The organism is Stenotrophomonas sp. VV52 (assembly GCF_002893095.1).
GTDB classification, from domain to species: domain Bacteria; phylum Pseudomonadota; class Gammaproteobacteria; order Xanthomonadales; family Xanthomonadaceae; genus Stenotrophomonas; species Stenotrophomonas aracearum.
In genome coordinates this window covers 115083-230425 of sequence record NZ_PKQQ01000003.1, presented here as the reverse complement: position 1 = coordinate 230425, position 115343 = coordinate 115083, and the positions used below count along the sequence as shown (strand labels likewise).

95 protein-coding genes and 1 tRNA gene (2 of these 96 cut by a window edge) are annotated in these 115343 nt (G+C 66.8%); 65 read left to right on the top strand and 31 right to left on the bottom strand.

The window, feature by feature from the left end; all coding sequences use genetic code 11:
- Positions 1–321: the 3' portion of an enoyl-ACP reductase FabV gene (gene fabV / locus C2U58_RS09500; RefSeq protein WP_102945634.1), read on the top strand. Its footprint begins 936 nt before the window's first position; 321 of the gene's 1257 nt are visible here — the last part of the coding sequence; its start codon lies off the left edge, out of view; it ends in the stop codon at positions 319–321.
- Between the two features lie 505 nt (positions 322–826).
- Here the strand turns inward: fabV and C2U58_RS09495 are convergent.
- From C2U58_RS09495 to C2U58_RS09485, 3 genes are all read right to left on the bottom strand, one after another.
- The gene (locus C2U58_RS09495; RefSeq protein ID WP_070209581.1) at positions 827–2896 is read right to left on the bottom strand and encodes an EAL domain-containing protein; all 2070 of its coding nucleotides are present in this window, start codon (positions 2894–2896) and stop codon (positions 827–829) included.
- Positions 2897–2986: 90 nt separating this feature from the next.
- Entirely contained in the window at positions 2987–4171 is a 1185-nt protein-coding gene (locus C2U58_RS09490; RefSeq protein WP_102945633.1) for an NAD(P)/FAD-dependent oxidoreductase, read from the bottom strand.
- Positions 4172–4181: 10 nt separating this feature from the next.
- Positions 4182–4733: a YaeQ family protein gene (locus C2U58_RS09485; protein ID WP_070209579.1), complete on the bottom strand. Its 552-nt coding sequence runs from the start codon at positions 4731–4733 to the stop codon at positions 4182–4184.
- 42 nt (positions 4734–4775) lie between these two features.
- Between C2U58_RS09485 and C2U58_RS09480 the strand changes: the two genes are divergently transcribed.
- The 5 genes from C2U58_RS09480 (at position 4776) to C2U58_RS09460 (ending at position 9296) form a co-directional block, all read left to right on the top strand.
- Complete coding sequence (locus C2U58_RS09480) at positions 4776–5666, top strand: pseudouridine synthase (protein WP_102945632.1); 891 nt, start codon at positions 4776–4778, stop codon at positions 5664–5666.
- A gap of 428 nt (positions 5667–6094) precedes the next feature.
- A complete protein-coding gene (locus C2U58_RS09475) occupies positions 6095–6304 on the top strand; it encodes a cold-shock protein (protein ID WP_068851222.1) in 210 nt (69 codons plus the stop codon).
- A gap of 119 nt (positions 6305–6423) precedes the next feature.
- Entirely contained in the window at positions 6424–7116 is a 693-nt protein-coding gene (locus tag C2U58_RS09470; protein WP_102945631.1) for a glutathione S-transferase, read from the top strand.
- Between the two features lie 37 nt (positions 7117–7153).
- Positions 7154–8719: a YdiU family protein gene (locus C2U58_RS09465; RefSeq protein ID WP_102945630.1), complete on the top strand. Its 1566-nt coding sequence runs from the start codon at positions 7154–7156 to the stop codon at positions 8717–8719.
- 37 nt (positions 8720–8756) lie between these two features.
- The gene (locus C2U58_RS09460; RefSeq protein WP_102945629.1) at positions 8757–9296 is read left to right on the top strand and encodes an adenine phosphoribosyltransferase; all 540 of its coding nucleotides are present in this window, start codon (positions 8757–8759) and stop codon (positions 9294–9296) included.
- A gap of 111 nt (positions 9297–9407) precedes the next feature.
- Here C2U58_RS09460 and dbpA read toward each other — a convergent pair whose 3' ends face one another.
- Positions 9408–10784, bottom strand: a complete 1377-nt coding sequence (gene dbpA / locus C2U58_RS09455; protein ID WP_102945628.1) for an ATP-dependent RNA helicase DbpA — start codon at positions 10782–10784, stop codon at positions 9408–9410.
- A 66-nt stretch (positions 10785–10850) separates the two neighbouring features.
- Between dbpA and C2U58_RS09450 the strand changes: the two genes are divergently transcribed.
- Positions 10851–12734: an ATP-binding cassette domain-containing protein gene (locus C2U58_RS09450; protein ID WP_102945627.1), complete on the top strand. Its 1884-nt coding sequence runs from the start codon at positions 10851–10853 to the stop codon at positions 12732–12734.
- Between the two features lie 87 nt (positions 12735–12821).
- Here C2U58_RS09450 and C2U58_RS09445 read toward each other — a convergent pair whose 3' ends face one another.
- Positions 12822–13283 (bottom strand): cytochrome c, encoded by a 462-nt coding sequence (locus tag C2U58_RS09445; RefSeq protein WP_102945626.1) that lies wholly within the window; start codon positions 13281–13283, stop codon positions 12822–12824.
- An 8-nt stretch (positions 13284–13291) separates the two neighbouring features.
- Positions 13292–13684, bottom strand: coding sequence for a c-type cytochrome (locus C2U58_RS09440; RefSeq protein WP_102945625.1), 393 nt, complete (start codon positions 13682–13684; stop codon positions 13292–13294).
- Between the two features lie 206 nt (positions 13685–13890).
- Here C2U58_RS09440 and C2U58_RS09435 point away from each other — a divergent pair, with 206 nt between their 5' ends.
- Genes C2U58_RS09435 through C2U58_RS09425 form a run of 3 tightly spaced genes read left to right on the top strand, consistent with a single transcriptional unit; the run spans position 13891 to position 21619 of the window.
- A complete protein-coding gene (locus C2U58_RS09435) occupies positions 13891–15039 on the top strand; it encodes an efflux RND transporter periplasmic adaptor subunit (RefSeq protein ID WP_102945624.1) in 1149 nt (382 codons plus the stop codon).
- Positions 15036–18527 (top strand): efflux RND transporter permease subunit, encoded by a 3492-nt coding sequence (locus C2U58_RS09430; protein ID WP_102945623.1) that lies wholly within the window; start codon positions 15036–15038, stop codon positions 18525–18527. Before C2U58_RS09435 ends, C2U58_RS09430 begins: the two co-directional genes overlap by 4 nt.
- On the top strand, positions 18524–21619 hold the full coding sequence (locus tag C2U58_RS09425; RefSeq protein WP_102945622.1) for an efflux RND transporter permease subunit: 3096 nt from the start codon (positions 18524–18526) through the stop codon (positions 21617–21619). The genes C2U58_RS09430 and C2U58_RS09425 overlap by 4 nt, the downstream gene beginning before the upstream one ends.
- Before the next feature lie 7 nt (positions 21620–21626).
- On the opposite strand, the gene C2U58_RS09420 is transcribed toward C2U58_RS09425, so the two are convergent.
- The 7 genes from C2U58_RS09420 to ykgO all read right to left on the bottom strand — a co-directional run bounded on the left by C2U58_RS09420 (position 21627) and on the right by ykgO (position 27580).
- Positions 21627–22472, bottom strand: coding sequence for a phytanoyl-CoA dioxygenase family protein (locus C2U58_RS09420; protein ID WP_102945621.1), 846 nt, complete (start codon positions 22470–22472; stop codon positions 21627–21629).
- A 56-nt stretch (positions 22473–22528) separates the two neighbouring features.
- Positions 22529–23764, bottom strand: coding sequence for a TraB/GumN family protein (locus C2U58_RS09415; protein WP_102945620.1), 1236 nt, complete (start codon positions 23762–23764; stop codon positions 22529–22531).
- Complete coding sequence (locus tag C2U58_RS09410; protein WP_070209194.1) at positions 23757–24287, bottom strand: GNAT family N-acetyltransferase; 531 nt, start codon at positions 24285–24287, stop codon at positions 23757–23759. Before C2U58_RS09410 ends, C2U58_RS09415 begins: the two co-directional genes overlap by 8 nt.
- 20 nt (positions 24288–24307) lie before the next feature.
- Positions 24308–25195 carry a carbon-nitrogen hydrolase gene (locus C2U58_RS09405; RefSeq protein ID WP_070209193.1) on the bottom strand — a complete coding sequence of 296 codons (888 nt, stop codon included), beginning with the start codon at positions 25193–25195 and terminating at the stop codon, positions 24308–24310.
- A 718-nt stretch (positions 25196–25913) separates the two neighbouring features.
- The gene (locus C2U58_RS09400) at positions 25914–26951 is read right to left on the bottom strand and encodes an agmatine deiminase family protein (RefSeq protein ID WP_102945619.1); all 1038 of its coding nucleotides are present in this window, start codon (positions 26949–26951) and stop codon (positions 25914–25916) included.
- 49 nt (positions 26952–27000) lie between these two features.
- The gene (locus tag C2U58_RS09395; RefSeq protein WP_070209364.1) at positions 27001–27327 is read right to left on the bottom strand and encodes a hypothetical protein; all 327 of its coding nucleotides are present in this window, start codon (positions 27325–27327) and stop codon (positions 27001–27003) included.
- 127 nt (positions 27328–27454) lie between these two features.
- Positions 27455–27580: a type B 50S ribosomal protein L36 gene (gene ykgO / locus C2U58_RS09390; protein ID WP_017355593.1), complete on the bottom strand. Its 126-nt coding sequence runs from the start codon at positions 27578–27580 to the stop codon at positions 27455–27457.
- A 193-nt stretch (positions 27581–27773) separates the two neighbouring features.
- On the opposite strand from ykgO, the gene cmk reads away from it, so the two are divergent.
- The 7 genes from cmk (at position 27774) to galU (ending at position 35796) form a co-directional block, all read left to right on the top strand.
- Positions 27774–28454, top strand: a complete 681-nt coding sequence (cmk, locus tag C2U58_RS09385) for a (d)CMP kinase (RefSeq protein ID WP_102945618.1) — start codon at positions 27774–27776, stop codon at positions 28452–28454.
- 194 nt (positions 28455–28648) lie between these two features.
- Positions 28649–30334: a 30S ribosomal protein S1 gene (rpsA, locus tag C2U58_RS09380; protein ID WP_070209366.1), complete on the top strand. Its 1686-nt coding sequence runs from the start codon at positions 28649–28651 to the stop codon at positions 30332–30334.
- An 88-nt stretch (positions 30335–30422) separates the two neighbouring features.
- On the top strand, positions 30423–30728 hold the full coding sequence (locus tag C2U58_RS09375; protein ID WP_017355596.1) for an integration host factor subunit beta: 306 nt from the start codon (positions 30423–30425) through the stop codon (positions 30726–30728).
- Positions 30729–30828: 100 nt separating this feature from the next.
- A complete protein-coding gene (gene lapB / locus C2U58_RS09370) occupies positions 30829–32007 on the top strand; it encodes a lipopolysaccharide assembly protein LapB (RefSeq protein ID WP_102945617.1) in 1179 nt (392 codons plus the stop codon).
- Positions 32008–32010: 3 nt separating this feature from the next.
- A complete protein-coding gene (locus C2U58_RS09365; RefSeq protein ID WP_102945616.1) occupies positions 32011–32985 on the top strand; it encodes a glycosyltransferase family 4 protein in 975 nt (324 codons plus the stop codon).
- 16 nt (positions 32986–33001) lie between these two features.
- Positions 33002–34909 (top strand): nucleoside-diphosphate sugar epimerase/dehydratase, encoded by a 1908-nt coding sequence (locus C2U58_RS09360; protein WP_172448117.1) that lies wholly within the window; start codon positions 33002–33004, stop codon positions 34907–34909.
- Positions 34906–35796 (top strand): UTP--glucose-1-phosphate uridylyltransferase GalU, encoded by an 891-nt coding sequence (gene galU / locus C2U58_RS09355; protein ID WP_102945615.1) that lies wholly within the window; start codon positions 34906–34908, stop codon positions 35794–35796. Before C2U58_RS09360 ends, galU begins: the two co-directional genes overlap by 4 nt.
- 69 nt (positions 35797–35865) lie before the next feature.
- On the opposite strand, the gene C2U58_RS09350 is transcribed toward galU, so the two are convergent.
- The 3 genes from C2U58_RS09350 to C2U58_RS09340 are packed head-to-tail and all read right to left on the bottom strand — an operon-like array spanning position 35866 to position 40152.
- A complete protein-coding gene (locus C2U58_RS09350; RefSeq protein ID WP_102945614.1) occupies positions 35866–37074 on the bottom strand; it encodes an acetyl-CoA C-acyltransferase in 1209 nt (402 codons plus the stop codon).
- 32 nt (positions 37075–37106) lie between these two features.
- Complete coding sequence (locus C2U58_RS09345) at positions 37107–39479, bottom strand: 3-hydroxyacyl-CoA dehydrogenase/enoyl-CoA hydratase family protein (RefSeq protein ID WP_102945613.1); 2373 nt, start codon at positions 39477–39479, stop codon at positions 37107–37109.
- Between the two features lie 19 nt (positions 39480–39498).
- Positions 39499–40152, bottom strand: coding sequence for a TetR family transcriptional regulator (locus C2U58_RS09340; protein ID WP_102945612.1), 654 nt, complete (start codon positions 40150–40152; stop codon positions 39499–39501).
- A gap of 241 nt (positions 40153–40393) precedes the next feature.
- On the opposite strand from C2U58_RS09340, the gene ndk reads away from it, so the two are divergent.
- The 14 genes from ndk (at position 40394) to C2U58_RS09270 (ending at position 58971) form a co-directional block, all read left to right on the top strand.
- Positions 40394–40819: a nucleoside-diphosphate kinase gene (ndk, locus tag C2U58_RS09335; protein WP_070207199.1), complete on the top strand. Its 426-nt coding sequence runs from the start codon at positions 40394–40396 to the stop codon at positions 40817–40819.
- A gap of 10 nt (positions 40820–40829) precedes the next feature.
- Entirely contained in the window at positions 40830–42035 is a 1206-nt protein-coding gene (gene rlmN / locus C2U58_RS09330) for a 23S rRNA (adenine(2503)-C(2))-methyltransferase RlmN (protein WP_070207198.1), read from the top strand.
- A complete protein-coding gene (gene pilW / locus C2U58_RS09325) occupies positions 42022–42819 on the top strand; it encodes a type IV pilus biogenesis/stability protein PilW (RefSeq protein ID WP_102945611.1) in 798 nt (265 codons plus the stop codon). Before rlmN ends, pilW begins: the two co-directional genes overlap by 14 nt.
- A 6-nt stretch (positions 42820–42825) precedes the next feature.
- Positions 42826–43692 carry a RodZ domain-containing protein gene (locus tag C2U58_RS09320; protein WP_102945610.1) on the top strand — a complete coding sequence of 289 codons (867 nt, stop codon included), beginning with the start codon at positions 42826–42828 and terminating at the stop codon, positions 43690–43692.
- 69 nt (positions 43693–43761) lie between these two features.
- Entirely contained in the window at positions 43762–44400 is a 639-nt protein-coding gene (locus tag C2U58_RS09315) for a tetratricopeptide repeat protein (RefSeq protein ID WP_102945609.1), read from the top strand.
- Positions 44400–45608, top strand: a complete 1209-nt coding sequence (bamB, locus tag C2U58_RS09310; RefSeq protein ID WP_102945608.1) for an outer membrane protein assembly factor BamB — start codon at positions 44400–44402, stop codon at positions 45606–45608. The genes C2U58_RS09315 and bamB overlap by 1 nt, the downstream gene beginning before the upstream one ends.
- A gap of 12 nt (positions 45609–45620) precedes the next feature.
- Entirely contained in the window at positions 45621–47018 is a 1398-nt protein-coding gene (gene der / locus C2U58_RS09305; protein ID WP_102945607.1) for a ribosome biogenesis GTPase Der, read from the top strand.
- 120 nt (positions 47019–47138) lie between these two features.
- Entirely contained in the window at positions 47139–48278 is a 1140-nt protein-coding gene (gene moeB / locus C2U58_RS09300) for a molybdopterin-synthase adenylyltransferase MoeB (protein ID WP_102945606.1), read from the top strand.
- 127 nt (positions 48279–48405) lie between these two features.
- Positions 48406–50232 (top strand): monovalent cation:proton antiporter-2 (CPA2) family protein, encoded by a 1827-nt coding sequence (locus tag C2U58_RS09295; protein ID WP_102945605.1) that lies wholly within the window; start codon positions 48406–48408, stop codon positions 50230–50232.
- A 151-nt stretch (positions 50233–50383) separates the two neighbouring features.
- Positions 50384–51259, top strand: coding sequence for a bifunctional methylenetetrahydrofolate dehydrogenase/methenyltetrahydrofolate cyclohydrolase FolD (folD, locus tag C2U58_RS09290; RefSeq protein WP_070207190.1), 876 nt, complete (start codon positions 50384–50386; stop codon positions 51257–51259).
- 99 nt (positions 51260–51358) lie between these two features.
- Entirely contained in the window at positions 51359–52813 is a 1455-nt protein-coding gene (gene guaB / locus C2U58_RS09285) for an IMP dehydrogenase (protein ID WP_070207203.1), read from the top strand.
- Between the two features lie 104 nt (positions 52814–52917).
- On the top strand, positions 52918–54483 hold the full coding sequence (gene guaA / locus C2U58_RS09280) for a glutamine-hydrolyzing GMP synthase (protein ID WP_102945604.1): 1566 nt from the start codon (positions 52918–52920) through the stop codon (positions 54481–54483).
- A 665-nt stretch (positions 54484–55148) separates the two neighbouring features.
- Positions 55149–57224 (top strand): ATP-dependent endonuclease, encoded by a 2076-nt coding sequence (locus C2U58_RS09275; protein ID WP_102945603.1) that lies wholly within the window; start codon positions 55149–55151, stop codon positions 57222–57224.
- A complete protein-coding gene (locus C2U58_RS09270; RefSeq protein WP_102945602.1) occupies positions 57217–58971 on the top strand; it encodes a UvrD-helicase domain-containing protein in 1755 nt (584 codons plus the stop codon). Before C2U58_RS09275 ends, C2U58_RS09270 begins: the two co-directional genes overlap by 8 nt.
- Before the next feature lie 151 nt (positions 58972–59122).
- Here C2U58_RS09270 and C2U58_RS09265 read toward each other — a convergent pair whose 3' ends face one another.
- The 4 genes from C2U58_RS09265 to C2U58_RS20265 all read right to left on the bottom strand — a co-directional run bounded on the left by C2U58_RS09265 (position 59123) and on the right by C2U58_RS20265 (position 64109).
- Positions 59123–59827: a hypothetical protein gene (locus tag C2U58_RS09265; RefSeq protein WP_102945601.1), complete on the bottom strand. Its 705-nt coding sequence runs from the start codon at positions 59825–59827 to the stop codon at positions 59123–59125.
- 15 nt (positions 59828–59842) lie between these two features.
- Positions 59843–63340 carry a DEAD/DEAH box helicase gene (locus C2U58_RS09260; RefSeq protein WP_102945600.1) on the bottom strand — a complete coding sequence of 1166 codons (3498 nt, stop codon included), beginning with the start codon at positions 63338–63340 and terminating at the stop codon, positions 59843–59845.
- Complete coding sequence (locus C2U58_RS20270) at positions 63327–63554, bottom strand: hypothetical protein (protein ID WP_253256699.1); 228 nt, start codon at positions 63552–63554, stop codon at positions 63327–63329. Before C2U58_RS20270 ends, C2U58_RS09260 begins: the two co-directional genes overlap by 14 nt.
- A 153-nt stretch (positions 63555–63707) precedes the next feature.
- Positions 63708–64109, bottom strand: coding sequence for a Hachiman antiphage defense system protein HamA (locus C2U58_RS20265; RefSeq protein WP_253256698.1), 402 nt, complete (start codon positions 64107–64109; stop codon positions 63708–63710).
- 1148 nt (positions 64110–65257) lie between these two features.
- Between C2U58_RS20265 and C2U58_RS09250 the strand changes: the two genes are divergently transcribed.
- Entirely contained in the window at positions 65258–65845 is a 588-nt protein-coding gene (locus C2U58_RS09250) for a TetR/AcrR family transcriptional regulator (RefSeq protein ID WP_102945599.1), read from the top strand.
- 88 nt (positions 65846–65933) lie between these two features.
- Complete coding sequence (locus tag C2U58_RS09245) at positions 65934–66431, top strand: hypothetical protein (RefSeq protein ID WP_102945598.1); 498 nt, start codon at positions 65934–65936, stop codon at positions 66429–66431.
- A gap of 56 nt (positions 66432–66487) precedes the next feature.
- On the opposite strand, the gene C2U58_RS09240 is transcribed toward C2U58_RS09245, so the two are convergent.
- The gene (locus C2U58_RS09240; RefSeq protein WP_102945597.1) at positions 66488–69571 is read right to left on the bottom strand and encodes a discoidin domain-containing protein; all 3084 of its coding nucleotides are present in this window, start codon (positions 69569–69571) and stop codon (positions 66488–66490) included.
- 255 nt (positions 69572–69826) lie between these two features.
- Between C2U58_RS09240 and C2U58_RS09235 the strand changes: the two genes are divergently transcribed.
- The 3 genes from C2U58_RS09235 (at position 69827) to C2U58_RS09225 (ending at position 73850) form a co-directional block, all read left to right on the top strand.
- Complete coding sequence (locus C2U58_RS09235; RefSeq protein ID WP_102945596.1) at positions 69827–70351, top strand: DUF3592 domain-containing protein; 525 nt, start codon at positions 69827–69829, stop codon at positions 70349–70351.
- 92 nt (positions 70352–70443) lie between these two features.
- Positions 70444–71661, top strand: a complete 1218-nt coding sequence (locus C2U58_RS09230) for a hypothetical protein (RefSeq protein ID WP_102945595.1) — start codon at positions 70444–70446, stop codon at positions 71659–71661.
- Positions 71658–73850, top strand: a complete 2193-nt coding sequence (locus C2U58_RS09225) for an ATP-binding protein (RefSeq protein WP_146033443.1) — start codon at positions 71658–71660, stop codon at positions 73848–73850. The genes C2U58_RS09230 and C2U58_RS09225 overlap by 4 nt, the downstream gene beginning before the upstream one ends.
- On the opposite strand, the gene C2U58_RS09220 is transcribed toward C2U58_RS09225, so the two are convergent.
- From C2U58_RS09220 to C2U58_RS09190, 7 genes are read right to left on the bottom strand one after another with little or no spacing between them, the layout of a single operon-like run.
- Entirely contained in the window at positions 73851–74738 is an 888-nt protein-coding gene (locus tag C2U58_RS09220) for an EamA family transporter (RefSeq protein WP_102945894.1), read from the bottom strand.
- A 32-nt stretch (positions 74739–74770) separates the two neighbouring features.
- Positions 74771–75820: a UDP-N-acetylmuramate dehydrogenase gene (murB, locus tag C2U58_RS09215; RefSeq protein ID WP_172448116.1), complete on the bottom strand. Its 1050-nt coding sequence runs from the start codon at positions 75818–75820 to the stop codon at positions 74771–74773.
- A complete protein-coding gene (locus C2U58_RS09210) occupies positions 75817–76872 on the bottom strand; it encodes a quinone-dependent dihydroorotate dehydrogenase (RefSeq protein WP_102945592.1) in 1056 nt (351 codons plus the stop codon). The genes murB and C2U58_RS09210 overlap by 4 nt, the downstream gene beginning before the upstream one ends.
- Before the next feature lie 9 nt (positions 76873–76881).
- Positions 76882–77652, bottom strand: coding sequence for a class I SAM-dependent methyltransferase (locus tag C2U58_RS09205; protein WP_102945591.1), 771 nt, complete (start codon positions 77650–77652; stop codon positions 76882–76884).
- A gap of 7 nt (positions 77653–77659) precedes the next feature.
- Complete coding sequence (locus C2U58_RS09200) at positions 77660–77944, bottom strand: DUF4190 domain-containing protein (RefSeq protein ID WP_102945590.1); 285 nt, start codon at positions 77942–77944, stop codon at positions 77660–77662.
- 52 nt (positions 77945–77996) lie between these two features.
- Positions 77997–78758, bottom strand: coding sequence for an SDR family oxidoreductase (locus tag C2U58_RS09195; protein ID WP_102945589.1), 762 nt, complete (start codon positions 78756–78758; stop codon positions 77997–77999).
- The gene (locus C2U58_RS09190; RefSeq protein ID WP_102945588.1) at positions 78755–80287 is read right to left on the bottom strand and encodes an aldehyde dehydrogenase family protein; all 1533 of its coding nucleotides are present in this window, start codon (positions 80285–80287) and stop codon (positions 78755–78757) included. The genes C2U58_RS09195 and C2U58_RS09190 overlap by 4 nt, the downstream gene beginning before the upstream one ends.
- 168 nt (positions 80288–80455) lie before the next feature.
- Here C2U58_RS09190 and kdsA point away from each other — a divergent pair, with 168 nt between their 5' ends.
- The 4 genes from kdsA to C2U58_RS09170 all read left to right on the top strand — a co-directional run bounded on the left by kdsA (position 80456) and on the right by C2U58_RS09170 (position 82927).
- On the top strand, positions 80456–81301 hold the full coding sequence (gene kdsA / locus C2U58_RS09185) for a 3-deoxy-8-phosphooctulonate synthase (protein ID WP_102945587.1): 846 nt from the start codon (positions 80456–80458) through the stop codon (positions 81299–81301).
- A 124-nt stretch (positions 81302–81425) separates the two neighbouring features.
- Positions 81426–81502 (top strand) — tRNA-Arg (locus C2U58_RS09180).
- 533 nt (positions 81503–82035) lie between these two features.
- Positions 82036–82485, top strand: coding sequence for a PA2169 family four-helix-bundle protein (locus tag C2U58_RS09175; protein ID WP_102945586.1), 450 nt, complete (start codon positions 82036–82038; stop codon positions 82483–82485).
- Between the two features lie 154 nt (positions 82486–82639).
- On the top strand, positions 82640–82927 hold the full coding sequence (locus C2U58_RS09170; RefSeq protein WP_084738920.1) for a hypothetical protein: 288 nt from the start codon (positions 82640–82642) through the stop codon (positions 82925–82927).
- A gap of 6 nt (positions 82928–82933) precedes the next feature.
- Here the strand turns inward: C2U58_RS09170 and C2U58_RS09165 are convergent, their stop codons facing one another.
- Complete coding sequence (locus C2U58_RS09165) at positions 82934–83410, bottom strand: GNAT family N-acetyltransferase (protein WP_102945585.1); 477 nt, start codon at positions 83408–83410, stop codon at positions 82934–82936.
- A 121-nt stretch (positions 83411–83531) separates the two neighbouring features.
- Between C2U58_RS09165 and C2U58_RS09160 the strand changes: the two genes are divergently transcribed.
- The 6 genes from C2U58_RS09160 (at position 83532) to thrC (ending at position 90409) form a co-directional block, all read left to right on the top strand.
- Positions 83532–84260, top strand: a complete 729-nt coding sequence (locus C2U58_RS09160; protein ID WP_102945584.1) for an AraC family transcriptional regulator — start codon at positions 83532–83534, stop codon at positions 84258–84260.
- A gap of 73 nt (positions 84261–84333) precedes the next feature.
- Positions 84334–85281, top strand: a complete 948-nt coding sequence (locus C2U58_RS09155) for a DMT family transporter (protein ID WP_102945583.1) — start codon at positions 84334–84336, stop codon at positions 85279–85281.
- Between the two features lie 126 nt (positions 85282–85407).
- Complete coding sequence (locus C2U58_RS20055) at positions 85408–85545, top strand: hypothetical protein (RefSeq protein WP_172448115.1); 138 nt, start codon at positions 85408–85410, stop codon at positions 85543–85545.
- A gap of 87 nt (positions 85546–85632) precedes the next feature.
- Entirely contained in the window at positions 85633–88155 is a 2523-nt protein-coding gene (gene thrA / locus C2U58_RS09150) for a bifunctional aspartate kinase/homoserine dehydrogenase I (protein WP_102945582.1), read from the top strand.
- Complete coding sequence (locus C2U58_RS09145) at positions 88152–89084, top strand: homoserine kinase (protein ID WP_253256697.1); 933 nt, start codon at positions 88152–88154, stop codon at positions 89082–89084. The genes thrA and C2U58_RS09145 overlap by 4 nt, the downstream gene beginning before the upstream one ends.
- 32 nt (positions 89085–89116) lie before the next feature.
- Positions 89117–90409 carry a threonine synthase gene (gene thrC, locus C2U58_RS09140; RefSeq protein WP_102945580.1) on the top strand — a complete coding sequence of 431 codons (1293 nt, stop codon included), beginning with the start codon at positions 89117–89119 and terminating at the stop codon, positions 90407–90409.
- Between the two features lie 156 nt (positions 90410–90565).
- On the opposite strand, the gene C2U58_RS09135 is transcribed toward thrC, so the two are convergent.
- Entirely contained in the window at positions 90566–91315 is a 750-nt protein-coding gene (locus C2U58_RS09135; RefSeq protein WP_102945579.1) for a helix-turn-helix domain-containing protein, read from the bottom strand.
- 107 nt (positions 91316–91422) lie between these two features.
- On the opposite strand from C2U58_RS09135, the gene hisS reads away from it, so the two are divergent.
- The 14 genes from hisS to C2U58_RS09065 all read left to right on the top strand — a co-directional run bounded on the left by hisS (position 91423) and on the right by C2U58_RS09065 (position 105371).
- Positions 91423–92820: a histidine--tRNA ligase gene (gene hisS, locus C2U58_RS09130; RefSeq protein ID WP_102945578.1), complete on the top strand. Its 1398-nt coding sequence runs from the start codon at positions 91423–91425 to the stop codon at positions 92818–92820.
- Between the two features lie 564 nt (positions 92821–93384).
- Positions 93385–93711 (top strand): YerC/YecD family TrpR-related protein, encoded by a 327-nt coding sequence (locus C2U58_RS09125; protein ID WP_102945577.1) that lies wholly within the window; start codon positions 93385–93387, stop codon positions 93709–93711.
- Between the two features lie 11 nt (positions 93712–93722).
- Complete coding sequence (gene hisG / locus C2U58_RS09120) at positions 93723–94634, top strand: ATP phosphoribosyltransferase (RefSeq protein ID WP_102945576.1); 912 nt, start codon at positions 93723–93725, stop codon at positions 94632–94634.
- On the top strand, positions 94631–95926 hold the full coding sequence (gene hisD / locus C2U58_RS09115) for a histidinol dehydrogenase (RefSeq protein WP_102945575.1): 1296 nt from the start codon (positions 94631–94633) through the stop codon (positions 95924–95926). The genes hisG and hisD overlap by 4 nt, the downstream gene beginning before the upstream one ends.
- Complete coding sequence (hisC, locus tag C2U58_RS09110) at positions 95923–97011, top strand: histidinol-phosphate transaminase (protein WP_102945574.1); 1089 nt, start codon at positions 95923–95925, stop codon at positions 97009–97011. Before hisD ends, hisC begins: the two co-directional genes overlap by 4 nt.
- Positions 97008–98081 (top strand): bifunctional histidinol-phosphatase/imidazoleglycerol-phosphate dehydratase HisB, encoded by a 1074-nt coding sequence (gene hisB, locus C2U58_RS09105; RefSeq protein WP_102945573.1) that lies wholly within the window; start codon positions 97008–97010, stop codon positions 98079–98081. Before hisC ends, hisB begins: the two co-directional genes overlap by 4 nt.
- On the top strand, positions 98078–98680 hold the full coding sequence (gene hisH / locus C2U58_RS09100; protein ID WP_102945572.1) for an imidazole glycerol phosphate synthase subunit HisH: 603 nt from the start codon (positions 98078–98080) through the stop codon (positions 98678–98680). The genes hisB and hisH overlap by 4 nt, the downstream gene beginning before the upstream one ends.
- Positions 98677–99411, top strand: coding sequence for a 1-(5-phosphoribosyl)-5-[(5-phosphoribosylamino)methylideneamino]imidazole-4-carboxamide isomerase (gene hisA, locus C2U58_RS09095; RefSeq protein WP_102945571.1), 735 nt, complete (start codon positions 98677–98679; stop codon positions 99409–99411). Before hisH ends, hisA begins: the two co-directional genes overlap by 4 nt.
- A complete protein-coding gene (gene hisF / locus C2U58_RS09090; RefSeq protein ID WP_102945570.1) occupies positions 99405–100181 on the top strand; it encodes an imidazole glycerol phosphate synthase subunit HisF in 777 nt (258 codons plus the stop codon). Before hisA ends, hisF begins: the two co-directional genes overlap by 7 nt.
- Complete coding sequence (hisIE, locus tag C2U58_RS09085) at positions 100171–100794, top strand: bifunctional phosphoribosyl-AMP cyclohydrolase/phosphoribosyl-ATP diphosphatase HisIE (RefSeq protein WP_102945569.1); 624 nt, start codon at positions 100171–100173, stop codon at positions 100792–100794. The genes hisF and hisIE overlap by 11 nt, the downstream gene beginning before the upstream one ends.
- 89 nt (positions 100795–100883) lie before the next feature.
- Positions 100884–102482, top strand: coding sequence for a calcineurin-like phosphoesterase family protein (locus C2U58_RS09080; RefSeq protein WP_102945568.1), 1599 nt, complete (start codon positions 100884–100886; stop codon positions 102480–102482).
- A gap of 166 nt (positions 102483–102648) precedes the next feature.
- Positions 102649–103608: a glucokinase gene (locus C2U58_RS09075; protein WP_102945893.1), complete on the top strand. Its 960-nt coding sequence runs from the start codon at positions 102649–102651 to the stop codon at positions 103606–103608.
- Positions 103609–103632: 24 nt separating this feature from the next.
- Positions 103633–104631: a N(4)-(beta-N-acetylglucosaminyl)-L-asparaginase gene (locus C2U58_RS09070; RefSeq protein ID WP_102945567.1), complete on the top strand. Its 999-nt coding sequence runs from the start codon at positions 103633–103635 to the stop codon at positions 104629–104631.
- Positions 104631–105371: a copper homeostasis protein CutC gene (locus C2U58_RS09065; protein ID WP_102945566.1), complete on the top strand. Its 741-nt coding sequence runs from the start codon at positions 104631–104633 to the stop codon at positions 105369–105371. Before C2U58_RS09070 ends, C2U58_RS09065 begins: the two co-directional genes overlap by 1 nt.
- 115 nt (positions 105372–105486) lie before the next feature.
- On the opposite strand, the gene C2U58_RS09060 is transcribed toward C2U58_RS09065, so the two are convergent.
- Entirely contained in the window at positions 105487–108567 is a 3081-nt protein-coding gene (locus tag C2U58_RS09060; protein WP_102945565.1) for a TonB-dependent receptor, read from the bottom strand.
- Between the two features lie 449 nt (positions 108568–109016).
- Here C2U58_RS09060 and C2U58_RS09055 point away from each other — a divergent pair, with 449 nt between their 5' ends.
- From C2U58_RS09055 to C2U58_RS09035, 5 genes are all read left to right on the top strand, one after another.
- Positions 109017–111452, top strand: coding sequence for a GH92 family glycosyl hydrolase (locus tag C2U58_RS09055; protein ID WP_102945564.1), 2436 nt, complete (start codon positions 109017–109019; stop codon positions 111450–111452).
- A gap of 70 nt (positions 111453–111522) precedes the next feature.
- The gene (locus tag C2U58_RS09050) at positions 111523–112593 is read left to right on the top strand and encodes a LacI family DNA-binding transcriptional regulator (RefSeq protein WP_102945892.1); all 1071 of its coding nucleotides are present in this window, start codon (positions 111523–111525) and stop codon (positions 112591–112593) included.
- A gap of 110 nt (positions 112594–112703) precedes the next feature.
- Positions 112704–113948, top strand: a complete 1245-nt coding sequence (gene fucP / locus C2U58_RS09045) for an L-fucose:H+ symporter permease (RefSeq protein WP_253256711.1) — start codon at positions 112704–112706, stop codon at positions 113946–113948.
- Positions 113949–113955: 7 nt separating this feature from the next.
- On the top strand, positions 113956–114954 hold the full coding sequence (locus tag C2U58_RS09040) for a carbohydrate kinase (RefSeq protein ID WP_102945562.1): 999 nt from the start codon (positions 113956–113958) through the stop codon (positions 114952–114954).
- Positions 114951–115343, top strand: the 5' end (the start) of a protein-coding gene (locus C2U58_RS09035; RefSeq protein ID WP_102945561.1) for an AGE family epimerase/isomerase. 801 nt of this gene lie beyond the right edge of the window; 393 of the gene's 1194 nt are visible here — the first part of the coding sequence; the start codon lies at positions 114951–114953; the stop codon falls past the right edge of the window. Before C2U58_RS09040 ends, C2U58_RS09035 begins: the two co-directional genes overlap by 4 nt.

Below are 115343 nucleotides of genomic sequence, written 5' to 3'. Positions count from 1 at the left end.
GACATCGTCTACGGCGGCAAGGACAGCGGCCCCGCGGTGGAGCGCCTGCGCCACCAGCTGCTGGCCGACGGCCGCACGGTGGAGCTGGTCGACGAAGCGGGCCGCCTGCGTGCGGACTACAAGGAAATGGCACCGGACGTGCAGGCTGAAGTCGTCGCGCTTTGGCCGCAGGTGACCAACGAGAACCTTTACGAGATCAGCGACCTGGCCGGCTACAAGGCCGACTTCCTGAAGCTGTTCGGGTTCGGCGTCGAAGGCGTGGATTACGAAGCGGATGTGGCGACGGATGTTTCGATTCCCGACCTGGTCGATATGACCTGATTTGAACCTGTGATCGGAAACGAGATGCCGTCCTTCTGGGCGGCATTTTCGTTTCTGCTGCAAAGAGCAGCGTCTCGTTACTTCGAGCAGGGGCGGCCGCCGGGCAGCCCCGCTCCGGGACACGCCGTGAACCCATCCATGGGGGCTGCTAGAAAACATCCATGTTTTCTAGCGTCCCTCCGGGGGCTACCCGGCGGCCGCCCCCATACAGGGTCGTGTGCGGTTGGGAACGGCGTACACGCATGGCGTGTCACTGCGCGTTGGGTTTCCGCGTTTCCCGTGGCCACCGGCCAACTGTCAGAGGGTCGACCGGGGTCGGTTTGCGGGGGAATCGGCGCCATGGATGGCGACCGCTTAGCCCCCATGGATGGGTTCACGGCGACCCCGCAAACCGGCACCGGGCGGCCCAAGCCAGGGGACCCTTGCACCCGAGGGCTGTTCGCCTGAATCCAACAGCAGCCGGGCAGGGCCCGGCGCCACGGATGGCGGGCAACCAGGGATCGCATCAACCGAAATCGAAGTTCATCACCGGGCCGGCCGGGCCGACGAACTCGCCCTGCACGTAATCGACGCCGGCACTGAACAGCATGCTCATCGAGTTCGCGTCCGCGATGAACTCCGCGATCGTGCGGATGTTCGCTTCCTGCGCGCGCGTGGTGATTTCGCTGATCTTGTCTGCGTTTTCGCGGGTCCGCGCGAAATCGCTGGTGAAGTCGCGGTCCAGCTTCAGGAACTGCGGCTGGAAGTGCGCCAGCAGCTGGAACGAATCCAGCCCAGAACCGAACTGCTCCAACCCGATCCGGCAGCCCAGCGGCGCCACGTCCGCCAGGAACTGCTGCGCGTTGCGCAGGTGCGTGAACACCTTCGCTTCCGGCGCGTGCAGCCACAGGCGCTCGCCCGGCACCCCGTGTGCCTCCAGCTCCCGACGGATCGTCGCCACCATCTGCGGGTCGTTGAACGATTCCGGGGTGATTTTCACCATCATGTGCGTCGCATGGCCCGCGCGTGCGCGCTGCCCCAGCACGCTGATCGCATGCCCCACCACCCAGCGGTTGATGTCCGCCAGCAGCCCGTGCTCCTCGGCAATGCCCAGGAAGGCCGCCGGGCTCACCAGCTCCCCGTTGTTGTCCAGGCGCAGATACGCCTCGTACAGCTCCAGCGGCTCGCCACCCAGGTTCAGCACCGGCTGGTAGTGCAGCTGGAAACCGTCGCCGGCCAAAGCCTCGTTGATCCGCGCCACCCAGCGCTGGATGCGCTCTTCCTCCACCCGGTCCACCGCCGCCGGATCGAAGATCCGGCTCGTGTTGCCCAGTTCCGACGCCGCCTGCTGGCATTCCGTCGCGCGCGCCAGCACCTGCCCGACGCTCGCGATCTTCTCGCCCACCTGCACGCCGCCAATGCTCACCGTCACCGTCGCCGAACGCTCGCCGATGCTGAACACCTGCGCCGCGAATGCCTCCCGGATCCGGTCCGCCAGCGCCTCGGTGTCCGCGAACGCACCCTCGGTCAGCACCGCCAGGCTGTGCTCGCCGTAGCGCGCCAGCTGCGCACTGTCGCCCACCGTATCCGCCAGCACCTTCGCCAGCGCCGCGATCAGCGCATCGGCCGAATCCAGCCCGATGTCCGGCAACAGCCGCGCGTAATGATCCGGCTCCACCAGCAGCAGCCCGAACCGGCCCTCGCTGCGGCCCGCCTGAGCCACCGCGTTTTCCACGTGCAGCATGAAGGTCTGCCGGTTGAGCAGCCCCGTCACCTGGTCGCGCTGGCGCAGGTCCTCCACCTCGCGGGCCAGTTCCGGGTCGAACTCCATCCGGCGGCGGAACACCACCTGCAGGCAGCTCTCGCCCTCATAGGTCGCCGGGGTGAATTCCATCGTCGCGGCAAACACCGCGCCGTCCTGGTTGCGCGCATCCACCTGGTACTGCGGCGGCGGCGGCTCGCCCTTGCTGAGCGACTTCAACAGCTGCTTGAAGCCTTCCACGTGCTGCGGCGCAACCATGTCCAGCAGCGAAATGCCTTCCACGTCGTCGAACGCCTCGTACCCGAACATCTCCAGGTAGGCCTCGTTGGCGCGGATGTGCATGCCCTCGTGGACGTAGGCGATGGGGTCGCGCGAAGACGCGATCAGCGCATCGCAGCGGCGCTCCGTCTCGCGCATCTGCGCCTCGATCCGGCGCAGCCCGCGGCGCGCGTGCAGGTCGGTCCACTCATTGCGCACCACCGCCAGCAGGTGTTCCGGGCGGTTGCGCAGGGCGACCGCGCGGATGCCGTTGGCACTGGCTTCCACCCATTCCGACTCATTGATGCTCTCGGCCAGCAGGATCATCGGAATGTCCTTGCCGCTGGCCGCGATCTGCTGGGTCACCTGCAGCAGCGGGATGCTCTGCGCCGGCGCCGCCAGGACAAGGTCGATCGGCTGGCTGCCGATGATCTGCGCCAGCTCCTCGGCGTTCTGCGGGCGCGCCGGGCGCACCGCGATGCCGCTGTTGCGCAGCAGGCTGACGATGGTTTCGGCGTTCTCGCCGCTGTCATCCACGATCAGCAGGCGGACGGTGATGTCATTCGCGTTCTGCATTCACTACTCCCCAGACTGCAAACTTGATACACGATGCGTGCCGCTTCGTCCATGCCGGCGGCGGGCGCCGGTCACGGAATGCGCGCGCGCCTACACGACCTGGCCGGCGGCGTGGCCGCTGGCCCAGGCCCACTGGAAGTTGTAGCCGCCCAGCCAGCCGGTCACATCCAGCACCTCACCCACGAAATGCAGGCCCGGAACCAGCTGCGACTCGAACGTACTGGACGACACCCTACGCGTGTCCACGCCCCCCAGCGTGACCTCCGCGGTACGGTAGCCCTCGGTCCCACTGGCGACCAGCGGGAAGTCCTGCAGCAGGGCGGCCGCCTGGCGCAGCTCGCGCTCGTCGATCTGGCGCACCGGCCGGTCCGGCAGCCAGTGTTCGCACAGGCGCAGCGCCAGCCGGCGCGGCAGCACCTCCGACAGCACCGTGCGCAGCTCGGCCGCGCCGCGCTCGCGCTTCATCGTGCGCAGCCACTCCTCGGCGTCCTGGCCGGGCAGCAGGTCCAGGCGCAGGTCGTCGGCGGGCTGCCAGAACGAGGAGATCTGCAGGATCGCCGGCCCGCTGATGCCGCGATGGGTGATCAGCAGCGAGTTGCGGAACTCGACATCGTTGCAGCGCGCCGCCACCGGCAGCGCCACCCCGCTGAGCTCGTGGAAGCGTTCCTGGTGCTTGCCGCTCAGGGTCAGCGGGACCAGCCCGGCCCGGGTCGGCAGCACCGCGTGGCCGAACTGGCGGGCCAGCTCATAGCCGAACCCGGTGGCGCCCAGGCTGGGAATGGACAGCCCGCCGGTGGCGACCACCAGCGAGGCGGCGTGGAAACGCCCCTGCGTGGTCTGCACATGGAAGCCGTCGCTGCCGCGTTCCACCTTCTCCACCGTGCAGTCGGTGCGGACCTGCGCGCCGGCGGCCGTGCACTCGTCCATCAGCATGCGCACGATCTGCTTCGACGAAATGTCGCAGAACAGCTGGCCCAGTTCCTTCTCGTGGTACGCGATGCCGTGCCGCTCCACCATCTCGATGAAGTTCCACGGCGTATAGCGGGCCAGCGCCGACTTGCAGAAATGCGGGTTGGCCGACAGGAAGTTGGCCGGGGTGGTGCCGGTGTTGGTGAAATTGCAGCGGCCGCCGCCGGACATCAGGATCTTCTTGCCGACCTTGTTGGCATGGTCGATCACCTGCACCATGCGCCCGCGCCGGCCGGCGGTGAGCGCGCACATCAGGCCGGCAGCGCCGGCGCCGATCACCAGGACATCGCAGCGGGTGGTGCTCATGCCGCGTTGCTCATGCCTGCGGAGCGGGCTTGCGCCAGGTGGGAATGACGCTCAGCTCGGCCTTGTCGGACATCAGCTGCACCTCGCCGTCCTGGATGATCACCGTCCAGCGCATGCTGCGCTCGATCTGCGCGCCCCACTGCTCGACGAACTCGCCGGGCAGGTCCAGCACTTCCAGGGTCTTGAGCTTGTTCAGCGCCGAAGCGTTGCGCTCCCACCAGATGTCGGCCGCGCGGCCGCCGTAGGTGATCAGCTGCACCGCGCCGGCACGGCCCGCCGCTTTGCGCAGGCGCGACTCGTCGGGCTGGCCCAGGTCGATCCAGCGCTCGATGGCGCCGGTGTAGTCCTGCTTCCACAGGTCCGGTTCGTCGTCCACGCTCAGCCCGCGGCCGAACTCCAGCCGGTCCTCGGCGTTCAGCGCGAAGGCCAGCAGGCGCACCATCAACCGGTCATCGGTCTCGGAAGGGTGCTGGGCCAGGGTCAGGTTATGGCTGGCGTAGTAGCCGCGATCCATGTCGCTGATCTGCAGTTCGGCCTTGCGGATGGTGGCGGTGAGGGCCATGGGGGTACCGTGAACAAAGAGCGCCATGATAATGGGTGGGCCATGACTGCGCCCGATTCCCTTCATACGACCGAACGGCCGAGCCGCCTGCAGCTGCCGCCCGGCGCCTGGCGCTGCCTGCTGGACGGACTGTGCGAGCGCTTCCCGCGCATCGACCGCGCCCAGTGGCAGGACCGTTTCGCGCGGGGCCGGGTCCGCGACGCGCAGGGCAGGGCGCTGTCCCCCGACCAGCCCTGGCAGGTCGGGCTGGAGATCCAGTATTTCCGCGAGGTCGCCGACGAACCGGTGATCCCGGCCCAAGAAGCGATCCTGCACGTCGACGCGCACCTGCTGGTCGCCGACAAGCCGCATTTCCTGCCGGTCACGCCGGCCGGTGGCTACGTCCGGCAGACCCTGCTGGCGCGGCTGGTGGCACGCACCGGCAACCCGGCGCTGGTGCCGCTGCACCGGCTCGACCGGCTGACCGCCGGGCTGGTGCTGTTCTCCACCCACGTGGGGACGCGCGACGCCTATCAGCGGCTGTTTCGTGAGCGGCGCATCGAAAAGACCTATGAGGCCTTGGCGCAGGCCCTGCCCGGGGTGGCGTTCCCACTGGAGCGCCACAGCCGGCTGGTGCCGGGCGACCCGTTCTTCCGGATGGCGGAGGCGGCAGGCGAGCCCAATGCGCGCACCCGGATCGACGTAATTGACGCGGATGGCCCGGTCTGGCGCTATCGGCTGCACCCGGAAACCGGCCGCAAGCACCAGCTGCGGGTACACATGGCAGCGCTGGGCGCGCCGATCTTCGGCGACGACCTGTATCCGGAGCTGGACGGGGCGCCAACCGCCGCGCCTCTGCAGCTGCTGGCGAGGGAGCTGGCGTTCGAGGACCCGCTGACCGGGGAGCGGAGGCGGTTTACCAGCGGCCTGACGCTTGGCGATGTCCCGAGGTGATGCGGTGGGTGAATGGCGCGTGGCGACGCGTTCGTCAGAACGGCGCCCGCCGGTCTAGAGGCGCGGCTCTACCCCTCCTATCGGCTTCTCGTCTACCCATCCGTAGGCATCAGAGGCCTCGCGTTTGGCTCAAATTAAGCCTGGAAATACATGAATAGGGCACTCCAATTCGTGTAGGATGCGCCTACCCCTTGTCCTGTCAGGCGGGACGGGGGGAGATGGCTGAATCACCCAGCTATCGCTTTTTCGGTAAAAGGCGCGTATCGTCCCCCACACTGTGTTTGCTAGGGTCACCGTGAATCGTGGCCTGGTGCAGTTGATCTCACGATCCGCTCATCGATCCGCTTTACCAACGCCTGCAACTCAGTCTCGGCTCCGGAAATCCGGCGGCCGCGATTATTTCAACTTATGTTTCAGGAGTTAGTAACATGTCTGATCGTCAGAGCGGCACCGTCAAGTGGTTCAACGATGCCAAGGGCTTCGGCTTCATCACCCCGGAAAGCGGCCCGGACCTCTTCGTCCACTTCCGCGCCATCCAGGGCACCGGCTTCAAGTCGCTGCAGGAAGGCCAGAAGGTCACCTTCGTCGCCGTGCAGGGCCAGAAGGGCATGCAGGCTGACCAGGTGCAGGCGGCTTAATTGCCCCTGCAACCGTAAGGTTGCCAGGAACGCCGGAAGCGAAAGCTTCCGGCGTTTTTTATTGCGCGGTGCAGACGCGCCGACGGGTAGCATGTCGATTTGCCTTCGCGGACCTGCCGATGATCAAGGTGCACCATCTGGACCACTCGCGCTCGCAGCGCGTGCTGTGGATGCTTGAAGAACTGAACCTGCCGTACCAGCTGGTCAACTACCAGCGCGATGCGAAGACCTGGCTGGCCCCGCAGTCCCTGCGCGACATCCACCCGCTCGGCAAATCGCCGGTACTGCAGGACGACGCGCTGGTGCTGGCCGAATCCGGTGCGATCCTGGAGTACCTGGCCGACCGCTATGACAGCGGCCGCCAGCTGTCGCCGGAACTGCTGCCCGCACAGGCGCCCGAGCGCGTGCGCTACCGCTACTGGATGCACTACGCCGAAGGCTCGGCGATGCCGCCGCTGTTGATGAGCCTGGTGTTCGCGCGGGTGCGCAAGGCGCCGATGCCGTTCTTCGCCAGGCCCATTGCCCGTGGCATTGCCGACAAGGTGATGAAGACCTTCGTGGGCCCGCAGCTGAAGCTCCACCTGGACTGGATGGAGCGCGAACTGACTGCCGCGCCCTGGTTCGCCGGCGAGCGCTTCACCGCCGCCGACATCCAGATGAGCTTCCCGATCCAGGCCGCCGCGTCGCGCGCCGGCAGCATGGAGGCCTACCCGAGGCTGAAGGGCTTCCTGCAGCGCATCGAACAGCGGCCGGCATATCAGCGGGCGGTGGAGCGGGGCGGCCCGTTGAACCTGGGCGCTGGCGCGGCCTGAGCTTGTGGGGGCATCCCGACGCCCCCACCTTGTCGTGATGAGCACTGAACCGTTGCGCTTCGACAACCGTTTCCTCCGCGACCAGCCCGGCGACGACGAAACCGGCCCGCGCGTGCGCGAGGTGCGCGGCGCGCTGTGGTCGTCGGTGATGCCGACGCCAGTGGCGGCGCCGCGGCTGCTGGCGTACTCCCCCGAGCTGGCCACCCAGCTGGGCCTGGGCCAGGACCTGCTGGACAGTGCCGATTTCCCCCGCGTGTTCGGCGGCAATGCGCTGTACGAAGGCATGCAGCCGTGGGCCGCCAACTACGGTGGGCACCAGTTCGGGCACTGGGCCGGCCAGCTCGGCGACGGCCGCGCGATCTCGCTGGGGCAGCTGGTGGCGCCGGACGGACGCTACTGGGAGCTGCAGCTGAAAGGGGCGGGGCGCACCCCGTATTCGCGCGGCGCCGATGGCCGTGCGGTGCTGCGCTCGTCGATCCGCGAATTCCTGTGCAGCGAAGCCATGCATCACCTGGGCGTGCCCACCACCCGCGCGCTCAGCCTGGTGGAGACCGGCGACCCGGTAGTGCGCGACATGTTCTATGACGGTCACCCCGAGGCGGAACCCGGCGCGGTGGTGTGCCGGGTGGCCCCCTCATTCCTGCGCTTCGGCAGTTTCGAGCTGCCGGCCTCGCGCGGCGACGTGGCCCTGCTGCGGCACCTGGCCGATGCCTGCATCGCGCGCGATTTCCCCGAACTGGCCGAGGCCGGCGCGGACCGTTACGGCGCGTGGTTTGCGCAGGTCTGCGAGCGCACCGCCGTGCTGGTCGCGCACTGGATGCGGGTCGGCTTCGTGCATGGCGTGATGAACACCGACAACCTGTCCATCCTCGGCCTGACCATCGACTATGGCCCGTACGGCTGGGTGGACGACTACGACCCGGACTGGACCCCGAACACGACCGACGCGCAGGGCCGTCGTTATCGCTTCGGCACCCAGCCGCAGGTGGCGTACTGGAACCTGACCCGGCTGGCACAGGCGCTGGCGCCGCTGTTCGAGGACGTGGCGCCGCTGCACGCCGGCCTGGCCCGGTTCCAGGCCGTGCACGCGCAGTGCGAGCGCGACGACACTGCGGCCAAGCTCGGCCTGGCGGCGTGCGGCGATGCCGACCTCGGCTTGATGGCCGACTGGCTGCAGCTGCTGCACGAGGGCGAGATGGACATGACCCTGGCATTCCGCGGCCTGATCGCGTTCGATCCGCTGGCGCCGGACGTGGCCGTGCTGGACGACGCGTTCTACAGCCCGGAACGTCGCGCCGCCGTGCTGCCGGCGCTGCAGGCGTGGCTGCAGGCCTACGCGCTGCGGCTGCAGGCCGATGGGCTGGATCCCGCGCAGCGGCAGCAGCGCATGCGCGCGGCCAATCCGCTGTACGTGCTGCGCAACTGGCTGGCGCAGGAGGCGATCGAACGGGCGGAGCAGGGCGACCTGGGTGGCGTGCATGCCCTGCAGGAGGTGCTGCGGCATCCCTATGACGAACAGCCGGGCCGCGCGCATTACGCCGCCAAGCGTCCGGAATGGGCCCGGAACAAGGCCGGCTGCTCGATGCTGTCCTGCAGTTCCTGAGGGGTTACCCTATGCCACCCTCTGTGGTTGCGTGACCATGACCGATTCTTCCGCCCCCGTTCCGGCCTGGGCCGGCCGCCTGCGCGACGTCGCCGATTTCCCCAAGCCGGGCATCCTGTTCAAGGACATCATGCCGCTGCTGGCCAACGGCCCGGACTTCGCGGCCGCGGTGGACGCGATGGTCGCGCCGTGGCGCGATGCGTCCCTGGATGCGGTGATGGGCATCGAATCGCGCGGGTTCATCCTGGGCGCGGCGATGGCGCAGGTGCTCGGCGTGGGTTTCGTGCCGGTGCGCAAGCCGGGCAAGCTGCCGGGGCGCACGTTGAAGCAGGATTACACCCTGGAATACCGCACCGACAGCATCGAAGTGCATGCCGACGCGTTGCCGCCGGGTGCGCGCGTGCTGGTGGTGGACGACGTTCTGGCCACCGGCGGTACGCTGCTGGCGGCGCTGTCGCTGGCGCGGCAGCTGCAGGTCGAGGTGGTGGGCGCGGCGGTGCTGGTTGAACTGGCCGGGCTGGGTGGGCGCGAGCGCTGGAACAGCGACGTGCCGCTGGTGGCCAATCTGGTTTATTGAGACCGCTTGGGACACGCATGGCGTGTCGCTACGGCCGATCGTTGCCGCCACCGGTCTGCACCCGCGTAGAGACACGCCATGCGTGTCCCTCACGGTGCCAGACCCGCGCGATTACATCTTCCGCACGCGGAAACGCCTGCCCTTGATCTTGCCGGCTTCCAGCCGCGCGATCGCCTTGCCCACATGCTCGCGCGCGATCGCCACGTACGAACGCGTGGCGTAGATGTCGATCTTGCCGATCACCTTGGCCGACAATCCGGCCTCGCCGGTCAGCGCGCCGAGGATGTCGCCCGGGCGCAGCTTGTCGGTCTTGCCGCCGTCGATGCGCAGGGTGGCCATGGCGGCCTGCGGCAGCACCGACGGGCGCGCGGTCGCCAGTGGCGTCTTCTGCCAGTCCAGCGGCTTGCCCTGCGCCGCTTCCAGCGCCTCGGCGCGGTTGCGCTCGCGCCCGGTCACCAGGCTGATCGCCAGCCCGGTGGCACCGGCGCGGCCGGTCCGCCCGACGCGGTGTTCATAGGTTTCGATGTCCGTGGGCAGCTCGTAATTGATCACCGCCGCCAGGTCCTGCACGTCCAGCCCGCGCGCGGCCACGTCACTGGCGACGAGCACGTTGCAGCTGCGGTTTGCGAAGCGCACCAGCACTTCGTCGCGGTCGCGCTGTTCCATTTCACCGTGCAGCGGCAGCGCCGAGAAACCGAATTCCTGCAGCGACACCGCCACGTCGTCCACATCGCGGCGGGTGTTGCAGAACACCACGGTCGATTCGGGGGTGTACTTCAGCAGCAGGCCGGCCAGCGCCTTCTGCTTGCTGGCCAGGTCGACCTCGCAGAACAGGTGGCGGATCGCCGGGGCGTGGTCGGCGCCTTCCACGGTCACTTCGACCGGGTCGCGCAGCAGCACCCGCGCGATCTCGCGGATCTCGTCGGGGTAGGTCGCCGAGAACAGCAGCGTCTGCCGGTCCTTGCTGGTACGCCCGGCGATCTCGCGGATCGGCTCTTCGAAGCCCATGTCGAGCATGCGGTCGGCTTCGTCCAGCACCAGCGTGGTCACCCCGCCCAGCTTCAGGGCGCGCTTGCGGCCCAGTTCCTGGATCCGGCCCGGGGTGCCGACCACCACGTGCGGGTCATGCGCTTCCAGCGAGGCCAGCTGCGGGCCCAGCGGCATGCCGCCGGTGAGCACCACCAGCTTCAGGTTGGGGATGCCGGTGGCCAGCTTGCGGATCTGCTTGCCGACCTGGTCGGCCAGTTCGCGGGTGGGGCACAGCACCAGCGCCTGCGCGCGGATCACCGCCGGGTCCAGCGCCTGCAGCAGGCCCAGCCCGAACGCCGCGGTCTTGCCGCTGCCGGTGGGGGCCTGTGCGATCAGGTCGCGGCGCGCCAGGATCGCCGGCAGCGCCTGCGCCTGCACGGGAGTCATCTGGGTATAGCCCAGCGCGTCGATGCCCGCCGCCAGCGAGGCCGACAGGGGCAGTTCGGAGAATTCGTTCATGCCACATTCTACCCGTTCGGGCTGCCGCGAGCGACGGCGCGCCCCGCCAGCCCGTACAATGGCGGGATGCCTCTGATTACTCTGCAAAACGTCGACTTCAGCGTCGGCGGCCCGCTGCTGCTGGAAAAAGCCGAACTGTCGATCGAACCGGGCGAACGCATCGCCCTGATCGGCCGCAACGGCGCCGGCAAGTCCACCCTGCTCAAGCTGCTGTCCGGCGACCACAAGCCCGACGACGGAGAAGTGCGCGTGCAGCAGGGGGTTCGCATCACCCGGCTCGAGCAGGAAGTGCCGCACGGCGCGGCCGGCAGCGTGTTCGACGTGGTCGCCGACGGCCTCGGCGAGCTGGGCCAGTGGCTGGCCGAGTTCCACCATCTCAGCGTGGCCGAGGAGTTCGACGGCGATGCCCTGGCGGCCGTGCAGGCCAGGATCGACGCCGCCAACGGCTGGGGCCTGGACCAGCGCGTCAGCGAAACCCTGACCAAGCTCGACCTCGACGGCGATGCCGAGTTCGCACGCCTGTCCGGCGGCATGAAGCGCCGTGTGCTGCTCGGGCGCGCGCTGGTGTCGGCGCCGGACCTGCTGCTGCTGGACGAACCGACCAACCACCTGGACATCGAAGCCATCGACTGGCTGGAAATGTTCCTCAAGAACTGGAACGGCAGCGTGGTGTTCGTCACCCATGACCGCCGCTTCCTGCGTGCGCTGGCCACCCGCATCGTCGAGATCGACCGCGGCCAGGTCACCAGCTGGCCGGGCGACTGGGCCAACTACGAGCGTCGCCGCGAAGAGCGACTGAACGCGCAGGCGCAGGAGAACGCGCGCTTCGACAAACTGCTGGCCCAGGAAGAAGTCTGGATCCGCCAGGGCATCAAGGCCCGCCGCACCCGTGACGAGGGCCGCGTGCGCCGCCTCAAGGCCATGCGCACCGAACGGTCGCAGCGTCGCGAGCTCGGTGGCAACGTGCGCATGGAGGCCTCCCAGGCGGAGAACTCCGGCAAGAAGGTGATCGACGTCAAGGACATCTCCTTCGCGTTCGGCGACCGGGTGATGGTCAAGGACTTCAGCACCACCATCCTGCGCGGCGACCGGATCGGCCTGATCGGCCCCAACGGCAGCGGCAAGACCACCCTGCTCAAGCTGCTGCTGGGCGACCTCGCACCGGACAGCGGCGAAGTGCGCGCCGGCACCAACCTGCAGATAGCGTATTTCGACCAGTACCGTTCGGTGCTGCGCGAAGACTGGACCGCGATCGAGAACGTGGCCGAAGGCCGCGATTTCCTAGAGGTCAACGGCAAGCGCAAACACGTGCATGCCTACCTGCAGGACTTCCTGTTCACCCCCGAGCGGGCGCGCGCACCGATCACCCGCCTGTCCGGTGGCGAGCGCAACCGCCTGCTGCTGGCCAAGCTGTTCGCGCAGCCGTCCAACCTGCTGGTGATGGACGAACCGACCAACGACCTCGACGTGGAAACGCTGGAACTGCTCGAAGAGCTGCTCGGCGATTACACCGGCACGCTGCTGCTGGTCAGCCACGACCGTGACTTCCTGGACAACGTGGTGACCTCCACCATGGTGATGGAAGGCAACGGCGTGGTCGGCGAGTACGTGGGGGGCTACAGCGACTGGCAGCGCCATGCGGCGCGCGTGGAAGCCGCGGCCGCGCCGGTTGCAGCGGCGAAGCCGGCTGCGGCCCCGGTCGCGGCGGCTGCCGCACCGGCGCCGACGGCCAGGCGCAAGCTCAGCTTCAAGGACCAGCGCGAGCTGGAACAGCTGCCGCAGAAGATCGAGACCCTGGAAAAGGACGTCGAAGGCCTGACCGCCGCGATGAACGATCCGGCGTTCTACCAGCGCAGCGCACCGGACATGGCCGCGCACACCCAGCAGCTGGGCAAGGTGCAGGCGGAGCTGGACGCCGCCTACAAGCGTTGGGAAGAGCTCGACAATTGAGGAACAGCCGGGCAGAGCCCGGCTCTACGCCGTAGTGCCGGGCTCTGCCTGGCAGCGATGCGTGTAATCACGCATCGCCCGCACCGGTCACTTCAACCCGTGCAGATCCCGCAACTGGCTCGGCCGCGAGCCGAAGAACGCCGCCAGGTCGGCAATATCCTGATCGGTCAGCTCCGCTGCCTGCGGCGTCATCAACGCATGCTGGCGGTCGCCGGCACGGTAGGCCTGCAACGCATGGGCGAGGTAATCGCCGTACTGTCCCCCCAGCTTCGGGTAGGTCGGGTCGATCGGGTTGTTGCCGTCGGCGCCGTGGCAGTCGATGCAGCTCTGGTTGGTCGCCTTGCTGCGGCGCTGGGCAAGCCCCTCACCGTGGCCGATGCGGCCCGCCGGCAGGCCGGCAGAAGAACCTGACCCGTGCTCACCACTGGCGTGGCCCGGGTCGGCGGCGGAATCTGCGCTGTTTTCCACCTGCGACTGCGAACAGGCAGCCAGCAGCAGGGTAACGGACAGGGCGATGGCGTAACGCTTGAATCGCGTGGCTTTCGTCATGAGCGCGCTTATTTGACGGTGGACAGGTAAACAGCGAGATCGGCGATCTCCTGTTCGCTGAAACTCATGGACTGCGCCTGCATCGTCGGATGCCGGCGCTTGCCCGTGCGGTACTCGCTCAGCGCCTGGCTGAGGTACTGCTGGGTCTGCCCACCGATCTTGGGCACCCGGTAACTGGGGTAGGCGTTCTTGTACCCGGTGATGCCGTGGCACCCCTGGCACGTGTAGGCGAGCACCCGGCCGTTGTCGAACTGCCCGGTCAGGGCGGCCGGGGCGGCGGGCGCGGCTGCCGGGGCAGCGGCGGGTACGGCTGGAGCTGGAGCAGGTGCGGCCTGGACGGCAACCCCGAAGGGCAGGAGGACGGCCAGAGCAAGACAAGCGGCGAGCGGCTGCGGGCGCATGATGTCGTTTCCGATATACGGGTTCTGGTCGTTCCGGCGTGGGGTACGGAACTGACCCGAGTATAGCCTGCGTTTTCATCTAGCTGAAACCGGGCATTGCCGACAGGCGGCCGCAGGTCACCATGACCTTTGGGATATGGTGTAGTCGTGACGTGGTGCATTACTTTGCTACCACACCTGCCCACGCATCCTTCAGGGACACGACGATGTTGCGAATCTCTCTTCTGCCCGGCCGCACCGGAACCTGCGCCGCGGCGCTGATCATCTCCACCTCGCTGCTGCTGGGCGGCTGCGGCGCCGGTGGCCCGGCCGGCGACGCGGCGGCCGCCGAAAAGGACCCCAAGGCCGAGAAGGCCGTTGAAGCGGTGCCGGTGGAAGCCGCTGCGGCCACCCGCCGCGCGGTCGCGGCCAGCTACACCGGCACGGCGGCGCTGGAAGCCCGCGCCGAATCGCAGGTGGTGGCCAAGACCTCCGGCGTGGCGCTGGCCGTGCTGGTCGAGGAAGGCCAGCAGGTGCGTGCCGGCCAGCCGCTGGTGCGGCTGGACCCGGACCGTGCGCGCCTGGCCGTGGCACAGAGCGAGGCGCAGATGCGCAAGCTGGAGAACAGCTACCAGCGTGCGCAGAAGCTGGTCGGCCAGCAGATGGTCAGCGCTGCCGACGTGGACCAGCTGCGTTACGACCTGGAAAACGTGCGCGCGCAGTACCGCCTGGCTACGCTCGAGCTGTCCTACACCACGGTGGTGGCGCCGATCTCCGGTGTGATCGCCTCGCGGTCGATCAAGACCGGCAACTTCGTGCAGATCAACACGCCGATCTTCCGCATCGTCGACAACTCGCGGCTGGAAGCCACCCTCAACGTGCCCGAGCGCGAACTGGCCACGCTGCGTCCGGGCCAGCCGGTCACCCTGGTGGCCGACGCGCTGCCGGGCAAATCCTTCCCCGGCAAGGTCGACCGCATCTCGCCGGTGGTCGATGCCGGCAGCGGCACCTTCCGTGTCGTAAGCGGCTTCGGCGAAGGTGCCGAAGGCCTGCAGCCTGGCATGTTCGGTCGCATCCGGATCGACTACGACCAGCGCGCCGACGCGCTGGTGGTGCCGCGCCTGGCCCTGCTCGACGACGGCGACCCGGCCGTGTTCCGCGTGCGTGACGGCAAGGTCGCACGGGTCCCGGTCAAGCTGGGCTACGCCGAAGGGCCGTGGGTGGAGATCCGCGACGGCCTGGTCGCCGGCGACAAGGTCGTGACTGCCGGCAAGGTCGCGCTGCGCGACGGCACCGCGGTCCAGGTGATCGGCGACAAACCGGCGGCCACCGTGGCCAGCAAGGCTGCCCCGGCCAAGGCGGAGACCCGCCAATGAGTCCGGCCGGCCACGACCACCCGGACGCCCCCGGCGGCGGCCTGGTGGAGTTCGCCACCCGCCGCCGCGTCACCATTTTCATGTTCATGATCACCCTGGTGCTGTTCGGGCTGATCGCACTGGGCAACCTCAAGGTCAACCTGCTGCCCGACCTGAGCTATCCCACCCTGACCGTGCGCACCGAGTACACCGGTGCAGCCCCGACCGAGATCGAAACGCTGATCACCGAACCGGTCGAAGAGGCCGTGGGCGTGGTCAAGAACCTGCGCAAGCTCAAGTCGATCTCGCGTACCGGGCAGAGCGATGTGGTGCTCGAGTTTGCCTGGGGCACCAACATGGACCAGGCCAGCCTGGAGGTGCGCGACAAGATGGAAGCGCTGAACCTGCCACTGGAGGCCAAGGCCCCGGTGCTGCTGCGCTTCAATCCGTCCACCGCGCCGATCATGCGCCTGGTGATCGCGTCCAAAGCCGACCCGGCCAGCGACGCCGACGCCGTGCGCCAGCTCACCGCGTTGCGCCGCTATGCCGACGAAGACCTGAAGAAGAAACTGGAACCGGTGGCCGGCGTGGCCGCGGTGAAGGTCGGCGGTGGCCTCGAGGACGAGATCCAGGTCGACATCGACCAGCAGAAGCTGGCCCAGCTCAACCTGCCGATCGACAACGTCATCAAGCGCCTCAAGGAAGAGAACATCAACATTTCCGGCGGTCGCCTGGAGGAGGGCTCGCAGCGCTTCCTGGTGCGCACCGTCAACCAGTTCGCCGACCTGGAGGACATCCGCAACCTGCTGGTGACCACCCAGGGCAGCACCGGCAGCGCGGCCGACGCGGCCATGCAGCAGATGTTCGCGATTGCCGCCTCCAGCGGTTCGGACGCGGCCATCGCCGCCGCCTCGGCCGCGCAGAGCGCTTCCAGCAGCAGCTCCACCACCATCGCCAACGGCGTGCCGGTGCGCCTGAAGGATGTCGCCACCGTGCGCCAGGGCTTCAAGGAACGCGAGGCGATCATCCGCCTGGGCGGTCGTGAAGCGGTGGAACTGGCGATCTACAAGGAAGGTGACGCCAATACCGTGGCCACCGCCGAAGCACTGCGTGCCAAGCTCGAACAGATCAAGGCGCAGATCCCGGGCGATGCCGAATTGACCACGATTGAAGACCAGTCGCGCTTCATCGAACACGCGATCAGCGACGTCAAGAAGGACGCGGTGATCGGTGGCCTGCTGGCGATCCTGATCATCTTCCTGTTCCTGCGCGATGGTTGGAGCACCTTCGTGATCAGCCTATCGCTGCCGGTCTCGATCATCACCACGTTCTTCTTCATGGGCCAGCTCGGGCTGAGCTTGAACGTGATGTCGCTGGGCGGGCTGGCGCTGGCCACCGGCCTGGTGGTGGATGACTCCATCGTGGTCCTGGAGAGCATCGCCAAGGCGCGCGAGCGTGGCCTGGGCATCCTGCAGGCGGCCATTGCCGGTACCCGCGAAGTGAGCATGGCGGTGGTCGCCTCGACCCTGACCACCATCGCGGTGTTCCTGCCGCTGGTGTTCGTCGACGGCATCGCCGGCCAGCTGTTCCGCGATCAGGCGCTGACCGTGGCGATCGCCATTGCGATCTCGCTGCTGGTGGCGATGACCCTGATTCCGATGCTGAGCTCGCTCAAGGGCCGCCCGCCGCTGGCGTTCCCGGAAGAACCGGCGCACGCCGCGTGGCAGCCGCAGAACCGCTGGCTCAAGCCGGTGGCCGGTGGTCGTCGCGGGCTGGGTGCGCTGGTGCGCTGGACCGTGTTCGGGATCGCCTGGGCAATCGTCAAAGTGTGGCGTGGCCTCACCGCCGTCATTGGTCCGGTGATGCGCAAGGCCAGCGACCTGGCGATGAAGCCGTATGCCGGTGCCGAGCGCGGCTACCTGAAGCTGCTGCCCAGTGCGCTGGCCCATCCGGGCAAGGTGCTGGGGCTGGCCGCGCTGGCGTTCGTCGCCACGATGGCACTGGTGCCGATGCTGGGCGCGGACCTGATTCCGCAGCTGGCCCAGGACCGCTTTGAAATGACCGCCAAGCTGCCGGCCGGTACGCCGCTGAAGCAGACCGATGCGCTGGTGCGCGAGCTGCAGCTGGCCCACGCCAAGGACGACAGCATCACCTCGCTGTATGGCGTCAGTGGCAGCGGCACGCGGCTGGATGCCAGCCCGACCGAGAGTGGCGAGAACATCGGCAAGCTCACCGTGGTCATGGCCGACGGCGGCAGTGCACGCACCGAAGCGGCGATCACCGAACGCCTGCGTGCGTCGATGAAGGGCCATCCGGGCGTGCAGGTCGACTTCGCGCGGCCGGCCTTGTTCAGCTTCTCCACGCCGCTGGAAGTGGAACTGCGCGGCCAGGACATGGCGACGCTGGAACACGCGGGCCAGGCGCTGGCCGCACGGCTGCGTGCCAACCCGCACTACGCCGACGTCAAGTCGACGGTGGAAGAGGGCTTCCCGGAAATCCAGATCCGCTTCGACCAGGAACGCGCCGGTGCGCTGGGCCTGACCACGCGCCAGATCGCCGACGTGGTGGTCAAGAAGGTGCGCGGCGACGTGGCCACGCGTTACAGCTTCCGCGACCGCAAGATCGACGTGCTGGTGCGTGCCCAGGAAGGCGACCGTGCCAGCGTGGAGGGCATCCGCCGGCTGATCGTCAATCCGGGCAGTTCGCGGCCGGTGACGCTGGATGCGGTGGCGGACGTGGTCGCCACCAACGGCCCGAGCGAGATCCATCGCGCCGACCAGACCCGCGTGGCGGTGGTCTCGGCCAACCTGCGTGACATCGACCTCGGCGGCGCCGTGCGCGAAGTGCAGGAGATGGTGGCCAATGAGCCGCTGGGTGCCGGCGTGGGCATGCACATCGGCGGGCAGGGCGAGGAGCTGGCCGAGTCGGCGCGTTCGCTGATCTTCGCCTTCGGCCTGGCGATCTTCCTGGTCTACCTGGTGATGGCCTCGCAGTTCGAATCGCTGCTGCATCCGTTCGTGATCCTGTTCACCATCCCGTTGGCCCTGGTCGGCGCGATCCTCGCGCTGATGCTGACCGGCAAGCCGATCTCGGTGGTGGTCTTCATCGGCCTGATCCTGCTGGTCGGGCTGGTCACCAAGAACGCGATCATCCTGATCGACAAGGTCAACCAGCTGCGCGAGGCCGGCGTGGCCAAGCACCAGGCGCTGGTGGAAGGTGCACGTTCGCGCCTGCGCCCGATCATCATGACCACGCTGTGCACCCTGTTCGGCTTCCTGCCGCTGGCGGTGGCGATGGGCGAGGGGGCCGAAGTGCGCGCGCCGATGGCGATCACCGTGATCGGCGGCCTGCTGGTTTCCACCCTGTTGACCCTGCTGGTGATCCCGGTGGTGTACGACCTGCTCGACCGTCGTGGCGATGCCTACTACCGCGAGCGCGGCCGCAAGCACCACATGGATGTCGCGGCTACCCCGGGTACGGCCGGCGACGCGGCACAGGAGCCGGCATGAGCATCGCCGAGTTCTCCATCCGCCGTCCCATCACCACCATCATGATGTTCGTCTCACTGGTGGTGGTGGGCCTGATCGCCGCGTTCCGGTTGCCGCTGGAGGCGCTGCCGGACATCTCCGCGCCGTTCCTGTTCGTGCAGGTGCCGTACTCGGGTTCGACGCCCGAGGAAGTGGAGCGCACCATCATCCGGCCGACCGAGGAAGCGCTGGCGACGATGACCGGGATCAAGCGCATGCGCTCCCAGGCCACCGCCGAAGGCGCCAGCATCTTCATCGAGTTCACCGACTGGGACCGCGACATCGCCATCGCCGCCTCCGACGCGCGCGAGCGCATCGACGCGATCCGCACCGACCTGCCCGACGACCTGCAGCGCTACAACGTGTTCAAGTGGTCGAGCAGCGACGAGCCGGTGCTGAAGGTGCGCCTGGCCAGCACCTCCGACCTCACCGGCGCGTACGACATGCTCGACCGCGAGTTCAAGCGGCGCATCGAACGCATACCGGGGGTGGCCCGGGTGGAGATCTCCGGCGCGCCACCGAACGAGGTGGAGATCGCCATCGACGCCGATCGCCTGACCGCGCACAACCTGAGCATCAACGAGCTCAGCGAGCGGCTGCGCACCTTGAACTTCTCGATTTCGGCCGGGCAGATCGACGACAACGGCCAGCGCGTACGGATCCAGCCGGTCGGTGAGATCACCGACCTGCAGGAACTGCGCGAGCTGGTGATCGACACCAAGGGCCTGCGCCTGGGCGACATCGCCGAGATCCGGCTCAAGCCCACCCGCATGAACTACGGGCGCCGCCTGGACGGCAACCCGGCGGTCGGCCTGGACATCTACAAGGAGCGCAGCGCGAACCTGGTGGAGGTGTCGCGCGGTGCACTGGCGGAAGTGGAGGCGATCCGCAAGCAGCCGTCGATGCGCGACGTGAACATCAAGGTGATCGACAACCAGGGCAAGACGGTGACGTCCTCGCTGCTGGAGCTGGCCGAGGCCGGCGCGGTCGGCCTGCTGCTGTCGGTGACGGTGCTGTTCTTCTTCCTGCGCCATTGGCCGTCCACGCTGATGGTGACGCTGGCGATCCCGATCTGTTTCGTGATCACGCTGGGCTTCATGTATTTCGTGGGTGTCACCCTCAACATCCTGACCATGATGGGCCTGCTGCTGGCCGTGGGCATGCTGGTGGACAACGCGGTGGTGGTGGTGGAGAGCATCTACCAGGAACGCGAGCGCATGCCCGACCAGCCGGTGCAGGCCTCGATCGTCGGCACCCGCAACGTGGCCATCGCGCTCAGCGCCGGCACCCTGTGCCACTGCATCGTGTTCGTGCCCAACCTGTTCGGCGAGACCAACAACATCAGCATCTTCATGGCGCAGATCGCGATCACCATCTCGGTCTCGCTGATGGCGTCGTGGCTGGTGGCGGTCAGCCTGATCCCGATGCTGTCGGCGCGCATGCAGACGCCCAAGCTGGTGCATTCACAGACCGGCGTGATCGCGCGGCTGCAGCGGCGCTATGCGTCGATGCTGCAGTGGACGCTGGAGCACCGGGGCTGGAGCGTGTTCGGCATCATCATGGTGGTGCTGATCAGCCTGGTGCCGATGAAGCTGACCAAGGTCGACATGTTCGGCGGCGAAGGTGGTACCGACGTCTTCATCGGCTACAACTGGAAGGGCGCGTTCACCCGCGAGCAGATGTCCGACGAGGTCGCGCGGGTCGAGCAATACCTGCAGCAGAACCGCGAGAAGCTGCACATCACCCAGGTGTATTCCTGGTACAGCGAGCAGGAGGGCAGCAGCACCATCGTGACCCTGGACGAGAAGCACACCGGCAACATGGCGGCGGTGCAGGAATCGCTGCGCAAGGGGCTGCCGCGTTCGGCGCGCGCCGACTACATCGTCGGCAACCAGGGCGGCGACGGCGGTGGCGGCGGTGGCAGCAAGGGCGTGGAAGTGCAGCTGATCGGCGACTCCACCCAGATGCTGCAGGAAATCGGCGAAGACGTGGTGCCGCTGCTGGCCCAGCGCAAGGAACTGCGTGACGTGCGCATCGACAATGGCGAGAAGGGCAGCGAGCTGTCCATCCATGTCGACCGCGAGCGCGCGGCGGCGTTCGGCTTCAATGCCGAGCAGGTCGCCAGCTTCGTCGGCCTCGCCCTGCGTGGTGCCCCGCTGCGTGAGTTCCGTCGTGGCGACAGCGAGGTGCCGGTGTGGGTGCGTTTCGCCGGTGCCGAGCAGAGCAGCCCGGAAGACCTGGCCAGCTTCACCGTGCGCACCGGCGACGGGCGTTCGGTGCCACTGCTGAGCCTGGTCGACGTCAGCATCAAACCCTCGGCCACGCGGGTCGGGCGCACCAACCGCCAGACCACGCTGACCATCAAGGCCAACCTGGCCGAGAAGGTCACCGCGCCGGAAGGCCGCAAGGCGATGGAGGAGACGCTGAAGCCGATGAGCTTCCCGGCCGGCTACAACTTCACCTTCGACGGCGGCGACTTCGGCGACGACAACGAGGCGATGCAGCAGATGATGTTCAACCTGGTGATCGCACTGGTGATGATCTACGTGGTGATGGCGGCGGTGTTCGAATCGCTGCTGTTCCCGGCCGCGATCATGAGCGGGGTGCTGTTCTCGATCTTCGGGGTGTTCTGGCTGTTCTGGCTGACCGGCACCTCGTTCGGGATCATGTCCTTCATCGGCATCCTGGTGCTGATGGGCGTGGTGGTGAACAACGGCATCGTGATGATCGAGCACATCAACAACCTGCGCCGGCGCGGCATGGCCCGCACCCAGGCACTGGTGGAAGGCTCACGCGAGCGCCTGCGCCCGATCATGATGACCATGGGCACGGCGATCCTGGCGATGATCCCGATCTCGCTGACCGACACCCAGCTGCTGGGCGACGGCCCGCCGTACTACCCGATGGCACGCGCCATCGCCGGCGGCCTGGCGTTCTCCACCGTGGTCAGCCTGCTGTTCCTGCCGACCATCTACGCCATGCTCGACGACATGAGCATCAGCGTGGCCCGGATCGTGCGGCGGGCGAGGGGCCTGCCGCCCAAGGGCAGCGACGCGGTGATCGAGCCGGCCTAGGTTTCTGTCACCCTTTGCGCAGAAACCAGGTCCGGACCTTGTACTCGTGGCCGAAGTCGACGTGTTTGAAGCGGGCAACATGGCGGCCATCGCGTTGGTAGTAGCGCCAGGGGGCCTGCTGGCGGGCCCTGGACGGATCGTAGAAGACGTCCATGTGTCCCACCGGCATGCCCTTGGGCGTGACATGCATGACGACGCTGCGCCGGGTGCGCGTCGCTGCATGCGGGGCACCTCCGTGGAACAGCTGCGGGTGCCAGATGATGACGTCGCCCGGCGACACGTGCACCGGTTGCGGCACCAGGCCTGCGGCCTCGCACTGGGCGGCCACCGCGTCCTGGTAGGCAGTCCAGCCTTCCGGCGACATCGGATCGATCGGTCCCTCGCCATAGAGCCGCTGGCGAATGGCGTGCACGTCGATCGGGGGCAGCGCATGGCTTCCCGGGACCACCATGAGGGGACCGTTGTCATCGGATACCGAGTCCAGGGCCACCCAGACGCCCATGTAGCGCCCCAGCGGAGTGGTGGCAAACACAGGGGTATCCCGGTGCAACGACTGCTCCGAGCCCCGCTCGTAGTAAAGGCTGGTGTACAGCGAAGTGGGTTCTCCGAAGAATGCGTCGCACACGGCGATGGCCGCATTCTCGGTGAGCAGCTTTGTCATCGCATCGATGGCCAGATGCAGGTTGACCACGCGATACAGCCGCCCATGCTCGTCGAGGTTACGCGCCGCGGCCTTGGCGTTGCGTTGTTTGAAGCGGCTGATGCGTTCGTTGAGTTCGTTGACCAGAGAGGCATCCACCGCACCTCGAACCACTACGTAGCCGTCCCGCTCCAGACTGTCCATTGCGTCCATCGACTCTCCTTGGAACTACATCTCACATTGAATGCCGCCCGTGGGTCGGCGTCTGTTCACGCGCCGACCTTGCTCCACACCTGGAAGCCGGTCAGCCACAACCCAAGCATGCTGCCGAGATTGGTCAGCATGAAGGTCAGCACCACCCGGGTTACCCGGTTGCGGTACCAGCCCTTCAGGGACTGCGCATCATCACGCAGCTTGAGGAAATCCTCGTACGCCGGCTTGCGCAGCCGGGTTTCCACCAGCGCGGCGAACGCGCCGGTGGGAATGCTCAGCCGGAACGGTTTGAACGGCGCGACCACGATCGCGGTCAGGATGCTGAGCGGATGGCTGCCGGCCAGCAGGCAACCCAGGCCCGCCAGGCCGCCGGTGTACATCGCCCAGACCGCCAGCAGCTCCGTGCCGACGCCAAGCCCGCCACGATAGAAGCCCACCGCGATCCCGGTCAGCACGATGGCCAGGATGGCCAGCGTGATCCACGGGATGTTGCGCTTCTTCGGCACCGACTCCAGCGACTCGCGCAGCGGACCCGGTGCATCGGTATCGGTTTCCAGATACTTGGCCAGCCCGGCCAGATGCCCGGCACCCACCACCGCCAGCACCTCGCGCTGCGCCGGGTCATGCACTTCGCGCAGGCGGGTCGCCATGTACCGGTCGCGCTCGCCGATGATGGTTTCGTACAGGGCCGGACTTTCGCTGGCGAACTCGCCGAAGCTGGCCTCCAGCATGTCGCCCTGCTTGAGCTTCTCGATCTCGTCTTCGCCAACATCTTCGGACGCGAAGAGGCCAGTGCCCAGGCCCATCACCAGCTTGATCTTGCCGACGAACCCGAGCCGCTGCGATGCGCGCTTGAAGGTCAGGCCGACTTCTCGGTCGATCAGGTGCACCGGCAGGTTGCGTTCGTTGGCGAGGTTGACCGCGCGCTTGAGTTCGGCGCCCGGCTCGATGCCCAGCTGCTCGGCCAGGCGGCGCTGGTAAGCGGCGAGGGCAAGGTTGGCGGCGAACAGGGCGACCCGGCCTTTGCGGATCACTTCGACCAGGTCGAGCTTGGCCAGCGCGTCCGGGTTGGTAAGGGCCTGCAGGCGCTGCGGATCCAGTTCCACCGCCACGGCATCGAAACGCCCGCTGTTGATCGCGCGTTCCACCACCTCGACGCTCGCCTGCGAAACGTGCGCAGTGCCAAGCAGGGTGTAGCGCACGCCGTCGCGTTCGACCACGCGCACGGGCTGGCCGGCGAACAGGGTGTCGCCGTTGGGGTCCATCAGGTTCTCAGTCATTTCGTCATTCATTGGAAGGGGCGCTGTCGGCGCCGTCGCCGAGCGCGCGCTGCATCTGCACGGTATCCAGCCAGCGGCCATGCTTGCGGCCCAGGCCGCGGAAGATGCCGACAGTGTGGAAACCGAAGCGTTCGTGCAGCTTGATCGAGGCGGTGTTGGACGGTTCGCCGATCACCGCGACCATCTGCCGGTAACCCCGCGCCACGCAGGCGTCGATCAGGCCCTGCATCAACGCGGTGCCCACGCCACGCCCCTGGAAGGCGGCATCGACGTAGACCGAGTTCTCCACGGTCCACTGATAGGCGATGCGCCCGCGGTAGGTATTGGCGTACGCATAGCCGGCAACCTGGCCATCGACCTCGGCCACGATGTAGGGGAAGCCACGTGCAACGATGTCATGCATCCGTCGCAGCATCTCGGCCGCGTCGGGAACGTCGTACTCGTAGGTGTTGACGAAGTCGGTCACTTCCACGGCATAGATCGCGGTGATGGCCGCAATGTCGGCATCGGTGGCATCGCGCAGCTGCACGGTCACGGGGCAGGGTTCCTGTGGGATCAGTCGATGTAGCGCTTGAGCAGGTCGCCATAGGCATCGATGCGGCGGTCGCGCAGGAACGGCCAGATGCGGCGCACATGTTCGCTGCGCTGCAGGTCGACGTCGCACACAAGCACGGTAGGCTCACCGCCGGCTTCGGCGATGAATTCGCCCTGCGGACCGAGCACGTGGCTGTTGCCCCAGAACTGGATGCCGGACGCGCCCAGCGGCGACGCCTCATGGCCCACGCGGTTGCAGCTCAACACCGGCACGCCGTTGGCCACGGCATGGCCACGGTGGCTCAACACCCACGCATCACGCTGGCGGCCCTGCTCGTCCTTCTGGTCGTCCGGGTCCCAGCCGATGGCGGTGGGGTAGAGCAGCAGTTCCGCACCGGCCAGCGCCATCAGGCGCGCCGCTTCCGGATACCACTGGTCCCAGCACACCAGCACGCCAAGGCGGCCCACCGAGGTGTCGATCGGCTTGAAGCCGATGTCGCCGGGGGTGAAGTAGAACTTCTCATAGAAGCCCGGATCGTCCGGGATATGCATCTTGCGGTACTTGCCCAGCAGCGTGCCGTCCTTTTCGAAGACCACGGCGGTGTTGTGATACAGGCCTGCCGCGCGACGCTCGAACAGCGACCCGACGATCACCACGCCATGCTTCTTGGCGAGCGCGCCGAGTCGTTCGGTGCTGGGGCCCGGGATCGGCTCGGCCAGGTCGAATTCGTCGACCGACTCGTGCTGGCAGAAGTACGCACCATTGTGCAGTTCCTGCAGCAGCACCAGCTTGGCACCCTGGGCAGCCGCTTCAGCCACGCGCGTTTCGATCACGGCCAGGTTGGCGGCCGCGTCACCGTGGTTGCGCTCCTGGATCAGGGCGACGGAAAGGGTGTGGCGTGAGCTCATCCGGGGCGGGTCCTGCAGGGGGAAAAACGCAGTTTATCGCGGATGGGTGTGTAGGGCGTGCTGGGGGTTAAATGGGTTGGAGCGAAAGCCAAAGCCGGCGTCTTCGATGCTACGTGCAGGGGCGGCCGCCGGGCAGCCCCGCTCCGGGACACGCCGTGAACCGCCCTCCGGGCCCCGGCCCAATCGCCAGCGATTGGGCGTTCAGTCGCACGCGAGGCAGTGCCTCGCAAGCAGTGCGCCTTCACCCATGGGGGCTGCTAGAAAACATCCATGTTTTCTAGCGTCCCTCCGGGGGCTACCCGGCGGCCGCCCCCACACATGGTCGTGTGCGGTTGGAAAGGGCGGACACGCATGGCGTGTCACTACGCGCGTGCGACCGTCCGCAGGGTAGGGTCGGTTCCCAAACGACCGCCGTGGAATCATCCGCGCCCGGTAACGCATGGAAACGATCGGCACCGAACGGCCGGCCGACGGCCGGCACCGGCGTCTCTCGTGGCCACCGCCACACTGTCAAAGGGTCGCCCGGGGTCGGTTTGCGGGGGACTCGGCGCCATGGATGGCGTCCGCGTAGCCTCCATGGACGGATTTACGGCGACCCCGCAAACCGGCACCGGGCGGCCCAAGCCAGGGCAACCTGGCACCTCTCGGCTGTTCGCCCAAAACCAAAAACGCCGGGCGAAGCCCGGCGTCAGTGAAGTCATCTACTGCCGACCCAAAATCAGGCCGCCAGAACACCCGCCGGCAACTGCATGGTGATGCAGTGCAGGCTGCCGTTCTGCCAGATCAGCGAGCGGCAGGGGACCTGCACGATCTCGTGGTTCGGGTAGGCCCGGGCCAGCACGTCGCGCGCCGCGTCGTCCGCGACGTCGCCGTACGCCGGCATCAGCACCGCACCGTTGAGGATCAGGTAGTTCGCATACGACGCCGCCAGCCGGCGACCCTCGTCGATCACCGGGCGTGCCCACGGCAGCGGGAACAGCCGGTACGGCTGGCCCCCGGCCGTGCGCAGCGCCGCCAGCTCGTTGCCCATCGCCTGCAGCTCCGCGAAATGCGAATCCGTGCTGTCATCACAGGCCTGGTACACGATGCTGTCCACCGACGCGAAACGCGCCAGCGTATCGATGTGTGCGTCCGTGTCGTCGCCTTCCAGATAGCCGTGGTCCAGCCACAGCACCCGGTCCTGCGCCAGCCAGCCCGCCATGTCCGCGCTCAGCGACGCCCGGTCGCGCTCCGGATGACGCTCGTGCAGGCACTGCCACGTCGTCAGCAGCGTGCCCGCCCCGTCGGTCTCGATCGCACCGCCTTCCAGCGCGAACGGAATGCTCTTCAGCTCTGCGTCCGCGAACAGACCCGCCTGGTGAAGCACCCCCACCAGCTGGTCGTCCAGGCTCGCCTCGAACTTCCCGCCCCAGCCCGTGAAACGGAAATCCAGCAGCCGGAAGCCGCCGTCCGCACGGCGCAGCGTGATCGGGCCCGAATCGCGCAGCCACGTGTCGTCGTAGGGCGCCGTGACGAACCGCACCCGGTCCGTATCGATCCGGTTCGAGCGCAGGCGCGCGTCCGCGTACGCCTCCAGGTCGTCGTCGGCCACGATGATCACCACCGGCTGGAAGCGGGTGATGGCCGCGACCAGGGCGATGTAGGTGTCCTCGACGTCACCCAGGCGGTCGGCCCAGTCGGTGTCGGCGTGGGGCCAGGCGATCAGGATGGCGGACTGGGATTCCCATTCGGCCGGAAAACGGAGCGTGTCGTTCATGGTCTCGGTGCAATGACCCGCCGGATGCCGGCGGGCGGGGTGGGGTGGGTCAGCGGATCGGCGGCCTCGGGCCGACTTCGTTGCTGTCGGCCTTGTTGACCACCACGTCGATCACCTTCGACTTCTCGAAGTAGACGGTGAACTGCGGGTAGACCCAGCGGTTGATGGTCGGCCACTGGCGCTTCTGGCCGCCGCGCGGATCCAGCCTTTCGCTGGGCTCGCCGAAGGCAGCCTGGACCTGGCTGGCGGTCTGGCCGCGAACCGGAACGGCCGTGGTGGGCTGCTCCTTGGTGCGGTCGATCAGCAGCGTGTCGGCGTGGACGCTGGCGCAGGCCAGCAGGGCAAGCAACGGCAGGGTGGACAGGTAACGCTTCATCTCGATCTACTCCCCAGTCATCAAGAACGGTGTGGGCCAATTACAACAAAATCGGCAATAAAAAACCGCCCGGAGGCGGCTTTTTATTCAGGCAGGTCGCGACCATGGGGGTCGGGACGCCTTGGGCTCAGCGCTGGCGAGCCTTGAAACGCGGGTTCGACTTGCAGATCACGAAGATCTTGCCGCGACGACGGACGACCTTGCAGTCGCGGTGACGGGACTTGGCCGACTTCAGGGAAGACAGGACTTTCATTGCATACCTCGGCGTAAACGTGGATTCGGGTGGAGCGCGGCCGCGATATGCAGATGACAATCGGCAGGTGACGCTCGTTCAAGCCCGCCATTCTACCGGGCTTTTTTCCATCCTTTCAAGTGGTTGCACCAAAAAAGTCTCGGTGCCGGCCCGCCAGGGGCTAGAATGGGCGGTCAAATCCACAGGGAAACCCATGAACCAGCTACCTCCCGTGCTCACCATCGACGGCCCGTCCGGGGCCGGCAAGGGGACCGTCAGCCGCATTGTCGCACGCCGGCTGGGTTGGCATTACCTGGATTCCGGCGCCCTGTACCGCGCCGTGGGCGTGGCCGCAAGCTGGGCCGACATCGACACCTCCGACGCTTCCGCGCTGGTCCGCTGCACCTTCGACACCCATGTGAAGTTCGTTGAAGCCGGCGACGGCGGGCTGCGTGTCATCGTCAATGAGACCGACGCCACCGACGAGCTGCGCCTGGAGACCACCGGCGCGCTGGCCTCCGCCATCGCCGCCATCCCCGAAGTCCGGGCCGCCCTCAAGGAGCGCCAGCGCGCATTCAGGGTTCTGCCCGGCCTGGTCGCCGACGGCCGCGACATGGGCACCGTGATCTTCCCGGACGCCCCGTTCAAGGTGTTCCTGACCGCCAGCGCCGAGGAGCGCGCGGAGCGTCGGCATAACCAGTTGAAAGACAAGGGGGTTTCTGTTAACTTTGATGACCTCCTGCGCGAGATCATGGCCCGCGACGCCCGTGATGCACAGCGCACAGTGGCGCCCCTGAAGCCGGCAGACGATGCCGTCGTCATCGACACCAGTGGTATCGGCATCGACACCGTCGTTGCCAAGGTACTGGATCTGCTTCCGGTTTCGGGTGCCTGATCCGTTGCAAGGAGGCCGTCAATCCATCGGCGGTAGTCGCACCAATGCAAGGCAACACAAGCTCCGTCCCGCAATGATGCGTGGCGGTTTTCCTACTTAACACACGACCTGCGTTTCCGGGGTCGACCAACAGGCGGGCAGTAAACGGAACCCTTCCGGGAACCAATGCCCATGTGTCCAACAGAGTAAATCTAATGACCGAATCATTTGCCGAACTGTTTGAAGCCAGCCAGGCCAATCTGGCCAAGCTGAAGCCGGGCGCCATCGTCAGCGGTGTTGTCGTTGAAGTCCGCGGCGACGTCGTGGTGATCAACGCCGGCCTGAAGTCCGAAGGCATCGTGCCGATCGAACAGTTCCGTAACGACGCTGGCGAAATCGACGTTGCCGAAGGCGATGTCGTCAAGGTCGCCCTCGACTCGATCGAGAACGGCTTCGGTGAAACCGTCCTGTCGCGCGAGAAGGCCAAGCGCGCCATGGTGTGGGACGAGCTGGAAGAAGCGTTGGAAAAGAACGAAACCATCACCGGCCGCATCAGCGGCAAGGTCAAGGGTGGTTTCACCGTGGACATCAAGGATGTCCGCGCGTTCCTGCCCGGTTCGCTGGTGGATGTGCGCCCGGTGCGCGACCCGGCCTACCTGGAAGGCAAGGAGCTGGAATTCAAGCTCATCAAGCTGGACCGCAAGCGTAACAACGTCGTGGTCTCGCGCCGCGCTGTCGTCGAAAGCGAGCACTCGGAAGAGCGCGAGCAGCTGATGGACAAGCTGCAGGAAGGCGCGATCCTGAAGGGTGTCGTCAAGAACCTGACCGATTACGGCGCGTTCGTGGACCTGGGCGGCATCGACGGCCTGCTGCACATCACCGACATGGCCTGGAAGCGCGTGCGCCATCCGTCCGAAGTCGTGAACGTCGGCGACGAGCTGGACGTGCGCGTGCTGAAGTTCGACCGCGAGCGCAACCGCGTTTCGCTCGGCCTGAAGCAGCTGGGCGAGGATCCGTGGGACAACATCGCCCGTCGTTACCCGGCCAACAGCCGCGTCTTCGGCAAGGTCTCCAACGTCACCGATTACGGCGCGTTCGTCGAGATCGAGCCGGGCGTGGAAGGCCTGGTGCACGTGTCCGAAATGGATTGGACCAACAAGAACGTCAACCCGTCCAAGGTTGTGCAGGTCGGTGACGAAGTTGAAGTCATGGTCCTGGACGTCGACGAGGAGCGTCGCCGCATCTCGCTGGGCATGAAGCAGGTTGCCGCCAATCCGTGGGAAACCTTCGCTGCCATCCACAAGAAGGGCGACAAGGTGTCGGGCCAGATCAAGTCGATCACCGACTTCGGCATCTTCATCGGCCTGGACGGCGGTATCGACGGCCTCGTGCACCTGTCCGACATCAGCTGGAACACCACCGGCGAAGACGTGGTCCGCAACTTCAAGAAGGGCGACAACCTGGACGCCGTCGTCCTGGCCGTCGATCCGGAGCGCGAGCGCATCAGCCTGGGCGTCAAGCAGCTGGAGCAGGATCCGTTCGGTCAGTACATGGCTGCCAACCCGAAGGGTTCGAAGGTCGAAGGCGTGGTCAAGGAAGTGGACGCCAAGGGCGCTACCATCGAACTGGCTGACGGCATCGAAGGTTACGTCTCGGCTCGTGACGTTGCCAACGAGCGCGTCGACGACGCGACCCAGTTCCTGAAGGTCGGCGACAAGGTTGAAGCGAAGTTCGTGGGCATGGATCGCAAGGGTCGTACCCTGCAGCTGTCGATCAAGGCCAAGGACGACGCGGAAATGCGCGAAGTGCTGGAGGAATACCAGTCCTCTTCGGCTTCCAGCGGCACCACCCAGCTGGGCGCGCTGCTGCGTGCACAGCTGAACGGCAACAAGTCCGAGTAATCGGTCTTACCCGTTGCAGTAGTTCCTGGACGGCCCGGACAATTGTCCGGGCCGTTTCAGGGTTTGAGGCCCTCGACGCGAGTCCGCAATGACCAAATCCGAGTTGATCGAAATCCTGGCGCGCCGACAGGCGCATCTGAAGTCGGACGATGTCGATCTGGCGGTAAAGTCGTTGCTGGAAATGATGGGCGGGGCGCTGGCCGGCGGGGATCGCATCGAGATCCGCGGGTTCGGCAGTTTTTCGTTGCACTACCGGCCGCCCAGGCTGGGTCGCAACCCCAAGACCGGGGAATCGGTCGCATTGCCGGGCAAGCATGTCCCGCACTTCAAGCCGGGCAAGGAACTGCGTGAGCGCGTCAGCGCCGTGGTGCCGCTGGAAAGCGATCCGGCCTGAGCCAAGTCGTCCGCCCTCGCGGATGCACCCTTTACATCCCTTCGGCTACTCTTTGACCGAACGCATGCCTTCTTCTCCTTTCGACGGACAATAAGCGCCGATGGAATTCGTCTCCGAGTGGTTCTGGTTTTTCCTGTTCCTGCCGCTGGCAGCGGTGTCCGGCTGGGTGATCGGCCGACGTGGCGGGCAGCGCCACGGCGACAACCAGGTCAGCCGCCTCTCCAGCACCTATTTCCGCGGCCTGAACTACCTGCTCAACGAGCAGCCGGACAAGGCCATCGAACTGTTCCTGCACATTGCGGAGCTGGACAAGGAAACCTTTGAAACCCAGGTTGCGCTGGGCCACCTGTTCCGCCGCCGAGGCGAGGTCGACCGGGCCATCCGCCTGCACCAGGGGCTGGTCAACCGTACCGACCTGAGCGACGCCCAGCGCGTCCAGGCCCTGCTGGCGCTCGGCGAGGACTACATGAAGTCCGGTCTGCTGGACCGCGCCGAAACCGTGTTCTCCGAACTGGCCCAGATCGACCAGCGCGCCCCGCAGGCGCTCAAGCACCTGATCGGCATCTACCAGGCCGAGCGCGACTGGGAAAAGGCGATCGACAACGCCACCCGCTACGAGGAAGTCACCGGTGAGCCGATGGGCAAGCTGGTCGGGCAGTTCGAATGCGAGCTGGCCGAGCGCTTCCGTGGCGCCGGGAAGATCGACGAGGCGCGTGCGGCGATTGCCCGCGCCTACCAGGCCGACGCCATGTCGGTCCGCGCTGGCATCATCGAAGGTCGCCTGGAAAACGATTCGGGCAATGCCGAAGCGGCGGTGCGCGCCTTCGAGCGCGCGGCCCGCAACGATCCCGAGTACCTGCCCGAGGTGCTGCAGCCGCTGATGCAGAACTACCGAAAGGTGGGCGACCTGGGCGGCGCGCGCGCGTTCCTCTCTGAAATGACCGAGCACTACCGCGGCATCGCCCCGGTCCTGGCATTGACCCAGTTGATGGAAGAGCAGGAAGGCGTTGCCCCCGCGCGCGCCTACCTGGGCCGCCAGCTCAAGGATCGTCCGTCGGTCCGTGGCGAGTCTGCCCTGATCGACCTAACCCTGGCCGAGGGCGCCGATTCCACGGCGACCCTGCACGACCTCAAGCACATCACCGACCAGCTGCTGGTCCGCAATCCCGCCTACCGCTGCACCCGCTGCGGCTTCGGCGCGCGCACCCATCACTGGCAATGCCCGAGCTGCAAGGAGTGGGGAACGGTCAAGCCGCTGCTGAACTACGCGGTACTCTGACCCATGTTCCCGGGAGTGTGGATCGGACTGCTGGCGGTGCTGGCAGTCGCGGCGGTGCTCACCGCGTGCGCCCGCTACTACGCGCTGCGGCGCAACCTGCTGGACCAGCCCGGCGAACGCCGCAGCCATGGCGTGGCGACCCCGCGCGGCGGCGGAATCGCCATCGTGCTGACCCTGCTGCTGGCGGTCGTTGCCGGTGCATTTTATTGGCCGCAGGCCCGCACCACGCTGCTGGTGTTCGGGCTGGGCCTGGCCCTGGTAGCCGGGATCGGCTGGTGGGACGACCACCGGCCGCTGCCGGCGGTGCGCCGGCTGCTGGTCCACGTAGTGGCCGCCAGCCTGCTGGCCGGGCTGGTCTGGAACGCCACCGGCAACCCCTGGCAGGCGGCGCTGGCCCTGCTGTTCACGACATCCCTGATCAACATCTGGAACTTCATGGATGGGATCAACGGGATTGCCACCACCCAGGCCATCCTGGCCGGCGCCGCGTTCGCGCTGGTGCTGCCGGGTCCGCTGGCGCTGGCCGGCGTGGTGCTGGCCCTGGCGTGCCTGGGCTTCCTGCCGTTCAACTTCCCCCGGGCCCGGATCTTCATGGGGGACGTCGGCAGCGGCGCGCTCGGCTATGCGGTGGCCGCCCTGGTCTGCCTGGCCAGCGTGGCAACCACGGTGTCCTGGCTGCTGCTGCTGGTGCCACTCACTGCCTTCCTCGTGGACGCGGGCTTCACACTGCTGGCGCGCATGCTCTCCGGGCAGAGGTGGATGGAACCCCACACCCAGCATCTGTACCAGCGCGCCGTCAAAGGTGGAGCAACGCACACTTCGGTTACAGGGATGTACTTTGTTTTTGGTTTGTTCAGTATTACAGTGTTTAATGCTTGCACGTATTTGCAGCCGAGGTGGGAGGCTGCCGTGGCCGTAACGTGGATAATCTCCGCGACCGGTCTTTGGCTACTCCTGCGCAAGGGAATGCGCCACTAGAAGGAATGCTTGGTTTATGACGCCTTGGCTGGACCGCTTTACGAGTCTGCTCCCCCGTGCCGCCATCGTGGCCCACGACCTCTTCATGGTCTGGGCCTGCTGGCAGTTGCTGCATGCGGGCCGCTATTCGATGCTGGCCGACGCCCCTTCGCTTCCGCTCTGGAATATCGACACCACGCTGGTGCTGGCCATCCAGGCCGTCGTGTTCTGGCGGGTCGGCCTCTACCGGGGCCTGTGGCGGTTCGCCAGCGTGGCCGACCTGCTGCACATCTTCAAATCCAGCTTCATCGGCCTGCTGGCCATCGTCGTGGTGCTCGCTTACAAGCGCTTCAACGGCGTGCCGATGTCGGTGCTGGTGATCTATCCGTTCGCGCTGTCGGCGCTGCTGGGTGCGCCACGCCTGCTGTACCGGGCATGGAAGGACTACCAGGCGCTGCAGTCCGACGCGAGCGCGCGCCGCGTGCTGATCCTGGGTGCCGGCCAGGCGGCCGAAGCCCTGGTCCGCGACCTGCGTCGCTCCGGTGATTTCGAACCGGTCGGCCTGCTCGACGACGCCCCGCACCTGCAGGGTGCCAAGCTGCAGGGCCTGCCGATCCTGGGCACGCTGGACGATGCCGCTGCCGTGGCACGCGAAACCGCCGCCAAGCTGCTGGTGATCGCCATTCCGTCGCTCGACGCGGCGGGCATGCAGCGCGTGGTGGCCCTGTGCGAGAGCACCGGCGTGCCGTTCCGGATGGTGCCCAAGCTCAACGACGTGCTGCTCGGCCATTCGCTGCCGGGTGAGCTCAAGGAAGTGGCGATCGAGGACCTGCTGGGGCGCAAGCCGATCCTGCCGGACTGGTCGCTGATCCGCGGTTGGCTGGGCGGCCGCACCGTGCTGGTCACCGGCGCCGGTGGCTCGATCGGCTCGGAACTGTGCCGCCAGTGCGCGCGGCACGGGGCAGGGCGGGTCGTGCTGCTGGAAATGAGCGAGCTGCTGCTGCTGACCATCGAGGCAGAGCTGAAGCGCAGCTTCCCGGACCTGGTGGTGGAGGCGGTGCTGGGCGACTGCGGCGACCCGGCGGTGATCCGCCACGCGCTGTCGCTATCCAGCGTCGACGCGGTGTTCCATGCGGCGGCCTACAAGCAGGTGCCGGTGCTGGAGCGCCAGCTGCGCGAAGCGGTCCGCAACAACATCCTCTCCACCGAGACGGTGGCGCGCGCCTGTGTCGAGGCGCGGATCGAGCATTTCGTGTTCATCTCCACCGACAAGGCGGTCGACCCGGTCAACGCGCTGGGCGCCAGCAAGCGCTACGCGGAGATGATCTGCCAGAGCCTGGACCAGAAGACCAGCCACACGCGCTTTGTCACCGTGCGCTTCGGCAACGTGCTGGCCTCCGCCGGCAGCGTGGTCCCGGTATTCCGCGAACAGATCCTCAAGGGCGGCCCGGTCACGGTCACCGACCCGGAAGTAACCCGCTACTTCATGACCATCCCCGAAGCCTGCCAGCTGATCCTGCAGGCGGCGGCGTCGGCCTCGCATGGTGCGATCTACACCCTGGACATGGGCGAGCCGGTGCCGATCCGGGTGCTGGCCGAGCAGATGATCCGCCTGGCCGGCAAGCAGCCGTACAAGGACATCGCGATCGTCTATACGGGCCTGCGTCCGGGCGAGAAGCTGCACGAAACCCTGTTCTATTCGGACGAGGATTACCGGCCGACCGCGCACCCGAAGATCCTCGAGGCCGGGGTGCGCACCTTCGCCCGCGACCAGGTGCTGGGCAACGTGCCGCGCCTGCGCGAGGCGATCGCCAATTACGATACCGATGCCATCAACAGCATCCTCTTCGCGACCATGCCGGAGTTCTCGCCGTTGCAACAGGAATCTCACGTCGAGTCGGCTAATGTGGTTCCCTTTCCGGCACGAGAGGCCAACAGGCTGTGACGAGCAAGCGCATTCGCAAGGCGGTTTTCCCGGTGGCAGGACTGGGTACCCGGTTCCTCCCCGCTACCAAGACGGTTCCCAAGGAAATGCTGCCGATCATCGATCGGCCGCTGATCCAGTACGCCGTCGATGAAGCGATCGAAGCAGGGTGCGACACCCTGATCTTCATCACCAACCGCTACAAGCACGCGGTGGCCGATTATTTCGACAAGGCGTACGAACTGGAGCAGAAGCTCGAGCGTGCCGGCAAGACCGAGCAGCTTGAACTGGTCCGGCACGTGCTGCCCAACGGCGTGCGCGCGATCTTCGTCACCCAGGCCGAAGCCCTGGGCCTGGGCCACGCGGTGCTGTGCGCCAAGGCCGTGATCGGCGATGAGCCGTTCGCGGTACTGCTGCCGGACGACCTGATCTGGAACCGCGGCGACGGCGCGCTCAAGCAGATGGCCGACCTCAACCAGGCCACCGGCGCCAGCGTGATCGCGGTCGAAGACGTGCCGCACGAGAACACCGCCAGCTATGGCATCGTCGCCACCGACGCGTTCGACGGCCGCAAGGGCCGCATTTCGCAGATCGTGGAGAAGCCCAAGCCGGACGATGCACCGAGCGACCTGGCCGTGGTCGGGCGCTACGTGCTCAGCCCGAAGATCTTCGAGCTGCTGGAGTCCACCGGCACCGGTGCCGGCGGCGAGATCCAGCTGACCGACGCCATTGCCGAACTGCTCAAGACCGAGGAAGTGGACGCCTTCCGCTTCGAAGGCACCCGTTTCGACTGCGGTACCCATCTGGGACTGGTCGAGGCGACCATCCGCTTCGCACTGGAAAGCCACAAGCTGGGCAAGCCGGCACGCGAGAAGCTGGCGCAGATGCTGGCCGACGACGAAGGGTAGGCAGTAGGTCCGGCCGCTGGCCGGACACATCAAAAAAGGGCGGCCATCAGGCCGCCCTTTTTTTTGCACTTACAGCGATTCGAAGATACCCGCAGCACCCATGCCGGTGCCGATGCACATGGTGACCATGCCGTACTTCTGCTGGCGACGGCGCAGGCCGTGCAGCAGGGTGGCGGTACGGATCGCGCCGGTCGCGCCCAGCGGGTGGCCCAGGGCGATGGCGCCGCCCAGCGGGTTGACCTTGGACGGATCCAGGCCGCAGTCGCGGATCACTGCCAGCGACTGCGCCGCGAAGGCTTCGTTGAGCTCGATCCAGTCCAGCTGGTCCTGGGTCAGGCCCGCCTGCTTGAGCGCCTTCGGAATGGCCGCGATCGGGCCGATGCCCATCACTTCCGGGCGCACGCCGGCGACCGAGAAGCTGACGAAGCGGGCCAGCGGCTTCAGGCCGTAGTCCTTCACCGCCTGCTCGGAGGCCAGCAGCACCGCACCGGCGCCGTCGCTCATCTGCGAGGAGTTGCCGGCGGTCACGGTGCCGCCGAACTGGCCGTTGCGGAACACCGGGCGCAGCTTGGCCAGGCCTTCTGCGGACGAATCCGGGCGCGGGCCTTCGTCGGTGTCGACGATGCGGTCGCGGGTGATGATGCGGCGGCCGTCGGCCAGGTCCGGCTGGCGGGTGCGCACATCGTACGGGCTGATCTCATCCTTGAACTCGCCGTTCTGGATCGCCGCGATGGCCTTCTGGTGCGAGGCCAGGGCGAAGGCGTCCTGCTCCTCGCGCGAGACCTTCCATTCCTCGGCGACCTTCTCGGCGGTGATGCCCATGCCGTAGGCAATGGCCACGTGGTCGTTGTCGAACACGCTCGGCGCCATGGCGATCTTGTTGCCCATCATCGGCACCATCGACATCGACTCGGTACCGCCGGCCAGCATCAGGTCGGCGTTGCCCAGGCGGATCTGGTCGGCGGCCATGGCCACGGCCTGCAGGCCGGAGGAGCAGAAGCGGTTGACCGTCTGCGCGGCGATGGTGTCCGGCAGGCCGGCCAGCAGCACGCCGATGCGGGCCACGTTCATGCCCTGCTCGGCTTCGGGCATGGCGCAGCCGATGATGGCGTCGTCGATGCGGTTGACGTCGATGCCCGGGGCCTGCGCGACCACGGACTTGAGCACGTGCGCGAGCATGTCGTCGGGACGGGTATTGCGGAACACGCCCTTGGGCGCCTTGCCAACCGGGGTGCGGGTGGCGGCGACGATGTAGGCGTCCTGGATCTGCTTGGTCATTGTGGCGATCTCTTGAATGTGGTTCGGGCCGATCAGTTACGCAGCGGCTTGCCGGTCTTGAGCATGTGCGCGATGCGGGCCTGGGTCTTTTCCTGCTGGGCCAGTTCGACGAAGTGCTTGCGCTCCAGGGTCAGCAGCCACTCTTCGTCGACCAGGGTGCCGCGGTCGACTTCGCCACCACACAGCACGGTGGCGATGCGCACGGCGATCTCGTAGTCGTACGGGCTGATGAAACGGCCTTCCAGCATGTTGACCAGCATCATCTTGAAGGTGGCGATACCCACGTCGCCGGCGACCTGGATGCGACGGGCCGGCATCGGCGGACGGTAGCCGCCCTCGGCCAGCGCCTGCACTTCGGCCTTGGCGATATGCAGCGCCTCGAAGCTGTTGAACACGACCTTGTCGGTCGGGCGCATCAGGCCCAGTTCCTTGGCGTTGACCGCCGAGTTGGAAACCTTGGCCATGGCCACGGTTTCGAAGGTCTTCTTCAGTTCGGCGAACACGTCGCCGCCCGGGCCGGCGGCCTGCGAGGCACGCACCGCCAGTTCCTTCAGGCCACCACCGGCCGGCAGCAGGCCAACGCCGGCCTCGACCAGGCCGATGTAGCTTTCCAGGGCCGCCACGCTCTTGGCGCTGTGCATCTGGAATTCGCAGCCACCGCCCAGGGCCAGGCCGCGCACGGCGGTCACCACCGGCACCAGCGAATACTTGATCGCCTGGCTGGTGCGCTGGAAGTTGTGCACCATTTCTTCGAACTGGTCGACCTTGCCGGCCTGCAGCAGGCCAAGCGCGCCGGCCAGGTCGGCACCGGCAGAGAAGGGCTCCTTCTGCTGCCAGATCACCAGGCCCTTGAAGCCCTGCTCGGCGCGCTTGATCGCTTCCTGCAGGCCGTTGAGCACGTGGTCGGACACGGTGTTCATCTTGGTCTTGAAGCTGACCACGGCAATGCCGTCGCCGTCGTGCCACATGCGCACGCCGTCGTTCTCGAACACCGTTTCGCCCGGGCTGAAGGTCTCGCCCAGCAGCGGATCCGGGAAGCGCTGGCGCTGGTACACCGGCAGCGCCGAGCGCGGCAGCTTGGCGTTGCGGGTCGGGCTGTAGCTGCCTTCGGCAGCGTGCACGCCGTCGCGGCCGTCGAACACCCAGTCCGGCAGCGGGGCATTGCTCATGCTCTTGCCGGCGACGATGTCATCGGCGATCCACTGCGCCACCTGCTTCCAGCCGGCGGCCTGCCAGGTTTCGAACGGGCCCAGCGACCAGCCGTAGCCCCAGCGGATGGCCAGGTCCACGTCGCGCGCGGTCTCGGCGATGTCGGCCAGGTGGTAGGCGCTGTAGTGGAACAGGTCGCGGAAGGTCGCCCACAGGAACTGCGCCTGCGGGTGCTGGCTTTCGCGCAGCTTGGCGAACTTCTCGGCCGGATTCTTGATCTTCAGGATTTCGACCACTTCAGGCGCGGCAGTGCGGTCGGCCGGACGGTAGTCCTGCTTCTCCACGTCCAGCACCACGATGTCCTTGCCGACCTTGCGGAAAATGCCGGCACCGGTCTTCTGGCCGAGCGCGCCCTTGGCGATCAGCGCTTCGAGCCACTTCGGCGACTTGAAGAAGGCGTGCCACGGATCGTTGGGCAGGGTGTCGCCCATGGTCTTGATGACGTGGGCCATGGTGTCCAGGCCGACCACGTCGGAGGTGCGGTAGGTGGCCGACTTCGGACGGCCGACCAGCGGACCGGTCAGGCCGTCGACTTCGTCGAAGCCCAGGCCGAACTGCTCGGTGTGGTGGATGGTGGACAGGATCGAGAACACGCCGATGCGGTTGCCGATGAAGTTCGGGGTGTCCTTGGCGTACACCACGCCCTTGCCCAGGGTGGTGACCAGGAAGCTTTCCAGGCCCTCCAGCACGGCGGCGTCGGTGGTGCTGGCCGGGATCAGCTCGGCCAGGTGCATGTAGCGCGGCGGATTGAAGAAATGCACGCCGCAGAAGCGGTGGCGCAGCTGCTCGGGCAGCACGTCGGCCAGCTTGTTGATGCCCAGGCCGGAGGTGTTGGAGGCCAGTACCGCGTGGTCGGCCACGAACGGCGCGATCTTCTTGTACAGGTCCTGCTTCCAGTCCATGCGTTCGGCGATGGCTTCGATGATCAGGTCGCAGTCGCGCAGCTGCTCCAGGCCGGTTTCATAGTTGGCCGGGGTGATCGCTTCGGCGTAGGACTTGCTGGCGAGCGGGGCAGGGCTCAACTTGCCGAGGTTGGCGATGGCCTTGAGCACGATGCCGTCGGCCGGACCTTCCTTGGCGGGCAGGTCGAACAGCACGGTGTCGACGCCGGCATTGGTCAGGTGGGCTGCGATCTGGGCGCCCATGACGCCGGCACCCAGCACGGCGGCGCGGCGGACTAGCAGGGAATTGGACATGTCGATAAGCCTTTTGGCGTTACGGGGTGGAAAGGGGGGCGTGGGTGGCCGCGCTGGCGCGGAAGCCAGCCTCGGCGAAATGGATCAGTTCCTGGGCTGCATGGGCACGATGCGCCGCTTCGGTGACACCGGCGGGACGCTTGATCAGCCCGAAGTCGGCCATCGCGTAGGTCAGCGCGCCGGCGAGGAAGTCCAGGCGCCAGTACAGCTCTTCCTTGCTCAGGCCCGGCACGCAGGCGGCGATGGCCTTGCCGAACTCGCGCAGCACGTGGCCGTAGTGGTCGGAGAGGAACTTGCGCAGGTTGTCGTTCTTTTCCGCATAGGCGCGGGCGATGACGCGGACGAAGGCGCCGCCGGTCTGGCGGTCCTGGGCCATGGCCAGCGCGGGTTCGACGAACGCGGCAAGCACCGGGCGCAGCTGCCCCGGGTGCTCGCGGCGGGCGGCCTCCAGCTGGGCCAGGCGCGCGGCGGTCATTTCGTCCATGCGGCGGCGGAACACCTCGTTGACCAGGTTTTCCTTGGAGCCGAAGTGGTAGTTGACCGCTGCGATGTTCACGTCGGCCTGGCTGGTGACCTGGCGCAGCGAGGTCCCGGCGAACCCGTGCAGGGCGAACAGCTCCTCGGCGGCGCCGAGAATGCGGTCCTTGGTGGAGAAATGGGCGGGCTTGGCCATGGTCGGGGCAAGGTTCAATCAAACGATTGTTTGATATTAGCCCCAGCGCCGTGCGGCTGCATTGTGCGGCGCAGCAGAACGGTTGCCGGGCGGTCATCCAGATGAATGCGGCACGTTGTATCCGGCCGCCGGGACGCTGTAGAATTGACGCACGTATATCAGGCTAAGCCCGCGTTTTGACGCGGGTTTTTTTCATGTTACTCTCGGGCCGATCAGTGGCCCGCCCAACGGAGAACTTCCCATGGCGCTGGAGCGCACCCTTTCCATCATCAAGCCGGACGCCGTCGCCAAGAACGTCATCGGTGAAATCTACGCCCGCTTCGAAAAGGCTGGCCTGAAGGTCGTGGCTGCCAAGTACAAGCAGCTGTCGCGCCGCGAAGCCGAAGGCTTCTACGCCGTGCACCGCGAGCGTCCGTTCTTCAACGCGCTGGTCGAGTTCATGATCTCCGGCCCGGTGATGATCCAGGCTCTTGAAGGCGAGAACGCCGTGCTGGCCCACCGCGACCTGCTGGGCGCCACCAATCCGAAGGACGCTGCGCCGGGCACCATCCGCGCCGACTTCGCCGATTCCATCGATGCCAATGCCGCCCACGGCTCGGACTCGGTCGAGAACGCCGCGATTGAAATCGCGTACTTCTTCGCCGCGACCGACGTGGTCTCGCGCTGAGAGTAATGCCGTGAACGAGGTCGTACAGCCAACCGCCATCCCCATCGTGCTCGCCGAAGGCGCGCCGGTGGCCAAGCAGAACCTGCTCGACCTCGATCGCGCGGGCCTGGAGCGCTTCTTCGCCGAGACCCTCGGCGAAGCGCGCTACCGTGCCCACCAGGTGATGAAGTGGATCCACCACCACTACGTCACCGACTTCGATGAAATGACCGACCTGGGCAAGGCGCTGCGCGCCAAGCTGCACCAGCATGCCGAGGTCCGCGTTCCCAACATCGTGTTCGACAAGCCGTCTGCCGACGGGACCCACAAGTGGCTGCTCGCCATGGGCACCGACGGCAAGAACGCGATCGAAGCGGTGTACATCCCGGACAAGAACCGCGGCACGCTGTGCGTGTCCTCGCAGGTCGGCTGCGCGCTGAACTGCACGTTCTGTTCGACCGCCACCCAGGGCTTCAACCGCAATCTTTCCACCGCCGAGATCATCGGCCAGGTGTGGGTTGCCGCGCGCCACCTGGGCAACATCCCGCACAAGCAGCGTCGCCTCACCAACGTGGTGATGATGGGCATGGGCGAGCCGTTGATGAATTTCGACAACGTCGTGCGTGCCATGAGCGTGATGCGCGACGACCTGGGCTACGGCCTGGCCAACAAGCGGGTGACCCTGTCGACCTCCGGCCTGGTGCCGCAGATCGACCGTCTCTCGGCCGAAAGCGATGTGTCGCTGGCGGTGTCGCTGCACGCACCCAACGATGCGCTGCGCGAGACCCTGGTCCCGCTCAACAAGAAGTACCCGATCGTCGAGCTGATGGCCTCGTGCGCGCGCTACCTGCGCGCCAACAAGCGCCGCGAATCGGTGACCTTCGAATACACCCTGATGAAGGGCATCAACGACCAGCCCGAACACGCCCGCCAGCTGGCGCGCCTGATGCGCCAGTTCGACAACGCGGTGCAGGCCTCGCACTCGGGCAAGGTCAATCTGATTCCGTTCAACCCGTTCCCGGGCACGCGCTACGAGCGTTCCGGCGATGCGGAGATCCGTGCCTTCCAGAAGATCCTGCTCGACCAGCAGGTGCTGACCATGGTGCGGCGTACCCGTGGCGACGACATCGACGCCGCCTGTGGCCAGCTCAAGGGCCAGGTGATGGACCGTACGCGCCGCCAGGCCGAGTTCAACAAGACGCTCCAGGACGGGAAAAACCGGGATGCCGCTGCCTGACCTTCGATTGCCAGCCGTTGTTTTCGTCGCGCTGGCATTCGCTGGCTGTGGCAGCAAAGGCGTCAAACCCATCAGTGCGCCGCTGGGCATCGCCCCGGAGTACGTGGCCCGTGACAGCGCCGACACCCGGCGCCGGTTCAACTACCAGGACCAGCTGACGCTGGCCGCCGAGGCCTTCCGTGCCGGCCAGCCGGACGTGGCCGAAAAGCGCGCACGCAGCGCGCTCAAGCTCGACCCGGGTCAACCCGACGCCTACATCCTGCTCGCTGCCCTGGTCAACCAGCGCGGCGCGGTGGCCGAGGCCGGTCCGCTGTTCCAGAAGGCGGCCGAGCTGGCGCCGCAGAGCGGGGACGTGCTGAACAACTACGGTGCCTGGCTGTGCGGGCAGGGGCGAGCCGCCGAGGCGCTGCCGCTGTTCGACCGTGCCGTGGTTGCGCCCGGTTATCGCACCCCGGCTGCCGCGCTTGCCAACGCCGGCGGCTGCGCGCTGGACGCCGGGCAGCCGGAACGGGCCGTGCGTGACCTGCGCAAGGCGCTGGTGCTGGAACCAGGCAACGCCTACGCGCTGGAATCCATGGCGCGCAACGAGTACGCGCAGTCGCGTTATTTCGAGGCCCGCGCCTTCGTGCAACGGCGTCTCGCGGCTGCACCGGCCACACGTTCCGTGTTACAACTTGCCTCTCAAATCGAGGCGCAGCTTGGTGACACAGTGGCATCCGGTCGCTATCTGCAGCGAATTCGCGACGAATTTCCGCAGGATGCGGCTCCTAATTCCCGGGGTTGAAGCATTGTGATTGATGACCAGACTGTGAACGCGCTTGATACCGCTGCCGGCTGTGGGGCTCGCCTCCGCCAGGCGCGGGAAGCGGCAGGGATGACGCTGGAGGACGTAGGTCCGAAGCTGCGCATGCCGGTCCAGGTGGTGAAGTCGCTGGAAGCCGAGCAGTGGGACCGCCTCGGCGCGCCGGTGTTCGTGCGCGGCCAGCTCAAGAGCTACGCCCGCCTGCTCAACGTCGACCTGGGCGATGTGCTGGACCAGGCCCGGATCGGGCCGGTGGTGCCGCCGCAGCTGGTCAGCCATACGCATACCCCGCGGGCCCGGCGCATCGCCGAGAACCTCGGTCGCCGTGCCCTGTACGTGGGCATCACCGCGGTGCTGGCGGTGCCGGTGTGGTTCGCCACGCGCGGCCATTTCGACAGTGCGTCCACCGCGCCGGCGACCGCTTCGCTGGACGTGATTCCGGCCGCGGTTCCGGTGGCCGGCTCGACCCCGCCGGCCGCCCCGGCCGCGTCCGCTGCGACGCCTGCCGCGGCACCGGCCGCGCCTTCGGCACCGTACCTTGCCTCGCTCACCCCGGTGCCGCGACCGGCCACCGCCGCCCCGGCCCCGGCCGGCGCGCTGACCCTGCAGTTCAAGGGCGACAGCTGGGTCGACATTGCCGGTCCCGACGGCGCGACCGTCGAGAAGGCCCTGATCAAATCCGGCGAAACCCGCACCTTCAGCCCCGGCCAGGTGGCCCGCATGGTGCTGGGCAATGCCTCGGCGGTCGAGGTTCAGCAGGCCGGCACTATCGTCGACCTTTCGCCGTACCAGCGAGCCAACGTGGCGCGCTTTACGGTATCCTCTGACGGCTCCGTGGCTCCGGTTTCACACTGAGCCGCGTTTCCGCTGTTTCGACAGTCCAATTCAAACAGTCCCTCCTGACCGGCAGGGGCGAGAGTACGCATGGCGATCGACGACCTGCTCGACGAGCACGAACAAAGTGAACGCGTCCGCAGCTGGCTGCGGAACAATGGTGTGAGCATCATCGCCGGCGTGGCGATCGCCATCGGCGGCATTGCTGGCTGGCAGTGGTGGCAGAAGGAACAGGGCAACCACCTGTCCATGGCCAACGCCGAGTACCAGGTGGTGCTCAAGCAGCTGCAGGACAACAAGCTGGATGACGCGGCCAAGGGCATCAAGGCCCTGGACGGCGGCAAGGCCAGCGTCTATGCCGACCTGGCTGCGCTGCAGCTGGCCAAGGCGCAGGTCGACGCCGGCAAGAACGAAGAGGCCCTGGCCACCCTGCGTGCGATCCAGGCCAGCCCCGAACTCAAGCCCGCGATCGACCAGCGCATCGCGCGCCTGTTGATCGCCACCGGCAAGCAGGATGAAGCCATCAAGCTGCTGGGCGATGCGACCGACAGTGCCAGCCTGGAAATCCATGGCGACGCGCTGATTGCATCGGGCAAGCGCGACGAAGCCCGCGGGCTGTATGAGAAGGCGCTCAAGACGCTGGACGTGGCAGCGCCGCAGCGGCGTGTTCTGGAAACCAAGGTGATGGATGCCGGTGGCACCGTCGCCGAGCCCGCGGAGTCGGTGTAATGAAGCAGATGGTCATGATCAAGCGCGTTGCCACCCTGGTCCTGATGGGCGTGGCGCTGTCCGGCTGCAGCACCGTCAAGGGCTGGTTCGCGGGCAAGGACGCAGAGGCCAAGAAGGCGCTGGAACCGGCTGAGCTGGTCAAGTTCGAGCCGACCGTGAAGGTCGACAAGGTCTGGAGCACCAACCTGGGCAAGGGCGAGAAGCGCATTGGCGTCCGCCAGGGTCCGGTCGTGGCCGACGGCCGCGTGTTCGCGGCGGCCATCACCGGCGGCGTGCATGCGCTGGACCTTCAGACCGGCAAGACTGTGTGGACCTACGAGCCGGCCAAGGTCAAGAAGCAGCCCAAGCTGCGCCTGTCCGGTGGCCCCGGCGTCGGCGAAGGCCTGGTGGTGATCGGTACGCTGGATGGCCAGGTGATCGCGCTGGACGCCAACGACGGCACCGAAAAGTGGCGCGCCAAGGTCCCCGGTGAAGTGATTTCCGCCCCGGCCGTCGGCCAGGGCATCGTGTTCGTGCGCAGCAACGATGGCCGGGTGACCGCCTTCGATGCCGGCAACGGCACCCAGAAGTGGTTCAACCCGCGCGAACTGCCTGCGCTGACCGTGCGCGGCAACGCGCCGGTGGTGGCCGGCCCGGGCGTGCTGTTCATCGGCAACGATGACGGCAGCGTGGCCGCGCTGGCCATGCAGGACGGTCGCACCGTGTGGGACCAGATGGTCGCCAACGGCGAAGGCCGTACCGAGCTGGAGCGCATGTCCGACGTGGACGGTGCCCCGGTGCTGGAAGGCAACACCCTGTTCGTGAGCAGCTTCAAGAACCAGACCATGGCGATCGAAGGCCCGACCGGCCGTCCGCTGTGGGCACGCGATCATGGCGGCGCCGGTGGCGTGGCCCTGACCTCGGGCAATGTGTTCGTCACCGACAACAAGGGTGGCGTGTTCGGCCTGGACAAGACCAGTGGCACGGCCATGTGGTCGCAGACCGGGCTGGCCCGCCGCTCGCTGACCGGGCCGGTGGTGCAGGGCGATTACGTTGTAGTCGGTGACTACAAGGGCTACCTGCACTGGCTGCGCACCGACAACGGCGAATTCGCCGGGCGCGCCAAGAGTGGCGGCGATGCCCTGCTGGCGCAGCCAGTGGTCGCCGATGGGATTCTGCTGGTGCAGAACGTTGATGGAAAGCTGACCGCGTTCCGGTTGGCACAATAAGGAGTTACCGCGATGCTGCCCTTGGTCGCCCTGGTTGGACGGCCGAATGTCGGCAAGTCCACCATTTTCAATGCGCTGACCCGTACCCGTGACGCCCTGGTCCATGACCAGCCCGGCGTCACCCGGGACCGCAACTATGGTGTCTGCCGTCTGGACGAGGACAATCATTTCCTCGTCGTCGACACGGGCGGTATCGCGGAAGAGGAAGAGGGCCTGGCTGGTGCGACCGCACGCCAGGCCCGCGCCGCTGCTGCCGAAGCCGACCTGATCCTGTTCGTGGTCGATGCCCGTGACGGCACCTCGGCGTTGGATGACGAGATCCTGTCGTGGCTGCGCAAGCTGTCGCGGCCGACCCTGCTGCTGATCAACAAGATCGACGGCACCAACGAAGACAACGTCCGCTCCGAGTTCGCCCGTTACGGCTTCAGCGAAATGCTGACCGTGTCGGCGGCGCATCGCCAGGGCCTGGACGATCTGCTCGAGGAAGTTGTCCAGCGCCTGCCGGAAGAGGGCAGCGCCGAAGAGATGGACAACGATCCGGCCCGGATGCGCATCGCCTTCGTCGGCCGCCCCAACGTGGGCAAGTCGACCCTGGTCAACCGCATCCTCGGCGAGGAGCGGATGATCGCGTCCGAAGTGCCGGGTACCACCCGCGACTCGATCGCGGTGGACCTGGAGCGCGACGGCCGCCAGTATCGCCTGATCGACACCGCCGGCCTGCGCCGCAAGGGGCGGGTTGAAGAGGTGGTCGAGAAGTTCAGCGTGATCAAGACCCTGCAGGCCATCGAGCAGTGCCAGGTAGCCGTGCTGATGCTCGACGCCGGCGAAGGCGTGACCGACCAGGACGCCAGCGTGCTGGGCGCGGTGCTCGATGCCGGGCGTGCGCTGGTGGTGGCGATCAACAAGTGGGACGGGCTGACCGACTACCAGCGCGAGCAGGCCGAAACCCTGGTGTCGCGCAAGCTCGGCTTCGTGCCGTGGGCGGAAACCGTGCGCATCTCGGCCAAGCATGGCTCGGGCCTGCGCGAGCTGTTCCGTGCGATCCACCAGGCGCATGCCTCGGCCACGCACGAGTTCAGCACCAGCGAAGTCAACAAGGCGCTGGAAATCGCCTACGAGACCAACCCGCCGCCGGCGGTGCGTGGCCACGTGTCCAAGCTGCGTTACGTGCACCCGGGCGGTTCCAACCCGCCGACCTTCATCGTGCACGGCACCCGCCTGAAGGAACTGCCGGAGTCGTACAAGCGCTACCTGGAGAACTTCTTCCGCAAGCGCTTCAAGCTGATCGGCACGCCGGTGCAGTTCATCTTCCGCGAGGGTACCAACCCGTACGAAGGCAAGAAGAACCAGCTGACCGAGCGCCAGATCGCCAAGAAGAAGCGCCTCATCCGCCACGTAAAGGGCCGCTGACGCGACTCCGGATACGACGATCCCGGTAGAGCCACGCCCTGCGTGGCTTCGCGGCGTCCGAACGTACGACAGCCACGCAGAGCGTGGCTCTACCGTCCGGGCGCGCGCGATAATGTGGCCATGAGCGCCATTCTCGAGATCACCCCCGAACACGCCCACCAACGCGCCCTCCACGGCGCGCTGCTGATCGACGTGCGCGAAGCGCACGAGCGCGCCACCGGCATGGCCGAAGGCGCGCGGGGTATCGCGCAGGGCGACCTCCAGGCCGAGCCCACCGCGCACCTCCCGGCACTCGACCGCGAGATCCTGCTGATCTGCCAGAGCGGCAAGCGCTCGCTCGACACGGCAACGGCCCTGCACGACCTCGGCTACACCCGCATCGCCTCGGTCCACGGCGGCACCACCGCCTGGCGCTCCGCCGGCCTGCCACTGGTGCAACCGCTGCAGAGCGATGACGAACGCGACTTCAACGAACGCTACTCGCGACACCTGCTGCTGCCCCAGGTTGGCGTGGCCGGCCAGCAGGCGCTGCTGGGCGCGCGCGTGCTGCTGCTCGGCGCCGGGGGCCTCGGCTCGCCCGCCGCCTTCTACCTGGCCGCTGCCGGGGTAGGGCACCTGCGCATCGCCGACGACGACGTCGTCGACCGCAGCAACCTGCACCGGCAGATCCTGCACACCGACGCCAGCGTCGGCCAGCCCAAGGTGCTGTCGGCGCGGGAACGACTGTTGGCGCTCAATCCACGCCTGGACGTGGACGCCGTGCAGGCGCGCGTCACCTCGGACAACATCGACGCCCTGCTGGAAGGCGTGGACGTGGTGCTGGACGGCTCGGACAACTTCCCGCTGCGCTACCTGCTCAACGATGCGTGCATCAAGCACGGCATACCGCTGGTGTATGGCGCGGTGGAGCGCTTCACCGGCCAGGTGTCGGTGTTCGATGCCGGCCGCCAGCGCGGCCACGCACCGTGTTACCGCTGCCTGTTCCCGGAACCACCCCCGCCGGAGTTCGCGCCCAACTGCGCCGAAGCCGGCGTGCTCGGCGTGCTGCCGGGCATGGTCGGCCTGCTGCAGGCCACCGAAGTGCTCAAGCTGCTGCTGGGCATCGGCGAGCCGCTCGTCGGCCGGTTGTTGACCTTCGATGCGCTGGCAATGCGCTTCCGCGAAATCCGGCTGGCGCCGGACCCGGCGTGCCCGGTATGTGCGCCGGGGCAGGCGTTCCCCGGATACATCGACTACACGGCGTTTTGCAGTAGCAGTTAGTGGAATGACCTGGCGCTTTTATGGCCTATCGTTCCATTCCCGGCACGATCCTGCGCACCGGCGTGCTATGTCCCTGCGTCAACTTGTCCTATCGTGACGGCTGATCGGATTTACAGGGAACAACCGCATGGCGGTGGAAGCAGGTGCCAGTGAACTGGTGAAGGTAGTCGCCCTGCTGGGTGCGGCCGTGGTGATGGTGCCGCTGTTCCGCCGGCTGGGACTGGGCTCGGTGCTGGGCTACTTCGCCGCCGGCCTGGCGATCGGACCGTTCGGCTTCGGCTGGTTCTCCGACCCACAGGCGATCCTGCATACCGCCGAACTCGGCGTGGTGATGTTCCTGTTCGTGATCGGACTGGAAATGCGTCCTTCGCACCTGTGGAGCCTGCGCACCGAAATCTTCGGCCTGGGCACCCTGCAGATCGTGGTCTGCGGTGCGGTGCTCACCGGCGTGTGCATGCTGTTCGGCTTCCCGCTGCCGGTGGCCTTCATCGGCGCGGCCGGTTTCGTGCTGACCTCCACCGCGGTGGTGATGCAGCTGCTGGCCGAGCGCGGCGACATCGCGCTGCCCTCGGGGCAGAAGATCGTCTCGATCCTGCTGTTCGAAGACCTGCTGATCGTGCCGCTGCTGGCCGTGGTGGCGTTCATGGCGCCGGTGCAGGCCGACGCCGGCGCGGGTTCGCGCTGGCTCAGCGTGGCCATTGCCGCCGGCGCGATCATCGGCCTGGTGCTGGTGGGGCGCTTCCTGCTCAACCCGCTGTTCCGCATCCTGGCGGCGGCCAAGGCGCGTGAGGTGATGACCGCCGCCGCACTGCTTGTGGTGCTGGGTGCGGCGCTGCTGATGCAACTGGGCGGCCTCTCGATGGCAATGGGCGCGTTCCTCGCCGGCGTGCTGCTGAGCGAGTCGACCTTCCGCCACCAGATCGAAGCGGATATCGAGCCGTTCCGCGGCATCCTGCTCGGCCTGTTCTTCCTCAGCGTGGGCATGGCGCTGGACCTGACCGTGGTCGCCAACAACTGGCCGCTGATCGTGTCCGGCGTGCTGGCGCTGATGCTGGCCAAGGCGGTCTGCATCTACACCGTGGCGCGCCTGCTGGGCAGCGACCACCGCCAGGCGCTGGACCGTGGCGTGGTGATGGCGCAGGGCGGCGAGTTCGCGTTCGTGCTGTTCTCGGCCGCGGCCACCGCGGGGGTGATCGGGGTGGAGGTCAATGCCAACCTGACCGCCATCGTGGTCCTCTCGATGGCGCTGACCCCGCTGTTCGTGCTGCTGCACGACAGGTTGATGCCGGCGCGCGAAGTGTCGCTGGAAGGGGTGGACACCGCCGAGGGCATGTCCGGCAGCGTGCTGATGATCGGTTTCGGTCGTTTCGGCCAGGTCGCCAGCCAGTCGCTGCTGGCGCGCGACGTGGACGTGACCATCATCGACAACGACGTGGACATGATCCACAACGCCGAGCGCTTCGGCTTCAAGATCTACTACGGTGATGGCACCCGCCTGGACGTGCTGCATGCCTCCGGCGCCGCCACTGCGCGTGCGATTGCGATCTGCGTCAACAGCGACGTCGACGCCGACCGCATCGTGGAACTGGCGAAACACGAATTCCCGCAGGCCAAGCTGCTGGTGCGTTCGTTCGACCGCGAACATTCGCTGCGCCTGATCCATGCGGGCGTCGACTATCAGATCCGCGAAACCTTCGAATCGGCCCTGCAGTTCGGCCAGGCCGCATTGATGGAGCTCGGCGCCGACGCCGACGACGCACGCGAGATCGCCGAACAGATCCGCGAGCGCGACGCCGAGCGTTTCGAACTGGAAATGGCCGGTGGCGACCTGCGTGCGGGCGCCCACATGGTGTTCGGCAGCGCGCTGCCCGGCGTGCCGACCCCGACGCCGTTTACCGCGCCAAAGCGCAAGGCGCGCACCCTCAACGCCGACGAAGTCCCAGACGAAGAGTAGTGCCGGCCGCCGGCCGGCTCCTCGCATTACCTTCCGGCAGCCCGAAGAGCCGGCCAGCGGCCGGCACTACCGGCGGTCGCTGGCCCGAAGGTGTTCGGCATCCCGCTAATGAAGGACAATACGCTCCCCGCCGCCCCACGCCGCACGCCCGATGACCGACTCCGCCGCCCCCCATTCCGCCCGCATCCTGGACGGACGCCGCATCGCCGAAGACCTGCTGGACAGCCTGAAGGTGCGCGTGGACGCCCGCCTGGCTGCCGGTGGCAGCCGGCCGGGGCTGGCCGTGGTGCTGGTCGGCGGCGACCCGGCTTCGACCGTGTACGTGCGCAACAAGCGCCGCGCGGCCGAGAAGGTCGGCATCGAAGCGTTCGACTACGACCTGCCGGCCGGCACCAGCGAAGCCCAGCTGCTCACCCTGATCGACCAGCTCAATGCCGACCCGAAGATCCACGGCATCCTGGTGCAGCTGCCGCTGCCGGGCATTCCCGATGCCAGCCGCCTGATCCATCGTATCGACCCGCGCAAGGACGTGGACGGCTTCCATCCGGAAAACGTCGGCCACCTGGCGCTGCGCGAATTCGGCCTGCGCCCGTGCACCCCGCGCGGCATCACCACGCTGCTCGGCCATACCGACCAGCCGGTGCGCGGCCGCAACGCCACCATCGTCGGCGTGAGCAACCACGTGGGCCGACCGATGGGCCTGGAACTGCTGATCGCTGGCTGCACGGTGACCAGCTGCCACAAGTTCACCCCCAAGGACGTGCTGGAGCAGTCGGTGCGCAACGCCGACATCCTGGTGGTCGCGGTGGGCCGCCCGGGGATCGTGCCGGGCGAGTGGGTCAAGCCGGGCGCGGTGGTGATCGACGTGGGCATCAACCGCCTGGACGACGGCCGCCTGGTCGGCGACGTGGGCTTCGACGCGGCCGCGCAGCGCGCCAGCTGGATCACCCCGGTGCCGGGTGGGGTAGGGCCGATGACCGTGGCCACCCTGATGCAGAATACGATTGAGGCCGCCGAAGCGTCCTGAATGGCGACACGCGGCGCGACACAGCGTCGCATCTGGCCCCTGCCCATCGGGGCCAAATCAGGGTAAAATGTCGCGCTTCCCCACATCTCGGGTATGCCGATGCTGCGCATCCAGGCTGAAGCACTGACTTACGACGACGTCTCGCTCGTCCCCGCCCATTCGACCATCCTGCCCAAGGACGTCACCCTGGAGACGCGCCTGACGCGTGACCTGCGGTTGAAGTTGCCGATCCTTTCGGCTGCCATGGACACCGTTACCGAAGCCCGTCTGGCGATCGCCATGGCCCAGCTCGGCGGCATGGGCATCATCCACAAGAACCTGAGCGTGGAGCAGCAGGCCGCTGAAGTGGCCAAGGTCAAGAAGTTCGAGGCCGGCGTCATCCGCGACCCGATCACGGTCGGTCCGGAAACCACCATCCGCGACGTGCTGGCCCTGACCCAGGCGCGCAACATCTCCGGCGTGCCGGTGGTCGACGGCGGCCAGCTGGTCGGCATCGTGACCCACCGCGACATGCGCTTCGAGACCGAGCTGGACGATCCGGTCCGCCACATCATGACCAAGAAGGATCGCCTGATCACGGTCAAGGAAGGCGCTGCGTCCGACGAAGTCCTGCAGCTCCTGCACCGCAACCGCATCGAAAAGATCCTGGTGGTCAACGATGATTTCGCCCTGCGCGGCCTGATCACCGTCAAGGACATCCAGAAGAACACCGATTACCCGAACGCCGCCAAGGACATCGCGACCCGCCTGCTGGTCGGCGCGGCCGTCGGCGTGGGCGGCGACACCGACCGCCGCGTCGAAGCGCTGGTCGCGGCCGGCGTGGACGTGCTGGTGGTGGACACCGCGCACGGCCACTCGCAGGGCGTGCTGGACCGCGTCAGCTGGGTCAAGAAGCACTTCCCGCAGGTGCAGGTCGTCGGCGGCAACATCTGCACCGGCGAAGCGGCACTGGCACTGCTGGACAGCGGCGCGGACGCGGTCAAGGTCGGCATCGGCCCGGGCTCGATCTGCACCACCCGCGTGGTCGCCGGTGTCGGCGTGCCGCAGGTCACCGCGATCGACCTGGTCGCCGAAGCGCTGCAGGACCGCATCCCGCTGATCGCCGACGGTGGCATCCGCTACTCCGGCGACATCGGCAAGGCGCTGGCCGCCGGTGCCTCGACCATCATGATCGGTGGCCTGCTGGCCGGTACCGAGGAATCGCCGGGTGAAACCGAGCTGTTCCAGGGTCGTTCGTACAAAAGCTACCGCGGCATGGGCTCGCTGGCCGCGATGGAGAAGGGGTCCAAGGACCGCTACTTCCAGGACGCGTCCAGCGCCGACAAGCTGGTTCCCGAAGGCATCGAAGGCCGCGTGCCGTATCGCGGCCCGGTCGGCGGCATCATCCACCAGCTGATGGGCGGCCTGCGCGCCACCATGGGTTACGTGGGCTGCGGCACCATCGAAGACATGCGCAGCAAGCCGAAGTTCGTCAAGATCAGCGGCGCCGGCCAGCGTGAGAGCCACGTCCACGACGTGCAGATCACCAAAGAGCCGCCGAACTACCGCGCTTGATGCGGAGGGGCAGAGAGGAACGAGGAAGCTGATTCCCGTTCCTCTTTCTCTATCTGCCATTGAATTTTGTTTCTCAGATTTCCCACCTGTTCTTCTTGGGCGCCATGACCAACATCCATAACGACAAGATCCTCATCCTCGATTTCGGCGCGCAGTACACCCAGCTGATCGCGCGCCGCATCCGCGAGCTCGGCGTGTACTGCGAGATCTGGGCGTGGGACCACAACCCGGCCGAGATCGCCGCGTTCGGCGCCAAGGGCATCATCCTGTCCGGCGGCCCGGAATCCACCACCCTGCCGGACGCGCCTGCCGCGCCGCAGGAAGTGTTCGACAGCGGCCTGCCGATCTTCGGCATCTGCTACGGCATGCAGACCCTGGCCGCGCAGCTCGGGGGTGCCACCGAAGCGGCCGACCAGCGCGAGTTCGGCCATGCCGAAGTCAACGTGGTCAACCCGGATGCGCTGTTCAAGGGCCTGAGCGATCACGGCGGCGAGCCGCGTCTCAATGTGTGGATGAGCCACGGCGACCACGTGTCCAAGGCGCCCCCGGGCTTCACCATCACCGCCACCACCGACCGCATTCCGGTGGCCGCGATGGCCAACGAAGAGAAGCGTTGGTACGGCGTGCAGTTCCACCCGGAAGTGACCCACACCCTGCAGGGCCAGGCACTGCTGCGTCGGTTCGTGGTCGACGTGTGCGGCTGCCAGACCCTGTGGACCGCCGCCAACATCATCGACGACCAGATCGCCCGCGTGCGCGAACAGGTGGGCGACGATGAAGTGATCCTTGGCCTGTCCGGCGGCGTCGATTCGTCGGTGGTTGCCGCGCTGCTGCACAAGGCGATCGGCGACAAGCTGACCTGCGTGTTCGTCGACACCGGCCTGCTGCGCTGGCAGGAAGGCGACCAGGTGATGGCGATGTTCGCCGAGCACATGGGCGTCAAGGTGATCCGCGTCAACGCGGCCGACCGCTACTTCGCCAAGCTGGAAGGCGTGAGCGACCCGGAAGCCAAGCGCAAGATCATCGGCAACCTGTTCGTGGACATCTTCGACGAAGAGTCCAACAAGCTGAGCAACGCCAAGTGGCTGGCGCAGGGCACCATCTACCCCGACGTGATCGAGTCGGCCGGCAGCAAGACCGGCAAGGCCCACGTGATCAAGAGCCACCACAACGTCGGCGGCCTGCCCGAGCACATGAAGCTGGGCCTGGTCGAGCCGCTGCGCGAACTGTTCAAGGACGAAGTGCGCCGCCTCGGCGTCGAACTCGGCCTGCCGCGCAGCATGGTCTACCGCCACCCGTTCCCGGGCCCGGGCCTGGGGGTGCGCATCCTCGGCGAAGTGAAGCGCGAATACGCCGAACTGCTGGCCAAGGCCGATGCGATCTTCATCGACGAACTGCGCAAGGCGGATCTGTACGACAAGACCAGCCAGGCGTTCGCGGTGTTCCTGCCGGTGAAGTCCGTCGGCGTCGTCGGCGATGCGCGTGCCTACGAGTGGGTGATCGCACTGCGCGCGGTGGAAACCATCGACTTCATGACCGCGCACTGGGCGCACCTGCCGTACGACTTCCTGGGAACGGTGAGCAACCGCATCATCAACGAACTGCGCGGCGTGTCGCGCGTGGTCTACGACATCTCCGGCAAGCCGCCGGCGACGATCGAGTGGGAGTGAAATCGGGTCCTTCGGAACTATCGTCAGCTATCGGAAAACTGACTTAACGTGTTTATTTTGAAAGAAATCCGATGCGGTGGCGATGGGCGACTGTCGCCGGCCAGCAAAACGCGTTGGCGGTAGAACTGACGGTAAGAACCGGAGGTCGGATTGAGACCCTCCCGTTTACTATTGAGATCAGACGGTCTTTGACGGTAAATGTCTCCCCTGGAAAGCTTGTTTCATTAGGCTTTCCAGGCAAGCATCAGGTTTTGGAGTTCGGGAGCGCTGTTGCCCATGGGTGGATGTCTTCGACATGGCGGTTTTTCCCGCCTGATGATCAAACAGGCAGGGGGCTTCTTGGATCGGTACTTCACACTGGGGAAACTGGCCACTGTCGATGAAGGCGGAAACCGGATCGGGAGGCTTGCCTTGCGATTCGCCATTAAGGAGGCTGTGTAGAAAGCGCTTGGCACAGTCGCGGCTGACGGCATCGCGTTTAGGGATGTCGAGGTCGTGCGTAAGCGGACAGGCGCGCCAACCGTTGTGTTACATCGCAGATTGGTGACGATCGCGGACGAACAGGGGATCGCCCACTGGCTGGTGAGCGCGAGCCAAACTACCGCAGTTGCTATAGCGGGCGTCATTGTGCTGACTTCGTAAACAAGGAAGGGAAGCAAGTCCAAATGCGCATCAAGCATGTAGAGATTGAGAATTTTCGACTCTTGAGGAAGGTCGCGATCGGGCTAGAGGAGCGAACGACGCTGATCGTCGGCCGCAACAACAGCGGAAAGACTTCAATAGCCGAGCTGTTCCGCCGTCTCCTTTCCGAGCGAACTCTGACGTTCAGGTTGGAGGATTTTTCCCTCGGTTGCCATGAATGCTTTTGGACGGCCTTCGAGGCGTTCCGGGCCGGCGCAGATGCTCCCGATGTGCTCGGGCATCTTCCATCAATCACAATCTCTCTTGACATTTCCTATGATGTCGAAGCAGCCGATCTAGGGCCGCTCAGCGACTGCATTATCGATCTCAATCCAGACTGTGCAGTGGCGCGGTTGGTTCTCACCTTTGGTCCGCGCCCGACAGCGGCCGAAGCGCTGTTCGCCGGGATCGTCAGGGCAGGCGAAGATCTGGTCGCCCACCGTAGCACTCTGTTTCGCGCGCTCGGGAGCAGGTTGCCGGCAGCCTATTCGTCGTCACTTGAGGCGGTCGATCCCAACGATCCAACCAATCGCAAGGCTTTGGAGCCAAAGACGCTTACCGCACTGGTCCACGGGGGCTTCATCAACGCACAACGGGGACTGGACGATGACACCCACCGCGAGCGCGATGTGCTTGGCAAAGTTGTCGAAGTCCTCTTTCAATCGGCATTGACGGATCCGCTCGACCCGGAAAAGCGCAGCACCGCCGAACAGTTAAAGACGGCGGTGGAGCAGATCCAGGGTGACCTGCATGCTCGCTTCAATGCGAAGCTGACCTCTCTGCTGCCCACGTTCGATCTATTCGGCTATCCGGGGCTAGCCGACCCCGGCTTGGTTACCGAAACCAGCTTTGATGTAGATAAGCTGCTCAACGACCACACCAAGGTTCGCTATTTGGGCGTGAATGGCGTGACGTTGCCCGAGACTTACAATGGTCTCGGGGTGCGCAACCTCGTTTATATGCTTCTACAGCTGCTGCGCTTTTTTCGCGAGTATCAGGCAAGGCCGTCGGCTGTCGGAGTTCATCTAGTTTTCATTGAGGAGCCGGAGGCCCACCTGCACCCCCAAATGCAAGAGGTCTTCATCCGCCAACTCGACCAGATCACAAGCGCGTTCGTGGCAAAGCTCAACGAAAACCGCCCCTGGCCGGTGCAGTTCGTTGTGACCACCCATTCACCACACATGGCGAACGAAGCGCGCTTCGAGTCTATGCGCTATTTCTTGTCAGTTCCAGACGGCGAAGGCATGCGCCGGTCGGTCATTAAGGACCTGCGACTTGGAATGGGCGACGCGCCTGTGCCCGATCGGGAGTTTTTGCACCAGTATCTGACCCTGACGCGCTGCGATCTGTTCTTCGCCGACAAGGCCATCCTCATCGAAGGTACCTCTGAGCGGCTCCTGCTTCCGGCCATGATTCGCAAGACTGATGCCGCGGCGGCCGGTCAACCACAGCTTGCGAGCCAGTATCTAACAGTGATGGAGGTGGGAGGCGCTTACGCGCACCGGTTCTTCAATCTTCTGACCTTCCTCGAACTGCGCTCACTGATCATCACCGACATCGACGCAGTGAAATCCAACGAGAACGGGAAGCGCCTGGCCGTGCCCGTCGCGGAGGGCGAATTTACGAGCAACGGCTGCATCAAGGCTTGGTTCGAGAATGATGTTTCGCCAGCGGCACTATTGGCAAAAACGGCAGCTCAAAAGATGGTCGGCCTTCGTCGGCTCGCCTACCAGATCCCCGAGGCAGACGGCGGGCCGTGCGCGCGTAGCTTTGAAGATGCATTCATTCTTGCAAACCTTGACCGCTTTCCACTTGGTGACGGGGATGCCGCCGAACTCGCCTATGAGTACGCCGCTGAGCAGAAAAAGTCGACGTTCGCTCTGGAGCATGCAATCGAGCAAACGGACTGGAACGTGCCCCGCTACATTTCGGAGGGCTTGCGCTGGTTGGCCCATGGCAATCTTGTTGCCTTGGAGCCACCAGCCGCTGTCGCTATCGAGATCGTTGCCGAAGCGGCCGGTGTCGCCGTGAATGTCGTAGAGGCTGGCGAGAATGGCTGATGGCGTCGAAAGTCCCGCCGACGCCGCCGGTCGCGTCGCGCTTGAACGGATGTTCGCATGCCTCGACGAAGCGAGAAGCTTTCGTTTGGAGGCGGGCGCCGGTGCGGGCAAAACCTATTCTCTCGACAAGGCGCTTCGGCGATTGATTGACCATCGCGGCTCGGATCTTCTTCGCCAGCGTCAGCAGGTTGGCTGCATCACATACACGAACGTCGCCAAGGACGAGATACTTTCGCGTATCGGGTCGCATCCGGCTGTGCGATCTGAGACCGTCCATGGCTTTTGCTGGTCGATTTTGCAGGATTTTCAGACGACGCTCCGTGACCTTGTGCCCGGATTGCCCGGGTGGGCCGAGAGGTTGGAGCCAACTGGTGGTATCGGCGCTCGACGGGTGCACTACGAGCTTGGCTTTCCCAGCGTGGGGGATGAGCAAGTCACCATCCGCCACGAGGATGTGTTGGCGCTGATGATTCAGGTCATGGCATTTCCCAAGTTCCGGGCGGTACTAACGGCACGTTATCCGGTGCTTCTGATCGACGAGTACCAGGACACAGACGCAGCGTTTGTTGACGCACTTAAGGCCTGGTTCCTCGATCGCGGCGAAGGGCCACTGATTGGACTGTTCGGTGATCATTGGCAGAAAATCTATGGTGACGGATGCGGCTCAGTTGAGCATGACGCGCTTGAGATAATCGACAAGAACGCCAACTTCCGTTCGGTGGCCCCGATCGTGCAGATGCTGAATCGTATGCGCCCCGGTCTACCCCAGATGGTGAGCGACCCTGACGCGCCAGGCGAAGCGCGCGTCTTCCACACCAATGACTGGCCCGGAGTCAGACGCACCGGGCAGGGCGGTGGCCACTGGACAGGCGACACCAGCGCCGACGCGGCCAGAGCTTATTTCGGTCACATCAAGAGACGGCTCGGCGGCGAGGGCTGGGACTTCTCACCTGGGAGGACCAAGATACTTATGCTCAGCCACAGCGTGCTGGCTCGCGAACAAGGATACGCGAGCATTCCGCCGATTTATGGTCAGTTCAATGATCCATGGCTGAAGAAGGATGATCCCCATATCAAGTTTCTCACGGACCAGCTCGAACCGGCTTGTGCGGCGTTCGAAGCGCGGCGTTACGGCGAGATGTTCGAGAGCTTCGGCGCGGCAATGCCGCGCATTCGCAAGCATGTGGACAAGGTCGCATGGGCTGACACCATGGAGAAGTTGATCGCGCTACGACTTTCTGGATCGATTGGTGAAGTGATCGACTTTCTTGCTGCCCAGCCACACATGCGGCTTCCCGAGGCGGTGGAGGAACGCGAAAGAAGGTTGGCGGAAACAGGGCCAGAACCTGTCGAGGGAGAGTCGCGGCGTGTCACCCAGCTGCGCAAGCTGCGGGCTGTCTCTTACTCCGAGGTCATAGCGCTAGACCAATTCATTGATGGCCATACGCCGTTTGCCACGAAACATGGTGTGAAGGGTGCCGAGTTCGAGAATGTGCTCGTGGTCGTTGGCAGAGGCTGGAACAAGTACGATTTCGCCCAGATGCTCGCATGGAGCGAGGCCGGCCCACCGGCCGACAAGTTGGAGTTCTACGAAAACAATCGAAATCTCTTCTATGTGGCTTGCTCTCGGCCGAAGGTTCGGCTAGCGTTACTCTTCACACAGCTTCTTAGCCCAGATGCCATGATCAGGCTGACGACTTGGTTCGGTGCCGAAAACGTCATCGCGCTGCCCGCGCAACCTGATTAGGGCTTGGAATGATCGCGATACCACGCTAGCGCGGTGAGGATGCCGAAGTTGGCGTCGTGCTGCGAGCAGGCGAGGGTAACGCGGTTATCTGGATATCTCTCTCCTCCTAGCCAAAGCGATACGTGCGTCTCGGTTCAAAGCGGGCGAGGCGTTAGGAGGGGGTGCCATCCTCCCAGCGGACGGCCCGCAGAAAGTCATCCTGACTTAGGGCGCAGAGAGCGAACTCGCCACGACGCAGGGGAGGTCCCAGGCGAGCGGCCACCCCAGAGCTGGCAAGGTAGAAGATGTAAGGGCCAGCATTGAAAAAGACGTGGGCGGTGGCGCGCTTCCACTTCTCGATGAATTGCTTATTCGGGCCCATCCAGCGCATGACGGCGAACTCCTTGCCGTCGAGGTTAGTGACGCGCGAACTGAAATCGAGAGACATGCTGAAATAGGTACCAAGCAACGAGCTTTCGCTGTGGATGTGGACCAACCAGAACATCCGATGCCGGCGCCGATAGAAAGCCTCGCGCGCGATTCGCTCGTCTTCGCTGATTGAGGAGTGCTGCAGCTCGAGCACGGTCGCGCGCGGGCTGCCGCTGCCGACCAAGACGTCGGCGCGGTGCAGCTCTCCCGTCGCCGGGTCGCGCAGAGCGATCTCTCGACAGGATATGTCGAATAATTCTTTCCAGCCGAGGTGCCAGGGTCCCTCCGACTCGCTCCAGGAATCGCAGTCGCCTGCCTTGTGCCGCCAGTGGGGCGTGTTCTCGACAGGAATGACGGCGGTGAGCAGTCCACCGCAGCCGCGGCAGGTCGTCCGTTCTCCTTTCGCGGACGGTGCGCGCTTTTGGTCGCCGACCCAGGCATAGAGCATGTCTACGGTTACGCTCTAAGCATCAGCGGACGGCCAGCGCAACTTTCCGCGGCCGACGCGCAGAGCTTCCACGAGCCTTGTATTGCCGGGCAGGCGGCCCAAGAAAAGGCTGGGTTTGGGATCGACTGCCGGCTTCTTGAAGGCAGCGACCCGCTGGTAGTCAGGGGTTGCCAGCCAGGTCCGTCCATCCCCCGCGTCGGTGACGATCCGGTACAGGCCGGGGGGCGGAGCGGCCTCGGTGTCGAGCAGGCGCTTGTAGCCTTCGACGGACCACTTCTGGATTCCAACGCTGAGAGCCTCGGTTCGGAAGCGCGCCCATAGTGCAGAGGTGTCGGGGGTCGGCCAGTCACCTGCGTCCGTGTAAGCCGTGATCTCATCGGATTCGAGCCAGGCCCGCATCTCCGCCGGGGTGACGAAGACTGGCTCGGCGTCCTCGATGGCCGCCATGGCCGCGCGCCGTGACGGCAGGCCAGCGCGGATCAGCATCGCCATCATGAATCGCGGGACGCCGGTTTCGACCGCAGCCGACGCGCCGCCCGCCACCGTCTCCGGTGACCAGCCAAGAGACATGCGGCGGGTGCGGACGGCTTCGAGAGCCCAGACCAGACGATAGGTGAAGGCTTCCTCGACCGCTCGCATGTTCTGTGATCCGATCTTGGAGACCTCCTCGCCGGACACCCAACTGTGCAGGATGGCTTTCCAATTCGCCGGCAGCGCGTTCGCCTTGTCGGAGATGAAGGGGCGCATGAACAGAAGGCGTTCGCCGAGACCACCTAGCGCGTCGACGAGCGCGTCAATGTCGCCGCTCAGCGCTGCCTGCTCTGCTCGGTCGATCAGTTCGGCCAACTCGTCGGCCATGGCGTCGATGGCGAGGGCCGCTTCGAGCCCGACGCCCATAGCGTAATGCCCGCGCCGAGCCTCCGCCGTGGTGGCTTTCCAGATGAGGTCAGCGCGCGCTTCGAAAACCTTCTTGTGCAAGGGGGCGACGTCGTCGTCCTCGCGGGCAATCTGGCGGGCCCAGAGTGATCCCTTGAGCGCCTCGTCCAAAAGCTTGGGTAGATCGGTGCGGTCGGCGTCCAGCGCTTCGATCAGGCCGAACACGATCGCGTCGAGGCGTTCGACGAGTTGAGACAGCGGCTCCTCATCAATGGATTCTCCCTCGTCGTCTGTGTCTTCGTCATCATCATCGGCGTCGTATTCCACGGCGGCAGCCAGCCGCTCGGCTACCTCGGCTTCCTCGTCGAGAGATCTCCAGGCCTCGCGGGCGTTGGCGAGATACTCCCAGGCATCGTCGCGATCCAGCACTCCCTCGCGTGACAGGCGCTCAAGTATCTCGGCAACGATCTGGATGAGGCCGCTCTTCAAAGTTCGGGCCTTTGCGGAGGCAACCAGACCGCGCCATTCGCTCTTTCGCCAGTTGACCCGATCGAACATGACATGGACGATCAGCCCTTCCACATCGACGAAGGCGCGCCCGGCGCGGCCCGCCACGTTCGCAAACTCTTCGCCTTTAATCTTCTCGGCCGCGCGATACAGCGCGGGCACTAGCAAGACGGCTGCGTTGAGGTTGAGGCCCTGCGAGAGCGTCGGCGATGCGACGATCACCTTCACGACTCCTTCGGACAGAAGAACTTCCAGTTCACGCAGGAACGGGCTCGGAAGCCGGCCATGGTGGATGGCGACGCCCACCTTCAAGCTGGCCACGGCGGGATGATCCTCGCCCAGCCATTCCTTGCCGACCTCCAGGGCACGGGCGATCGGCGCCTCGTCATCTATCAGCGAGTCAAGATAGCCACGCTTGCAGAGGTCCACGACCTGTTTTCCGTAGCTTTCGACCCAGTTCGCCTGGGTGGAGAAGATCAAGGTGCGCTTGCCCTGGCTTGCGAACTCCCACGCCGCGAACAAAGCTAGGTGCGAGTTCTTGCGCGGATAAGGCTTCTTCTCGCGCCTGAGTGGGGGTTTTTCCACAACGAACTTGTCAAGGAAGGGACCATCGTCATCGAGGTCAAGCCGCAGCAGTGCATCTTTACCGCGCCAGGTGAGTGCCCCGAAACGCTGGCGCGTGGGACGCCAGTCGGAACGCACCGGCTCACCCGGTTCGTCGGAACGAATCCAAGCGGTAAGGTCGTCAAGTTCGTCTCCGCTCGGCAGGATCGCGGAAAGACAGACGATCCGGCGTCCGGCCGCGTCCGTGCGCCGAAGCAAGCGCTGCACGAGCGTCTCGTAGCGGATTTCGCGCTCGCTCGGACCGATCATGTGGCCCTCGTCGAGAACAATCAGGCCAACATCGTCGATCAGCGACGGGTCGCTTCTCAGCGCGAAGTCGAGTTTTTCAGGCGTCGCAATGATGATCTCACGAGTGCGCAGGGCATCTTCATCTCCGGCCGAAAGGCCGCTGGCACCATAAAGCGAGGAGACCCCGAACCCGAGGGGCGCGAACGTCTTTCTGAAGGACCGTTCGGTTTGAGCCGACAAGGCGCGCAGCGGAGTGACAATCATCACCCGGCGGTCGGTGGACAGGGTCATCAATGCGGCGATCTCTGCCACCCGCGTCTTGCCCGCGCTGGTCGGCAGGGCAACGACCAGGTCGTCCGAAACGTCCGTGGAGCGCTGGGCCGCTTCGCGCTGCGAGGGCCATAGCTCCACCTCCGAGGTCTTGCGGGCGTAGAGCGAGGAGATGAACAGCCGCCGGAGGTCGGGGTAATTTTCCTCTGCACCCTCGGGCGGCTCAGTCGGCAGATTCTGGTGGAGCGAGTGCTGCCACAGATCGTCGATCAGATGGCGGCAAAGGTTCGAGATCCACCAGAGAGGGACGTTCTCAGCGTTATCGGCCAAGCTGACGGCGGTGCCGAGCATATCCCGCGCGGATTCGATCGGCTCGACCTCGCCCGTCTCCAGCGCGAAGTCAAAAAACGCCAGGGCCCGGCAGATCGTTGTGTTGAGGATGTTCGACAGCGCCTCGTCGACGTCAGAGTCTTGGCCCTGCAGCGTTTCGGCGATCTGCTCATCGCCGTGAGCTTCGTCGTCCAACCATTCGCGAACGAAGTCGCGCAGCTGGTCGAGATCGCGCAGTATCAGGTGTCGGATCGCCGTCTCGCCCGGCGAGGTGTTGAGGTCTTCCGCTGTCTCGTTGAAAAGCGAATAGGCAACAGCCGAAAAGCCGGCCAGATGGTAGGCCGTGGCAGCGATGGTGCGGCGGAATCCGCGATCGGGCGCGTGCGGGTCACCATTGCGCACCAAGGCTTCGAAGGCGTTGGCTGCTCGCTCGAAGGCCTTGCCCGTCAGGTCCGAAGCTCCATCCTGAGCGCGTAAGGCCATCGCCCCTCGAAGCAAGGCGAAGCCGTGCTCGGCAAGATCGGTTTCGATGGTTGCGCCAAGCGGCGGCGCGTTTGGCGGTAGCACGCCCTCTTCGCGCATCAACGACCAAGCCGCGCCGCGATAGAGGAGGCGCCCGAGGATGCCGTCAGCGGTGGCGGTCGTCAGGAAGGCGGTTAACTCGTCAGTCGTTTCCAAGGTCTTCCGCCTCCATGAACATGGCTGTGATGAAGTCCTGGTGGTCTTCGATGTGGATGTTCACGACGTAATGATCCCGGTTGGCCCCAGTGGCGTTGAGATCCTCCTTCAGCGAGACGTGTGGGCCGTTGCCGGAAACGGTAAAGAGCATGTGGTCGATGCGATCGACGCTCAACGTCTTCAATCCGACCTCGTCGCGCAGGCTGCGCCCCAACTCGTTATCGGCAGGGGTGTTGCTCTCCAGCAGCCGGTTGGCGACGAACAGAAGGGAATCTGGCGTGCAACGGCCGCTGTCGCGGTTAAGTACCTTGCGGGCGCTCGTGACGGTCGTCCTGCCGAGTACCTTATTGCTCTTGGCTTCGCCTTTTTAGAGCCAAAGCTTTTCGCCGGCCGCATCGTATCCGGCACCGATGAAGTCGTCACCGCGCATGGCCATGTTGCGGCCGTCCTTGTAGCGGAGGCGGCGCACGGGGACGCGAAGGCCGATTTCTTCTTCGACCAGTTCGGTTGCGAGGATTTCGCCGAGGTCGCCGGATCGACCTTTGGTCGTCTGAGGCATTGCCGTGCTGAGGATTTCACTAGCCACCTTGAATCCGAGTCGCTTCACATCCTCGGCGATGCGTTCGAGGCGATCGTAGTGCGCGCGAATGGTTTCGGCGAGGTCGTCGCTAATCGCGTCGCGGCCGCCATCCTTTTCGACATAGGTCCAATAGTGCTTGCGCTTGTCTTCTTCTTTGGTGGACTCGCACCACCTATCATACAGTCCCACGGCGCTCCCCCGATCAATCAGCCCGATGCCGATGATGTCATGGCTAGCTGGCGAGCGCGCCGTGACGACTTTGATTACCCAGTATGCGCGCCTCGCGCAATTTTGGACATTATCGCGAGGTCCACGGTCACCTGCGTCCTAGAGGTCCAGCCATGATCACTGAGTGGTATCGGTCATCTACCACCTTTGGCTTACCTTGGTTGGTGAGGGTGTTGCCCAGCCAGTTGACCGGCTTTCGATGTGGTGATCTCGTCAGTTGGTGAGATCAGTAGTTCCAAGTAGCGCTCCAAGTTCATGTAGGTCTTCCCGGGGTAGACATCATGATGCGGCGGGCCCGTGAAGTAGGCGAAGAGGCGGCCCCCGGTGCAAAGCGGTCGACTTTCGCGGGGGGGAAGATGTCGTTCGGGTCAGGGCGTCCGCCAAGCAGATTGGGGGAGGAGGGAGAGCGAGTCGCGATTGCGCCTATCGATTCGTGTCTTGCGTTGAAGCGGGTATCGACGGGGTTCAAAGCCGCATCGCAGGTGCGCCAATGACGGCGAGTCAAGTTGATAGCATCGCCATGGAAAGGCTGAAGTTCGATCACGTGTTCGGTATGGTTTGTGACGATTGCCTATGACGTCGAAAAGAGTCGCGTTCCCGCAGATTGCTCCATCTCCGAGGCCAGCAATATGCCTGCGCTTCTGACGGTAAAAGCGAGGGTATAGGACTTCCACCGCGTAAAGCGGGGCTCTGCCCCGCTGTCGTTGAATCACAAGGGCGCCGAGCGGCGCCCTTGTGTTTTTATAGACGTGCAGAGGAGACCTTTTTCCTCAGCTTGGCGAGTCCCGTCCGAGCATCGCTGGTTCTCCCGGCCGCTACGTCGTCCAGGCCGGCGATTGCGTCGGCGGCCAGTTGCAGATAGGCCTGACATTGGGCGTCCGCAGAATCATCAAGCGTTTGCGACAGGCAGGAAGGTTGAGCCTTAGGTTTGTCCGGATGGATGCACGGCAGCGTACTGAGGGACATGAGGTAGCTGATCTACGATTGGACGTCGTCTTCGCACATTTTCTTGGTTCGCGCTTTTGGACGCTTCCATTTCTCTCTCAACATCGGCGAGGCCAAGCAAGCTCTCATTGACATCCGAACTACCTACTAGTAGGGTGGTAGGTATGAGTGCTGATCTTTCCCCCAAAGCCACCGAGATCGTCTCCCATGCCCGCCAGTTGCTGGAAGCAGGGGGCTACAACGGTTTCAGCTATGCCGACATCTCTACGCGAGTCGGCATCAGCAAGGCGAGCATCCACCACCACTTTCCCAGCAAGGCCGAGTTGGTCCGCACGGTGGTGGAGCTGTACCGCGCCGAGGCCCGCGAAGGGTTGGCGATGTTGGACCGCCAGTTGAACGATCCGCTCAAGGAGCTCAATGCTTACGTGGATTACTGGTCGAGCTGCATCGGGGGCGGCACATCGTCGTTCTGCATCTGCGCGATGTTGGCGGCGGAGTCTCCGTTGATTCCACCGGAGATCTCCGAGCAGGTACGCGGGCATTTCGAGGATCTCAGTGGCTGGCTGGAGAGCACGCTGGAGAAAGGGATCGCCCTTGGGCAGTTCCAATTGCAGGGCGCGCCTGCCGACGAGGCGAAGGCCTTCATGGCATCCGTGCATGGTGCAATGCTGGCCGCTCGTGGTTTTGGCGATGCGCAGACGTTCGAGGCGCTGGCTCGGCTGTGCGTTGCCAAGCTGATTCCCGCGCACTGAGTTGTTGTGGCACCCGGGCCTGCTGCGCGCAGGCCTTTTTCTCGACCATTCACTCTACCTACTAGTAGATACAACCTGGAGCAAGCCCATGGCCCAACCCCTCTCCGTTCTCGGCGCGCTGCACACGGCGATCAGCCTGGTTCCCGTAATCGCCGGCCTGTATGGGTTCGCGCGGCACGGGACGATTGATCCAGCCAGACGCTCAGGCAAGCTGTACCTGGGCGGCCTGGTGCTGGCCGTCGCCAGCTCCTTCACCGTGTCAAGTACCGGCGGGCTCAATCCGGGTCACGCATTCGGCATCGTGGTGTTGTTGGTGGCGTTCGGGGGGCTGCTGGTCAACCGACTGCGGTTCCTTGGAGGGCTCAGGCCTTACCTGTCCACCTTTGCGCTGTCGCTGAGCTACCTGCTTGGGCTGGTACCTGCGATCAATGAATCGCTGACCCGGTTGCCTGTGGCGCATCCCTTGGCGTCGGCGCCGATGGCGCCGGTGGTGCTGCAGTCGCTGTTGGTCTGTCTGGTGGTGTTCGTGATCGGATTCGCTGCGCAGTGCTGGATGCTGCGTGCGCGCAGCCGAAACGCGCCGTAGCGCCGGGCTCTGCCCGGCACGGTAGAGCCGGGCAGAGCCCGGCTCTACGTCCGCTGTTACCAGCGAGCCTCCAGCGTCCGGAACGGCTTGTCGATGAGCACGCTCTTGTCGTCGAAGTCCTTCACCGCGCGGCCGTCGACCCGTACTTCGCTCGGCTTCGTGCGGCTGGGCCACCAGACCCGTACCGCCGTGTCCTTGCGCAGGCCCTTGCCGAGTGTGACGTGCAACGTGCCGTCGCGTTCGTTCGCCTCCATCTGCAACGTACCGAACGCGGTCGGCAGCCGCTCCACCGCCAGACCCTCGCCCACCAGCCACGACTTGGGCGTGCCCGGCAGCAGCGACAGCGCATCGTCGTCTTCGCGCATCAGCATGCCGAACAGCGTGCGGCCGTACTCCGCGCCGATCCACGTGTGCGGCATGTCGCCCAGGTAGCGCGGGAAACGCAGCCGCGAGTGCACCACTTCGGCCAGCACCTGCCACTCCAGCGGGCGGCGGTCGTGCAGCAGGCCCTGCAGCAGTTCGTTGGCCGCTTCCGGCTGGTCCAGATGCACATAGCTGAGCACGTTGCGGATTTCATACGGCGTGTAGGCGTACAGCGCGTCGGGCTGGTTGCGCTTGCGCACGTCGTCCAGGTAGCGGGCGAAGGTGGTGCGCAGCGCCTGTTCCGGCAGCACGTCCTGCGCGCCGGTCGGGTCCAGTGCGATCGACACGCCGGTCGGGTCGCCGTCGCCCAGGTCTGCGGAGGAGGGTATGAAGTCGATGCCCTTCCACGCCATCGTGGCTCGGATCGAGGCGGCCAGCGCATCGTGCAGGGCACGGTACTGTTCGCGCGCCCACGCGGCGGTTTCGTGATCGCCGAGCTGCTCAGCCAGCCACGCGCCGTCGTGCCAGCCCTTCAGGCCCCAGTAGTCGTCCCAGTAGCTGTGGGTCGGTGCGGGGTAGCCCTCATGGCTGATCGACGGCGCAAGGATGCCGGCGAAGCGCTCCGGCGCGGGCTGGTTGGCCATGTAGCCGGGCACCAGCGTGCGCTCGCGCAGTTCCTGCAGGAAGCGCAGTGCGGCCTTCACCTTGGGCAGGTAGGCGCGCACCGATTCCGGCCCGCCGTCGAGCCGGGCGACGTCGGCCACCAGCGCCACGTACTGGCCCTGGCTGTCGTACTCGATGTCCGAACCGAAACCGGTGTTGACGCTGCCGTCGTTGTTGAGGATCGGGGAGACCAGGCCGTTCTCATGCACACCGTGCTCGGTGTACCAAGCCAGGTAGTCGCGCGCGATCTTCGACTCGCCCATGCGCAGCAGCACCGCCGAAGTGGCCATGCCGTCGCGGATGAAGGAGCGGTTGTAGTTGCGCGGACCGGGCTGCATGGCCGGGCCGGTCTGGTTGATCAGCATGTACGCCGCCTGCGCGCGCAGCATGTCCACCAGCGAGGGGTCGGGCAGGCGCAGCCCGACCTGGCCCAGGCGCGCCTGCCAGTCGTTGGCGGCGCGGCTGGCCAGCGTGTCAAAGGTGGCATCCGCATCGGCGGTATCCAGCACGAGCGCCGGGGCTTCCGGCAACACCCCGTGCGCGTCGGCCGGCTCGGTGCCGAGCGGGAACGCCACGACCACGGATTGGCTGGCACCCGGTGCGAGCTGGATGCGGTAGGCGAGGGCGGCTGACGCCAGGCCCTCTGGATCGTCCGCCTGCTGCGCACGGGGCAACTGACCTGCTGCGACGGCGGCAGTGATCTCGGTGCTGCCATCGGGACCGAACGCAGCCGCGCCGGCGCTTTCGATCGGGGTGAGCGAGCGCAGCAGCGTGCGCTGGTTGACCCGCACCGTGTTGTCCTCGACCGCAACGCTGCGGATCGGCGACAGCCCACCGTTCTGCCACGGCGGATTCATCTGCATCGGCCGCACCACCAGGTTGAGGGTGCCATCCACCGGCGCGCTGCCGCTGTTGTGCAGGCGATGGCGGACCAGGGTGACCGGTTGCCCGTCCAGCTCCACGGCGAACGCTTCACTGCGCAGCTCCAACCCGGGTTGCGGTTGCCAGGTGGCAGACGGCATCGGCTTCCAGCCATCGCGCAACGCGTGCTGCACGGACTGGTTGGCGGCTGCAGCGGTGGTGCCGTCGGCACTGCGCCAGATCGGCTGCACCAGCGGCGCGCCCTTGAACGCTTCAATGTTGCCGTGCTCGTCGAAGATCGACTTCTGCAGGCCCCCATGCACGCCCACGGCGGTCCAGTAGGTCTGCTGCATGTGCAGGGAGGCCGGGAACAACGCGCGGTCCGCACCACTGGCGGCGATCTGGTAACGCTTCATCGGGGTCATGACCGCAGCGGGGCCGAGCAGGCGCACGCGGGCGATCTTCGGCGCGTCGCCGTCGACCTGCAGGCGCAGGGCGTGCGCGGTCACCGGCGCGGTGCCGGCCAGCCAGCTCTGTTGGCGGCTGCCGGCCTGCGGGTCGTGCGCAAGGTCGGTCCATCGCCCGTGGGCGTCCTGCGCCTGCAGGCGTGCGGCGCCGTGCGCGCCGGCCCATTCAACGGCCAGGCCGGTGGTTGCCAGCGCGTGCGGCAATGCGATGTCGAGCACATGGCTACCCGCTTTGCTGGCGGGAACGGCGATGGCGCTGCCGCCCTGCCACAGCGCCGCTGCCTGGGCTGCATCCAGTCCGGCAACGCGGAGGCCGGTGCGCGCATCCAGCGGCTCCAGTTCGAAGATGGACACACCCCAGTCGGAGGTGCGCTCGGGGCTGGCCAGGCGCAGGTAGCGAGCCTGGCGCGGGGCGAAGGACACGGTTTCGATCCCGCCCAGCGAATCGCGCATGGTGTACGCGGTCTGCCACTGCGTTCCGTCCAGCGAGGTCTGCAGGCTGTAGCCCTCGGGATTGGAGACATCCCAGGTCACGCGCGCGCCGGTGAGGCTGGTGGGCTGCCCCAGGTCGATCTGGAACCAGTGCCCGGGACTGAAGGCGCCGCCGGTGACGGTCTTGGGGTCGTTATCGATCAGGTGACCGATCGCCATGGCCGCGACCTGCTGGGAGGAACTGCTGGCTTTCCACGCCGACCGGGGCGGAAGGTCCTGGGCGAAGCCCGACGACGCCAGGAACAGGCCAAGTGTGGAAAACAACAGCGTGCGGCGAACTACATGCAAGCCCATCGAAACAACCTCGTACTCGTGCCTCGCCAGTGAGGCGGGGGCAACCGTAGCAGGGGATGTAATCGGTTACATGCCGCAGTGCAATATGCGCCCGGGTCCCCGTCGCCGGACGGCCAGGTTGACGAATCGTCAGGTGCCGCATGCCTTGACTTGACAGGCTGCCCATTCAGCAACGCATCGCCCCCGCCCACACTGGCTACCGAAGTCACGGCCTGCCGGCTGATGACGCAATCGGTCCATTTCTGGGGAAACCACATGATCAGCATTCCAGTTTCAGACACCTCGCACGCCCGCCTGTCCCGCGCTTCGCGCTGGTTGTGCAGCATCGGCTACGCCGTGCTGGCCGTGTTCTTCGCCTGGTCCGCGTTGAGCGGGCACCGGGAGGCGGAAGCCATCCTCAAGGATGCGGTGACCGTGCAGGCGCCGGTGCAGGTCGACCATATCGAAGAGAAGCGCCGCAAAGGCAGGGTCTCCTACCAGTACCACTTCCGTTACGACTTCGAAGCCAACGGCGTTACCCATACCGGCACCTTCTCCACCTCCGAAGACAATGCCGCGCCGTACCTGGGCGACGAACCGCAGGTCACCGTGGCGTACGCGCGGGCCGATCCGTCGCACTTCGAGCGGCTGGACCGGCTGGAAGGGCAGAAGAGCCTGGGTTCGGTGCTGGGGCGAGTGATCGTGGCGCTGGGCATGCTGGCGATCCTGGCCTTCATCGTGCACCTGCTGCTGACCCGCAAGTTGTTCGTGCGTCAGACGCCCGCCGTCCCGGCCGGCTGAGCCGGGAGACCGTCGTGGCCGGTTCGCATATGGTTGACAGTCCAAGCGGTCACGGTAGGGTGTGCGGCTCACTCCCTTTCTGGTCGTTTCCCATGCCTGCCCTGGACTTCGCGGACCTGCTGTCCCGGCACATGCGGCGGATCCGCGCCAGCGCGGGTGGGGTGGCCTCGGAGATCGGGATCAGCCGTGAGGCGGTCAACAACTGGCGGGCCGGCACCTCGCGGCCCAGCCGCCGCCATCGCGACCGCGTGCTGGCCTGCGCCAACTACCTGCGGCTGACCGAAATCGAGTGCAACGCGTTGCTGCAGTCGGCCGGCTTTGAACCGGAGTTTCCGGTGGAGCCGGCCGCCACGCCGGTCAACGAAGGGCAGGCAGCGCCACCGGTGCTGGTGCCGCCCACCGTCACCCGCTTGTTCGACCGGCTGCAGGCGCTGCGACCGTATCCGGTCAGTTTGTTGCTGACCCAGGCACACTGGGGCCAGCCGCCAGAGCGCTCGGCGATCCTGGCCGAGGCGGCCATGCGCTATGGAAGGGATCGGGTCCTGCACCTGCAGCCCCCGTTCCGCGCCGGCGAGGGCGACCAGGACTACTTTGCGCTGCTGGCCGCGCAATGCGGGCTGGACGGCGTGTCGTCCGATGCCAGCTTCGAAATGGCGATGGCGCGTCGGCTGCAGCAGCCCGGCCCGTTGTTCTGCCTGGTCAGCCGCTTCGAGCAGGGCGCGCCCGAACCGCGCGATGTGCTCGCCGGGATCCTGCGCAGCCTCAGCGAAATGTACAGCGGCAAGCTGCACCTGTTGATCTGCGGCGGCGCTGCATTGGCAGACCTCAAGTACCAGGGCGGCGATCTCTCGCTGCTCAACATCGCCGCTACCGAGAGCTGGCCGGAACTGGGCGTGGACGATCTGCGCCGTGGCGCGGTCGACGCGACCGAGGCCACGCTCATGCGTGCGCTGCATCTTTCCGGTGGGCATCCCCTGCTGGCCCAGGCGGCGCTGGTGCTGCTGGCCGACGCCAGCCTGGACGATGCGGCGATCACCGAAACGCTGTCCACCCATCCGCGGCTGTGGGAAGCGCTGGTGCCGTTGCTGCGCGATCCGGCTACCCGCAGCACGGTGGAAGGCTGGCTGGCGCGCCCCTCACTGGGACCGGCGCGCCCCTACCTGGCCGATCCACTGCTGCGCCAGCTGTACTGGAGCAACCTGCTGGCGGCCCGCGCGCAGCCGCACGGCGCGTTCCTGGAATGGCGTTGCGAAGCGATCCGCCGCGCGGTGCACCAGGTGATCGAAGGGCTGGAGGCGCAACCGGCATGATGACCTTGCCGCGCAGGTCGCTCGGCGTGGGCGTGCCGCTGCTGCTGGTGATCGGGCTCACCTGGTTCGTCGGCAGTTACCTGTTCGTGCCGTGGCTCAATCCGGTCCAGCTGTGGCGCATGCAGCGCGACGGCGAAAGCATGATGCTGATGCAGCGGGCGAACATCGACATGATGTTCCTGCGCGAAGAAGCGCTGTCGTACTGGCTGCAGCATGAAACCTGGCCGAGCGAGGTCGCGGTGCCCGGCGTGCACGATCCCGCCGAGACGCTGGTGGAGGCCGAGTTGCCGCGCCCGTGGGTGCTGCGACTGCGCTTCAGCGATCGCTTCCCGGCCAACAGCGGACTGGGCGGCACGGTGATCGAACAGACCCTGGAACCCAGCACCCAGTACTGGCGCTGTCGTCCGGGCACTCCGGCGCCGCCCGCGCGGTGGTTGCCGGCCAACTGCCGCGCGCAGGAGCCGTGGACCATCGTGCAGTGGTTGTCGCTGCTGCTGGGCGGTTCGGTGCTCGGGTTGGCCGCGCTCGGCCTGCTCTGGTACTGGGTGCGGCCGGCCGTGGCCGCGATCATCGCCGAGCCGAAGCTGCTGTTCGAGCAGCCGCTGCAGGCTTTGCCCGCCATCGACCGCCAGCTGGGCTGGCTGCGTCTGCGCGAACGCGTGTTGGCGGGCGCTGGCATTGCCACGGTGCGGTGGCGCGACGCGCTGCGCCAACTGCACGCGTCTCCCGACACCCGCGCCCAGCAGCTCGCCGCCCGGATCGGCGCGGTCGACGCGCCCGCGACAGGTTGGTCGCTGCCCGGGCTCGTCCGCGAGTGGACCCTGCCGGACACGCTTCCGCTGGCCCTTGAGCGGCTGTGGCTGTACCAACCTGAGCCCGGGCTGGCGGCTGACGCCATCGTGCACGCGCTGCGCAGCATGCCCAACGGCCAGGACGTGGTGCTGGTAGTGAGTCCTTCGCTGGTAGCAGAGCCGGAACTGGTTGCCTACGCCGACGATCCAGCCAACCTGTGCGTGTGCCTGGAACAGGCCGCGCAGACGCGCTGGCTGTTGCAGCCGGGTGCGCTGGACGGCCTGGTCGACCTGCTCGCGCGGCAGCTGCGGGTGACCCGGATTTCGCCGTACCAGACCCACGGCGGCATTACCCGCCCCGGTGCGTTCTTCGGCCGCGCGTCGCTGCTGGCGCGCGTGCTCAATCGCGAGCCGGGCAACTACCTGCTGGTGGGCGGGCGCCAGCTCGGCAAGACCAGCCTGATGAAGGCCATCGAGCGGCGCTTTGCCGGCCACCCGCGCGTGCACTGCGTGTACCTGTCGCTGCGCGACCACCGCCTGACCATGCGCCTGGCGATGGAGCTGGGCATGGCCGAGGACACCGGCATCGATGCACTGGTCGCCGAGCTCTCGGCCCGTGCCGCCGGGCGCGGCCTGTTGCTGCTGATCGACGAGACCGATCTGTTCCTGCGCGCCGAGGCCGCGCAGGGCTACCCGCAGTTGCTGGCGCTGCGCGCGCTGAGCGAAGAAGGCCGCTGCCACTTCATGCTGGCCGGGTTCTGGGACCTGTATGAAGCGGTGACGCTGGATTTCGCGTCGCCGCTGCGCAACTTCGGTGAGGTCATCCATGTCGGCAGCCTGGAGGAAGACGCCTGCCGGGCCCTGGCGACGGTACCGATGGCCCGCTTGGGCGTGCATTACGCCAGTGCTGATCTGGCGCAGCGATTGGTGGCCGCGTGCGGGCACCGCGCCAACCTGGTGGCGATCACCTGCCAGCAGCTGCTCAGCCAGCTCGGGCGCGGGCAGCGCGTGCTGGATGCCGCGCAGGTGCATGCGGCACTGGTAAGCGAGCCGGTGATGGATGCGCTGGCGGGCTGGGCACGATTGAGTCCGGATCCGGTGGCGTGCCGGATCGACCGCATCGTGGTCTACCAGGTGGCGATGGCGCAGCTTGCGGGCAGCGGCGAGCGTGGGATCACGTTGCTTGAGCTGCTGGCCGCGTTCGATGCGGCCGGGGTGCGGGTCGACCCTGAGCAGGTGCGGCATGCGTTGGCGCGGTTGCAATTGGCGTACGTGATCCGGCGCGAGGCCGATGGGTTGCCGTTCGTGTTCGCGGTGCCGGTCTTTGTTACGCAGTTCCAGCGCGAGGAAGTGCAGGCGTTGGTGCAGCGGGAATTGCAGGCGATGGGCGGCAGCTAGTCACTCGCCGGGTTTTGCGGCAGCACTGGCGGCCTCGGAGGCGGCGCGGCGTACCAGCACCGCTTCGCGATGCGCGATGTAGGCGTTGGCGCCGAGGATGATGCCGGCGCCGATCACGGTCCAGCGGTCCAGGGTTTCGCCGAACAGCAGCCAGCCCAGCACCGCCACCAGCGGCAGCTGCATGAAGCTGATCGGGGTCAGCGCGGAGACTTCGCCCAGGCGCAGCGCACGCGTCCACATCAACTGGCCGAGCGTGCCGAGCACGCCGGTGGCGATCAGCCACATCCAGCCGGTGCTGTTCGGCCAGACCCAGACGAACAGGGCCGGCACCAGCGACATCGGCACCCAGAAGGCGTAGGTGTAGAACACCACCGTGTCGGCGCCATCGACGCGGGTGAGCTGTTTGATCTGGATCGCGACCAGCGAGCTCAGTACCGCCGCCAGCACCGCCACCAGCAGGCCCGGGCTGAACGAGTCGGCGCCGGGGCGCACGATGATCAGCACGCCGATGAAGCCGCAGACCACCGCGGCCCAGCGGCGCAGGCGCACGGTTTCGCCCAGGAACAGGACGGCGGCGACGGTGACGAACAGCGGGGTGGAGTACGACAGCGAGATCGCCTGCGAGATCGGCAGGTGGCCGATCGCCCAGAACGCACAGAGCATCGAGGCCAACCCGATCAGGCTGCGCACGAAATAGCGCGGCAGCTGCCGGGTACGGAACGGTGAACTGCCCGGACGCAGCAGGAACGGCAGCAGTGCGAGCAGGCCGAACGCGTTGCGGAAGAACGCCACTTCCTGGGTTGGCACATGCCGCGTGGCATAGCGGATGGCAATGGCCATCAGCCCGAACGCCATCGTGCTGCCGAACATCAGCAGCGCCGCACGCATCGGCGTGGGCGCGGGCAGGGCACGCGGCGCGGTCACCACTGTGCGCCGATCAGGCGCGGCTCCGGTTCGATCGGTACGCCGAACTTCTCCAGCACCGACGCGGAAATGCGCCGCGCCAGCGCCAGCAGCTCCGCACCGGTGGCTGTGCCATGGTTGACCAGCACCAGCGCGTGCTGCGGCGACACGCCGGCGTCGCCCTCGCGGAAGCCTTTCCAGCCGCACGCCTCGATCAGCCACGCGGCCGACAGCTTGCGACGGTTGTCCTGGTCGGCCGGGTACACCGGCAGCTCGGGGAACTGCTGCAGCAGCACGTCCACCTGTTCCAGCGGCAGCACCGGGTTCTTGAAGAAGCTGCCGGCGTTGCCGAGCACGTCCGGGTCCGGCAGCTTGCGCCGACGGATCGCGATCACCGCATTGGCCACGTCAGCCGCGACCGGCAGCTCCACGCCCATCGCCTGCATTTCCTCGGCGATGCCGGCATAACCCAGGCGCAGGTCGTGCAGCAGCGGCAGGCGCAGTTCGATGGCGGTGATCAGGTAGCGGTCGGGCGCGTGCTTGAACACGCTGTCGCGGTAGCCGAACGCGCAGGCCTCGGCATCGAAGCGCACCCATTCGCCGGTCTCGCGATCCCAGGCCTCCACCGCCTGGATGAACTCGTCGACCTGCACGCCGTAGGCACCGATGTTCTGGATCGGCGCGGCACCGCAGGTGCCGGGAATCAGCGCCAGGTTTTCAAGCCCGGACAGTCCGTTCTGCAGCGACCACATCACCAGGCCATGCCAGTTGACCCCGGCACCGGCGCGGACCACGGTGTAGTCAGCCCGATGCTCCAGTTCTTCGATGCTGCGGTTGGCAAACACCAGCACGGTACCGGGCACGTTGTCGGCGAGCAGCACGTTGCTGCCGCTGCCCAGCACCAGCAGCGGCTTGCCCGCGACGCGCGGATGGGCCAGCACGTCGGGCAGCAGGCTCGGGTCGTGCAGTTCCAGCAACTGTTCGGCGCTGGCATCGACGTGGAAGGTGTTGAGGGCCTTCAGCGAGGCATTTTCGGTCAGCGACCAGGCAGGCATTGCAGTACTCACAGGGGGGCCACCGCGCCGCGGCTGGGGGCTTCGCGACGACGGCGGATGGCCTCGACGCAGTCATGCACCAGGGCGGGGCCCCGGAAGATCAGGCCGCTGTAGCACTGCACCAGCGCCGCACCGGCGGCCATTTTGGCTACGGCGTCGGCACCGGACTGGATGCCACCGACACCGATCAACGGGGTGGATTCGGGCAGGCGCGCGCGCAGGCGTCGCAGCACCAGGGTGGACTGGCCCAGCAGCGGCGCGCCGGACAGGCCGCCGGCTTCGCTGGCCCGCGGATCGCCGGCCACCGCGCTGCGGTCGATGGTGGTGTTGGTGGCGATCACGCCGTCGACCTTCAGTTCGCCGAGCACGCGCGCGGCGGCGTCGATGTCGCGGTCGCTCAGGTCCGGGGCGACCTTGACCAGCATCGGCACGCGCTTGCCATGTTTGGCCGCCAGTGCTTCCTGGCTTTCGCGCAGCTGCGAGACCAGCTGGCGCAATGCGGTTTCTTCCTGCAGTTCGCGCAGGCCGGCGGTGTTGGGCGAGGAGATGTTGACGGTGATGTAGTCGGCCAGCGGATACACCTTCTGCAGGCAGTGCTGGTAATCGTCGAACGCCTGCTCGTTGGGGGTGTCCTTGTTCTTGCCGATGTTGATGCCCAGCAGGCCGTCGCGCCGCTGCGCGCGTTCCACATTGCGCACCAGCGCATCCACGCCCTGGTTGTTGAAGCCCATGCGGTTGATGATCGCCTGGTGCGCAGGCAGCCGGAACAGGCGCGGCTTCGGGTTGCCTTCCTGCGGACGCGGGGTGATGGTGCCGATCTCCACGAAGCCGAAGCCGAGCGCGAACAGCGCGTCGATGTGTTCGCCGTTCTTGTCCAGGCCGGCGGCCAGGCCGACCGGATTGGGGAAGCGCAGGCCGAATGCGTTGGTCGGCAGCGGGGCAGGGCGGCGCGCCACCAGCGGCGTGGTGCCGGTGCGATAGGCGAGTTCCAGCGCACTCAGGCCCAGGCCGTGGGCGCGCTCGGCGTCCAGCGAAAACAGGAAGGGTCGGGCAAGCGAGTACATGGCGTCCAGTCAGTCCAGCGTGCCGACGAAGGCACGGGTTTGGTATTCAAAAGCAATTTTGCCATCCACCGCATGCGCGTCGAACAGCTGCTGCAGCGCCTCCAGCATCGGCGCGTGGCGGGGGTGTCCCGGCGGGGGCGCATACGAGGACGACAGCAGGCGGCCACGCAGGCCATCGGCGTCCATGGTCTGCGTGTTCGGGAACTGCGCGATGCCGCGCAGGCCGTCGCCGAACCACGCACGCATGGTGTCATCATCCTGGTAGCGCTCGGCCACCTCGGTGTAGTCGGTCCCGAACTCCAGCAGCAGCTGCTCGTAGCCGACCAGGAACGGCGAGGCGTCAAGCAGGCGCGAATTCCAGAACACCAGTGCCATCCCGCCCGGATGCAGGATGCGCGACCATTCGCGGCGCACGGCGGTGGTGTCGAACCAGTGGAAGGCCTGTGCGGCGCTGACCAGCCCGACGCTGTCGTCGGCCAGGGTGGTGGCTTCGGCGGTGCCGTCCACCAGTTTCAGGCGCAGGTACTCATGCGCCAGCAACGCCTCGGCCGCCTCGCGCATCGGCGCGTTGGGCTCGACCGCGATCACCGGGTGGCCGCTGGCCAGGAACAGCCGGGTGGAAATGCCAGTGCCGGCACCGATGTCGGCCACCAGGGTCTCGGTCGGCACGCCGATCTCGCGGTGCAGCCAGTCCAGCAGCGCCGGCGGGTAATCGGGACGGTAGCGCACGTAATCGGCTACGCGGTTGGTGAAACGTCCGGTGGGATCCGATCCGCTCATGGGCACCTCACGACTGCAGGGAAACGAACCAGGCCAGGCCACCGAAGAACATGAGGATGGCGAGCACGGCCAGCACGCTGCCGATCACCACCACCCAGCCCATGATCAGGCCGGCCAGTGCCAGGCCGTCGCCTTCCAGCTCCAGCGGGCGGCGCCGGATTTCGGCGCGGGCCATGTGCCCGGTGATGATGGCCACCACGCTGCCAAGGAAGGGAAGGGCGGTCCAGCCGAGGATGCCGGCGATCAGGCTGATCAGGGCCATCGGGCTGGTTTGACGCGGCGGAAGGCTCATGCGGCTCCTGGGGGATGGGGCGGACAAGGGAATGATAGGGCCAGAGCCGACGTTATCCCATCAAGACCTGCCCACCATCGACATTCAAGGTATGGCCGGTGATCCAGCGGGCCAGTGGCGAGCACAGGAACAGGGCCGCGTCGGCGACCTCCTGTGGGTGGCCGAAGCGGCCGAACGGGATCTTGGCCAGGGTGCCGTGGTACAGCGCCGGGTCTTCGCTGCGGCGGCGCGCCCACAACCCGTCCTCGAACTCGATCGAGCCTGGGGCGATGGCGTTGACGCGGATCCGATGCGGGGCCAGCGCCAGGGCCTGCGAGGTGGTGTAGTGCATCAGCGCCGCCTTGGCAGCGCCATAAGGCGCCGCACCGGGGCGCGGTTGCTGCGCGGCGATCGAGGCCAGGTTGAGGATGCAGGCGTCGCGGGACTGCTGCAGCCAGGGCAGGGCCAGCCGCGAGGCGCGTACGGCCGACATCAGGTCCACGCCCAGGCTGGCTTCCCAGCCGGCCTCGTCATCGGACATGCCGTAGCCGGTGGCATTGTTGATCAGGATGTCGATGCCGCCCAGCGCCTTGGCGGCGCTGGCCAGCCAGCGTTCGATGTCGTCCAGCCGGGCCAGGTCGGCCGTTTCGGTGTGGATCGGGAGGCCCAGCGCGGCAGCGTCATCGCGCAGTGCGGCCAGGCCCGCTTCGCCGCGGGCACAGACCGACACCGCCGCGCCAGCCGAGGCAAAGGCCAGCGCCATGGCGCGGCCGATGCCCTTGCTGCCGCCGGCCACCAGTACCCGGCGGCCGTTGAAGTCCAGCGCGTGGCTCACAGGTCGAACTTGATGCCCTGGGCCAGCGGCAGCGAATCGGAGTAGTTGATGGTGTTGGTCTGGCGGCGCATGTAGACCTTCCAGGCATCCGAACCGGACTCGCGGCCACCGCCGGTGTCCTTCTCGCCACCGAACGCACCGCCGATCTCCGCACCCGAGGTGCCGATGTTGACGTTGGCGATGCCGCAGTCCGAACCGGCCGCCGAAAGGAAGCGCTCGGCGGTCTTGAGGTTGGTGGTGAAGATCGACGAGGACAGGCCCTGCGGCACGCCGTTCTGCATGTCGATGGCTTCGTCCAGGGTGCTGTACTTCATCACGTACAGGATCGGCGCGAAGGTTTCGTGCTGCACCACTTCGTCGCTGTTCTTCAGCCCGGTCACGATGGCCGGCAGCACGAAGTTGCCGGCGCGGTCGATGCGCGTGCCGCCGGTTTCCACGGTGCCGCCGCTGGCCTTGGCCTTCTCGATGGAGGCCAGGAACTGCTGCACGGCGCCGTCGCTGTTGAGCGGGCCCATCAGGTTGGCCGGGTCGGTCGGGTCGCCGATCTTGCCTTCGACCTGCTTGTACGCCTTGATCAGCGTGGCCAGCACGTCGTCGTGGATGGATTCGTGCACGATCAGGCGGCGGGTGGTGGTGCAGCGCTGGCCGGCGGTGCCGACCGCACCGAACACGATGCCCGGGATGGCCAGCTTCAGGTCGGCGGTTTCGTCGAGGATGATCGCGTTGTTGCCGCCCAGTTCGAGCAGGCAGCGGCCCAGGCGATGGGCGACCTTTTCGGCGACCTGGCGGCCGACCTGGGTCGAACCGGTGAAGCTGATCAGCGGCACGCGCTTGTCGGCCACCATCTTCTCCGACAGTGCCGTGCCGGCGTCGTTGATCAGGAAGAAGATGTCCGGGAAGCCGGCGCCGCGCAGCGCGTCATTGCAGATCTTCATCGAGGCGATTGCGGTCAGCGGAGTCTTGTTGGACGGCTTCCACAGGCACACGTCGCCGCAGATCGCAGCCAGGAACGAGTTCCAGGCCCACACCGCAACGGGGAAGTTGAACGCGCTGATGATGCCGACCAGGCCGAGCGGCTGGTACTGCTCGTACATGCGGTGGCCGGGGCGCTCGGAATGCATGGTGTAGCCGTACAGCATGCGGCTCTGGCCCACGGCGAAGTCGGCGATGTCGATCATCTCCTGCACTTCGCCGTCGCCTTCCGGCTTGCTCTTGCCCATTTCCAGCGCAACCAGCGAACCCAGCGCATCCTTGTTGGCGCGCAGCGCTTCGCCGCACAGGCGCACGGCTTCGCCACGGCGCGGTGCCGGGGTGGTGCGCCACACCTTGAAGGCTTCCTGGGCGCGCGCAACGATGGTGTCGTAGTCGGCGTCGGTGGTGGCGTACACCTGGGCGATGGCTTCACCGGTGGTCGGATTGACCGGGGTGATCACGCCGGCGTCGGTGGCGGTGGACCACTCGCCGTTGCCGAGGTAGGTGCCAGCGTTGGTCGCGTCGAGGCCGAGCGCCTTGAGCAGGTCAGAGGACATGCAAACTCCTGTTGCGGATCGAAAAGGGCGCAGCCGCTGGCAGGGTGGGGGATGCGGCATGCAGACCCGTCATTCTATCAGGACGCCCGCCGGGGCATTGCCGCAACGCCACACGACCGGGCCGGGGCCGCTACAATTGCGGTCATTGTTCGCCCCCCAGGAATCTGAATGAACGTTACCGTTGCAGAAGGCGTCGTCGTCGGGAACCGACTCCCGTTCGTGCTGTTTGGCGGCCTGAACGTGCTTGAGGACCTGGACTCGACCCTGCACGCGGCCGAGCAGTTCACCACGGTCACCCGCAAGCTGGGCATTCCGTACGTGTTCAAGGCCTCCTTCGACAAGGCCAACCGTTCGTCGATCAAGTCCTACCGTGGCGTGGGCCTGGACGAAGGGTTGCGCATCTTCGAAGAGGTCAAGCGCCAGTTCGGCATCCCGGTCATCACCGACGTGCACGAAGTCGCCCAGGCCGCCCCGGTGGCCGAAGTGGTCGACGTGCTGCAGATTCCGGCATTCCTGGCGCGCCAGACCGACCTGGTGGTGGCCATCGCCGAAACCGGCCGCGCGGTCAACATCAAGAAGCCGCAATTCCTCAGCCCCACGCAGATCAAGCACATCGTGTCCAAGATCCGCGAGGCCGGCAACGAGAACATCATCCTGTGCGAGCGCGGTTCGCAGTTCGGCTATGACAACCTGGTCGTGGACATGCTGGGCTTCCGCGAAATGATCGAATCCACCGGCGGCCTGCCGGCGATCTTCGACGTCACCCACAGCCTGCAGCGCCGCGACGCTGGCAGCGAAGCCTCCGGTGGCCGCCGCCGCCAGGTCGCCGAACTGGCCCGTTCGGGCATGGCACTCGGCCTGGCCGGCCTGTTCCTGGAAGCCCACCGCGACCCCGACCACGCGCGCTGCGACGGCCCCAGCGCCCTGCCGCTGAGCGCGCTGGAACCGTTCCTGGCCCAGATCAAGGCCGTGGACGAGCTGGTCAAGGGCTTCGCGGAGCTGGATATCCGCTGAGGCGAAAGGCCCTGCGCGGCGGGATCGGCCTTGGTCCCGTCGCTGAATGTGGGTATCCTTCACACCTGCCTGCATGCAACGTGCAGGCGGTCAGCGGACAGGCAACGCGCCTGGACTGCTCATTGGCCCCGTAGCTCAGCTGGATAGAGCGTCCCCCTCCTAAGGGGAAGGTCGCCCGTTCGAATCGGGCCGGGGTCACCAACATGCCGTGCACGCAATCCTCGCCGAAGATTGACGGCCATCCTGTCAACGTGGTCATAACGCCGTTGTGCAGGACCCCCGCATGTCTCTCGTCGCTACTCGACTTGAATTCCCTTGGCAGCCCACTTCGCAGGTGCCTGCACCCGAACCGGAGCCTGCAGCACCGGAGCCGCCGGTGGAAACACCGCCGCCGGGCGAGCCGCCAGTGACGGAGCCGCCGAGTGAAGTTCCTCCGGAGCGCGACCCATCCCCCGACCGTCCTCCATTGGAAGCGCCTGTGCCTGAGAGGCCACGCTGAATCCGATTTCCACTCTACGCCGCACTCGTTGCGGCGTTTGTTTTTGTGGCGCGGGTAGTCGTGCGCGTGATGGCATCGTCATAGCGTGGATACGCCTCGAAAACACCCTTTTTTCGCAGCGCAGACATCACTTAACGCTGCACTTTAAAGGTCACGCCGACTTCATTCCGGATGCGGAAAAGTGCATCCACCCCGACACGGGTCATCCAGAATTTTTTACCAGGAGTAGAAATCAGTGAGCACCGAATCCAAGACCGCGCACACCCTCAATGACCTGATCGAAATCGCTCGTGACGGCAAGGACTTCTACACCGAAGCCGCCGGCAAGGTGAAAGACGCCGAGCTGTCCTCGCTGTTTACCCGCATCGCCGGCGTCAAGGCCGAGATCGTCAATGCGCTGAGCAGCACCGTGCTCGCCACGGGTGGCAAGCCGGCCGAGCACGGCACCATGGTCGGCTCCATGCAGCAGTTCTACGGGAAGGTCCGCGCCACCTTGGGCGACACCCAGTACGGGTACGTGGCCGAGCTGGAGGAGTCCGAAGACCGACTGCTGAAGGCGTTCAAGGACACCCTGAACGACAACGACACCCCGCCGGCCGCGCGCCAGGAAGTCACCCGCCTGCTGCCGTCGGTGCAGGAAACGCATGAAGTCATGCGCGCCCGCAAGCACGCCATGAAGCATTGATCGAGAGGCGGGCGGCCCCACGCCGCCCCGCCTGTCGGGCGCCCCGGTTCAGCCGGGGCGTCTGCGTTTCCGGCCCGTTCCGCCTTCCAGACCCCGGCGTACGGCACCTGCGGATATGGTGCATACTGGATTTTCGATATCGCTGGGAATACACATGGAACACATGCGTTGGCTCACGCTTCGTCTTGGCAACAACCAGTCCATCGGACCGCAGGTGCTGTTGAATCTGTGGTCCAACGCGTGCGAGACGAACCAGTCGTCTGTGACCCGTGACAAACCGGTGGGTCGCTCCACCGCGTACGCGCTGCATGCGCCTACGTCATTGGCTTATCCCAAGCGCGCGGAGCTGCGCATGCGCAAGCTGCTTGAAGAAGCCGGCTACACCTTCACCATGGGCTCGCTGGCCGACCGCCCGGCGCCACAGCCGGTGCGATTCCGCTGAAGCGGTTCAGCCCGCCACCGGCAGTACCCGGCGCATGATCCGGACCGGCACGCCGGTGCGATGCGTCTGCCGCTCGAGCGGTTCCCAACCCAACCGCCTGTACAGTCCACCATCATCGTGCTCGGTCTGCAGGAACACTTCTCGCACACCGTAGCCGCGCGCTTTCTGCATCAACGTTTCGATCATCTCGCTGGCCAGGTCATGGCCGCGGTGTTCCGGCGTGACGAACACGCCGCCCAGCCAGTGCAGCCGCTGCGGGTGCTCGGTGCGTTCGTGGAATTTCAGCTGCGCGGCGGCAATGGGCGTGTCGTCCTGCATGGCCATGAGCAGCATCGGCAGCTCGTTGTCGTGCAGGAACACCTCCAGCCGCTGTTGCTCGTCATCGAAGGTGTGCCCGGGCACGCGGGCGCCCCAGGTATCGAAGTACCAGTGCGCGACCGTGGGCATCAACTGCGGGGCCTGGCTCAGGGTCAGGAACTTCATTGAGTACTCCCTGTACAGAACGTCGGGTGTTCCGGCGCGACAGGCCCGTTATACCACCCACCCCTTGGGCCTCTACCGTGACGCGTTGCAGGTTTCTGCAACCGCGCGCAGACTGCGCAGCATGTCTTCACCTGCTTTCAACCTTCGCCAGTATGGCCGCGCGTCCAGCGTGGACCGCCACGCCTTCGCGCAGTGGGTGGTGCCGGTGCGCGGTGAACTGGCGTTCGAGCTGGAAGGGCGGGGCGCGCGGCTGGATCTGCTGCAGGGCGCGTTTGTCGCGCCGATGGCCGGGCACGCACAGACCGCCTCGGACGACGACCGTTTCCTGATCGTCGACTGCCCGGCCGAAATGTTCGATGACGACACCTTGGAGTGCCTGCAGCGACAGCCGGTGTTGGCGCTTCCGGCTCGGGTGCGCAGCATGGCGCAGCGCCTGGGTACCGTGGTGGGCGAACAGGTGGAGGCGACGTTCGTGCAGGCGGAGCTGCCCGGGTTGCTGCAGGCGTTTTCGCTGGCAGGCAGCGCCACCCGGTTGCAGGCGGTGTGCGCGCGCATCGAAGCGAATCCGGGCCAAGCCTGGCCCGTGGAGCGCATCGCAGGCGAAGTGGGGGTCAGCGGCAGCCGCCTGCATGCCCTGTTCCGGCAGGCGTTCGGGCTCAGTCCGCAGGCCTGGTTGAGCGGCAGCCGGCTGCGCTGGGCCCGGGGTCGGCTGGCGGACAGCGATGTCCCGATCGCCGCCATCGCCCAGCACGCCGGGTACTCCGAACAGAGTGCGCTGACCCGCGCCCTGCGCCGGGAATGGGGCATGACCCCGGCCGACTACCGCCGCCGCTTTCGCCACCCGCAGTAGCCTGGGTCAAGAACGCCAGCGTGCCGATCCCTACACTGGGGCGAACTTTCTGCTGCCGGGCGCGTGACCCCTGATGAATCGTTCGATGGGCGTGGGTATCGCCAACGGTATTGCCGCCGGTGCGTTGTGGGGCGTGGTGTTCCTGGCGCCGGCGGTGCTGAGCCACTTCAGCGCGGTGCAGCTGTCGGCCGGGCGCTACCTGGTCTACGGCCTGATCGCCGTTGTGCTGCTCGCACCCCGCTGGCGCGAGCTGCGCCAGCGCATCGGCATGGCCGAATGGCGCGGGCTGCTGTGGCTGAGCCTGGCCGGCAACCTGGTGTATTTCGTGCTGCTGGCCAAGGCCGTGCAGTGGGCGGGCGGGGCGGCCGCGTCGCTGATCGTGGGCCTGATCCCGGTAGTGGTGACCGTGGCGGGAGTGCGCGAACAGGGCGCGGTACCACTGCGCCAGCTGGCGCCGGCCCTGCTGCTGTGCCTGGTCGGGGTCACGCTGGTCGGGTATGAGGCGATGCAGTCCGAACACGCGCAGGGCACGGCCAACCAGCGGCTGTTCGGCCTGCTGTGCGCGATCGGGGCGTTGTTCTCGTGGGCGGTGTATTCGATCGGCAACAGCCGCTGGCTGGCCCGACGGCCGGACTTGTCCGGGCACGACTGGTCGCTGCTGACCGGGGTCACCACCGGCGCGCTGGCGTTGCTGCTGGTGCCCAGCGCGTTCTTCGTGCGTGGGCCGGCACATGCACCGGTCGACTGGCTGTGGTTCTGGGTGATCAGTGCCGGCGTCGCGGTGGTGGCGTCCGTAGTGGGCAACGCCTGCTGGAACCGGGCCAGCCGCAACCTGCCGTTGACCCTGACCGGCCAGATGATCGTGTTCGAAACGTTGTTCGCGCTGCTGTACGGCTTCGCCTGGCAGCAGCGCTGGCCCACGCAGATGGAAAGCCTGGCCATCGTCTGCCTGATCTCCGGCGTGCTGCTGTGTGCCCACGCGCACCGGCCGCCACGTGCGGTGGCCGAACACGCTGGCTGAGTCCGTTGCGCGGCCTGGATGGTCACATTCGCAACTTTTTGCCGGACGATATCCGCTGATCGACGCATTCGGCTTTTTGCAGTGCAGCACTTGACAAGCGGTGCGTCGGCGTAGTTTTCTTGGCCCATGGTCCTTGCCGCCGCCACCGCCGAACTGCTTGCCACTGCCGCCCACGGCAGCGGTTGCAGCGCCGCGCCGGCCACCGGTACCACCACGATTACCACCGTCACCACTCGCCTGGTGCGGCCCGTCGTCTTCGCGTAATTTCCGAACACAACGGCCCCGCACCAGACCAGGTTGCGGGGACTCTCCTTCAGCCTGAATGACGCGGGGCCTCGAATCGAGGTCAGCATGTCCATCGTCGCCGCTTCACCCGATGCCGCTGCATCGCCAGCACCGTCCTCTCCGCTGCAGGCCGCCACCGCCACCGTGGTGCACAAGTTCGGCGGCACTTCCGTGGCCGACGCCGACCGTTACCGCCACGTGGCGCAGTTGCTGCTTGCGCGCGATGAAGCGATGCAGGTCACCGTCGTTTCTGCGATGAAAGGCGTCACCGACGCGCTGATCGCACTGGCCGGCGCGGCTGCGGACAATGCTCCACAGTGGCGCGACGACTGGCACGACCTGCGTGCACGCCACCGGGGCGCGGCGGTGGCGCTGCTCGGCGAACATGCCGGCGAGACCGTGGAATGGCTGGATGCGCGTTTCGATCACCTGGCCGAAGTGCTCGGTGCGCTGGCGGTGATCGGGGAGCTGCCGGCCGAAGTACTCGACCGCGTGCAGGGCCTGGGCGAGGTCTATTCCGCGCATCTGCTGGGCCACTACCTGCGCAGCATCGGCGAGGACTGCGCGGTGCTGGACGCGCGCGAAGTGCTGGTGGTAGACCGTGGCGAACTCGGCGTGGACGTGGACTGGGTGCAGAGCGCGCAGCGGCTGGCGCGCTGGCGCGAGGCCAACAGCGCAGCGCGCGTGGTGGCGACCGGCTTCGTGGCGCGCGACCGTCGCGACCGCGTGACCACGCTGGGGCGCAACGGCAGCGACTACTCCGGCGCGATCTTCGCCGCCCTGTTCAATGCCGACGAACTGCATATCTGGACCGACGTGGACGGCGTGCTCTCGGCCGATCCGCGCGTGGTGCCCGAAGCGGTGCAGCTGGAAGCGCTGAGCTACGACGAAGCCTGCGAGCTGGCCTACTTCGGCGCCAAGGTGGTGCACCCGCAGACCATGTCGCCGGCGATCGAGCGCGGACTGCCCATCATCATCCGCAACACCTTCCACCCCGACCATCCCGGCACCCGCATCACCGCCGAACGCACCCCCTCGGGCCCGATCAAGGGGCTGACCCTCAGCGCCGACCTGGCCCTGCTCAACCTGGAAGGCACCGGTCTGATCGGCGTGCCGGGCACGGCCGAACGCGTGTTCGCGGCGCTGCGCAACGCGCATGTGTCGGTGGTGATGATCTCGCAGGGCTCATCGGAGCATTCGATCTGCTGCGTGGTGCGCCAGGCCGAAGCGCAGCGGGCGCGCGATGCATTGCTGCACGCCTTCGCGCATGAACTGAGCCTGGGCCAGGTGCAGCGCGTGCAGCTCACCGACAACGTCAGCGTGCTGGCCGCGGTGGGCGACGGCATGGCCGGGCAGCCCGGCGTGGCCGCGCGCCTGTTCGAGTCGCTGGGGCGCGCGCAGGTGAACATCCTGGCGATCGCGCAGGGTTCGTCCGAACGCAACATTTCGGTGGCGGTGGACAGCCGCCATGCGACCAAGGCGCTGCGTGCCGCGCACGCTGGATTCTGGCTGTCGCCGCAGACGTTCTCGGTGGGCGTGATCGGTCCTGGCAATGTAGGCGCAGCGCTGCTGGACCAGTTGCTGGCCGCGCAACCCACGCTGCTGACCCGTGCCAACGTCGACCTGCGGCTGCGTGCAGTGGCCTCGCGCAGCCGCATGCGGCTGGATGCGCGCGGCGTGTCCGGCGACTGGCGCGCTGCCCTGGCCGGCGAGGCGCAGGCGACCGATCTCGACGAGTTCACCGACCATCTGCTGTCGGCGCACCTGCCGCACGCGTTGATCATCGACTGCAGCGGCAGCGCTGATGTGGCCGACCGCTATGCCGGCTGGCTGCAGGCGGGCATCCATGTGGTGACGCCGAACAAACAGGCCGGCGCCGGTCCGCTGCCTCGCTACCACGCCATCCGCGACGCGGCGGCGGCCAGCGGTGCACGCTTCCGCTATGAGGCGACGGTGGGCGCCGGCTTGCCGGTGATCACCACGCTGCGCGACCTGGTCGACACCGGCGATGAGCTACTCGCCATCGATGGCATCTTCTCCGGCACGCTGGCCTGGCTGTTCAACAAGTACGACGGCCAGGTGCCGTTCTCCGAACTGGTCGCGCAGGCGCGCGGCATGGGCTACACCGAGCCGGATCCGCGCGATGACCTGTCCGGCGTGGACGTTGCGCGCAAGCTGGTGATCCTGGCGCGTGAAGCGGGGCGCGAGCTGAGCCTGGAACAGGTCACGGTGGAAAGCCTGGTGCCCGAAGCGCTGCGCGCGGGCAGCGTGGACGGCTTCATGGCGGGGCTGGATTCGGTGGATGCGGTGTTTGCCGAGCGTCTTTCCGGGGCGCGCGCACGCGGTGCGGTGCTGCGTTACGTGGCGCGCCTGTCGGCCGATGCCGCGCAGGTGGGACTGGTCGAGCTGCCGGCCGACCACGCCTTCGCCAACCTGCGTTTGACCGACAACGTGGTGCAATTCACCACGCGCCGTTACTGCGAGAACCCGCTGGTGGTGCAGGGGCCGGGCGCCGGTCCGGAGGTCACTGCCGCCGGTGTGTTTGCCGACGTGCTGCGGGTCGCCGCCGGTGAAGGAGCGCGCCTGTGAGCGATGCAGTGCAAGGGCAGGCGCGTGCGTTCTCGCCGGCCTCGGTGGGCAACGTCGCGGTGGGCTTCGACATCCTCGGCCATGTCATCGCTGGGGTGGGCGATACGGTGACGGTGCGCCGCACGCAGGCACCGGGCGTACGCATCCTCGCGATCCGTGGCACCACCGTGGACCTGCCGTTGGAAGCGGCCGAGAACACGGCGGGTGCGGCGCTGTTGGCACTGTGCGATGCGCTTGCGCTGCCCTTCGGCTTCGAGCTTGAAATCGACAAGGGCATCGCACTGGGTTCGGGCATGGGCGGATCGGCGGCGTCGTGCGTGGCCGCGCTGGTGGCGGCCAATGCGCTGTTGGACGCGCCGCTTTCGCGTGAGGCGCTGTACCCGTTCGCGTTGACCGGCGAAGCGGTGGCCAGCGGCGGCCGGCACGGCGACAACCTGGGGCCGATGCTGCTGGGCGGGCTGGTGCTGAGTACGGCCGACCGGCTCGTGCCGATTCCGGTGCCCGCGCACTGGCACAGCCTACTGGTGCATCCGGACGCGGTACTGGAAACCCGCCGTGCGCGCGCCGCGCTGCAGGGTAGCTACGCGTTGCCGGAGTTCGTCGCGCAGAGCGCGAACCTCGCGCTGGTGCTCAGCGGGTGCTTCCGGGGCGACGCGGACCTGGTCCGCGCCGGCCTGCGCGACGTGCTGGTGGAACCGCGCCGCGCCGGGTTGATCGTGGGCTTCGCGGCCGCCCGCGACGCGGCGCTGGCCGCCGGTGCGCTGGGCGCCAGCATCTCCGGTGCCGGGCCGAGCGTGTTTGCCTGGTTTGACAGCGAAGCGGCGGCACGGGCGGCGCAGGCGGCGGTGCAGGGCGCATTTGCCGACGCGGGGTTCGACAGCCAGGCCTGGGTTTCTCCGTTGAACGCGCCCGGCGCCTGCCTGTTGTGAGCGCGGCTTCCTTACTCTTTTCAGGACCTTCCATGCATTTTGTTTCCACCCGACACGCGGCACCGGCCGCCACCCTCAGTGCGGCGATTGCGTCCGGTCTGGCGCCCGACGGTGGGCTGCATGTACCCGAACAGCGTCCGCAGCCGCAGCGTTGGCATGAGCAGGGCAGCCTGGCGCGTGATGCCGAGGCCGTGCTGGCGCCGTTCTTTGCCGGCGATGCGCTGGCACCGCAGCTGGGTGCGTTGTGCGAGGAAGCGTTCAACTTCCCGGCACCGCTGCGGGCGCTGTCCACCCCGGGCGACCATGTGCTGGAGCTCTTCCACGGGCCCACGGCGGCGTTCAAGGATTTCGGTGCGCGCTTCCTCGCCGCCAGCCTGGCGCAGCTGCAGCGCGACCGGGCGCAGGAACTGACCATCGTGGTCGCGACCTCGGGCGACACCGGCGCCGCGGTGGCCGCCGCGTTCCACCAGCAGCCCGGCATCCGGGTGGTGGTGCTGTACCCGGACGGGCGCGTCTCGCCCCGCCAGGCGCACCAGCTGGGCTGCTTCGGCGACAACATCCAGGCACTGCGCGTGGCCGGGTCGTTCGACGACTGCCAGGCGATGGTGAAGCAGGCATTGGGCGACCGCGAACTGCAGGCGCAGGTACCGCTGAGTTCGGCCAACAGCATCAGCCTGGGCCGCTGGCTGCCGCAGATGAGTTACTACGCGCATGCGGCGCTGGGCCATCACGCCGCCACCGGCGAGGTCCTGAACCTGGTGGTGCCGACCGGCAACCTGGGCAATGCGATGGCGGCGGTGCTGGCGCGATCCATGGGCCTGCCGCTGGGGCAGATCGCGTTGGCGACCAATGCCAATGACGTGCTGCCCCGGTTCTTCGAGGGTCAGGCGTATCGTCCGCAGGACAGTGTGGCCACCCTGGCCAATGCGATGGACGTCGGTGCGCCGAGTAATTTCGAGCGGCTGCGTTGGTTGTATCAGGAGGACGATGAAGCGTTGCGTGCCGGGTTCCGTACCGCATCGGTGAATGATGCGGAGATCCGCGAGGTGATCGCGCGCCGTTACGCATCGGCAGGCGAGGTGTTCTGCCCGCACACGGCGACGGCGGTGAAGCTGCTCGAACAGCTGCGTGCGGAAGGCGTGCAGGGTGATTGGGCGGTGGCGGCCACCGCGCATCCAGCCAAGTTCGAGTCGGTGGTGGAGCCGCTGATTGGTCACAGCATCGAGGTGCCGCCTGCGTTGGCGGATCTGCTGAAGCGTCCTGCGCATGCGGAACCGTGCGCGCCGCATTACGCGGCGTTGCGCGAGCGGCTCCGGAACGTCTAAACGCCGGAGAGTTGAATGTGAGCGATGCAAGTGCGGTTTCGGACGCTCGAGCCGCGCTGCGCGCGGTGTCCGGCCAGCGGCCGGACCTACGAATTGTTACGTAACGACCGTATGCCCGGATACGTCAGCAATGGGTTTCACAGCGCCCGGCGGGTGCTATGCGCCGCAAAGATCGCGCAAGCCTGCTTCGTCCAGGATCTCGACGGTGTTGAGGTGGGGCAGGGCGATCAGGCCCTGCTGGCGCAGCTTGGTGAAGGTGCGGCTGACCGTTTCCATGGTCAGGCCGAGGTGGTCGGCGATGTCGCTGCGGCCCATCGGCAGGGTCACGCGCAGGCCGGGATCGCCCAGGCGGGCTTCGCGGGCAGCCAGGCGCAGCAGGAAGTCGGCGAGCTTTTCGGCCGGTTGCAGGCGCGCCAGGGCCAGCGCGGCATCGGCGGCGTCATCCAGCGCCTGGCAGGCGCGCTGGAGCAGCTTGCGCTCCAGGTGCGGGTACCGCGCACGCAGGTCCTTCATCTGCGGCAGGGCGACGCGGCAGACCCGGCTGTCGGCAATGGCCTCGATGTCATACCGGTGGTGGTCGCTGCCGGTCAGGCCCAGGTAGTCGCCGGGCAGCACGAAACCGCTGATCTGGCGGCGGCCATCGGCGAGGGTGCGGACCAGGCGCAGGGCGCCGCCGGTCAAGGTATAGACATGTTGGCGCGGTTCGCCGGCGCGGGCCAGGGTGGCGCCCAGCGGCAGTGCCTGCGAGACGGTGACCCGTTCCAGCGCCTGGACTTCGTCCGGCGACAAGGCTGAACACACGGCCAGATGGCGCACCGAGCAGTGCAGGCAGTCGCGCAGGGCGGAGCAGCCCGGGGCGGGGTCGTCTACGGTGGCAACGGCGGTTCCGGAGTGGGGCCGGGTCATGTCGAACCTGGAAGCGGGGCCTGTCCATGATACGTCATGCGGCGCCCGGCCCGGCTGCGGCTAGAATATGCAGCTCGAACATCCCCACGTTCCGCAGGAGTCCGCAAGTGATCAAGCCCCGTACGCCGCCCGGCATCATGGAATTGCTGCCGCGCGAGCAGATCGCGTTCCAGCGCATGCTGGACGTCATCCGCCGCAATTACGAGCGGTTCGGGTTCCTGCCGGTGGAAACGCCGGTGTTCGAGCTGTCGGACGTGCTGCTGACCAAGTCCGGCGGCGAGACCGAACGCCAGGTGTATTTCGTGCAGTCCACCGGTGCGCTGGCCAATGCGGCCGAGGCGGGCGACAAGAGCCTGCCGGAACTTGCGCTGCGCTTCGACCTGACGGTGCCGCTCGCGCGCTACGTGGCCGAGCACGAGCACGACCTGACCTTCCCGTTCCGCCGTTACCAGATGCAGCGGGTGTACCGTGGCGAGCGCGCGCAGCGCGGCCGTTTCCGCGAGTTCTACCAGTGCGACATCGACGTGATCGGCAAGGACGGCCTGAGCACGCGCTATGACGCGGAAGTGCTGGCGGTAATCCACGCGGTATTCTCGGAACTGCGCATCGGTGATTTTTCGGTGCAGCTGAACAACCGCAAGTTGATGCGCGGTTTCTTCGAGAGCCTGGGCGTGGCCGACGGCGAGCGCCAGATGGCGGTGCTGCGCGAGGTCGACAAGCTGGACAAGCGCGGTCCGGACTACGTGCGCGAAACGCTGACCGGTGAAGGCTTTGCGATTCCGGCCGAACAGGTGGACCGCATCCTGGCGTTCGTGGCGGTGCGTTCGAGCAGCCACGCCGATGCGCTGGCGCAGCTGGACGCGCTGGTGGCCGACGGTAACGCGAGCGAAACGCTGCAGCTGGGTGTGGCCGAGCTGCGCGAGGTGCTGCAGCTGGTGAAGGCGCTGGGCGTACCGGAAACGGCGTACTGCCTGAACTTCTCGATTGCCCGCGGCCTGGATTACTACACCGGCACGGTGTACGAAACCACGCTGACCGACCACCCGCAGATCGGTTCGATCTGTTCGGGCGGCCGTTACGAGGACCTGGCCAGCCACTACAGCAAGTCGAAGCTGCCGGGCGTGGGCATTTCGATCGGGCTGACCCGTCTGTTCTGGCAGCTGCGCGAGGCAGGCCTGATTGCCGGCATCGAAGACAGCAGCGTGCATGCGCTGGTGGCGTTGATGGACGACAACGGCCTGTCTGATTCGCTGGACATCGCACGCCGCCTGCGCGCGGGCGGCATCAACGCGGAAGTGCAGATGGAGCCGAAGAAGATCGGCAAGCAGTTCCAGTACGCGGCCAAGGCGGGCATCCGTTTCGTGGTGCTGGCCGGCGAAGACGAGCTGGCACGCGGCGTGGTGGCAGTGAAAGACCTGTTGCGCGAGCAGCAGTTCGAAGTCGCCCGCGATGAGCTCGCCAGTGCCTTGCAGGTGGAGTTGGAGCAGACCCGCGCTATGGCGTGATGGGTTTTGATTGAAGTTTGTTGAACGACGGCACCTTTGGGTGCCGTTGTTGTTTCTGGCGCTTAGAGCAGCGTTTCAGTTCATACGTGCAGGGGCGGCCGCCGGGCAGCCCCGCTCCGGGACACGCCGTGAACCCATCCATGGGGGCTGCTAGAAAACATCCATGTTTTCTAGCGTCCCTCCGGGGGCTACCCGGCGGCCGCCCCCATCCATGGTCGTGTGCGGTGAGGAAGAGCAGCCGGGCAAGGCCCGGCTCTACCGCTTTTCGGTGACTCACCTGCCACTGTCGGAGGGTCGGCGGGGGTGGGTTTGAGGGGGCACGAGCCGCATGGATGCGGCGATGAGCTTACATGGACGTACTTGCAGCGTCCCCCACAAACCCGCACCCGACGGCCCTGACCAGGGAAACCGCGCACCCGCGAGCTGTTCGCCTGAATCCAACAGCAGCCGGGCAGGGCCCGGCTCTACCGGGCTGGATCCAGGCTCTACCTGAACTGTCGAATCCAGAATTTGGCTTCCGGCGCAATTTGCGCTAATGTAATAGCACGCTATTACATTGATACGATGAAAATCCGCCCAGTCCCCCGTGAAAAAGACACTCAGGCCGATCTGGCCTGCCTCGCTGCGGCGTTTGCCGGGCTGGACAGCGAGGCGCAGGTGACTGCCTTCCTGCGTGACCTGTGCACTCCTGCCGAGCTGGAGGCCCTGTCTGATCGGTGGAAGGTGGTGCCGCTGCTCCGGCAGGGCGTGCCGTATCGCGAAATCCATGAATTGACCGGTGTCAGCGTGACCACCACCGGGCGCGTGGCGCGCTCGCTGGACCATGGCCACGGCGGCTATGCCGCCGCCATTGCCGCGACCGCCACGCCCGCGTCCCCCGAATCCGAGTAGAGACCTCCCCCATGAGTGCAACCCAGACCGCCCCGGCACGCGACCGGCTGCGTATCGCCATCCAGAAGAGCGGGCGGCTCGCCGAACCCGCGCGCAGCCTGCTCACCGCCTGCGGCCTGAGCTGGCGGCAGAGCCGCGACAAGCTCTTCTGCTACGGCGAATCGCTGCCCGTCGACCTCCTGCTCGTGCGCGACGACGACATCCCCGGCCTGATCGCCGACGGCGTCTGCGACTTCGGCATCGTCGGCCGCAACGAACTGGACGAACAGGGCGCCGCCCGCCGCCGGATCGGCCTGCCCGACGCCTACCAGGCCCTGCGCGGCCTCAACTTCGGCCAGTGCCGCCTGATGCTCGCCGTGCCCGACGAATGGGACTGGCAGGGCGTCCAGCAGCTCGCCGGCAAACGCATCGCCACCAGCTACCCCGCCATCCTCGCCGACTGGCTGGCCGAGCGCGGCGTCGACGCCCAGGTCGTCGAACTGTCCGGCTCCGTGGAAATCGCCCCGCGCCTCGGCACCGCCGACCTCATCTGCGACCTCGTCTCCAGCGGCGCCACCCTGGCCGCCAACCAGCTCAAGCCGGTCGAAACCCTGCTCGAAAGCGAAGCCGTACTCGCCGGACCAGTCAAAACCCCCGACGACGCCCGCGCCGGCCTCATGGCCATGCTGCTGCGCCGCCTCGACGGCGTAGTGAACGTGCAGGACAGCAAGCTGCTGATGTTCCGCGCCGATCAGGACCGCGTCTCCGACCTGGCCCGCCTGCTGCCCGACGCCGACCCGCTCGTGCAGCTGCCCGACGACGGCGGCCGCCTGCGCCTGCAGACCATGTGCCACGGCGCCCTGACCTGGCAGCGGCTCGAAGAGCTGGAGCGCGCCGGCGCCCAGGGGTTGATGGTGTTGAGCGTGGAGCGGTCGCTGGCATGAATCGTCTGCACTGGTCCCAGCTGGATGCCACCGAACAGGCCCAGGCGCTGCAGCGCCCCGTACAGGCCGTGGCCGCGCGTACCCGTGAATCGGTCGCCGCCCTGATCTCCTCCGTACGCGAAGACGGCGACGCCGCCCTGCGCGAAATCAGCCTGCGCTTCGACGGCGTCGCGCCCGCCTCGTTCGAAGTCAATGACGAAGAATTCGCCGCCGCCGAACGCGCCGTGCCGGCCGAACTGCGCCAGGCCATGATCGACGCCGCCGAGCGCATCCGCCTGTTCCACAAGGCCGGCATGAGCCAGGGCTACGCGGTCGAAACTGCCCCCGGCGTGCGCTGCGAACGCATGGTCCGGCCGATTGGCCGGGTCGGCCTGTATGTGCCCGCCGGCAGCGCGCCGCTGCCGTCCACCGCGCTGATGCTCGGCGTTCCCGCACAGCTTGCCGGATGCCGCGAAGTCGTGCTGTGCACCCCGCCGCGCCGCGACGGCAGCGCCGATCCCGCCGTGCTCGTCGCCGCGCGCCTGACCGGCGTGCACCGCGTGTTCAAGCTCGGCGGCGCCCAGGCCATTGCCGCCATGGCTTACGGCACCGCCAGCGTGCCTGCCTGCGACAAGCTGTACGGTCCCGGCAACAGCTACGTGACCGAAGCCAAGCAGCAGGTCGCACAGGACGGCGCCGCCGCCATCGACATGCCCGCCGGTCCTTCCGAAGTGCTGGTGATTGCCGATGCCGGCGCCAACCCCGCGTTCGTGGCCGCCGACCTGCTCTCCCAGGCCGAACACGGCCCGGACTCGCAGGTACTGCTGCTCACCGATGATGCCGCCATGCTGGAGCGCGTCGAAGCACAGGTACAGGCGCAGCTGGCGAAGCTGTCGCGCGCCGACATCGCCGCCCAGGCACTGCAGTCCTCGCGCCTGATCCTGGTCGACTCCCTCGTCCAGGCCTTCCAGATCAGCAACCGCTATGCGCCCGAACACCTGATCCTGGCCCTGCGCGAACCGCGCGACTGGTTGGCCCAGGTCGAGGCCGCAGGCTCGGTGTTCCTTGGCGACTACACGCCCGAAGCACTCGGCGACTACTGCAGCGGCACCAACCACGTGCTGCCCACCGCCGGCGCCGCGCGCGCCTACAGCGGCGTCAGCGTTGCCAGTTTCCAGAACATGATCAGCGTGCAGTCCGCCACTGCGCAGGGCATTGCGAATATCGGCGAGTGCGCGCGCGTGCTGGCCCGTGCCGAAGGCCTGGATGCGCACGAAAACGCCGTAGCCCTGCGCATGGAGAGCGTCGCATGAGCGCCGACACCGTGCTTTCGCTGGTGCGCGACGACCTGCGCGCATTCGCCGGTTATTCCTCTGCGCGCAGCAGCGCGCTGGTCGGCGATGTCTGGCTCAATGCCAACGAATCGGCCTGGTCCAACCCGGCCGACGCGCAGGGCATCGCACGGCGCTATCCCGAACCCCAGCCGCAGGCCCTGCGCACGCAGCTCGCCGCGCTGTATGGCTGCAGCGCAGACCAGCTGCTGATCGGGCGCGGCAGTGACGAAGCCATCGACCTGCTGGTGCGCGCCCTGTGCCAGCCCGGCCGCGACGCGGTACTGGTCACCCCACCGGTGTTCGGCATGTACGCGGTCTGCGCACGCCTGCAGAACGCGCCGCTGCTGGAGGTCCCTCTGTGCGACAGCGGCGACGCATTGGTCGCCGACATCGACGCCATCATTGCGGCCGCGCTGTCAGGCAACGCCAAGCTGGTATTCCTGTGCACGCCCTCGAATCCGGCCGGCAGCAGCATTGCATTGAGCGACATCGAGCGCGTCGCCCAGGCGCTGAAGGGCAGGGCACTGGTGGTGGTTGACGAGGCCTACGGCGAGTACGCCGACCAGGCGTCTGCGACCACCCTGTTGTCCCGCTACGACAACGTGGCGGTGCTGCGCACCCTGTCCAAGGCGCATGCGTTGGCCGCCGCCCGTATCGGCACCCTGATCGCGGCGCCGACCCTGATCCAGGTGCTGCGCCGTTGCCAGGCGCCGTACCCGGTGCCCGCGCCGTGCACCGCGCTGGCGCTGGCCGCGCTCGACTCCGATGCGCTGGCCGTGACCGACGCGCGCGTGGCGCAGGTCAAGGCCGAGCGTGACCGTCTGTACCAGGCCCTGCAGCAGGCCCCCGGCGTGCTGCGCGCCTATCCCTCGCAGGGCAATTACCTGCTTGCCCGTTTCGAGGACGCACAGGCCGCCTTCGACGCGCTGCTGGCCGCCGGCGTGGTCGTCCGCGACCAGCGCGCCGCCCCGCAACTGCACGACGCACTGCGCATCACCATTGGCAGCCCGGAACAGAACGACCGTGTGCTCCAGGTACTTACCGCCCGGAGGGCCGCCGCATGACACCGATCCTGTTCGTCGACCGCGACGGCACCCTCATCGAAGAGCCCGCCGACTTCCAGATCGACGCCTACGAGAAGATCCGCTTCGTGCGCGATGTGATCCCGGCGATGCTCAGGCTGCGCGATGCCGGCTACCAGTTCGTCATCGTCAGCAACCAGGACGGGCTCGGCAGCGAAGGCTACCCGCAAGCCGCCTTCGACGGTCCCAACGACCTGATGCTGCAGATCTTTGCCAGCCAGGGCATCGTGTTCCGTGACGTGCTCATCGACGGCACCTGGCCGCACGACAACGCGCCCACCCGCAAACCCGGCATCGGCATGATGCTGCCGTACCTGCAGGACCGCAGCATCGACTGGGCGCGCTCGGCCATGGTCGGCGACCGTCCCACCGACATCCAGTTCGCGCAGAACATGAACATCCGCGGTTTCCAGTTGCGTACCGAGCAGTTCGGCGGCGAATGGGACTGGAACGGCATCGCCCACGACCTCGCCGATGCGCCTCGTCGCGCCACCGTGCAGCGCAATACCAAGGAAACCCGCATCCGCGTGGAGGTGGACCTCGACCGTACCGCCGAACCGCAGACCCACACCGGCCTGCCGTTCTTCGACCACATGCTGGAGCAGATCGGCAAGCACGGCGGCTTCGCGCTGAGCGTGCAGGCCGATGGCGACCTGCATATCGACGAACACCACACCATCGAAGACACCGGCCTGGCGCTCGGCCAGGCCCTGCGCGAAGCGCTGGGCGACAAGCGCGGGATTGGCCGCTATGGCTTCACTCTCCCGATGGACGAAACCCTGGCCAGCGCCGCGCTGGATTTCAGCGGCCGGCCGTACTTCGTGTTCGAAGGCGAGTTCAAGCGCGAGCGCGTCGGCGACATGCCGACCGAGCTGGTGCCGCATTTCTTCCGTTCGCTGTGCGATGCCTCGGGCTTGAACCTGCACCTGAGCGTGCGCGGCGATAACGACCACCACAAGGTCGAGGCCTGCTTCAAGGCGCTGGCCCGGGCCCTGCGCCAGGCCCTGCCGCGCCAGGGCACCGCGCTGCCCAGTACCAAGGGGGCGCTGTGACCGACGTTGCGCTGATCGATGCCGGCGGTGCCAACCTGGGTTCGGTGCGCTACGCGCTGGAGCGGCTGGGTGCGAACGTGCAGCTGGTGCGCGACGCGGACGGCCTGCACGGCGCGCGCCGGGTGATCCTGCCGGGCGTGGGCGCGGCGAAACCGGCGATGCAGCGCCTGCACGCGCAGGGGCTGGTCGAACCGCTGCGGCGCCTGCAGGTGCCGCTGATGGGCATCTGCCTGGGCATGCAGCTGCTGTTCGAGCATTCCGAAGAAGCCGGGGTGGAAACGCTGGGCCTGATCCCTGGCACCGTGCGCAAACTGGTGCCGGCCACGGGTATCCGCGTGCCGCACATGGGCTGGAACCGGCTGCTGCCGTTGAAGCCATCGGTGCTGCTGCGCGACATCCCCGCGCGTGCCAGCGCCTACTTCGTGCACAGCTATGCCGCGCCGCTCAACGCCCACACCGTCGCCGCCTGCGACCACGGCGGGCTGTTCACCGCGATGGTGGAGCAGGGTCGGTACTTCGGTGCCCAGTTCCACCCCGAGCGTTCCGGCGACACCGGCGCGCTGATGCTGCGCAATTTCCTTGAGGACACCGCTGTATGAGTTTCATCGTCTACCCCGCGCTGGATATCCGTGGCGGCCGCGTGGTGCGGCTGCGCCAGGGCGACTATGCGCAGGAAACCCACTACGGCGACGACCCGCTGCCGCGCGCCCAGGCCTTTGAGGCGCAGGGCGCACGCTGGATGCACCTGGTCGACCTCGACGCCGCACGCGCCGGGGGGTACACCCTGGCACCGCTGCTGGCAGCGATCCGCGCCAACACCGGCCTGCAGGTGCAGACCGGTGGCGGCGTCCGTGGCCGCGACGATGTGGCGCGCATCCTCGATGCCGGCGCCAGCCGCGTGGTGGTCGGCTCGCTGGCGGTGCGCGAACCGGAGCAGGTGATCGGTTGGCTGGCAGCGTTCGGCGCCGAGCGCATCACCATCGCGCTGGATGCGCGCCAGGACGCCGATGGCGAATGGCAGCTGCCGGTACACGGCTGGACAGAGAACGCCGGGGTGACCCTGGACGCACTCGCCGAGCGCTACGCGCAGGCCGGCCTGCGCCACCTGCTGTGCACCGACATCGCGCGCGACGGCATGCTGGCCGGACCGAACCTGGAGCTGTACCGGCACCTCACCGCGCGCCTGCCGGGCGTGGCGGTCCAGGCCTCCGGTGGCGTGCGCGACGTGGCCGACGTGGCTGCCGCGCGCGCCGCGGGCTGTGCCGGTGCGGTGCTGGGCAAGGCCCTGCTGGAACAGCGCATGGACCTGGGCGAGGCGCTGGCATGTTGAGCCGTCGCATCATTCCCTGCCTGGACGTGCGCGACGGCCGCGTGGTCAAGGGCGTGCGCTTCCGCGACCATGTGGACATGGGCGACATCGTCGAGCTGTCGCAGCGCTACCGCGACCAGGGCGCCGACGAGCTGGTGTTCTACGACATCGGGGCCAGCCCGGAAGCGCGTTCGGTGGATGTGGCCTGGATCGAGCGCATCGCGCGCCTGATCGACATTCCGTTCTGCGTGGCCGGTGGCATCGACAGCGTCGAGACCGCACGCCGCGTGCTGTTTTCCGGCGCCGACAAGATTTCGATCAACTCCCCGGCGCTGGGTCGGCCGGAGCTGATCACCGAGCTGGCCGACGAGTTCGGCGTGCAATGCGTGGTGGTCGGCATCGACTCGGTGCGCGAAGCCGACGGGCAATGGCGGGTGCGCCGTTTCAGCGGCGACCCGGACAAGACCCAGGCCGTCGCGGTGCGCACGCTGGACTGGGTACGCGAAGTGCAGCGCCGGGGTGCCGGCGAGATCGTGCTGAACTGCATGGACAGTGACGGCGTGCGCCGTGGCTACGACGTCGAGCAGCTGCGCCAGGCGCGCGACGCCTGCCACGTGCCCCTGATCGCCTCCGGCGGCGCCGGCGAGATGCAGCACTTCGCCGATGTGTTCGACCAGGCCGATGTCGACGGCGCGCTCGCCGCCAGCGTCTTCCACAGCGGCGCCATCGCCATTCCCGCGCTGAAGCAGTTCCTGCGCACGCAGCAGATCGAGGTTCGAGATGTCTATTGAAGTGTTGCCCTCCCGCGAGGCCCTGGACACCCTGGACTGGGCCAAGGGCGACGGCCTGTTGCCGGTGGTGGTGCAGGACGCCGACAGCCTGGCAGTACTGATGCTGGGCTACGCCACTGCCGAGTCGCTGGCGTTGACTCTGGAAACCGGGCACATGACCTTCTACAGCCGCAGCAAACAGCGGCTGTGGACCAAGGGCGAGTCGTCCGGCAACGTGCTGGCGGTGGTGGCGGTGCGCGTGGACTGCGACCGCGACACCCTGCTGGTCAGTGCCCGGCCGGCCGGGCCCACCTGCCACACCGGCAGCGAAAGCTGCTTCGCCCAGGCGCCGGGCAATTTCCTGGGCCGACTGGACGCACTGGTGCGCGAGCGCGAACAACAGCGCCCGGACAACAGCTACACCACCTCGCTGTTCGAGCAGGGCATCCGCCGGATCGCGCAGAAGGTGGGCGAGGAAGGCGTGGAAACCGCGCTGGCCGGCGTGGTCCAGGACGATGCCGCGTTGCTGGGGGAGTCGGCCGACCTGCTGTTCCACCTGACCGTGCTGCTGCGTGCCCGTGGCCTGTCGCTGCAGGACGCGGTCGAGGTGCTGGTGGCCCGCCACGCGAAATGAGTGCGGCGGCCGCCATTTAACGCTGCTGAAACGGACCACCAGCGATGATGTGCGGCTTTACACTTGCCCACCTCCTACGGAACGCCTCGATGACCCGCACTGCTGCCTGGCTGGCCTGCCTGCTGTTGATGTCCGCACCTGCCTGGGCCAGCGAGGCCACCGTGACCGGCAAGGTCTACCAGGAGCGCGACGGCAAGCCCGGCCGCGGTCCCACCGACCCCGCGCTGGCGGGGGTGCAGGTCTCCAACGGCGAGGCGATCGTGCGCACCGCCGCCGACGGCAGCTACAGCCTGCCGATCCGCGACGGCCAGACCGTGTTCGTGATCAAGCCCGACGAGTTCCAGTTCCCGGTCGCGGCCAATGGCATGCCCAGCTACTGGCGGCACTACGCGCCGCAGGGCTCGCCGCGGCTGAAGTACGACGGCATCGCCGCCACCGGCGGCAACGTGCGCAACTGGGACTTCGCGCTGGAGCCGGCCAAGGATGCCGACGCCGCGCGTTCCGGCTTTGAAATGCTGGTGTTCACCGACTCGCAGACCGCCAGCCGCCAGGATGTAGGCTACTACCATCGTGCGATCGTCGAGCCGATCATCGGCAAGCACCCGGCGCGCCTGGGCACGACCCTGGGCGACATCGTCAACGACGACCTCTCCCTGTATCCGGAGATCAACAAGGCCACCGCGCAGCTGCAGGTGCCGTGGTTCCATGTGCCGGGCAACCACGACCTGGACATGGATGCCGGCGACGACCGCCATTCGCTGGACAGCTGGCGTGCGGTGTATGGTCCGGACACCTACGCGGTGGAGGAGGGCGGCGCCAGTTTCGTGTTCCTCGACGACGTGGTCTACGACCCGACCGCCAAGCCGAAGTATGTAGGCGGCCTACGCCCGGACCAGTTCACCTTCCTGGCCAATTACCTCAAGGGCCTGCCGCGCGACCGCCTGCTGGTGCTGGGCATGCACATCCCGCTGTTCGATGCCGCACCCGGCCGCGAGACCTTCCGCCACGCCGACCGCACCCGTCTGTTCGCGCTGCTCAAGGATTTCCCGCATGTACTTGTACTCAGCGGCCACAGCCACACCCAGCAGCACTATTACCACGGCGAAGCCGAAGGCTGGAAAGGCAGCCGGCCGCTGCACGAGTACAACGTGGGCGCGGCCTGTGGCGCGTTCTGGTCCGGCGTAAAGGACAGCGCCGGCATTCCCGATGCCACCATGAGCGACGGCACCCCGAACGGGTATGCCGTGCTCTCGGTGCAGCCGGGCGGCGAGTACGGCCTGCGCTATTACGTGGCGCGCGCGCCGGACGACTACCAGATCGCGCTGCATGCGCCGAAAGTGCTGCGCAAAGGCGCCTACCCGGCCTGGGGCGTGTTCGCCAATGTGTTCATGGGCCAGGCCGACACGGTGGTCGAATTCCGCGTGGATGATGGCACATGGCAGCCGATGAAGCGGGTGGAGCAGCCGGACCCGCGCGTGCTGCTCGAGAACGTCGCCGACGACACCGCCGAGCGCCTGCGCGGTTTCGACCGCTCGCCGGAAGCCACGCCGTCCACGCACCTGTGGCGCGGCGCGCTGCCGACCGACCTGGCCATCGGCGACCACAAGGTGGACGTGCGTGCCGTCCACGCCGACGGCCCCACCGCAACGGCCAGCACCACCTACCGCCTGCAGACCGCCAAACCCTGATGCCGTACGCCCGGGTACGGCAAAACCAGCTTTGCAAACCCGAACCGATCACCGAAAATCCGCCGATGCGATCGAATCAATCCAAGGCCTGCGCGTGAGCGTTGCAACACCGTTTCCCGACGCCCATGCGGCTCAACCGCCACGCCCCGGTTTCCAAGGCGATACCCTGATCGTCGCCGACGTCGGCGGAACCTACGCGCGCCTGGCAGTGGCCGAGACCGTAGCCGGCCACGCACCGCGAATCCGTAACCTGCGTCGCTACGCCTGTGCGGAATTCGCCAGCCTGGCGAGCATCCTTGCTGCGTTCCGTGCTTCACAGGACAGTGCCCCGGCGACCGCCGTCGTCGCCATCGCCGGCCTGCTCGAAGGCGACCACCTGGTCAACACCAACCTGCCGTGGCCGGTATCCGTAGCCGCGACGCGCCGCGACGCCGGGCTCGCCTCGCTCGATTTGATCAACGATTTCGAAGCCGTTGCCTACGCGATCCCGCATGTGGCCGCCGACACGCTGGTGGCGTTGAACGGCGAATCCGATGCAGGCAGCCGTTGGCCGGCACTGGTGCTGGGCCCGGGCACCGGGCTGGGCGCGGCGCTGCGTTTCGAAGCCGGCGCAGGCGCGGTGCTGGCCAGCGAAGCCGGGCACGCCGCACTCGGTGCGGTCACCGCACTCGAACTGCAGGTGCTCCAGCAGATGCTGCAACGCTGGGAACACGTGGACAACGAACGCATCCTGTCCGGCAGCGGGTTGATGAACCTGTATCCCAGCCTGTGTGCGATCCGTGGCGTGGCACCGCAGTGGACCACCACCGAGGCATTGATCGGCGCCGCACTGGCGGGCGACGACGCGTTGGCCGTGGAAACACTGGAGGTGTTCTGCGGCTGGCTGGGCAGCCTGGCCGGCGACCTGGCGGCGACCTTCGGGGCGCGCTCGGTGTACCTGGCCGGTGGCATTTCCGGCCACGTTGCACGGTTCATCGATGACGGTCACTTCCGCAGCCGGTTCCTGGCCAAGGGCGTGATGCGCCGGGTGCTGGAACAGGTGCCGGTGTGGCGGGTCGAACATGGCGAGCTGGGCGTGGTCGGTGCGGCGGTATGGCACGCCGAGAACCGCCGCGCGGCCGCATAGCATTCAATTCCGGGGGAGCAGCACGTGACAGATCGTAGGCAGTTTCTCCAGGCCGGTGCATTGGCCGCAGGCGTGATGGCGTTTCCGAAAGTGCAGGCCAGCAGCAACGGTCGTGCCCGGGTAGTCTCCACTTGGGACTTCGGTGTGGGTGCCAACCAGGCCGCGTGGAAAGTGCTTTCGACTGGCGGCAGCGCGCTGGACGCAGTGGAAACCGGTGCACGCTGGGCTGAAAGCGAGTTGTGCAATCCGACGGTGGGCCGCTGCGGCAATCCAGACCGCGACGGCATCCTCAGCCTGGACGCCAGCATCATGGCCGGCGACGGCCGCTGTGGCTCGGTGGCAGCGCTGACCGACATCCTGCATCCGGTCTCGGTCGCACGCAAAGTGATGGAACAGACCCCGCACGTGATGTTGGTGGGCGAGGGCGCGCAGCAGTTTGCCGTGCAGCAGGGCTTCCCGCGCGAGAAACTGCTGACCCCCGCCGCCGAAAAGGCGTGGCGCGAATGGTTGAAGACCGCGCAGTACACGCCCGAGATCAATGCCGAGCGGCGAATGCGCCCGGGCGACAGCAGCAACCACGATACGCTGGGCATGCTGGCCATCGACGCGCACGGCCAGCTGGCCGGTGCCTGCACCACCAGCGGCATGGCCTGGAAGCTGCACGGCCGGGTCGGCGACAGCCCGATCATCGGCGCCGGTTTGTACGTGGACAATGAAGTGGGCGCGGCTACGGCGTCGGGCGTGGGTGAGGAAATGATCCGCAACGCGGCCTCGTTCCTGGTGGTGGAACTGATGCGCCAGGGCCGTTCCCCGGCCGAGGCCTGCCGCGAGGCCATCGCGCGCGTGGTGCGCAAGCGCCCCGAGGCGAGCAAGACGCTGCAGGTGTGTTTCCTGGCGCTGGACCGCAACGGCGAAGTCGGCGCGTACGCCCTCCATCGCGGCTTCGTCTACGCGGTCTGCGACAAGGACCGCCAGGACGACCTGCGCGACTCGGCGTCGGTCTATACCACCGGGCAGACCTGATGGCCGCCCGCCACGTGCTGGAGATCGCCTCGAACTCGGTGGCCTCGGCACTGGCCGCGCAGGCCGGCGGGGCGGATCGGGTCGAACTCTTCGACAACCTCGGCGAGGGCGGCACCACGCCGTCCTACGCCAGCATTGCTGTCGCACGCGAACGCCTGCGCATTCCGCTGTTCGTGTTGATCCGGCCGCGACCGGGCGATTTCCACTACGACGCGTTGGAAACAGAGCTGATGCTCCGCGATATCGCCAACTGCCGGCAGCTGGGCTGCGACGGCGTCGTGATCGGGGCGTTGGATGCGGACGGCGCCGTGGACATGCCGCTGTGCCGCGAACTGGTGGCCGCAGCCGGCCCACTGGGCATCACGTTTCACCGCGCCTTCGATGCCGCGCGTGACCTGCCCGAAGCGTTGGAGCAGGTCGTGGAGCTGGGGTCCCAGCGTGTACTGAGCTCTGGTGGGCAGGCGAGCGCAGGGCAGGGCAGCGAAATGCTGGCCCGGCTGGTCGCGCAGGCCGGTAGTCGATTGTCGGTGATGGCCGGTGCGGGCATCACGCCGGACAACATCGCCGCGATTGCGTCTGCCACGGGTTGCCGGGAGCTGCATGCGTCTGCGAAGGCGGACCGCGTTTCGGGCATGCGGTTCCGCAATGCGGATCTTCGCGGGTTGGACAACGATTGGGTGCAGACCGACGCCGCGACGGTGGCGACATTGCGTTTCGCCCTGGATCTGGCGGTGCGGTGAGTTGGCGCTGACACGCATGGCGTGTCACGACGCAAAAAAAACGACAGCCATCTGTACCAGCCTGACTGTCGTGGAGGAACGTTGCCCTCGCCGGTGAGGCGAGGGCAGGTGGTGCTTAGAACTTGTAGGTCGCGCCGAAGTACAGCTGGCGGCCGGAGTACAGGCTGGAGATCAGGCGGGCATCGGTGTCGTTGCCGAGGTGGATGCGCTGCTCTTCCTTGGTGGCGTTCAGGACCGAAGCGGTGAAGGTCAGCGCGTCGGTGAAGTTGTAGGCCACATTGAGGTCGAGCTGTGCGTACGGCTCGGTGTACTCGGTCATGCCGCCATTCAAGCCACCGACCACTTCGCCACGGCGGTTGTACGAGGCGCGCGCCAGGAACGAGTCGTTCTCGTAGAACACGGTGAAGTTGGCCTGGTTCTTGGCGCTGCCGACCAGCGGCGATGCGCCGATGTTCTCGCCGTCGAGCACGATCGAAGCCAGGTTGGTGTCGTTGTAGGTGTAGTTGGCCTGCACGCCCAGACCGAAGTCGAAGGTGTACTGGCCATACAGTTCCACGCCCTGCGACACGCCGTCACGGCCGTTGGCCTGGGTCTCGTAGTCCTGCACGGTGACCGACTCGCCGCCGATCACCATCTGCACGTCACGCACGACCGGCACGGTGAAGTTGTCCACGTTCTTGCGGAACAGGCCGATACCCGCCACGGCACCCGGCTGGAAGTACCACTCCAGGCCGACGTCGAACTGGGTTGCCTCGAACGGTTCCAGGTCCTTGTTGCTGCCGTGGCCCTGCCAGCCTTCCTGCGGCGCGCCACCGGCGACGCGGCGGTCGTTGACATACTCGGCGCTGAAGTAGCTCAGTGCGCCCGGCGCGGCGATGCTGGTATAGCTCGGACGTGCGATCACCTTGGACGCGGCGCCACGCAGCACCAGGTTGTCGGTGATGTCCCAGGCGATGTTGAAGCTCGGCAGGAAGTCCGTGTAGGTCTTGTCGGAGCCGATCAGCTCGAACGTCTTCTCACGGGCCAGGCTGTCGGGCAGGCGCACGAAGCCGCTTTCGCAACCGTAGTTCGGGAAGGCCGCCGCGGCCGGGTCGTTGCACGACATCGGCGCGCCCGAGGCGTTGTCCAGGAAGTAGTCGTTGAAGCGTTCGATCGAGTCGCTGGACTGGGCGAACTGCTCGGTGCGGACCATGCGGACGCCGACGTTGCCGCGCAGGCGGTCGGTACGGAAGTTGGCCTGGAAGTAGCCGGCGTAGACCTTCTCGTTGACGTTGTAGACGAAGTCTTCTTCGGTCCGGTTGTGCGAACCGCCGTAGCGGTCGTTGAGGTAGTTGATGTAGGCCGGATAGTCGATGCCCGGGAACACGTTGGCGTCGAAACCGCCGCGGATGCCGGTGATCGGGTTGGACAGGAAGAAGCCCGGCTGGGCGATGCCGGCGGTGTTGTCGCAGCCCGCCTGGTAGCGGTTGTTGTCGTAGTCGGCCGGATCGGTGCCCGGGCAGACCCAGTAGGTGTTGCCGGTGTTGCGGTGGACCTTGCCGTCGCTGTACTTGGCGCCGAACTGGAACGAGTCCAGCCAGCCGGCTTCGAACAGCTTGGTGAAGTCGGCCTGGAAGTGGTTCTGCTTGACCTCGGTCTGCATCCAGGACGAATCGGTGGAGCCGGTGTCCACTTCAGCGATGCCGTTCATCAGCTGCTGCTGCAGGTCAGGCGAGAACGTGGCCGACGGGGTGCCGGTCAGGTCCCATGCGGAGTAGCGGTTGCCCGATTCCCACACACCATCGACGCGACGGCGCGGCTTGGCCGACATGCGGAAGTTCATGGTCGGCCCACCCTCGGACCAGGTGCGGCCGCCGCTGAAGGACGCCTTCCAGAGCGGGCTGATGTCCCAGTCGATGCTCAGGTCGGCGGTCTGCGACAGCGCCTTTTCGCGGCTGTACCCACCGGTCAGCTGCGGGGTGGGGATGGTGCAGTCGTCCGGACCCCAGCCACCCGGCGGCAGGCCGGCCGCAGCGGCTTCGTCTTCGCTGCAGTAGTAGGTCTTGCCGGCCAGCTTCTCGAACTGGGCGCCGGTGACGATGCTGCCGCTGGGATCCATGGTCAGGCCGTTGAGCAGGCGACCGCCGGCCCAGTTGCCGTCCTGGTTGTAGCGCGCCATGTTCCATTCCGGAATCTTGAGCATGTTCTGGGTGTAGTCACCCTGCAGCTCGAAGCGGAAGTAGTTGGCGGTCAGGGTGACGTTGTCGGTCGGCTTGAACTGGAAGGTGAACTGGCCACCGGTGCGCTCACGCTCTTCTTCCTTCACCGCGAAGTTCACCGAGGTGGGCATGAAGAAGTCGGTGTAGTTGTTGCCGTTCTGGTCGTTGAAGCCGGAGTTGCCCCACCAGTAGTTGACGCCGCCCTGGGTCAGCGGGTTGCCGTTGACATCGCGCGCGTCGGTGTCGGTGCCGTACCACTGGTAGTTCTCGGTGGTGGCTTCCATGGTGCGGCTGGTGCGCTTCTGGTTGGTCACGCCAACCAGCACGCCGAAGCGTTCGTCTTCGCTGTGCCAGGAGTACAGCGCGGACGCCTGCGGGTCGACGTCGGGGCTGGTGTCCGAGGAGGTGCCTTCCAGGGTCACGTAGCCGGAATTGGATTCCATCTCGAGCGGGCGACGGGTATGCAGGATCACCGTGCCGCCGATGCCACCTTCGTCGATGCGCGCTTCGGGCGACTTGAACAGCTCGGCGCTGGACAGCATGTTCGACGGCAGCAGGGTGTAGTTGAACGAACGGCTGGCCTCGTCGTTGGTCTCCGAGGTGGCGATGTAGTTGCCGTTCAACTGGGTCAGGGTCAGGTCCGGATCCAGGCCGCGCACGCTGACGCTCTTGCCTTCGCCGCCGTCGCGGGTAATGACCACGCCCGGCACGCGCTGCAGCGAGTCGGCCACGTTCTTGTCGGGGAACTTGCCCACGTCTTCGGCGGTGATCACTTCGACCACGGCGTTGGCGTCGCGCTTCTGCTGCAGGCTCTTTTCGATGGCGTAGCGGTAGCCGGTGACCTGCACGCTGTCGAGCGTGGTCGCCGAGGGCGTTTCGGACGGGGTCGCGGCCTGCTGGGCGAACACGGTCGCCGGCACGAAGGCCGCGGCGGCCAGGGCAAAGGTGATCGCGGCGGACAATGCGTCGCGGCCGTGCATGCGGGACATCTGCTTCATTCCACTCTCTCCGTTGGATTGAATCGGTGCTGAGATTTCGTTGAATCGATCTAAAATTGGCAGCGGACCTGGCGAGCCCCCCAGCTCGCCGTGCCACGCATATGACGGTTCGGAGTTGGATCGATCTAAACCGCTGGCGGCGAATTTTTAACACGGTGGCGCCAGGGAAGCATGCTGCTCCGCAATATGGACGGCGGGGCCGGGAATGTGCCAAGGGCGCAGACGCCACAAGGGACAAGGGGTGGGCGGGGCTGTGAACGCTTCAGTTGCGCAGCGGGCGGGGCGCGGTGGGGCTGGCGGGATCGGGGCTGCGCTCATGTTGCGCCGCAGAATGCATCGGCGGATTGCCCCGTGGTTTACTTAAATCGATCTAAATTCACGCCGCCGTGACTTTGGAGCGATCCAAAACGCACCTCGCCTCAGCGTCATCGACCCACAGGAACCACTGCATGCGCCGATTGCCGTCCCGCCTCGCCCTGACGACCTGCCTCGCCGTCGTGGCCTTCACCCCCATGCTGCAGGCCGCCCCGGCCGCGCTGGAGCGTGAGGTCAACACCTTCATCGGCAGCAAGGATGACGGCAACACCTTCCCGGGCGCCTCGGCCCCGTTCGGCCTGATCCAGGTCAGCCCGATCGGCGAGCACTACGCTGGCTGGCGCTATGACGACCCGAAGATCCGTGGCTTCGGCCATTCCTTCCTGTCCGGCGCCGGTTGCTGGGAGCAGGGCGGCCAGGTCTCGGTCCTGCCGGTGACCGGCAGCATCGGTCCGGGCGGCGACTTCGACACCGACAGCGCCAAGAGCTTCGACCAGAAGGCCTACGCCTCTGGCTACACCCATGAGGGCGAGGTCGGCCAGGCCGGCTATTACAAGGTGCGGCTGACCAGCTACGGCGGCATCGACGCCGAGGCCACCGCGCGCACCCGCGCCGCCGCCGAGCGCTATACCTTCCCGGCCGATGCCACTACCGGCCATGTGCTGGTCAACGTCGGCCAGGCCAACGAACGCCATTCGGTGATCGGCAGCGTGATCGATGTGGTCGGCGACCGCGTGGTCGAAGGCAAGCTGGTTACCAAGAGCTTCTGCGGCGGCCACCAGTACACCACCTGGTTCCGCATCGAGTTCGACCGCCCGTTCAAGGCGTTCGGTACGTGGGGCGAGGGGGGGGGGCTGCCCGGCGCGCGCCACGGCATGGAAGGCGAGCTCAAGCCCAGCGGGGCGTGGCTGAGTTTCGATACATCCAAGGGCCGCGCGGTGACGGCAGTCAGCGCCATTTCCCACGTCGACGCCGAAGGCGCGCGCGCCAACCTGCGCAGCGACGGCATGCAGGACGGCCGCCTGCTCGGCTTCGAGCGCATGCGCAGCCTCTCCCAGCAGCAGTGGCGCAAGGAGCTGTCCACCGTGCGCGTGGACAGCAAGCACGCAGATGACCGCACCGTGCTGTACACCGCGCTGTACCACGCGCTGCTGCAGCCGCTGACCGGCAGCGATGCCGACGGCCGCTACCGGGGCTATGACGACAACATCCACCGTGCCGACGGCTGGACCTACTACGAGTACTTCTCGCTGTGGGACACCTACCGGGCGCAGAACCAGTGGCTGGCGCTGACCCGTCCGCAGGTCACCCGCGACATCGGCCGCAGCCTGCTGGCGATCAACGAGCAGGGCGGTTGGCTGCCGCGCTGGGGCTACGCGAACTTCGAGACCAACATCATGACCGGCGACCCGGTCACCCCCTTCATGGTCGACCTGTGGCGCTTCGGCGCGCTGGCCGGGCGCGAAGGCGAGGCGTACACCGCGCTGCGCCGCAATGCGTTCGAGCTGCCGCCGATGAACTCGCGCCATGCCGGCCGCTCGGGCAACCCGGGTTATGTCGAGAACGGCTACGTTGCCTACGATCGCGCGTTCCCGTCCAAGGGCATGGACGTCGACCCGCACCACGGCGGCTCGGCGACGCTGGAATACGCGCTGGCCGACTGCGCGCTGGCGCAGATGGCCGACGGCCTGGGCCATGCCGACGACGCCGGCGTGCTGCGCCAGCGTGGCCGCAACTGGCAGAAGGTGTGGGACCCGAGCGTGCGCGACGAGGAAACCGGCATGAGCGGCTTCCCGCGTCCGCGCATGGACGATGGCAAGTGGTACCTGCCGGCCGACGGCCACTACAGCCCGCGTTCGCACCATGGCTTCCATGAAGGCACCGCGTGGCAGTACCAGTGGCTGGCCCAGCAGGACATTCCCGGCCTGGTCCAGGCCATGCACGGGCGCGAACAGGCCGGCAAGCGCCTGGATGCCTTCTTCGCCTACGACGCCCTGCTGCAGTCGCCGCTGCAGGCCGCGCGCAAGGAGTGGGTGGTCGGTCCGTACAGCTACTACAACCAGTACCGCTACAACCCGAACAACGAGCCGGACCTGCACGCGCCGTGGATGTACACGCTGATCGGCCAGCCGTGGAAGACCGCCACGGTGGTGCGCGCCGCGCAGCAGCTGTTCACCAACGCGCCCAATGGCGTCACCGGCAACGATGACCTGGGTACGATGTCGGCCTGGTACCTGTTCAGTGCGCTGGGCCTGTACCCGGCGGTGCCGGGCAGCGGCCAGTTCCTGCTGCACGCGCCGCGCTTTGCCAAGGTCGAAGTGGACCTGGGCCAGGGCCGCACGCTGCACCTGCAGGCGCCGGGCGCCGACGGCCGCAAGCTCCAGTACGTGCAGGGCGTGCAGGTCGACGGCCAGGCGCACGCACCGGTGTGGATGGACTGGAACCGCCTGCAGCAGGGCGGCACCATTTCCTACGCACTCGGCGACACCGCCCCGGAAGCCGGCTGGGGGACCCGGGTGGCCGACCTTCCGGTGTCGTACTGCGCCACGCCGGGGGCCGTGCTGGAATGAGCCGCCGTCCCGGTCCGCTGGCCGATGCGATCGTTTAGGCTTGCAGCACCATGACCCGACCGACGCCCCGATGAAAAAGGACACTTCCGCTGCCAAGGGAACCCGCGCCAGCACGCCCCGTGCCGGCGGCGCACGTGCGGTCACCGTGACCGACATCGCCGATGCCATCGGCGTGTCGCGCGCTACGGTGTCGCTGGTGCTGCGGGGCAGCCCGCTGGTCAATGTCGACACCCGTGCGCGGGTGGAGGCCGAACTGCGCCGGCAGCGCTATGTGTACAACCGGGGCGCGGCCAACCTGCGCCGCCGCACCTCGACCAGCGTGGCGCTGGTGATCAACGATCTGTCCAACCCGTTCTTCGCCGAATTCGCTTCCGGCGTCGACGAGGCGCTGGGCGCGAAGGGCTACGTGACCCTGCTCGGCAGCACCGGCGAGTCGCCCGAGCGGCAGCAGGCGGTGCTGACCACCCTGATGGAACACACACCAGCCGGGCTGATCCTGTCGCCGGCCGAAGGCAGCGACGCCACCGAAGTACGCCAGGCACTGGGTTTCAATGCCAACGTGCTGCTGTTCAACCGCGAACTCAACGGCGGCGATTGGGATTTCCTCACCCTGGACAACCAGCAGGGCGCCTACCTGGCGACCCGCCACCTGATCGAGCGTGGCCACCAGCGCATCGCGTTCTTCGGTGGTCATGCCGATTCCAGTTCCTGCCACCAGCGCCGCACCGGCTACGCGCAGGCGCTGGCCGAGGCAGGGCTGAAGGTGCAGCCGGACTGGCTGATCGAATCAGCGCCCAACCGTCTTGAAGCCGCCGCGCGTTCGGGCGAACTGTTCGCCGGCGAAGTGCCCACCGCTGCAGTCTGCTACAACGACACGGTAGCGCTCGGCCTGATGCTGGGCCTGGCCTCGCGCGGCGTGCAACCGGGCCGCGATTTCGCGGTGACCGGTTTCGATGACATTTCCGAAGCAGCGGTGGCGATGCCGCCGCTGACCACGCTCACCGTGAACCCCCGCGAGCGCGGCCGCCAAGCGGCCGAACTGCTGCTGCAACGCCTGGACGATCCCACCGCCGCACCGCGCCGCACCGTGGCGCCGGTACAGCTCCGTATCCGTGACAGCAGCGGCCCCGCCGTAGGCTGATTTCGACTCCCTTTCACCCGCCCGCGCAATGAGGCGCGTACCGCATGCCCATTTCTCCAACGCCACGCCTGCCCACCTCGTCTTCCACCGCACCCGTGGTCAACACGCGCATGGCGTTGGCGGTCGCCACCACGATCTTCTTCATGTGGGGCTTCCTGACCTGCCTCAACGACATCCTGATTCCGCACCTGAAGGCGGTGTTCGAGCTGAACTACGCCAAGGCGATGCTGGTCCAGTTCACCTTCTTCGGCGCGTACTTCCTGATGTCGCTGCCGGCCGGCCGGCTGGTCGCGCACCTGGGCTACAAGAAGGGCATCGTGGCCGGCCTGGCCATTGCCGCGGTCGGTGCGCTGGGCTTCTGGCCGGCCGCCGAACTGCGCGTGTATGAAGCCTTCCTCGGTGCGCTGTTCGTACTGGCCACCGGCATTACCGTGCTGCAGGTGGCGGCCAACCCGTACGTGGCATTGCTGGGCCCGGAACAGACCGCCTCGAGCCGGCTGACCCTGGCGCAGGCACTGAACTCGCTCGGCACGGCGATCGCGCCGATCTTCGGTGGGCTGCTGATCCTGGGCAACACGGTCAAGAGCGCCGACGAACTGGCCGCGCTGGGCGCCGCTGAACAGCTGGCCTACCGCACCCAGGAAGCACAGGCGGTGCAGGGCCCGTACGTTGGCCTGGCGATCGCGCTGGCGCTGCTGGCCGTGTTCGTCTACCTGTTCCGCCTGCCGGCACTGAACGAGACCACCGAGCAGGCCGACACCGGCAGCCACACCCTGATGGATGCGCTGCGCCATCGCCACGTGCTGTTCGGCGTGCTCGGCATCTTCTTCTATGTCGGCGCGGAAGTGTCGATCGGCAGTTTCCTGGTCAATTACCTGTCCATGCCGAACATCGGTGGACTCACCGAACAGCAGGCGACCGGTTACGTGTCGGCGTACTGGACCATGGCGATGGTCGGCCGCTTCGCCGGCTCGGCGATCATGACCCGGTTCTCGCCGCGCATCCTGCTCACCCTCTTCGCCGGGGCCAATGCGCTGCTGCTGGCACTCACCATGGCGACCGAAGGGCACGTGGCGATGTACTCGGTGGTGGCGATCGGCCTGTTCAATTCGATCATGTTCCCGACCATCTTCGCGCTCAGCATCGAGCGCCTGGGTCCGCTGACCAACAAGGCCTCGAGCCTGCTGATCATGGCCATCGTCGGTGGCGCGATCATTCCGTTCCTGCAGGGCCTGCTGGCCGACCGCATCGGCCTGCACCTGTCTTTCATCCTGCCGTTGCTGTGCTACGGCTACATCCTCTTCTATGGCATGTGGGGCTCGCGCCCGCGTGCCGGTTTCAGCCAGGGGGGCTGAGCGCGTCATGACCAAGATTGTTTGTTTCGGCGAAATTTTGATCGATCTACTTGCACAGCCGCCGGCCACTCCGGACACCCCGCGTGCGTTCCTGCAGTACGCCGGCGGCGCGCCGGCCAACGTTGCGGTGGCCGCAGCGCGCCTCGGCGCCGACACCCATTTCGCCGGCATGCTCGGCCAGGACATGTTCGGCGACTTCCTCGCCGACAGCCTTGCCAGCGCCGGGGTCGCCACCGACTGCATCGTGCGCACCGACGCGGCCAAGACCGCGCTGGCGTTCGTGGCACTGGACGCGCATGGCGAGCGTAGTTTCAGCTTCTACCGGCCGCCGGCGGCGGACCTGCTGTTCCGCGCCGAGCATTTCAGCCCGGCCTGCTTCGAGGGCACCCGCAGCTTCCACGTGTGCTCCAACAGCCTGACCGAGGGCGCCATCGCCCAGGCCACGCTGGAGGGCATGCAGCGTGCGCGTGCCGCCGGTGCGATGGTCAGCATCGACCTCAACCTGCGTCCTGCACTGTGGCCGGCCGAGGTCGACCCGACCGACACGCTGTGGCAGGCGCTGGTGCTGGCCGACCTGGTCAAGCTCTCGCGGGAGGAACTGGATTTCCTGGCCTCGCCGCTGGGCGCCGACGGGGGTAGCGTGGTCATCCAGCGCCTGCTGGCCGCCAACGCGCACGCCGTGGTGGTCACCGACGGTGCCGCACCGATGCGCTGGCACACCCGGCATGGCAATGGCGTGGTCACCGGCTTCCAGGTGCCTACCGTGGACACCACTGCAGCCGGTGATGCGTTCGTGGGCGGGCTGCTGTTCGCCCTTGGCGAGCGCGGCGCCGACGGTCCGGCCTTCGCCGGTTTCTGTGCCGATCCGGCCGCCCTGAAGGATGCCATTCGTTTCGGTGCCGCGGTCGGCGCGCTGGCGGTGACCCGCAAGGGTGCGTTCGCCGCGATGCCGAGCCTGGCCGATGTCCAGCAACTGCTGCAGCAACAACAGGAAATTCCCGCATGACCACCGCCGTTCCCGCCCAGCCCGATTTCCGTTCGCCCGACTTCCTGCGCGCGCATATCGCGCAGAGCATGGCGTTCTACCAGCCGAACGAGATCGACCCGAACGGCGGCTTCTTCCACTATTACCGTGACGATGGCAGCGTGTACGACAGCAGCCACCGCCACCTGGTGAGCAGTACCCGTTTCGTGTTCAACCATGCGATGGCTTATCGCGAGTTCGGCAAGCCAGAAGACCTTGAAGCAGTGAAGCACGGGATCCGTTTCCTGCGCGACGTACACCGCAATCCGGTAACGGGCGGCTATGCCTGGACGCTGCGCGATGGCGTCGTTGAAGATGCCACCAACCACTGTTACGGCGTGGCGTTCGTGCTGCTGGCCTACAGCTGTGCG

Coding starts and splice junctions, on each gene's coding strand:
- C2U58_RS09435 (WP_102945624.1), top strand. CDS start 13,891: ATGTTGCGAATCTCTCTTCTGCCCGGCCGCACCGGAACCTGCGCCGCG.
- guaB (WP_070207203.1), top strand. CDS start 51,359: ATGCTGCGCATCCAGGCTGAAGCACTGACTTACGACGACGTCTCGCTC.
- C2U58_RS09055 (WP_102945564.1), top strand. CDS start 109,017: ATGCGCCGATTGCCGTCCCGCCTCGCCCTGACGACCTGCCTCGCCGTC.
- C2U58_RS09365 (WP_102945616.1), top strand. CDS start 32,011: ATGTTCCCGGGAGTGTGGATCGGACTGCTGGCGGTGCTGGCAGTCGCG.
- C2U58_RS09265 (WP_102945601.1), bottom strand. CDS start 59,827: ATGCTCTATGCCTGGGTCGGCGACCAAAAGCGCGCACCGTCCGCGAAA.
- C2U58_RS09430 (WP_102945623.1), top strand. CDS start 15,036: ATGAGTCCGGCCGGCCACGACCACCCGGACGCCCCCGGCGGCGGCCTG.
- folD (WP_070207190.1), top strand. CDS start 50,384: ATGACCGACTCCGCCGCCCCCCATTCCGCCCGCATCCTGGACGGACGC.
- rpsA (WP_070209366.1), top strand. CDS start 28,649: ATGACCGAATCATTTGCCGAACTGTTTGAAGCCAGCCAGGCCAATCTG.
- C2U58_RS09375 (WP_017355596.1), top strand. CDS start 30,423: ATGACCAAATCCGAGTTGATCGAAATCCTGGCGCGCCGACAGGCGCAT.
- C2U58_RS09490 (WP_102945633.1), bottom strand. CDS start 4,171: ATGAGCACCACCCGCTGCGATGTCCTGGTGATCGGCGCCGGCGCTGCC.
- C2U58_RS09405 (WP_070209193.1), bottom strand. CDS start 25,195: ATGAGCTCACGCCACACCCTTTCCGTCGCCCTGATCCAGGAGCGCAAC.
- kdsA (WP_102945587.1), top strand. CDS start 80,456: ATGAACGTTACCGTTGCAGAAGGCGTCGTCGTCGGGAACCGACTCCCG.
- C2U58_RS09050 (WP_102945892.1), top strand. CDS start 111,523: ATGAAAAAGGACACTTCCGCTGCCAAGGGAACCCGCGCCAGCACGCCC.
- C2U58_RS09460 (WP_102945629.1), top strand. CDS start 8,757: ATGACCGATTCTTCCGCCCCCGTTCCGGCCTGGGCCGGCCGCCTGCGC.
- C2U58_RS09200 (WP_102945590.1), bottom strand. CDS start 77,944: ATGAGCCTTCCGCCGCGTCAAACCAGCCCGATGGCCCTGATCAGCCTG.
- C2U58_RS09210 (WP_102945592.1), bottom strand. CDS start 76,872: ATGTACTCGCTTGCCCGACCCTTCCTGTTTTCGCTGGACGCCGAGCGC.
- C2U58_RS09485 (WP_070209579.1), bottom strand. CDS start 4,733: ATGGCCCTCACCGCCACCATCCGCAAGGCCGAACTGCAGATCAGCGAC.
- C2U58_RS09170 (WP_084738920.1), top strand. CDS start 82,640: ATGGAACACATGCGTTGGCTCACGCTTCGTCTTGGCAACAACCAGTCC.
- C2U58_RS09480 (WP_102945632.1), top strand. CDS start 4,776: ATGACTGCGCCCGATTCCCTTCATACGACCGAACGGCCGAGCCGCCTG.
- C2U58_RS09205 (WP_102945591.1), bottom strand. CDS start 77,652: ATGAGCGGATCGGATCCCACCGGACGTTTCACCAACCGCGTAGCCGAT.
- hisIE (WP_102945569.1), top strand. CDS start 100,171: ATGTCTATTGAAGTGTTGCCCTCCCGCGAGGCCCTGGACACCCTGGAC.
- lapB (WP_102945617.1), top strand. CDS start 30,829: ATGGAATTCGTCTCCGAGTGGTTCTGGTTTTTCCTGTTCCTGCCGCTG.
- moeB (WP_102945606.1), top strand. CDS start 47,139: ATGAGCGCCATTCTCGAGATCACCCCCGAACACGCCCACCAACGCGCC.
- hisG (WP_102945576.1), top strand. CDS start 93,723: ATGAGTGCAACCCAGACCGCCCCGGCACGCGACCGGCTGCGTATCGCC.
- C2U58_RS09225 (WP_146033443.1), top strand. CDS start 71,658: ATGATGACCTTGCCGCGCAGGTCGCTCGGCGTGGGCGTGCCGCTGCTG.
- C2U58_RS09400 (WP_102945619.1), bottom strand. CDS start 26,951: ATGAACGACACGCTCCGTTTTCCGGCCGAATGGGAATCCCAGTCCGCC.
- C2U58_RS20055 (WP_172448115.1), top strand. CDS start 85,408: ATGGTCCTTGCCGCCGCCACCGCCGAACTGCTTGCCACTGCCGCCCAC.
- bamB (WP_102945608.1), top strand. CDS start 44,400: ATGAAGCAGATGGTCATGATCAAGCGCGTTGCCACCCTGGTCCTGATG.
- ykgO (WP_017355593.1), bottom strand. CDS start 27,580: ATGAAAGTCCTGTCTTCCCTGAAGTCGGCCAAGTCCCGTCACCGCGAC.
- C2U58_RS09135 (WP_102945579.1), bottom strand. CDS start 91,315: ATGACCCGGCCCCACTCCGGAACCGCCGTTGCCACCGTAGACGACCCC.
- C2U58_RS09470 (WP_102945631.1), top strand. CDS start 6,424: ATGATCAAGGTGCACCATCTGGACCACTCGCGCTCGCAGCGCGTGCTG.
- C2U58_RS09230 (WP_102945595.1), top strand. CDS start 70,444: ATGCCTGCCCTGGACTTCGCGGACCTGCTGTCCCGGCACATGCGGCGG.
- C2U58_RS09155 (WP_102945583.1), top strand. CDS start 84,334: ATGAATCGTTCGATGGGCGTGGGTATCGCCAACGGTATTGCCGCCGGT.
- C2U58_RS09425 (WP_102945622.1), top strand. CDS start 18,524: ATGAGCATCGCCGAGTTCTCCATCCGCCGTCCCATCACCACCATCATG.
- C2U58_RS09420 (WP_102945621.1), bottom strand. CDS start 22,472: ATGGACGCAATGGACAGTCTGGAGCGGGACGGCTACGTAGTGGTTCGA.
- fucP (WP_253256711.1), top strand. CDS start 112,704: ATGGCGTTGGCGGTCGCCACCACGATCTTCTTCATGTGGGGCTTCCTG.
- C2U58_RS09295 (WP_102945605.1), top strand. CDS start 48,406: ATGGCGGTGGAAGCAGGTGCCAGTGAACTGGTGAAGGTAGTCGCCCTG.
- C2U58_RS09040 (WP_102945562.1), top strand. CDS start 113,956: ATGACCAAGATTGTTTGTTTCGGCGAAATTTTGATCGATCTACTTGCA.
- C2U58_RS09495 (WP_070209581.1), bottom strand. CDS start 2,896: ATGCAGAACGCGAATGACATCACCGTCCGCCTGCTGATCGTGGATGAC.
- dbpA (WP_102945628.1), bottom strand. CDS start 10,784: ATGAACGAATTCTCCGAACTGCCCCTGTCGGCCTCGCTGGCGGCGGGC.
- C2U58_RS09235 (WP_102945596.1), top strand. CDS start 69,827: ATGATCAGCATTCCAGTTTCAGACACCTCGCACGCCCGCCTGTCCCGC.
- C2U58_RS09345 (WP_102945613.1), bottom strand. CDS start 39,479: ATGTCCAATTCCCTGCTAGTCCGCCGCGCCGCCGTGCTGGGTGCCGGC.
- hisC (WP_102945574.1), top strand. CDS start 95,923: ATGAGCGCCGACACCGTGCTTTCGCTGGTGCGCGACGACCTGCGCGCA.
- thrC (WP_102945580.1), top strand. CDS start 89,117: ATGCATTTTGTTTCCACCCGACACGCGGCACCGGCCGCCACCCTCAGT.
- C2U58_RS09350 (WP_102945614.1), bottom strand. CDS start 37,074: ATGACCAAGCAGATCCAGGACGCCTACATCGTCGCCGCCACCCGCACC.
- C2U58_RS09270 (WP_102945602.1), top strand. CDS start 57,217: ATGGCTGATGGCGTCGAAAGTCCCGCCGACGCCGCCGGTCGCGTCGCG.
- guaA (WP_102945604.1), top strand. CDS start 52,918: ATGACCAACATCCATAACGACAAGATCCTCATCCTCGATTTCGGCGCG.
- hisF (WP_102945570.1), top strand. CDS start 99,405: ATGTTGAGCCGTCGCATCATTCCCTGCCTGGACGTGCGCGACGGCCGC.
- C2U58_RS09475 (WP_068851222.1), top strand. CDS start 6,095: ATGTCTGATCGTCAGAGCGGCACCGTCAAGTGGTTCAACGATGCCAAG.
- hisA (WP_102945571.1), top strand. CDS start 98,677: ATGAGTTTCATCGTCTACCCCGCGCTGGATATCCGTGGCGGCCGCGTG.
- hisB (WP_102945573.1), top strand. CDS start 97,008: ATGACACCGATCCTGTTCGTCGACCGCGACGGCACCCTCATCGAAGAG.
- C2U58_RS09250 (WP_102945599.1), top strand. CDS start 65,258: ATGAGTGCTGATCTTTCCCCCAAAGCCACCGAGATCGTCTCCCATGCC.
- C2U58_RS09220 (WP_102945894.1), bottom strand. CDS start 74,738: ATGCGTGCGGCGCTGCTGATGTTCGGCAGCACGATGGCGTTCGGGCTG.
- C2U58_RS09340 (WP_102945612.1), bottom strand. CDS start 40,152: ATGGCCAAGCCCGCCCATTTCTCCACCAAGGACCGCATTCTCGGCGCC.
- C2U58_RS09395 (WP_070209364.1), bottom strand. CDS start 27,327: ATGAAGCGTTACCTGTCCACCCTGCCGTTGCTTGCCCTGCTGGCCTGC.
- C2U58_RS09125 (WP_102945577.1), top strand. CDS start 93,385: ATGAAAATCCGCCCAGTCCCCCGTGAAAAAGACACTCAGGCCGATCTG.
- C2U58_RS09240 (WP_102945597.1), bottom strand. CDS start 69,571: ATGGGCTTGCATGTAGTTCGCCGCACGCTGTTGTTTTCCACACTTGGC.
- C2U58_RS09065 (WP_102945566.1), top strand. CDS start 104,631: ATGGCCGCCCGCCACGTGCTGGAGATCGCCTCGAACTCGGTGGCCTCG.
- C2U58_RS09245 (WP_102945598.1), top strand. CDS start 65,934: ATGGCCCAACCCCTCTCCGTTCTCGGCGCGCTGCACACGGCGATCAGC.
- C2U58_RS09060 (WP_102945565.1), bottom strand. CDS start 108,567: ATGAAGCAGATGTCCCGCATGCACGGCCGCGACGCATTGTCCGCCGCG.
- C2U58_RS09080 (WP_102945568.1), top strand. CDS start 100,884: ATGACCCGCACTGCTGCCTGGCTGGCCTGCCTGCTGTTGATGTCCGCA.
- hisD (WP_102945575.1), top strand. CDS start 94,631: ATGAATCGTCTGCACTGGTCCCAGCTGGATGCCACCGAACAGGCCCAG.
- cmk (WP_102945618.1), top strand. CDS start 27,774: ATGAACCAGCTACCTCCCGTGCTCACCATCGACGGCCCGTCCGGGGCC.
- C2U58_RS09190 (WP_102945588.1), bottom strand. CDS start 80,287: ATGTCCTCTGACCTGCTCAAGGCGCTCGGCCTCGACGCGACCAACGCT.
- C2U58_RS09275 (WP_102945603.1), top strand. CDS start 55,149: ATGCGCATCAAGCATGTAGAGATTGAGAATTTTCGACTCTTGAGGAAG.
- C2U58_RS09440 (WP_102945625.1), bottom strand. CDS start 13,684: ATGCGCCCGCAGCCGCTCGCCGCTTGTCTTGCTCTGGCCGTCCTCCTG.
- C2U58_RS09465 (WP_102945630.1), top strand. CDS start 7,154: ATGAGCACTGAACCGTTGCGCTTCGACAACCGTTTCCTCCGCGACCAG.
- C2U58_RS09315 (WP_102945609.1), top strand. CDS start 43,762: ATGGCGATCGACGACCTGCTCGACGAGCACGAACAAAGTGAACGCGTC.
- ndk (WP_070207199.1), top strand. CDS start 40,394: ATGGCGCTGGAGCGCACCCTTTCCATCATCAAGCCGGACGCCGTCGCC.
- C2U58_RS09450 (WP_102945627.1), top strand. CDS start 10,851: ATGCCTCTGATTACTCTGCAAAACGTCGACTTCAGCGTCGGCGGCCCG.
- C2U58_RS09165 (WP_102945585.1), bottom strand. CDS start 83,410: ATGAAGTTCCTGACCCTGAGCCAGGCCCCGCAGTTGATGCCCACGGTC.
- C2U58_RS09360 (WP_172448117.1), top strand. CDS start 33,002: ATGACGCCTTGGCTGGACCGCTTTACGAGTCTGCTCCCCCGTGCCGCC.
- C2U58_RS09415 (WP_102945620.1), bottom strand. CDS start 23,764: ATGAATGACGAAATGACTGAGAACCTGATGGACCCCAACGGCGACACC.
- pilW (WP_102945611.1), top strand. CDS start 42,022: ATGCCGCTGCCTGACCTTCGATTGCCAGCCGTTGTTTTCGTCGCGCTG.
- C2U58_RS09160 (WP_102945584.1), top strand. CDS start 83,532: ATGTCTTCACCTGCTTTCAACCTTCGCCAGTATGGCCGCGCGTCCAGC.
- thrA (WP_102945582.1), top strand. CDS start 85,633: ATGTCCATCGTCGCCGCTTCACCCGATGCCGCTGCATCGCCAGCACCG.
- C2U58_RS09445 (WP_102945626.1), bottom strand. CDS start 13,283: ATGACGAAAGCCACGCGATTCAAGCGTTACGCCATCGCCCTGTCCGTT.
- der (WP_102945607.1), top strand. CDS start 45,621: ATGCTGCCCTTGGTCGCCCTGGTTGGACGGCCGAATGTCGGCAAGTCC.